This is a genomic window from Streptomyces sp. NEAU-174 (genome assembly GCF_052665095.1).
In genome coordinates this window covers 113,195-225,405 of sequence record NZ_JBQTCE010000008.1, presented here as the reverse complement: position 1 = coordinate 225,405, position 112,211 = coordinate 113,195, and the positions used below count along the sequence as shown (strand labels likewise).

Genomic DNA, 112,211 nt, shown 5'->3' with positions numbered 1-112,211 from the left:
TGTTCATGTCCCCTCCCAGGGGTCCGCCATATGAACGGGAGCGCACTTCGCCGCGACGTTCGTCATGGGCGGTTCCCCCGAGCGGGAGCGGGGTACTTCCGGGATTGAACCGCTCGTTCGGGTGACCGGTCAAGGGTTCTAGAGGTCACGAATGTGAACGCGGATCAGGAAGAAGAACGAATTTACGGTTTCTTGACCTGACGGGGCGTTGAGGTTCGCATGTCTGTACGCCCACGATGAGCGGGCACTTCGTCAGACGCACGCCCACCGATCGCTGGGTCGTACGGGAGCGGGATCCCGAAAGGCCGGACAGGAGTCGCGCTAACGCATCAGTTCACCGGCGTTCACCAGCAGCGACTGCCCGGTGATCGCCCGGGCCCGGTCGGAGGCCAGGAACGCCGCGGCCTCCGCCACATCGCCGTCCGTCGCCAGCTCCGGCAGGGCCATCCGGTCGGTGAGCCGGCTCAGCACCTCGGCCTCGCTCACGCCCTCGGTCTGCGCGGTGAAGGTCACATACGCCTGCACCGGCGGCCCCCACATCCAGCCGGGCTGCACGGTGTTGACCCGTATCCGGTGCGGACCCAGCTCACGCGCGAGCGCGTACATGGCGGAGGTCAGCGCGCCCTTGGAGGCGGCGTAGGCGGTCTGGCGCAGCTCGGTGGGGGCGGCGGACGACGACTGGGTGCCGATGAGCACGACCGAGCCGCCGTTCCGCTTCAGCGCGGGCAGACAGGCGCGGGTCATCCGGAGCGTCCCGAACAGATTGATGTCCACCACCCGGGCCCAGGACGCGAAGTCGGCGTCCTCCAGCCCGCCGAAGTGGCTGTCCAGCGCGGCCACATGGACCACGGCGTCGATCCGGCCGAAGCGGTCGAGGGCGAGCGCGGCCAGCGCCTCGCACTGCGCCTCGTCCGCGATGTCGGTGGGCCGCCAGGCGGTGCGCTCACCGCCCGGATCGACCTCCTCCGCCACCTTCGGCAGCCGCTCCTCGGTCCGCGCCCCCAGCACCACCCGGGCCCCGTCCCGGACGCAGGCGGCCACCACCCGGGCCCCCAGTCCGGGTCCGACCCCGGAGACGACGACGGTCTTGCCCTCCAGCGGCATGGCGGTCCCTCCCGTATCTGGCGTCGCGTCAGGTTAGGGGCGCGGCCGTGAGATGGCCAGAGCGTCACCGGCCCCGTTTCGCCGTCCGATTCCGCGCACTTGATTCGTCCGCACCCCTCCCCAACTGACGTCACGTCAGCTACACCTGAGGGACATGACGAGCGACGCGTACGCGGAACTGGCCTCCGTCGGCCCGTACGGGGTGCGTCCGGGCCATGCCCTGATCACCCTGGTCGAGCCGCACCCGGGCCATGAGTACGCCTACAACCGCTGGTACGAGGACGACCACTTCATCGCGGGCGCGATGGCCATGCCGTGGATCTACGCGGGCCGCCGCTGGGTCGCCACCCGTGAGCTCCAGCTGCTGCGCTACCCCGAGAAGTCGGCGATCGCCCAGCCGGTGACCGCCGGCTGCTACCTCTCCGTCTACTGGCTCACCGAGGGGCGCTACGCGGACCACATGCGGTGGACGGTCGGCATCAACAAGCGGCTCCTGCGGGACGGGCGGGTCTACCAGGACCGTACGCACATCTTCACGGCCTTCCAGGACCACGAGGCCACCGTCTACCGGGACGGGGCGGCCGGGCCGCGTGACCATCACGCGCTGGACCACCCCTACGCCGGGCTGGCACTGGAGGTGATCGAGAGCGAGGGCCCGGAGCAGCGGGAGGAACTGCTCGCATGGCTCCGATCCAGACATCTGCCGCGCCGGCTCGCGGGCTCACCCGCCGCGATGGTGACGGTCTTCCGGCCGACCCCGCTGCCCTCGGACCGGATGTCGTATGTGAAGCAGGTCGAGGGCGTGGACACCCGGCTGACCCTGCTCTGGTTCCTGGAGTCCGACCCCCGGGAATGCTGGGACCCCGGTTTCACCGGTCTGGACGGCGAAGTGGCCGATGCCGGTCTCGGCCGGGTGGAATTCATGGCGCCGTTCATTCCGACGATTCCCGGTACGGACCAATACGTGGCGGAACTCCGCTGAACCGGCGATGTCCGCCGAACCGGCGATGTCCTCCGGATCGGCGACGCGGGAAAGCGCCGGAAACGGCAAGAGCCCTCTCGGCAGGGACGGCGACCGGTCGAGAGGGCTCGGATGCGGGCTTGGCGCTCCGCGCCGCCGACCGCGCTACCGCGGCCGGGTGTTGCGGAGATCAGTCGAGGTCGAAGGCGCCTCGGCTGACGTCGGACACAAAGGCCGACCACGACGCGGGGGCGAAGCTGAGCGTCGGTCCCTGGGGGTCCTTGGAGTCGCGCACGGCGATCTCGCTGATGACCGGGGAGGAGATTTCCACGCAAGCGCCGTTTCCGGCCGAGTACGAGGATTTCACCCACATGCTCGTCTTTCCCTGCTGAATGGACACGATTGCTCCGATGCATTGTGTAGATGAGACGCACCCCCGATTGGAGGCGTCACCGACGTTACTCGGCAACATCGTCTGGAAAGCGGGCCATTCACTCGACCGGATGGCATATTCCCGTGGCCCCTTCCCCGGCGAGGCGCGGAGGTGTAGCCTCCGCCCTTCGCCGTTCGCGCCGGAGCGTTTCCGTCCCCCCTCAGTCCGCCGGGGCCGCCTCGCTCTCCTCCTGGTGCCGGCGGGCGTGCTCCTGGGCCATCTCGGTGATGAACTGGCGGCTCTGATCCGCGTTCAGCGCCTGGGCCCGCAGATGCTCGTACATCATGCTGTAGCTCTGCACATCGCTGAGCTTCTCCAGATACAGGTCGCTGGTCACGCCCTCGAGATAGACGACGCTGGTGTCGGACTCGTCCGAGAACTCCAGGATGGTGAACTGCCCGCTCATCCCCGGATGCGACCCCATGTCGAACGGCAGCGCCTGCACCGTCACATGGGGCTCGTGGCTCATCCGGACCAGATAGTCCAGCTGATCGCTCATGATCTTGGAGTTGCCCACCACCCGCCGCATCGCCGCCTCGTCCACGACCGCCCACAGCCGCAGCGGGGCCAGCGGATCGGTGATCCGCTCCTGGCGCCTGAGCCGGACCTGGACCCGCTGGGCGATCTGGTCCTGCGGGGCCTCCGGGAGGGCGCCGCTGATCACCGCCTCCGCGTAGTCCGGGGTCTGCAAGAGGCCCGGCAGCACCTGGGGTTCGTAGACCCGCAGCGACGCCGCGTCCGTCTCGAAGCCGATGTAGACGCTGTACGGCACATCGCCGAAGGCGTTCCACCAGCCCTGTTGGCGGGACTCCTTCGCCATTTGCATCAGGGAATCGACCAGCGCCTTGTCCTCCACCTTGTAGGTGCGGCACAGGTCGCGCACATCGCGCTGGCTGATGCTGCGGCGCCCGTTCTCCAGTCGGCTGATCTTCGACTGGGAGACCATCAGCTCCTCAGCCACCTCCTCCGCCGTCATGCCCTTCTCCTGGCGGAGCCTGCGCAGTTCCTGGCCCAACCGGCGTCGCCGGACAGTGGGGCCGACGTTCGATGTCACAGGACGTGCACCTCCGGCTTCGTACTGCTGATTTATGCTGCTCAGCAGCCTGCCACTACCGGACGGGGCCGCGCTGGGAAATGGCCGCACAAGGGCGGCCGCACAACGGTGGGCGAACGCGCGCGCGGGGGGGGGGGGGGGGTTGGTTTCCCCAACCACCCCCCCCCCCCCCCCCCCCCCCCCGGAAAAACGTCCCTTGGGGGGGGGGGGAAGGTCGGTTCGCCAACCTCCCCTCCCCCACCACCCCGCGCGCTTCAGCGGCTCCCGAACCGGGTCAGTGGGGACTGCGGTGCGGTCGGTGGAGCGTCAGTGGTGCTCGGTGCTGCTCGGAGCCGGACGGTGGCGCTCCGCCCCGGACGGTGCCGGGAGCGGTGTCCGCCGCCCCGCTGACGGGCTGCTGGTGCGTTCGACGGGCTGGGTGGTGCGTGATGGTGCGATGGTGCCCCGAAGGGGCCTCAGCGCGCTCCGACGCGGGCCATGCTCCCGCGACGGGACGGCTGGGCCGGAACGCCGGCCGCGGGCTCCGCCGCGGCGCGTGCTCCCGGCTGTCGGCCCGGGCCCGCGGCCGGTGCGCGCCGTGGCTGCGCCGCGACACCGTTCTGCACGTCCATCACGGCGTGCGCCACGAGACCGCCCATCGGGTCGTGCCGGATCAGATCCCGGAGCCTGGAGCGCGAGGAACGCCCCTCGTTCCCGGGATACAAGTGCTTGCCGAGCCCGACCGCGTGGGCCAGGGCGGCGAGCGCGGCGGTCCGCGGGTCCGGCGGTACGCCGGTGCGGATCGCGCTGTCCAGCCGGGCCCTGATCTCCCGGCTGATCGCCGTGTCCGTCGCCTGGTAGCGCGTCGTCGGCAGTACGCCACACATCTGGCCCGCGACGGCATGCACCATGCCGCAGCGCTCCAGGTGCGTGAGGTACGTCTGGCGCAGCCCCAGCCGGGGCCCGCCGATCCAGTGGACCGCGCGCACCGGGCTGCCGCGTCGGCGCAGCAGCTCCAGCGCGGAGTCCAGAGTCGGATCTCCGGTCGGCCGTGGCAGCACCACGGCGATACGATCCCCGTCAGGGGCTATCCGTCCGGCCAAGGCCAGCTCTACTAGCTGTGCCCCGGCAAGACCGAGGTCGAGCGACTGCGGCTGCGCCGTGGTACCCGTGGTCGGGTCCAAAGCGAGCAGCAGAAGCTCCTCCGGAATTGTTCTGCGGCTCCTGCCCATCCATGCCTCCCCGCGTGGATGAATGACAGGGTGACCCCTCTCACATTGGTCTGTCGAGAGTGCCTGGGGGGTTTGGGTGGGAACCAGTAGGTATGTCGTTCTCGTCTAGCAGGTGGGCGGCACCTGAAGACGCTCTCCGGCTGTGGCGCTGCGCGATCGCGTGCCGGACACACAGGACACTGGTAGAGGTTGGGCTGCGGGACGTGACGCCATGGGGCGTAGGGCGTCCCGCGACACATATCGAGGAGGCATCGGTGGCGGGCGAGTCCCCCGGCAGGTCGGATCAGCAGAAGTCGTCGGGGGAGACGGCTAGGGGAGAGAGCGATCCGAGGCTCGCGATCTCGCGCGAAGCGGAGGCGGGCCAGGGCTCGACGGCGGTCGCCGTCGTGTCCGACGACCTCCGGTCGGGTTCCGAGGAGCCGGATTCGGCTTCCGACGAGCCCGGGGTGACCTCCCAGGCGAAGGCCGAAGCGGAGGCGGAAGCGGAACCAGAGGCGCCGGCGGTCGACCGGGGCGACGCGAAGGTTTCTGGTGTTCGCGATAGTGAACAGGGCGAAGGTTCCGGGACGTCGGAGGCGAAGGCGGAGCCGGAGGCGGATGCCGGTGCGTCGGCCGCATCGCCCAAGGGGGATGCGGCCGAGCCCGACGCGGAGGCGGAGGCGGACGCGGAGGCGGAGGCGGATGAGGACGGTGCGGACGGCGCCGATGACTCCGAGGACTCTCGTGGCGCCGACGACTCTGATGACGCGGACGCCGACGCGAAGGTTGAGCGTGCGTCCGAAGCCGAGGTGGACGGGGACGGTGACGAGCCGTCGAAGCCGTCGGTGGATCAGCGGACAGCTGTCTTCCGTACGGTGAAGCCCAAGGCGGACGCTGACGCTGACGCGAAAGCTGAGGGTGCGTCCGAGGCCGGGGCGGATGGGGACGGTGACGAGCCGTCGAAGCGATCGGTGGATCAGCGGACGGCCGTCTTCCGTACGGTGAAGCCCAAGGCGGACGCCGAGGGCAAGGACAAGAAGGACGAGTCCGAGAAGGGCGAGCCCCAGAAGGACGAGGCCAAGAAGAAGGACGAGCCCAAGGCGGACGAGCCCGAGGGCGAGTCCGGTAAGGCCGCCGCGTCCGACGCGAAGGCTGCCGCGTCCGACGCGGACGACGACGCCTCCGACAAGCCGATCGACCGCCCGACGGCCGCCTTTGGCGTGCTCCCGGAGAAGTCCGGTAAGGACCGTAAGGACGGTAAGGACGGCACGAAGGGCGTCGACCAGCCGACCACCGCCTTCAAGGCGGTCAGCCCCCCGGCCGACAGCAAGGCGTCCGAGGGCAAGACGGCCGACAAGGCGTCCGACGCCAAGACCTCCGGCAAGAAGCCCGTCGGTGAGTCGGACAACGAGCGGACCAGCAAGTTCGTCCCGCTGCGGTCCCCCGACGACCCGGCCCCGCCGAAGCCCGCGGCCCCGCCCGCCGCGCCGAAGGCCCCGGCTGCCCCGCCCGCCGCGGTCCCCGAGGCCGAGCGGACCAAGCAGCAGCCGCTGCCGCCGCTGACCCCGGACGGCAAGCAGCCCGCCCCGCTCGATCTGCTGGCGCAGCTGACGAACACGCCGCCCAAGCCCGAGACACCGCTGCGGACGGCGGTCCGCCGGGTCAAGATCTGGACGCCGCTGGCCGTGCTGCTGGTGATCATCCTGGGCGTGGTCCAGGCGCTGCGGCCACTGCCGGATCCGTCGCTGGAGCTCACCTCGGACGCCAGCTACCGCTTCGGCGGCGAGGCGCTCTCCATGCCGTGGCCCGACCAGGGGCAGTCCGCCGCCGAGGTCGAGGGCGTCGGCAGCCTGGGTACCTCCGGCGAGCAGAAGCCCGTGCCGATCGCCAGCGTCACCAAGGTCATGACGGCTTATGTGGTGCTCAAGGACCATCCGCTGAAGGGTGACGCGGAGGGCCCGAAGATCAAGATCGACGCGCAGGCGGCCGAGGAGGCGAAGTCCGCCGACGAGTCGCGGGCGGAGGTCAAGGAGGGGCAGAGCTTCACCCAGCACCAGCTGCTCCAGCTGCTGCTGATCAACTCCAGCAACAACATCGCCCGGCTGCTCGCCCGCTGGGACGCCGGATCGCTCGACGCGTTCGTGAAGAAGATGAACGACGCGGCCGACAGCCTGGGGATGAAGCACACCACCTACACCGACCCCAGCGGTCTGAAGGAGTCCACCAAGTCCACCGCGGCCGACCAGCTGAAGCTGGCGAAGGCGGCGATGCAGTCCGACGCCTTCCGGGCGGTCGTGGCCACGCCCAACACCGATATCCCGGGTCTCGACGACCGCATCTACAACAACAACAATCTGCTGGTGAAGCCGGGTGTGATCGGTATCAAGACCGGTTCGTCCACCCCGGCCGGCGGTGCGCTGATGTGGGGTGCCGTGCGGACGATCGACGGCAAGAAGCAGCGGATCCTGGGTGTGGTCCTCGAGCAGCGCGCGACCACCACGCTGGACGCCAGCCTCCAGCTCGCCCAGACCAACAGCTACAAGCTGATCACCGCCGCGCAGGACGCCCTCACCTCGGCCACCGTCATCAAGAAGGGCGATGTCGTCGGCCAGGTCGACGACGGCCTCGGCGGCACCACGCCGGTCGTCGCCACCAAGGATCTGAAGGCGGTCGGCTGGTCCGGTCTGACGGTGGACATCAAGATCGGCGACGGCGGTAAGACGGTGCCGCACTCGGCCAAGGCGGGCACGGTCGTCGGCGAGGTGACCGTGGGCACGGGCCCCGGACAGCTCAAGGCGCCGGTGGCCCTTCAGAGCGATCTGTCCGAGCCGTCGTTCGGCGCGAAACTGACCCGTATCGGCTGACCCGCGCGGGCAGTGGGATAGAGGGGACGAGAGGAAGTGGCCCCGGCGCGAAACGCCGTCGGGGCCCGAGCCGGATCGGGGCCGCCCGAGCGTGCTAGCGTCGGTGGGTCCCCGGCCTGGACCCACCGCGGAACCGGAGTGACCCGGCGCGGGGTTGAGGACGATGGGGCAGACCTCGGGGGAAGACGGGGAGAGCCGCAGTGACCACCGTGGATCCGACACGGGCCGATGAAGGCGGGGGCTCGGAGGAGAGCACCGCCGCACGAATACGCGTACCCACACAGCGCTGGCCGGCCGAGCCGACCGGCCCGGTGGAGGCGGAGGCGGAGAGTGAGAGCCGCCAGGCCGCTTCGGGCGGGCTGCTCCAGCGGGCCCGGACGGCGGTCCTGCGCCATCCGGTTCTGGCCGCCCTGGCCGCCGCCGCGCTGCTGCATCTGGTGTGGGTGGCGCTGCTCGCGAACAGCGGCGGTGACCTCGCCGCGCAGGACGCCTGGGCGGAGTTCGCCCTCCAGCACCCGGACCTGGCGTACAACCTGGCCTGGTACGGCGGGATGCACCCCGTCTCGTACAGCGTCATCTCGCCCTATCTGATGGCGGTCCTCGGGGTCCGCTCGACGATGATGATCGCGGGGACGCTGTCCGCCGGGCTGCTCGCGCTGCTGCTGGTGCGCAGCCGTGCCGTGCGGCGGCCGATGTGGCCCGCCATGTACGGTGCGTTCGCGCTGACCTGCAACGCCATCTCGGGCCGGGTGACCTTCGGGCTCGGCGCGATGTTCGGGCTCGCGGCCGTCGCCGTGATCTTCGCCTGGCCCCGGCGGTGGCGCTCCCGGCGCTGGCACCACAAGACCGGACGGTTCGTCCTGGCCGCCGTGCTGTCGGCGCTGGCGACCATGTCCAGTCCGGTGGCCGGTCTGTTCGTGGGCGTCGTGGCCGCCGGGCTGTGGCTGACCAAGCGGCGGCCCGCCGCGTACGCGCTCGGGATCACCCCGGCCGTGGTGGTCGGCCTGTCGGCGTGGCTGTTCCCGTTCTCCGGTGAGCAGCCGATGGGCATCGGATCGGTGATCCTGCCGTTCATCACCGGTGCCGCCACGCTGATGTGTGTGCCGCGCACCTGGTCGACGGTGCGGGTCGGGGCCGGGCTCTACTGTCTGGGAGTGGTGCTCACCTGGGTGATTCCCTCCCAGATCGGCACAAATATCTCCCGGCTCGGCATGATCTTCGGCGGTGTGGTGCTGATCGCCGCGCTGCCCGCGGTGCGCAAGCCACCGCGCGCCGAGCTGCGCACGACGCGTGCGGGCCGCCGCTGGACCGTTCTGGTGCTGGCGCTCGCGACCGTCACGGTGTGGCAGGGGGTCAAGACCGCCGACGACGTGATCCACACCGCCCCCTCGGCGTCCTGGGCCCGTGAGCTGGCGCCGCTGGTCGACCGGCTCAAACGGGAGAAGGCCGACCGGGGCCGGGTCGAGGTGGTTCCGGTGCGCAGCCACCGCGAGTCCTCCGCGCTCGCCCCGTACGTCAATCTGGCGCGCGGCTGGAACCGCCAGCGCGACCTGGACCGGAACCCGATCTTCTACGGCGAGGACACCCTCACGCCGGTCAGCTACCACGAATGGCTCAAGCGCTGGGCGGTGCACTTCGTGGTGCTGCCCGCGGACGACCCGGACACCGCGGCGGAGAAGGAGTCCGAGCTGCTCGGCACCGAGCTGCCGTATCTGCGCCAGGTCTGGTCGGACGAGAACTGGAAGCTGTACGAGGTCAAGGACCCGACGCAGATCGCCGACCCGCCGGCCACCGTGCGCCGCGCGGGCGCCGACCAGCTGGTGCTGTCGGTCCGCGCCAAGGGTCCGGTGCTCATCCGCATCCCGTACTCGCCGTGGCTGGGCCTGGTGGACAAGGACGGGCACAGCGTCCGGGCCCCGAAGGGGGAGGACGACCGGCTGCCGGTCAACCGCGAGGGCTGCCTCACCAAGCAGGTCGAGGGCGGGGAAGAGGGCCAGCCGGAGGACGAGTGGACGGTGCTGCACGCCCCCCGGCCCGGCATCTACCGCATAACGGGCAAGTACCAGCTGCCGCGCGGCACGCCCTGCCCGGACGAGATGGCGCCCTGAGCCGGTCAGCGGCTGACCCGGCTTCCTGAGCCCGGTCGGCCGCGGCCCGGTTTCCTGAGCCCGGTCAGCCGCAGACCGTCGACAGCCAGGGCTGGTCGCGGGTGTCGCGCAGGCTCCGGCGGATCCTCTCCAGGCTGCGCAGCAGCCCGTCCGGCGGCTTGCTGGTGTCGCTGAGGTAGGCCAGCGCGGCGCGCTGGAAGGCCACCCGCATCCGCGTGGGCATGGCGTCGGAGGCGTCCAGGCACAGCGAGGCCGGGTCCCGGAGCGTCTTCGCGATGTTCAGGCCCACGGCGTCGTAGCCCTGGGTGTCCAACTGGACGTCGCGGTTGGCGAAGAACGGGTGGGTGCTGTTGCGGGCGGTCTTCTCGCCCCACGCCCGCTGGGCGTCGGCCGAGATGAGATAGCGCATCAGCTCCTGGGCCTGCGGGGTGTCGCGGAACATCGCGGCGAAGTCGCCGGACACCTCCCGGGCGGTGGATCGCCGGTCGGTGTCGGGGAGGAGCCCGGGGGAGAAGGCGAAGACCGCCTCGGTGGGGTCGGGGTAGCCGCCGCGGATGAACGACCCCTGGTGCTCCAGCGCGCACGGCGGGTCCGTGCCGAACAGCTTCGTGCCCGCCTTGCGGAAGTCCGTGATCAGCGCGGTGCGCGCGGTCTCCTTGCCGAAGAGCGAACCCCAGCTCCGCCAGGCCCGCGCCACCCGGGGGTCCGTCCACGGCAGCCCGCCGGTGGCCCAGTCCTGGTAGACGGATCGGCCCTGCTGCTGGAGGAGCAGATCCTCGATCCAGTCGGTGCCGGGCCAGCCGGAGGCCGCGTCGTCGCCCATGCCGACGCACCACTGGCGGCCGTCGGCGGCGAGGGCGGACAGCGCGTCCGGGCGGCGGTCGCGGTCGTACCACACGATGCTCTTCAGATCGGCCTTGACCGCGATCCCGTACACCGGCCCCTTGGCGCTCAGCCGGGGCTTCCAGAGCTTTCCGTAGGCCGTGCGCTCCCGGCTCGGGATCACTCCGTCCAGCGGGGTCAGCTGGCGCTGGGCGGCGTACGCGGCCAACTCGCCCGAGCTGGGCAGCACGGCGATGTCGGGCGGGGTCCCGGAGGCCACCTCCGAGGACAGCACCTCGCGCAGCGCGGTGGTGCCCTGATAGTCCACATGGATCCCGGTACGCCGGGTGAACGTGTCCAGCAGGCCCCGGAACGCCTCGCCCTCGTCGCCGGTCCATGACGCGAGCACGCTGACACTGCCGCGCGACTGCCAGCCGCTCGTATCGCCCGCGCCCACGACGCACAGCAGCACCATCCACAGCCCGAGGACCGTGGCCGTGGCGTGCCCGGACCGCTTCCCCGCGCTCATCGGGACTGGAACCGGTACTCGTCGATACGCGGCTGGAGGCCGACCAGGATCAGGGCGGCCAGCACCGCGCCGCCCACGGGTATCCAGTCGACCGCACCGGCCTGCCAATGCGCGTTCCGCATCGTCCTCGCGACCTCCCTGGCGGTGGGGCCGCCGGTGCGGCCGATGTCCGATTGGGTCAGGCTGGCCCGGGCCGACTCCAGCCGGTCCTGGGTCTGGTACGTGAACACCGCCAGCGGCAGCAGGGCGACCAGCAGCGCGGTGGCTGCCGCGAGCCAGGGGTTGACCAGCCGCCGGAAGCGGTGCCGCAGATAGCGCTGGGTGTGGACCAGCAACGCCGCCAGCGTGAGGAACAGCCCCGGCAACAGCAGCCACCAGGCGAACGCCAGCAGCCAGCCGAACGAGGTCTGGTCGTCGAGCACGTCGTACTGCCGCTGCTGCACCGCCCTCAGACGGTCGAGGACGCCGCTGCGGTCGTGGTGCAGGATGGAGTCCGCGTACCGCAGATAGGCATCCCTGAGCGTCGGGTTCTCGCGGTTCGCGTACGCCTGCTCGACGGTGTCGCCGTAGGACGTCACCAGCGCCGCCGAGGTGCGCAGGGCCCCGCGCGCCGACTCGCCCCCGATGGTGCTCTTGGACACCTGGGTCAGGCTCTGCTTGGCCGTCGACAGCTTGTCGCGGTACTCCTCGCTGAGCCCCTCGAACTCCGCGGTGGGGCTGGAGATGCTGCGCCGGGCCTCGTCGTAGGAGGCGCTCAGCGCGTCGATGGCGGCGGCCACCTGGAGTATCGCCGGGGTGGACCGGTCGGTCACCGCCCTGGAGTTGCGGCTGACGCCGTAGTACGCGGCCAGCAGCGCGGCCACGGCCACCGCTGTGACCACGAGCAGGGCGATCAGCCGGCGCACCAGGAAGGCCCGGGTGGCGCTCATCTCGCGCCGCCCGCCTGACCCGATGCGCCCGGTTCGCCGCTCAAGGGGGCGTTGCACTGCTGGCAGAACCCGGCGGTGGCGGGCGACCGGCGCCCGCAGGCCGGGCAGAGGACATCCGCGGCGGGCGGCGCGGCGGGCTCCGGGCGCTCCAGCCCCTTGAAGGGGGCGCTCTCCTCCGACACGACGATCACCGAGTTGAGGTCCAGCGGCCGGATGGGCTCGCGGATCCGCACCTCGCCGGTGGCCGCGTCGACGATGTGGACCAGCCCGCCCAGCCGGGCCAGCATCTTCTCGCTGCCCAGCTGATGGGCCAGCTGGACGGCGCGCCCCCACTGGCGGCGGGCCCGCTCCCGGTCACCCGCCTCGTACGCGTCGCAGCCCGCGGTGATCGCGTGGCCCAGCTCGGAGTCGGCGTCGTAGTGGGCCAGCCGGGGGTCGATACGGGACGAGAGCAGCACATCGTCCGTCCACTGGACCAGCACCGACTCCGGCTCGGGCGGCGGCAGCGCGGTGTCGCCCTCCACCGACAGCTCCACGGCGGCCAGCTCCACGTCCTCGCCCATCGGATCGCGCCGCGGATCGGCGAACACGGACACCTGGTACTCGCGGGTCTCGTCGCCCCATGCGCTGGTGGTCCATTCCCAGGTGCGCTCATCGGGGCGGGCGCCCTCGTCGGTGAGGTCCGCCCGGGTGGGGTGCACCTGCTTGACGAAGCCGACCCGGCTGCCCGCCCGGGTGCGGATCCGGATCCGCACCCCGGCCAGCGCCTTGGCCATCGAGGCGGAGACCATCTCCTCGAACTCGGCGGCCAGCGCGGAGTCCTCCAGGACGGCGTCGGCCCTGCCGTGCAGCCGGTGCGCGATCCGCTTCAGCTCGGTGGCGTCCCAGCCGTCCCCGATCCCGCGCGCGTCACAGGTGAAATGCGGGGCGCAGGCGTCCAGCACCTGGTCCAGATAGCCGGGCGGATCGTGTTCGTTACGGCCGTCGGTGAGCAGCAGGGTGTGCCGGATCGCGGCGGGCTGCCGCACATGCAGCCGCCGGGCGAGATCCAGCCAGGAGCCGATCGCGGTGCCCCCGACCGCGGGCAGCCGGGCCGCCACCCGGGCGGCGGCGGCCTTGGTGTCCGGCCCCGCCACCGCCATGCCGCCGGTGAACGGATAGACCACCTGGGCCTGCTCGGTGCCCTCGACGATCGCGAAGCGGGTGCCGTCGCGCAGTATGCCGACCGCGGTGGCGGTGGCCCGGCGCGCCGCCGCGATCTTCGTCGGCGGCCAGCTCATCGACATCGAGCAGTCGATGACGATGACCTCCGAGGTGGCGGTGCGGGCCGCCGCCGGGCCCAGGCCCTGGGCCCGCACGCTGACGATGGCGTGCATCTCGGTGCGGCCCGCGGAGGCGGGCAGGTACTTGTTCTGGTGCACCCGCAGGGTGAGGGCCGGGCCCCCGTCCGGGCCCCCGCCCGCGCCCCCTGGTCCGTGCTGTCTTCCTCGGTCCTCGCTCATCTGATCCCCCTGTCAGACGCGGGTCATGGGCCTGATGGCATTCGCGCGGTCGATCAGCGCCCCGAGCGCCTCGGGGCTGTCAGCCTGCCGGGCCAGCCGGCGCAGGGTCTGCTCCAGCTCGGCGCGCAGCGCGCTTTCGTCCTCCCACTCCCCATACACCAGCGACGGGGATTCGGTTCCCCTTCGGGCCGCCTCAGCCGCCGGATCGGCGCGCCCCTTCCGCACCCGGCGCCGTGAACGTGCCTGCCCGGCGGGCGCGCCCCTCCGCTCCCCGGCCCCCGGCTGCCGCTCCGCCCAGTCCAGCGTCACCTCCAGCGACTCCGCCGTCAGCCGGTCCCGGGCCGGGCCCGACTCGCGTCCCTCGTCCAGATACAGCCGCGGCAGCCTCGTGCGCACCTCCGCCAGGTCCTCGGCCGTCGGCAGGGCGTCGGGGTGGCCCAGCCGCCCCGACAGCACCCGCACTATGGCGATCCGCGCGGCGTCGTAGTGGCGGGAGACCTTCGGCACCCCGCCGAGGATCTCCACCGCGCCGCCCCGGTCGCCCGCCGCGAGCCGGAGCCGGGCCAGTCCGAAGGCGGCGCTGCCCTGCGAGCGGTTGCGCTGCCACACCGCCTCGTAGAACCGCTTGGCGGCCTCGTGGTCGCCCAGGTGCTCGGCGCAGTAGCCGAGCGCCAGCTTGGGCGCGTACTCCCCGGGCAGGGCGCTGTAGACCTCGTCGAACTCGCGCCGGGCGTCGGCCACCGCGCCGTCGGCGAGCCGCAGCAGGGCGCGGTGCCAGGACAGCCGCCAGTCGTACGGGGCGGCGGAGCCGATCAGCTCCACGGCGATCGCCAACTCAGCGGCCGCCGCGTCCCGTTCGCCCAGCTCCAGATAGGCGCGGCAGACGCGCAGCCGGATCTCGGCGGAGGGGCGGGGGAAGGCGTGCAGCTGCTCGATCAGCCGCCGCGGCCCGCTGTCGGTCGGGACGCCGAGCAGCGCCGCGCCGGGATCCGCCGCGTCCGGGAACGGCACCGGGAGCCCGAGCGGCACCCGCTCCGGCCGGGGCAGCCCGGACGCCAGCAGCGGGCGCGGCTCCCCGTCCAGCCAGCGCTCCAGGTCCGGGATCCGGCCCAGCGAGGAGTCCAGCAGCGCCGAGGTCGGGGCGAAGAGCGTGGACGGCTCGGGCTGCTCCCGGCTGAGCCGCAGCGAGTGGATCTCCCGCAGCACCCCCCACAGTTGCTCGGACATCTCCGCGGCCGATCCGAACCGCCGCTCCGGGTCGGCCGCGGTGGCGCGGGCCAGCACCCGGCGGTAGGACTCGGCGCCCAGGCCCGGCGGCCGCTGGGTCGGCCGGGCGGCCTTGTCCGAGAGCTCCTCGAGCGTTCTGCCGACCCCGAAGAGGTCATGGCGCTCGGTGAGCGCGGAGGCGCCCCGGGCCAGCACCTCGGGGGCGGCGAACGCCTCGGTGATCACCGGCGGCCCGCCGTCCCGCTGGCCCAGCCGCCGCACCGCGCCGAGGTCGATCACCTTGACCCGGTCCTCGTAGTGCATCACATTGCTCGGCTTGAGATCGCAGTACAGCAGCTTCTCGCCGTGCAGATAGCCCAGCGCGCGCAGCACCAGACAGCCGTAGGCCAGGATGTGCTCGTACAGCCGCGGCCCGTCGTACGGCCGCACCGCGTCCGCGATGTGGTCCTTGATCTGGGCGAGGGTCATCCCGCCGACGAACTCCATCACGATGTAGCCCGTCAGCGCCCCGTCGTCGCGCGGGTCGGGCTGGGTGACGTAGTTGATGATCCGGACGATGCCGGGGTGGTCGAGCATGGTCAGATAGCGGCGCTCCTCGACCGCCACCCGCAGGGCCGCCTCGTCCTCGTTGTTGATCAGGCCCTTGATGGCCACGGGCTGGTCGTCCAGCTGGGTGTCCTCGGCGAGATAGACCCAGCCGAGCCCGCCGTACCCGACGCAGCCGACCACCCGGTACTGATCGCCCAGCAGATCGCCGGGGCTCAGCCGCGGGGTGAAGTCGAACTGATGGCGGCAGCGCGGGCAGTAGCCCCGGGAGAGCGCGGGCTGTCCGGCGTAGGGCGCGCCCACGATCTCGTCGCACCCCTCCCAGCCGCAGGTCTGGCCGCGCGAGGGAGGGTGCGGATCGTCCATCACCAGGTCGCGCAGCGAGGGCAGTTCGACGCGGGGCAGGTCCAGCAGGCCCTCGCCCGCCGGCCGCACCGTGAACTTCCGCGCCACATCGCGGCGGCGGGCACGGGCCGTGGTCGCGGTGGACTCGGACACCAGAGGGGCGGCGGGCTCGACGGGCGGGGGAGCGGGAGAAGGGGCGGCGGGCAGGGGTCTTCGGCCGCACTCCGAGCAGAAGCCCCGGGCGTTGATCCGGCCCAGACCCTCGCCGCGGCAGTCCTGGCGACCGCAGACCGCCCCATCCGTCGGGTCCGTCATGGCGCCTCCCCCTCCGGCGGTGTGTGCACGGCGGCCACGAACCGGTCGACGGCGCGGCGGGCCTCCGGCAGATCGCAGGGCACCTCGGCCAGCAGCCGCACCGCGGCGCGGTGCAGCGGAATCAGCTCGGCCCGCTCGGACTCGGCCTTGGTGCCGAGCATCGCCGTGTACGACACCAGCTGCCACTTCAGCTCCTGGACCGCCGGCTGCTGGGCGTCGATCACCCGCAGCGTCTCCTCGGCCCGCTCGGCGACCGCCCGCACCGAGTGCTCGAACGCGGCCAGCTTGGCGACGATGCGGTGGGAGCGCAGCTCGGGGTCGGAGCGCAGCCGGGTCAGATTGATCCGCAGGGCCGTGGCGTCCTCGGCGTCCGCTAAGGAGGAGCGGCGCGCCCCGCGCTCGGCCGTCTCGTGCTCGCGGTCGGCGGCGAGGGCCACCCGCCCGGTGAGCTCGTCCAGCCAGGCGTCGATCCGGGCCGGCTCGGGGCGGAACAGCCGCTCGGCCAGCCGCAGTCCGCTCGAGTGGGGGTCGCGGAAGACCAGCAGCAGCCGACTGCCCCGGTCGGCGAGCAGCTTCATGAAGCCGACCAGCGCCTCGGGGTCGCGGGCGCGGTCCACGCCGACGGCCACGATGGTGAGCGGCACCGCGTTGGCCCGGACCCGGCTGAGCGGGGAGGTGTCGCCGGGCGAGCGCAGATCCATCCGGTCCGCGACCCGCAGCGCGACCTCGGTGTCGGTGCGCTTGGTGACGTCGATGGCCAGGTCCACGCTGCCCAGCGGCGGTACGGTGCCGTGCGGCGCGGCCGAGACCGCCTCGTCGGGGCCGCCGCCCGACAGCTCGCGGTCGGCGAGCGTGATGGCGCGGCTCAGCGCCTCGTACCGCGCGTGGTCGTCGTCCTCGATGACCACGGTCTCCACGTCCGTGATGCCCGCGCGCCCGGTCAGGGGCTCCCGGCGCAGCCATACGGCGAGCCGCTGGGCGAAGCCGATGTCCTGGACGCCGGTGGTCAGCGGGGATACCAGCGGCCGGTCCACCCCGGGGTCCCCGCGCACCCAGCGGTGGACCACCGGCAGATGGCGCACGATCGTCTCGACCGGGATCATGTAGGAGACGCTGAGGCGCTCGGCGGAGGGCACGTCGACGGGGTCGTCGTACCGGCTGACGACCATGCCGATGACATGCCGGGTCGCCTCGTCCTCCACTCCGGCGCCGCTGAAGCCCTTACGGACCACATCCCTGGGCGACTTGGGGTCGAGACCCACCCACTCCGCCCGGGGGCCGACCCGCCCGGCGGTCTTCGCGCGCAGATAGTGGCCGTTGTCGAGCCCCTTGGGGAAGCCGCCCATCCACACCGGCCGGCCGAGCACCGGCGGCAGCCGGTAGAGCGGCGCGGCGTGCTCGGCGGGCTGCGGCCGGCTCAGCCGCAGCAGCGCCACATCGCCGCAGCCGTCGGAGCGCTGGGGCACCCAGCAGCCGTCGGCGACGCGCGCGGGGACGGGCTGGGCCTCGTGCACCTCGACCAGTTCGACCAGCACCTCGGTGGCGGGCACCGGGAGCCCGTCGTCGGGGATCACATGGGCGCACGTCAGCACCGTCTCACTGCCCAGGAGGATTCCGGCGCCCAGGACGTCACCGGCCGAACTACGGATCCTCACCCGCCATGTGCCCCCGTTGGAGGTCGCATCGGCGGTAATGCCCATTTCCGCCCCCATGTGGCAAGAGCATACGCCCGAGAGGTACGGAAGTGACCCGTCCGTCCGATGGGTCACGGGAACGGGTGAGGGGCGGCGCCGGGACCGGCGAGGGACGGGCGCGGGACCGGAGCGGGGCGGGCGCGGGACCGGAGCGGGGCGGGCGCGGGACCGGAGCGGGGCGGACCCGGGGCCGGAGAGGGGCGTGCCAGGGCCGTACGGGGCGGGATGTCAGGCCCGGCGCGTCCGGTGTGCGGCGCCTCCGGTCCGGCGCGCCCGGCCATTCGGGTGACGTGGCGTCACCTCTTCTTGTGGCGGGCTACGTCGGATGGATTACTGAAAGTGTGCGGTGGAACCTCCCGTCGATTCTTTCGGCGCTGGGGGCGCCGCATCCTCGCCGGAGCCGGGCGCCAGGCGTACCGCGAGGAGGACCGGGCGGGTGCCCCAAAGCCCGCGGTCGCGCACCGGACCGCCGTGAGCGCGAGCGGGTCCAGCCCGCCCGGTCCCGTCTTTCGCCTCGCCTTCACACCGTCGTCTCCGACACCTGGGTCACCGCCATCGCGCTGTCCAGTCCCGCCGGGCCGGTGAACGTACAGGTTGTCACGGTTGGCAGTAGCAGCAACAGCGTCGTCTACACCCGTATCGGGCCGCCCGAGGTCTAGAGCCAGGAGGGGGAGCCAGGAGGAGCTAGGAGCCGAGGCCCGGGGCCGCCGCCCCGGCGCGCAGCGGCCGGTCGGCGCACGGCCGGGACCACCACACCCCCTCGCCGTGCGTCAGCCGGGGCAGGACCCGCTCGAAGCCGTGCACCCGGCGGGCCGGGAGCTCGCCCCGCAGCAGCCACCCCGTGGCACCGTCCACGCTCTCGCCGATGTCCGCCTCGGCGGCGGCGAGCTGGGCGGTGACCGCGGCGAGCGTCTCGGCCGGAAGCTCCAGTTCGAAGGCGTGGTACGGCTCGTAGATCCGCCACCCCGCCCGCTCCAGGGCCTCCCCGAGCACCACCGGGGTGAGGTCGCGGAAGTCGGCCGCGGTGCTCAGCGGGCCGATGAACCCGGAGCGGACGAGGACGGCCCGGCAGTCCGTCACCGAGCGGCCACGGGGCCCGTGGAACAGCGTCTCGTACACGGTCTCCTCGATCGCGTTGTGGAACGCGCGGGGCAGCGCGCCCAGTTCGGTCTCGTAGCCGAAGACCACCCCGGCGCCGCGCTCGGTGGGCTCCACGCGCAGCCCCACGGTCGCCCACGGCCCGGTGTGGCCGACCCGGGCGATCTCGCGGACGGCCTCGCCGATCCCCGAGGGGCGCTCGACCAGCACCGGGCGGCTCGGTTCGAAGTCCGCCTCGATGCCGTAGTCCTGGACCAGCGTGGCCGCGATGATCTCCTTCTGTACCTCCCCGTACAGCAGTACCGAGGTGGCCCCGCCCGGCATCGCCCGCGCGTGGATCAGCGGATCCTGGTCGGCCAGGTCCAGCAGCGCGGTGTGCAGCCGGGACGCGGCGGCGGCGCCGGGCTCGCGGGCGTGGACGAGGGTCTGGAGGCTGGGCGCGGCGAAGTGCCGACGGTCCGACGGGGCGTCGTGGACGGGCCCGAGCCGGTCGCCGACCCGGACCCCGGGCAGTCCCTTGATCCTCGCGATGTTCCCGGCGGTCAGCGGCTCCCGCGCGGCCCCCGCGTCGCCGATGACCTCCAGCGCGGTGATCTGCCCGGTGTGCTCGGTCAGGGCGCCGTCGGGCTCGCGGCGGTGCAGGGTCACCCGCTGCCGCAGCGTCACCTCGCCGGAGAACAGCCGCAGATAGGCCGTACGGCCACCACGGCCGCCGCTCCTGCCGCCTGTGCCGCTTGTGCCACCTGTGCCGCCCCCGCCGCGCTCCACGGCGAAGACCGTGCCGCGCGGCTCCGCGCCGCCCGGCGCGGGCGGCACCAGCCGCGCCACCCCCTCGACCAGCGCCCCGACCCCCTCGCCGCTGAGCGCCGAGCCGAAGAAGACCGGATGCGCCAGCCCCGCCGCCGTACCGGCCGCGAGCGCCGCCCCCACCTCCTCGGCCGAGGGCGGCGGACCGTCCACGACCCGCGCGAGCATCGCGTCATCGGTCTCGGCCAGCACCTCGGCCGCCTCCGCGCGCACCCCCGGATCGTCCAGGGAGCGCGGATGGGCGCGGGCGTTCCGCGTGCCCAACTCCCTTACGGTCGTCAGCGGGACGAGATGCGGCGCCAGGGCGCGCCGGATGTCGGCGAGCAGCCCCTCGTCGCGGGCGCCCGCGCGGTCGATCTTGTTGATGAAGAGCAGCACCGGGAGCCGCAGCCGTCGCAGGGTCTTCATCAGTACCCTGGTCTGCGCCTGGACGCCCTCGACGGCGGACAGCACGAGCACCGCGCCGTCGAGCACCCCGAGGGCGCGCTCGACCTCGGCGATGAAGTCGGAGTGGCCGGGGGTGTCGATCAGGTTGATCTGGGTGTCCCCGGCGGTGAGGGACGCGACCGCGGTCCGCACGGTGATACCGCGCTGCCGCTCGATCTCGCCGGTGTCGGTCTGGGTGTCCCCGGTGTCGACGCTGCCGAGCCGGTCGATCACTCCGGCGTCGTAGAGCAGCCGCTCGGTCAGGCTGGTCTTACCGGCGTCGACATGGGCGAGCACACCGATGTTGAGGGTCCGTGAGACCCGTGGAGAGCTGGGCATGGATGCTGAGGTCCTCGAAGACGGTCGTCCGGTGGGGGCGCTGAGTCGTTCCGAGGAATCGGCGCATCGGTTGCTCCTGCTCGTAGATGTCTCGTGGATGCCTCGTCGATATGAGGACGCGGACATCCTGGACACGGGGGCGGGCGGAAGCAACCGAATTTCGGATGGACCGTCACCGTGCGACCCCCGGCCCGTCCGTAGAAAGCGCTGTCACGCCTCTCGACAACGCCCGCCGCTGCCCCGACGCTTCGTAAGCGACGGGGGCCGGTGCGGCGGAGGGGACTGACGATGCGGCGCAGAACGCTTCTGGCGGCGGCGGGCACCACCGTGCTCGGCACCGCCCTCACGACCGGTACCGCATGGGCCGACGAGACCATCGGCGTCGACCCCGGCACCGACCACGGGGCCTGGGAGGGCTGGGGCACCTCCCTCGCCTGGTGGGCCAATCTCTTCGGGCAGCGGGACGACTTCGCCGATCTCTTCTTCACCACCAAGCCGGTGGGTTACGGCGGCCGGTCGCTGCCCGGTCTCGGGCTGAACATCGCCCGTTACAACCTCGGCGGCTGCGCCTGGACCAGCGTGGCCGGCGAGTCCATGGTGGCCTCGCCCAACATCCCCCGGTTCAAGCAGATCGAGGGCTACTGGCACGACTGGAACAGCGAGGACCCCGCCTCCGCGGCCTGGCACTGGAACGCCGACGCGGTCCAGCGGGCGGCGCTGGCCAAGGCCGTCCAGCGGGGCGCCGTCAGCGAGCTGTTCTCCAATTCGCCCATGTGGTGGATGTGTCTCAATCACAACCCGTCCGGCGCGGCGGACGGCGGCAACAACCTCCAGTCCTGGAACTACCGCCAGTTCGCGCTCTACCTCGCCACCACCGCCCGCTACGCCCAGGACCACTGGGGCGTCCGCTTCGCCACCGTCGAGGCGTTCAACGAGCCCTCGTCGGCCTGGTGGAAGGCGGACGGCACCCAGGAGGGCTGCCACATCGACGCGGCGGTCCAGCGGACCGTCCTCGGCCACCTCCGCACCGAGCTCGACGCGCGCGGGCTGACCGGCACCCGGATCTCGGCGTCGGACGAGACCGCTTACGACCTGGCCCGCACCACCTGGAGCTCGTTCGACACCGCCACCCGCGCCCTGGTCGACCAGGTCAACGTGCACGGCTACCAGGGCTCGGGCGGCCGCCGCGATCTGCTGTACGCGGATGTGCGGGCGGCGGGCAAGAAGCTGTGGAACTCCGAGACCGGCGACAAGGACGGCACCGGCCTCACCCTGGCCACCAACCTCTGCCTGGACTTCCGCTGGCTGCACCCCACCGCGTGGTGCTACTGGCAGGTCATGGACCCCAGCGCCGGCTGGGCGCTGATCCACTACGACCCGGACACCGCCCAGCCCGGCGCCGTGCAGACCAAGTACTACGTGCTCGCGCAGTTCACCCGCCATATCCGCCCCGGGATGCGGATCCTGGAGACCGGCTCGGACCACGCGGTCGCCGCGTACGACCCGGGGGCGCGGCGGCTCGTGCTCGTCGCCGTCAACCCCGGCGCCGCGCAGACGCTCACCTTCGATCTGTCCCGCTTCGGCCAGGTCACCGGGGGCACCGGCGGGCTGGTGCCGCGCTGGTCCACCCAGACCTCGGGTACCGGCGATCTGTACACCGCGCGCCAGGACACGGCGCTGGCCGGGAAGCGGCTGAGCGTTCCGTTCGCCGAGAAGTCGGTGCAGACGTTCCAGATCGACGGGGTGACCGAGTGAGCCGACGGTAGGACGTAGGGCGCGGGGCGTGGGGCGGTGGGCGTGCGGTTACGCGGCGAGGTGGCGGACGATCCGGCGCAGCTGCTCCTCCCACCGCTCCCGGAACTCCGGCGAGTCCGGCTCGATGCCGAAGATCTGGCGGACGGCGTGCGGCATGGTGGCCGGTGCGGAGACCATGGCGTAGCACATCAGCAGCACGGCGGCCGGGTCGAGGTCGTCCGCCAGCTCGCCCGCCGCCTGCCGGCGCCGCATGTCGGACAGGTCCTCGCGCGGCTCGTCCGCCACCTCGCCGGTCAGCGCCTGCCAGATGGCCAGCCGGATGCCGCGGGGGTCGTCGAACGCCTCCCGGAGGTAGCGGACGACCAGCTCCTCGAAGGGGACCGCGGGGTCGTTGAAGGTCGCCTCGTGCCGCAGCCACTCACGGCCCAGCTCCCGGTAGAGGCCCTCCTTGCCGCCGAAGTAGTAGGCGATCAGCTGCTTGTTGAGGCCCGCACGGTCCGCGATGTCCTGGACGCGCGCGCCCGCGAACCCCTTCTCGGAGAACTCGTCCATGGCCGCCTCCAGCAGCAGCCGCCGGGAGCGCTCCGGGCACTGCTTGCGCTCCTCGGGCGTGGGGGCGCGGCGGGGCCTCTTGGGCGTCCCCTGCATCGTCGTCATCTCCTCTTCCTCGGCCCGGACAGGCTAGCCGGGGTTCCGGCCATGCTCTCATCTAATTGTTTGACAATGTCATCCGTTTGGATGAACCTGACTTCGGTTACGTACGGATCGCATGACAGGCAAGGAGATTGATCATGTTCGTGGTGACCGGAGCCACCGGAAACGTCGGCAGCCATGTGGTGAAGCAGCTGGCCGACGCGGGCGCCGAGGTGCTCGCGCTCACCCGCGACCCCGAGGCGGCCCGGCTGCCGGAGGGCGTGCGGGCGGCCCGCACCGATGAGCTGCCCCTGGACGGCGCCACGGCGCTGTTCCTCAACCCCGCGGTGGCCTGGCAGGTCGGGTCCGGGAAGATCCTCGAGCGGGCCAAGGAGAGCGGGGTACGGCGGATCGTGATGCTCTCCTCGTCCTCCGTCCTGGACGATGTCGATCCGCAGCGGAACCCGATCGGCGCCCGCCACCGCGCGCTGGAGGACGAGGTCGAGGCCACCGGTCTTGAGTGGACGTTCGTCCGCCCGGGCGGCTTCGCCGCGAACGCGTTGCAGTGGGCGGACCAGATCAAGGCCGGGGACGTGGTGTACGGGCCGTACGCCGGGGCGCAGATGGCGCTCATCCACGAGGCCGACATGGGCGCGGTCTCCGCCCGCGCCCTGCTCACCGACGACCTGGTCGGCAAGGCCCCGGAGCTGACCGGACCCGAGTCGCTGAGCTTCGCCGAACAGGTGCGCGTCATCGGCGAGGTCATCGGGCGGCCGCTGCGGTATGAGGAGATTCCGCGTGAGGCGGCGCGGGAGCGGATGTCCGGTGGGTTCGTCACGCCGGAGATGGCGGATTCGCTGCTGCGGGTTTTTGCGGAGTTGGTGGATCGGCCGCAGGCGATCTCGCCGGAGGTGGAGCGCATTACGGGGCGTCCTGGGCTGACGTTCGCCCAGTGGGTGGAGGACCATGTGGGCGCCTTCCGCTGAGGCGCGTTCCGCTGAGGCGCGTTCCGCGCCGGGGCCCGACCACGCACCGGGGCGGGACCTGGGGCGGGGCGGCCGCGCCGGTTGCGCCTGCGGCGGGCTTTCCCCTACCCGCCCCTTCCCACAACCGGGGCTCCGCCCCGGACCCCGGTCCTCAATCGCCGGACGGGCTGATTTCAGCTCGTTCGCCCCGGACCCTGGTCCTCAATCGCCGGAGGGGCTGTTTTCAGCCCGTCAGGGGGCACCTCCCAGCGGTAGCTGGGGGAGATTGAGGACACGCCCGAAGGGCGTCCGGGGGTCCAGGGGGCGGAGCCCCATGGTTCGGGAAGGGGCGGGTAGGGGACAGCCCGCCGCAGGCGTGTGGGCGGTGTGCGAAAGGCGGTGGCAGGGCCGGCTCAGGACGCGGTCCGCGTGCCGCGCTTGCCCGTCTGCTTCTTCGCAGTGGTCTTCTTGGCCGCACTCTTCTTGGCCGCAGCCTTCTTCGCACCCGCCTGCCGCTTCCCAGCGGGCTCCTTCTCCGCGGCCTTGGCGCCCTTCGCCGCCGTCTTCTTCCCGGCCGCCGTGGTCTTCTTCGTCGCGGCCTTCTTAGCCGGTGCCTTCTTAGCCGGTGCCTTCTTGCGGCCGCGCAGCTCGTGGACCGTCGCCTCCCCCTCCTCCGCCCCTGCCTCCTCGGCTCCGCCCTCCCCGGCGGCCTCCCCCGCCTCCCCCGCCTCCCCCGCCTCCTCGCCCCGCGCCTCCTTCGCGCTGCGCACGCTCTCCTTCAGCGCCGCCATCAAGTCGACCACCTGCGCGCCCGCGGGGCGCTCACCGGGCTCGGCGGTGGGCGTGGCGCCGGACATCTTCGCCGCCACCAGTTCCTCCAGCGCCTCGTGGTACTCGTCGCGCAGATCGTTCAGATCCACCTCTCCGAGCGTCTCCATCAGGGTGTCCGCGAGGTCCAGTTCCGCAGGCTTCACGGTCACCTTCTCCTTGGGGGCCACCCCCGCGGGCTCGCGCACCTCGTCCGGCCAGAGCAGCCGGTGCAGCGCGATCGTGTCGCCGACGACGCGCAGCATCCCCAGCCGCTCCCGGCCGCGGTGGGCGTATTTGGCGATGGCGACCTTCTCGCTGCGCTTGAGCGCCTCGCGCAGCAGCGTGTACGGCTTGGCCCCGGCGGCGCCGCTGGTGCCCAGGTAGTAGGCGTCGCCCATCTGGAGCGGATCGATCTCGGAGGCGGAGATGAACGCCTCGATCTCCAGGGTGTGGGTGGTGGGCAGCGGAAGCGCCGCGAGGTCCTCCTCGGTGATCGGGACCAGCGCGCCGTCCGCGTCCTCGTACGCTCGCCCGATCTCGCCCGACTCGACCGGCTTGTCCTCGAGCTCACAGACCTTGCGGTAGCGGATGCGGCCGTTGTCGCGGGTGTGGATCTGCCGGAACGAGATCGAGTGGTCCTCGGTGGCCGGATAGATCTTGATCGGAATGCTCACCAGGCCGAAGGAAATGTTCCCATTCCAGATAGATCGCATGCTTGATCCCTTTCGTGAGATTCTTATCGTATGTCCCCGATCGCGGAGGTGGAGGGGCGGCGGATCACGCTCAGGAACCTCGACAAGGTCATCCATCCGGCCACCGGCACCACCAAGGGCGAGCTGCTGCACTATCTGGCGTCGACCGCGGACGCGCTCCTCGGCCATCTGCGCGGGCGGCCGCTGGCGTTCCTGCGCTATCCGGACGGCCCCGACGGGCAGAAGTTCTTCACCAAGAACCCGCCTCCGGGCACGCCTTCCTGGGTGACGACGGCCGAGGTCACCCGCCATAAGGGGGAGACCGCGCGGCAGGTGGTGATCCAGGACCTGCCCTCGCTGATGTGGTCGGCCAACCTCGTGGTGGAGCTCCACACCCCGATGTGGCGGATCGACCAGGGCGTGGGCATCGCCGACCGGCTCGTCTTCGACCTCGACCCCGGACCGCCCGCCACGATCGTGGACTGCCGCGTCGTCGCCGTATGGCTGCGCGAGCGGCTGGCCGATGACGGCCTTACGGCGTACGCGAAGACCAGTGGCTCCAAGGGGCTGCATCTGCTGGTGCCGGTGGAGCCCACCTCCTCCCGGCGGACCACCGCCTACGCCAGACGGCTGGCCCTGGAGGCCGCGAACGCCATGCCGGACCTCGTCATCCGTAAGATGACCCGCTCCCTGCGGCCGGGGAAGGTGTACGTGGACTTCAGCCAGAACGCCGCCGCGAAGACCACCGCCGCGCCCTACACCCCCCGCGCCGTCCCCGAACCGGCCGTCTCCGCGCCCGTCACCTGGGAGGAGGTCGAGGCGTGCGGCGACCCGGCGGCGCTGACCTTCCTGATCGACGACATCCCCGCGCGGCTCGACCGCCACGGGGATCTGCTCGCCCCGCTGCTGGACCCGGCGGAGGGGCGCCCGCTGCCGACGGGCGAGGCCGAGGCCGGGGAGGACGAAGGCAACGGCCAAGGGGACGGCGAAGACAACGGCCAAGGGGAGGACAAGGACCTCGGCCCAGGCGACGACGAAGGCGCGGCCGACCGATGACGTCGCCCTCCCCTGAGCCGCCCCTTCAGCCGCCCCTCGACGTGGCGCTGGCCCGTGTCGTCCCGATCCTGCCCGTCGCCCCGCCCGGACGGCGGCTGGCGTACGAGCCCAAGTTCGACGGCCATCGGCTGCTGATCTTCCGGCTGGGGGACACCGTAAGGATGCAGGCCCGCTCCGGCCGCATCGTCACCCGCGCCTTCCCCGACCTGGTGGCCGCCGCGCGGCCGCTGCCGCCCGGCACGGTCCTCGACGGCGAGGTGGTGGTGTGGGCGGGCGGCCGTACGGACTTCGCCGCCGTCCAGAAGCGCGCCTTCGCCGCGTCCGAGTCCCGGGCGGGGAGGCTCGCCCGGGAACTGCCCGCCTCCTACGCCGCCTTCGACCTGCTCGCGCTCGGCGCGGAGGATCTGCGGCCGCTTCCGTACGAACAGCGCCGCGCGCGGCTGATGGCGCTCCTCGAACCGCTCGGCCCCCCGCTCCAGGCCGTGCCGATGACGACCGATCCGGAGCTCGCCGCCACCTGGTACGAGTCGCTCCTGGAGATCGGTATCGAGGGCCTGGTCATCAAGGAGCTGGACCAGCCCTACCGGCCGGGCCGCCACTGGCGGAAGGTGCGCCATTCGGAGACCCGGGACGCCGTGGTCGTCGGCGTCGTCGGCCCCCGCCTCCGCCCGCGCGCCCTCGCGCTGGTGCTCCCCGGCGACGACGCGCCCTTGATCTCCGCCCCGCTCTCCACGGCCGTCCGCGCCCAGCTCGGCACGGCCCTGCGCGACCTGCCCGACCCCGAGCCCCCGCCCGCCGAACTCCCCACCGCCCTGGACCGGGTCGGCGCCGAGATCGCCTACCGCCCCATCGCCCCCGACCTGATCGTCGAGGTCCGCCAGGAAGGCACGGTCCGCCACGCGGCGACGAGGGTCATGCGCCTCCGCATCCCCGACTGATCACCTTCGGCTGACCCCGTGCCCGGTGTGCCCCGGCCGTGCGACCATGCGCGGATGCGGGTGACGGTCGTGGGCAGCGGTGACGCGTTCGGCTCGGGCGGGCGGTTCCAGACCTGCCTGGCGGTGGCCCCCGACCCGGCCGGCCCGCCCCACGTCCTGGTGGACTGTGGCGCGACCAGCCTGACGGCGATGCGTCAGCAGGGGATCGAGACCAACGACATCGACACGGCCCTGGTCACCCATCTGCACGGTGACCACTTCGGCGGTCTGCCGTTCCTCGTCCTCGACGGGCAGTTCCGGCGCCGCACCCGTGATCTGACCGTGGTCGGCCCGCCCGGGACCGGTGACCGGCTGACGCGGGCGATGGAAGCGCTGTTCCCCGGCTCGAGCGGGGTGCGACGGCGCTTCGACGTCCACGTCATGGAGCACGCCGACCGGTGCCCCAGGGAACTGGGGCCCCTGCGAGTGACCCCCTTCGAGGTGCGGCACGCCTCCGGAGCTCCCGCCTACGCGCTACGGGTGGAGGGGCCGAGCGGAGCGATGGCCTACTCGGGCGACACCGAGTGGACCGATGCCCTGATCGACGCGGCGGACGGCGTCGGGCTGTTCCTGTGCGAGGGCTACAGCCCGCGCCCCATCCGCTGGCATCTCGACCTCGACACGCTCGCGCGCCACCGTGACCATCTCACCTGCCGACGGTTGCTGCTCACCCACCTGTCCCCGACGGCGCTGGCCGAGGATCTGAGCGGCTGGGACGTCGCCCACGACGGGCTGCGCGTCGAGGTGTGACCGCCGTGGCTCCGGCCGGAACTGGCCGGGAACGCCATGGATCGGCGGGGAACGCCAGGGATCGGCGGGGAACACCTGGGATCGGCGAGGAACGCCCGGATCCACCCGCTCCTACGACCCGGCGGGCCCACCCGCTTCTACGGCCCCGGCGGGCCCGCCGGATCCGGAGGCCCCGTCACCACCGCCGTCACCCGGCTGCCCGGGGCCAGTTCACCCCGCTCCACCAGCCCGTACACACCCCACAGCAGCTTCGCCACGTACCGCCGCTCCAGCCGGACCCCGTGCCGCGCCTCGAACTCCGCCGCGAACGCCTCCAGCTCCGCCGGGACCCGCCCGTAGCCGCCGCCGTGGTAGCCATGCTCGATCCGCCAGTTGGCGAAGGCCCGCCCCCACCCCTGCTCGTGCAGCGCGGCCACCTCGCGTTCCAGGTAGCCCTCCGCTCCCTTCAGGACGGCGAACCCCACCGCCCGCGCACCAGCCGGGAGCGCGGCGGCGATCCCGGCCAGCGTGCCGCCGGTGCCCACCGCGCAGCACACCACATCGCCCGGCCCCAGGGCGGGCATGTCGGGCAGGTCGGGCAGCTCCGCGACGAGTTCCGCCGCGCCGCGCGCCGCCAGGACGTTCGTACCGCCCTCCGGGAGCACATAGGCGCGCCCCCACCGCTCCTGAAGCGCCCGCAGGGTGCCGGGGTCGTCCTCGCCCAGGCCGCGCAGCGTCTCGCGGTAGGCGGAGCGGGTGACGAAGGCCAGCTCCATGCCGTGTGCCTCGGCCCGCGCCAGCGACCAGTTGCGCGGCGCGTCGGCCAGCTCGTCGCCCCGGATGACCCCGACCGTCGACAGCCCGTACGCGGCCCCCGCCGCGGCCACCGCCCGGATGTGGTTGGAGTACGCCCCGCCGAATGTGAGCAGCCGGGTGTGGCCGCGCTCGACGGCCGCGCGCAGGTTCGGGGTGAGCTTGCGCCACTTGTTGCCCGGCACCAGTGGGTGGATGAGGTCGTCGCGCTTCAGACGCAGCTCCACGCCCCGGTCGGCGAGCCACGGGTCGGCCACGTCCCGCACGGGGGACGGCAGCCGGGGCCGTATCGGGCTGGTGGTGTCCGGTGGGCGTCTCACCTGTCCATTCTCTCCGCCGCACCACGCTCACCGGGCCGGACTCCCCGCTCTCTCTGGACCTCACCGTTGACCGGAGCGTGGTCACGGGCACCTGGACCGAGCAGACGGCCACCGGCGGCTACTACCAGGGGGCGTGCTACCACGGCGCGCTTCAGATGCTCGTGGAGCCGACCAGTCGCCGCATGGCTGACAAGTGGGTCGGTTTCGGCAAGGACTTCGACGTCAACACCGGCCCATGGGAGCTGCGCCTCATGGACACCTCGGTCTCCAAGGCGACCCTGGAGCGGTACAGCGTCCCGCCGGAGTGATCGGCGCCCTCGGGGGCTGCCGCCGCTCCGAATTCCAACGCGTCGGGAAATGTTGACGCGTCGGGAATCTCCGACGTAATCTCCGGGTCGTGCCCACAGACGTCTTCAGCGCGCTCGCCAACCCCGTGCGCCGCAAGCTGCTCGACTGCCTCCGGGACGGCCCCCGTGCCGTCAACGACCTCGCGGGCGAGTTCGAGCTGAGCAGACCGGCGATCTCGGAACATCTCCAGGTGCTCCGGCAGGCCCGGCTCGTACGGGAGGAGCCGCGGGGGCGGCAGCGGTACTACCACCTGGAGGCGGATCCGCTCGCCGAGGTGCGGCAGTGGCTGCATCCCTTCGAGCACTACTGGCGCGGCCGGCTCCACGCGCTGCGCGACGTCCTCGACGAGGAGAACCCATGACCGAGCCCGATGCCATCCACTGCGACCAGTTCCTGCCCCACCCCCCGGCCGTCGTATGGCAGGCCCTCACCGATCCGCGGCTGCACGCGCGGTGGTGGGCCGCGGGCGATGTGCGGGCGGAGGTGGGCCACCGCTTCACGCTCGACATGGGGTCCTGGGGGGAGCAGCCCTGCGAGGTGATCGCCGTCGAGCCGGAGCGGCTGCTGAGCTACCGGTTCGCCCAGGCCACCCTGGACACCACCATCACCTGGCGCCTCGAACCGGAGGGCGCCGGCACCCGGCTCTTCCTCGAGCACGCCGGGTTCGACCTCGACTCCCCGCTCGGCAGGAAGGCCCTCGATGGGATGGGTCGCGGCTGGCCCTCGGTCCTCGAGCGCCTGGCGACGGTCCTCGCCGCACCGGCGGGCTGATCGACAAGGCTTACGAGAAGCTCGACACGCCTTACGAGAAGCGCGCTATCGCCGTCATCGTCGGCCGCAGATTCCGCACCGCGGGCAGCCACCGCATCAGCGGCGCCAGCACCCCGTAGTAGAACCCCCGCCCGCGCGGCGGCGGCACCTCGCGCACGTCCGTGATCGCCGGATGGGCCGTCCGCACCTTCGGCAGCTCACCCGCGTCCATGCCCCACGGCATGGGCGGCGCCTGATAGCCCCCGGCGGTACGCATCTCGCCGCGTACCGTCCGGGCGCTGAACCACCGCGGCACCGCGTCGAAGACCAGCGCCCCGCCCCGGAACCGCTCGGCGCACCCCGCGATCAGGTCCTTCACCTCGGTCGGCCGCAGATACATCAGCAGCCCCTGCGCGGTGATCAGCACCCCGCGCGCCGGATCGACCTCGTCCCGCCAGGACAGGTCGAGCGCCGAGCGGGCGAGGGTGCGCCGCCGCTCGTCGTCCGGTAGCAGCGCCCGCCGCACCTCGGCGGTCTCCGGCAGCTCCACGCACAGCCAGCGCGCCCGCCCGTTGTCCACCCGCCAGTACTGCGTCTCCAGACCCTCGGCGAGCGTGACGACCGTGCCGTCCGGATGCTCGTCCAGGAAGGCCCGTACGGCGGTGTCGAAGGTGCGGACCCGCAGCGCGTGGCCCTGTGCCAGCAGCGGTCTTGGCTTTCCGAAGGTCTCCTCGAAGGGGTAGTCGACGCGGTCGACCAGCTCCACGGCCTTGGGGTCGTCCAGCACGGTCCGCGCCCGGCGGGCCTCGGCGGCCCGCATATAGAGGTTCCACAGCAGGGTCTCGGGCACTCCGCTCAGCTCGACGCGCCGGCCGCCCTTGCCGTCCCCGGTCCCGGTCCCGTTCCTGTTTCCGTTCCCGGCCCCGTTCGCGTTCGGTCCGGCGTCCGCCATGGCGTCGTCACTCCTCGCACACGCGTCCCACGGAGTTGCCCCCTACCGCCTCCACCGCCATTCAACCTCACCCGATCCCCCATCCGGAACGGCGAACGCCCCGGCCCCCGGACGAATCCGGGGCCGGGGCGTTCAGGCGGTACGGCGGTCCTTCAACCCGCCTCGGCCGGTACCGGGCCGATCGCCCGGCCCGCCCACTCGGGGGCCTTCTCGAGCAGATCCGTCAGCCGCTCCTTCACCTCGTCGGGGAACGGAGCCGAGCGGCTCTCCTTCTGGTCGATGTGGAGCGCGAGCAGCTCGGTCGTGGCCACGGGGGCGCCGTCCGGCTCGCCCACATGCATCTCGTGGGTGAACCGGACCTTCTTCTCGTCCACGCCGATGACGCGCGTACGGATGGTGAGTTCGGCGCCCTCCTCGACCTCGTTCAGATACCGGATGTGCGACTCCACGGTGTAGAGGGAGCAGCCGGTCTTGGCGCGGTAGGCGGAGTCGAGCCCGGTCTCCACCATCATCTCGTCGGTGCTGTGGCCGAAGACGAGGACGTAGAACGCCTCGCTCATATGGCCGTTGTAGTCGATCCACTCGGGACGTACGGTCTGCCGGTAGTCGGGGAGCGTGCTGCTCACTTCTCGTCTCCCATGGTGCTGGGGGTATGTGCGATGCCGTCCGTCCCCTCGGTGCGCTGCCGCGGCAGACGGCCAGTCGCCCGCAGGACGTCGATGACGCCCTGGTCCCGCTCCGCGACGAGCTGCGCGATGGTACGGCTGCCCGCCGCCTCGTCACAGCCGTCGACCATGGCCGCACGCAGCGTGTCGTCCAGCTCAGGCGCCTCGAGACGGGTCCACGGAGACTTCAACGAGGGTCCGAAGTGGTCGAGCATATGTCCCATGCCTCCGTCGCCGCCCGCCAGGGCGAACGTGAGGCACGGACCCATGAACGCCCACCGCAGTCCGGGCCCCTCGGTGATGGAGTCGTCGATCTCCTTCACCGTGGCCTCACCGTTGGCCACCATGTGCAGCGCCTCCCGCCACAGCGCCTCCTGGAGCCGGTTGGCGATGAAGCCGGGCAGCTCGCGCTCCATGGTGATCACGGACTTGCCCGCCACCTCGTAGAAGCGCGAGGCCCACTCGACCGCCGCGGCGTCCGTCCGCTTCCCGCCGACGACCTCGACCAGCGGAATGAGATACGGCGGATTGAAGGGGTGGCCGACGACGAGGCGGCCGGGGTCGGCGGCCTCGGTCTGCATATCGGTCATCGGATAGCCGGAGGTGGAGGACGCGATGACGACCCCGGGCGGGGCCGCCGCGTCCAGCTGGGCCAGCAGCGACCGCTTGAGCTCCAGCTTCTCCGGGGCGCTCTCCTGGACGAACTGCGCGTCGGCCACGGCCTCCGCCAGTGTCGCGGCGACGGTCAGCCGGTCGGGGGAGGCGCCGTCGGCGAGGCCGATCTGCTCCAGGGCGGGCCAGGCGGCCGCCACCAGACGGCGCAGCTTCTCCTCGGCGTCGGGGGCCGGGTCCCAGGCGATGACGTCGTAGCCGCGCGCCAGGAAGTGGGCGACCCAGCCGCCGCCGATGACTCCGGCGCCGACACAGGCGACGCGGCGTACCTCTTCGGGGGCGCAGGGGGATGAGGGCATGGCGGTCCTAAGGGTGTGAGGGGGAAGAGAGAAGAGAGGGGAGGCGGTGAGGGGATTACGCGCGGGGCTTGAGGCCCAGCCGCTGCCGCGCCTCGTCCGGCGTGGCGACGTTCGCGCCCAGCAGCTCCGTGATCTGGACCGCGCGCTCGACGAGCTGGCCGTTGGTGGCCTTGACGCCCCGGCTGAGGTAGAGGTTGTCCTCGAGACCGACCCGTACGTTCCCGCCGAGCAGGATGGACTGCGCCACCCACGGCATCTGCGTCCGGCCCAGCGCGAAGCTGGCCCACTGGGCGCCCTCGGGCAGCATGTTGACCATCGACGCGAGCACGCCCGGATCGGCCGGGGCGCCCCACGGGATGCCCATGCAGAGCTGGAAGACGGTCGGGTCGTCCAGCAGCCCCTCGGCCAGCAGCTGCTTGGCGAACCACAGCTGCCCGGTGTCGAAGATCTCCAGCTCGGGGCGTACGCCCAGCTCCTGGATGCGCTTGGCGCCGGTGCGCAGCATGTCGGGGGTGGAGACGTAGAGGTTGCTGCCGTCGCCGAAGTTGAGCGAGCCGCAGTCCAGGGTGCAGATGTCGGGGAGCAGGTCCTCGACGTGGGGGAGCCGGTCCAGGCCGCTGACCAGGTCGGTGCCGGGGAGGCGGGTGAGCGGGTTCTCCGGGTCGATGACCAGGTCGCCGCCCATGCCCGCAGTGAGGTTGATGACGACGTCGGTGCCGGTCTCCTTGACCCGCTCCACGACCTCGCGGTAGAGCCGCGGATCGCGGGCGGGGGCGCCGGTCTCGGGGTCGCGCACGTGGATGTGGACCACGGCCGCCCCGGCCTCCGCGGCCTCGACGGCGGAGCGGGCTATCTGCTCGGGGGTGACGGGGACATGGGGGCTGCGGCCCACGGTGTCACCGGCGCCGGTCAGGGCACACGTGATGATGACGCTGTCGTTCATGGGCATGGGCTTTACTCCCTCTCTTGCGGTGCGCCGCACTCTTGTGGTGCGGAGCTACGGTCCTGGCTGGTCGGCCCGGCCGGGTCGGCGCCGGATCGCCGCGTGGCGGCCGCGTCGGCGCCGGAGCGCCGTGCGGTCAGTTCGGTGTCCACGTACGCGTTGCAGGCGATGTCCATGGCCTCGGCGGTCGTACCGCCCGCACCGGGCCCGGTGGCCAGCACCTGGATGGCGAGTCCGTCGATCAGCGCGGTCAGGCGCAGCGCGCTGAACTGCGGGTCGACGGCGCGGAAGACCCCCTGCTCGATACCGCGCCGGATCACCTCGGCCACGGTCCGCCGCCACTGCTGGTAGAAGTCGGCGTGCAGCCGCCCGATGGCCGTGGACCGCGCGGCCTCGGCCCACAGGTCCATCCACACCAGCCACTGCTGCCGCTGCCGCTCGGTGTACGGCGCCTGGAGCGCGATCAGCTGCCGCAGCTCCTCGCGCGCGTCGTCGGCCTCGGCGATCCGGGCGGCGCGGCGCGCGGTGTCCTCGTCCATGCACCAGCGCACGGCGGCCTCGAGCAGCTCGGCGCGGCCCGGGAAGTGGTAGTGGATGGTGGCGGTGCTGGTGTCGCAGGCGGCGGCGATGTCGGCGACGCGTACGGCGTGGAAGCCGCGCTCGGCGATGAGCCGGACCGTCTCCCGCACGATCTGTAGCGGCCGCCCGCTGTCGGGGGGCGCGGTGGGGGCGGGCGGGCGCGGCGCACCGGCCGCCCCGCCGTCCGCTCTGCCGGCTGCGCCGCCCGCCGAGCCGCCCACCGCGCCATCCGCCGCGCCGTCCGTCGTCGTGCCGAGCAGCCATCCGGCGTCCACGTTCCCGGCGTCGGCGATCCGCGCCAGCTCGGCCACGGTGAAGCGCCGGCTCCCGCTGAGCGAACGCGAGAGCTTGGACGGGTCCATCACGACCCGCCGGGCGAATTCGCGCTGGGTACAACCGGCTTCGCCGATCACCTGACGTACGCGTTCCGCCACGTCGAACTGTTGCCGCATGGCCGACACGGTACGGATGCGTTGAGATAAACGCAATGAATATGACGGTGGGGTGCCCGCTTCCTCCCTAAATCAAGGGGAATCTCACTCGGAAATTGCGATGCGAGCTGACTGATGCATCAGTTGTGCCCGATGATGTTCGAACACTTACGACTATGCTCACCGGGCGTGAGAACAGGAGCGATCGGGTGACATCGGGTGGGGACGACGTACGACTTATCGGTGGCCGCTACCAGCTGGGCAACCGGCTGGGACGAGGCGGCATGGGCACGGTCTGGCGCGCGTACGACCAGATGCTGGAGCGCGAGGTCGCTGCCAAGGAGCTGAACGTCGCGAGCGACGACCACGAGTACCAGCGACGGCTGCGCCGGGCGCAGAGAGAGGCGCGTACCGTCGCGCGGGTGCACCACCCGCATGTGGTGGGCGTCCATGACCTGGTCGAACACGACGACCGGCTGTGGATCGTGATGGAGCTGATCGACGGCCCCAACCTGGCCCGCCGGATCGCGGACGACGGCCCCCTCACCCCTCGCCACACCGCCGCCCTCGGGCTCCAGCTGCTCGGCGCGCTGGAGGCCGTGCACGCCGCCGGGGCGCTGCACCGCGACGTCAAGCCCGCCAACGTCCTGCTGCGCCGGGACGGCAGCGCCGTGCTCACCGACTTCGGCATCGCCGCCCTGGAAGACGACGAGTCGCTCACCACCACCGGTGAACTCCTCGGCTCCATCGGCTACATGGCGCCCGAGCGGCTGACCGCGGAGGAGGTCGGCCCGCCGTCGGACCTGTGGTCGCTGGGCGCGACCCTGTCCGCGGTCGCCTCCGGCGTACCGCCCTTCCAGCGCGCCACCGGGGCCGCCGCGCTGCACGCGGTCACCTTCGCGGATCCGGAGATCCCGGACCGGGTCGGCCCGCTGCGGCCCATCGTCGAGGCCCTGCTGAACAAGTCCCCGGGCCTGCGCCCGTCCGCGGCCACGATCGGGGCCGCGCTGCGGCGCGTGGCGGACGGGGCGGAAGACCCGGGCCCACTGCCCCCGGCGGGCACTCCGGCCGACTTCCCGGAGACTCCCACGCACCTGGCGGCCACCCCCGCGGACGTGGCGGACACCCCGACGCTGACCGGGGCCCCCACGGCGACCACACCCCACACCTTCGGCGGACCCCCGGCACCAACCGCGCCCCACACCCTCGCCGGATCGCCCACCCTCGCCGGATCACCCGTCCTGGACCGGGAACCGACCGTCATCGACCAGGGGGCCGGATCGCCACCCCCTCCACCCCGCGGCCGGGGCCGGGCCCGGACCTGGTGGTGGACGGCGGGCGCGGCGCTCGCGCTGGCCGCCCTCGCCACCGGGCTCTTCTTCGCCTTCGGCCCCCCGTCCGACAAGGACGGCGACGACGCGGCGCAGCCTCCCGCCACCGCCACCACCAAGGTGACCGTGGACGCGGCTCGCGGCTGGCAGTCCGCCACGAGCACCCCGATCCAGAAGGGCGACAAGGTGTCGGTCCGCTACACCAGCGGCACCTGGACCGTGGACGCCGCCAACCTCCCGCTCGTCGGCCCCGGCGGCCACACCGCCGCCGACGACCAATCCCTCCGCTTCGCCTGGCGGGACTGCAAGGTGAAGTCCGACGTCACCTTCGGCGCCCTCCTGGGCCGCTACCCCGGAAACCCCGGCAACCCCCACGCCGTACACCGCGCCTGGAGCTTCCAGGCCACCCGCTCGGGCACCCTGCAACTCCGCGCCAACGACCGCGAGGGCTGCCTCGACGACAACAAGGGAGCCCTCACCCTCACCGTGCAGATCACCCACTGACCGGGCGGCGCGGCGCGCCCGAGCACGCGGTTCCGCGAAAAACGTGGGCACCGCGGGCAACGCGCAGGCTTCGCCGACGCATCCTTCCGGGCGGCCCGGGCATCAGCGCCAGGGTCAACGGCACGAAAGGGAGCGTCACTTGGATTCGGAGAAGAGGAAGCAGCCGCTCGCACGGCGACGCGTGCTGGCCCTGACGGCGGGATCCCTCGTCGCCGCGGGGTGCACACAGGGCGAACGGCGGTCCGCCGACAAGACCGGTCAGGACCCCGAGGCAAGGACCTCCGCCGACGGGCCGGACGGCGCCCTGGGAGCGAATTTCAACGAGGACCCGGACAGCGTGACCTTCGACGAACTGCGCGAGCTCTCCGCGAGCTGGCTCCGGGGTTTCGTTCCGATGCCCGAGGTCGAGGACGACGCCTCCCAACAGCGCGCCATCGCGAAGCTCCTGGACGCCCACCGCCTCGGCCACAGCACGGTGCTCTCGCTGAAGTTCCCGTACAACCACCGGCCGATACCCCGGCCGGGCAGCTCCGCCATGGACGCGGAACTCACCCGGGTTGACAAGGTCCTGCACACCGTCCTCGACACCGTGGACATCCTGGCCATCGGCAACGAGCCGTTCATCGAGAGCCTTCCCCAGGACCGCGGCTCGGGCGCGCTGAACGCGTTCTACGAGACGGTCGCGGAGCACATCATCGCGTACCGGAAGAAGCGTTTCGGCTCGCGCTGCCGGACCCACCTCCACATGGGTGCGCTCAACTTCCTCGACAAGCCGGACAAGCGGACCCGGGCCACCGACCGCTGGCTGTCCTTCACCCGCCGGACCCCGGAGATCGAGGGCGTGGACATCCACCCCCATGTGTCCGCGCCGGAGAAGGTGAAGCCCTACCTCGACTACATCCTGCCCCGCCTCCGCGATGGCCAGAAGTTCCTGGTCACCGAGTTCTCCCTGGTCCAGCTGTGGAAGCTGCACCTGAACGACACGATCCCCGCGCGCTTCGCCCGCCGCTACCGCCTTCCGGCGGACATCCCGGTGTGGAAGGTGATCAAGGAAGCCATCGAGCACCCCTTCCCCGCGGAGAAGTGGCGCGACTTCCTCGCCATGAGCCCCTGGTTCGAGAACAACAAACACTTCCTGCGGGACCAGGTGCGCCACTTCCGCGACACCGGACGCCTCGCCGTGGCCACGTACGGCGTCACCCAAGGCGCCGCCATGACCCGGAACTTCGGCCCGGACAAGACACCCTGGCTGCTGAACAGCCTCTACGCCAACCGCACCGTGGAGCGGGCCGAGGACGGCTCACCGGCCCACAACTACGGGTTCTTCGACGACTTCCGGGCCCTCCAGCGCCCACAGAGCTGATCTCCCTCCGGGGCTCCTCCGCCCCGGATGCGAGAGACTCCCGCGATGAGTGGTTGTTATGGCTCGTCGGCCCCACCGCCGGCCGGGCGGGCCATACGCGTCACGCGGGAAGCGAGTTCAGCCAGTCGACGAGCAGCCGGTTGATCTCCTCCGGGCGCTCCTGCTGGATCCAGTGGCCGCAGTCCTCGAGGATGTGCGAGCCGACGAGCCCGGGCAGTGTCTTCGGGTACGCCTTGATCGCGTCGCCCATCCAGGCGGTCGAGGCGTCCAGGGCGCCGCCGACGAAGAGCGACGGCTGGGTGATGGGCGCGCCGTCGTACTCGGCCAGGTCCTCCCAGTCCCGGTCCATGGTGCGGTAGCGGTTCAGCCCGCCGGTCAGCCCGGTCCGCTCGAACTCACCGGCGTAGACATCGAGGTCCCCCTCGCTCAGCCAGGCGGGCAGCCGCTCGGCGGGGAACCGCTCGCGCATCGTCCGGCCGCGCGTGATGAAGTGCGGGTCGGGCAGCTCGGGTCCGGGCATGGTGTCGCCGGACAGCGCGGCGTAGATCCCCGCGAGCCAGCCGCGCACATCCGGTTCGATCTCCGCCTCGGCCCGGCCCGGCTCCTGGAAGTAGGAGACGTAGAACTCCTCGTCCCCGCCCATCCCGGCGAAGACCTCGGAGGGCCTGGGGCCGCCGCGCGGGGCGTACGGCACGCTCAGCAGCCCGACCGCCCGGAACACCTCCGGGCGCAGCAGGGCGGAGTGGGCGGCGATGGGCGAGCCCCAGTCGTGCCCGATCACCACGGCGGACTCCTCGCCGAGCGCCTCCAGCACGGCGACGTTGTCCGCCACCAGCTCCCGCATCCGGTACGCGTCCACCGCCGCGGGCCGGGAGGAGCGGCCGTACCCACGGACGTCGACGGCGGCCACCCGGTACCCGGCCGCGGCCAGCGCGGGCAGCTGGTGGCGCCATGAGTACCAGGACTCCGGAAAGCCGTGGACGAGCAGCACCAGCGGGCCGGTGCCCTGCTCCACGAGGTGGATCCGCCCGGCGGGCGAGGACACCAGACGGTGGGTGAGGTCAGGTGTGGGCGGCGTCTGCGGCATGGTTCCCTCCCGGGTCGCGCTGAACGTGGTGTGTGGCGGCCGATGGGACCGAGCCTGCCGTGCCGTCCGCGACGCGGACCACACCCGTTGCCGGTTCGGCAAATTATTCCGGCTGTTCGCCGGTGCTCTGAATGTGCGGGTTCGCCACGTTACTTCCAGAATTGATCGCACGGAGTCTTCTCGTGGAGGTGAGAGCCGTGGCGACGTACATCACGCTGCTGAACTGGACCGAGCAGGGAGTCCGCGCCTTCAGGGACACCACACAGCGCACCGAGGACTTCGTCGCGGCGCTGGGCAAGCTCGGGGCGCGGCTCGTGGACATCTACTGGACGGATGGGCCGTACGACCTGGTGTGCATCGTCGAGGCCCCGGACGACGAGACCGCGACCGCGGCGTCGCTCCAGCTCAGCGCGTTGGGCAATGTCCGCACCACGACCCTGCGGGCCTTCGGGCGGGAGGATATGGGCCGCATCATCGCCAAGGTCCCCGGCTGAGGCGGCCGGTGGCCCGGCCCGGACGAGCGCGGGCCGGGCCACCGAACCAACAACCAAGTGGTGCTACTTCGTGGCGGGGCCGGACAGCTCCTTGCCGAAGGCGGCGTCGTCCGCCGGGGAGCCGAGGTCGCCCGGCCCGATGAGGGCGGAGCCCTCGGCGGTGAGCCCGTCGGCGCCCGCGTACAGCAGGGCCACCGCGCCCGCGCCCTCGGTCCGGTTCGGAACCCCGACGGCCAGGTCGGGCTTGCCGTCGCCGTTGTAGTCGGCCGGTGAGATGGCGTCGCCGAACCAGTCGCCGCCCGTCATGTCGCCGGGGACGCCCTCGGTGTCGAGGGAGAAGGTCTGCGCACCCGCGTCGGTCAGCCAGTCCTCGGTGCCCTTGAGCACCGTGATGGCACCGGCGTCGTTGTAGCCCCCGGGGGCCTCGGCGTCGGTGTCGCTGACGACGAGGTCGTCGTGGCCGTCGCCGTTGATGTCGGTGAGCCGGGCGGCGATGCCGTTCTGGGCCTTGCCCGTCCAGTTCACCGGATGGTCGGTGTCGAGTCCCCCGGCCGTGCCCGGGTACGTCCGCAGCCGCGCGTCGTCCGGGCCGTCCGTGAAGCCGGTGTCCGTGACGACGTCGTCCTTGCCGTCGCCGTTGATGTCACCCACCACGGCCCGGTACGAGGCGAACGGCAGCGGTACGTCCTTGCCCAGCGAGGTGTTCTTCAGCCCCGTGGACGAGCCGGGTAGCACGCCGAGCGTGCCCTCGTCGGCGGGGTCGTCCTGGTAGGCGACGGTGACCAGGTCGGCGAAGCCGTCCCCGTTGATGTCGCCGGAGGACAGGTGCTCGGTGCCCGCGCCGCCGCCGGGCGGGGTGACGCTGGACATCTTCGGGGTGGCCGTCTCGCGCAGGTTCGCCGCGCCGTTCACGACCTGGACCTCGGTGCCGTCGGAGATGGCGATGTCGTCGCGGCCGTCGTGGTTGTAGTCGCCCACGGCGATCCTGTCGCCGAACAGCGCGTAGGCGGTGGCCTTGGGCGCGTGGAAGGCGATGGCGTCGCCGGAGAGGCCGTCCTTGGAGCCGAAGACGACCGTGACCGAACCGGCCCGCTTGGCGCTGCCGATGGCCTCGTAGTTCGCGGCGATGATCAGATCGCCGTACCCGTCCCCGTCCACATCGCCGCGCACCACGGCCGAGCCGAAGTGGTCAGAGGCCTCGGGGGTGCCGGGAATCCCCGGGCTGGCCTGCGACAACGTGCCGTGCCGCCCGGTGTCGACCCCGGCCTTGGCGCCGTAGGTCACACCCACGTAGCCCGCCTTGGACTTCCCCGAAACGGTCCCGTCGGGCGCGCCCACGCCGAGGTCGGCATAGCCGTCGCCGTCGATATCGCCCGGTGTGGTCTTCCCTGCCGCGGCAGCCGTGGGGGAGGGCTGCTTCTGGTCGGTCCCGTCGCCGTTCGACACCACGGCGCCGGCCCCGGCGGCCACGGCGGCGGTCACGACGGCACCCACCGCCACGCCCACCACACCTCGGGTTCTATTGCGCACAAATCCTCCATGAGTAACGCATCGGTCGCCCTTGAGCCCCGACCGCCATCTGTCTCCCCCGGCGGCGGGAACGGAAAGGTCATGGAAGGAGAGCTGTCGAAAAGCTGAACGGTTGCACAACTCAAGGAAAACGAGACAGGGTCGTGATCGTGAGGCCCCCATGTCCCCTGGTCCGCGTGCGCCCCGCCCGGCGCCGTCGCAATCTGGACGCATGAGACGCAAGACACCCCTGGAGGTCTCGCCATGTCGAGCGAAGAGTCGATGGCAGGCAGCGCCGAGAGCCAAGCGCGCTTGGCGGCGCTGAGCTCGGCGATCACCGTGCTGCAATCGGCGAAGCCGCCGTTCGTGCCGGAGGGGGCGGAGGGAATGACGATCCGCGTCGACTACCCACCCGGCGACCCCGGCCTCCCCCCGCACCGGCACTCCGGCCCCGCCTTCGGCTACGTGCTGGAGGGCGAGATGCTCTTCGAGCTGGAAGGCGAGCCGGAGCGCGTGGTCAGGGCGGGGGAGACGTTCTGGGAGCCGGGCGGCGATGTCATCCACTACCAGGACGGAAACAACCGGACGGACGCCTGGAGCCGCTTCATCGTCACCATGTTCTGCGCCCCGGGCCGGCCCATGCTCACCCTGGTCGACGACGAGGAACTGGCCCAGCGCCAGCACCTGCGGGCGCCCCGCCCCGGGGCGTGATCCACCGCTGACGCCCGGACCCGGGCGTCCGGCACCGGGGTCAGTCGGCGCGGCCGGTCGCCGCCACGGTCACGCCCAGGCCGATCATCGCGAGGCCACCCGCCCCGCCGACCATCGACAGCCGCCGGTCGGAGCGGGCGAACCAGGAACGGGCCGCGGAGGCACCCAGGCCCCACAGGGTGTCCGTGATCATTCCGATGGTGACCGGGACCAGGCCCAGCACCATCATCTGGAGCGGAAGGTGGCCCGCCGAGTGGTTGACGAACTGCGGGAGCACCGCCGCGAAGAAGACGATGCCCTTCGGGTTCGTGACGCCGACGAAAATGCCGTCCAGGATCGTACGCAGATCACCGCGCTGCGCACGGGCCGGGGCCGCCATGTCCGTCACCCGCATGTCCCCGCGGTGCCGGAACGCCTGCACGCCCAGATAGACGAGATACGCCGCCCCCGCCAGCTTGACGCCCGTGAACACCGCCGCCGAGCTCTCCACCAGCGCGCCGAGACCCCATGCCACGGCGATCACGGCCAGGTAGCAGCCGACCACATTGCCGAGGACCGTCTCAAGGGCCGTACGACGGCCGTATGCGAGGGCCCGGCCGACCACGAACAGCACGCTCGGCCCCGGAATCACGATCACCAGTAGCGACATCGCCGCGAACGCGAGAATGCTCTCCGTGGACACCATATGTCCGCCCCTCCTGGACCGGCTCAGTACAGGAGGCATTCAAACAGAAGCCGGAACGTCCGCTCCAGACCCATCCGCGTCCCGTGCGCGGACCGTGCGCAGGCCGTGGCGGTGAGCCTCGGCACCCGGAACCCTGATGTCACCCGTGCCCTAATTCACCCCGGCGGCGAGTTCGCCGAACAGACGCTTCGCCGTGGGCGAGGTGAATTGGCGTTCCAGTTCCGCTCGGGCGATCTGCTTGCGGAACTCCCCTTCGTACGAGGCGTCACCGGCGTTGTGCATGAGTTCGGTGATCCATGCCGCGTATGCCTGGTAGTTCCAGACATGGCGCAGACAGGTCTCCGAATAGCCGGTGAGCAGGGCCGGATCGTCCTTCTGAATCCGGTCGATGATGGCGCGGGCGAACACTTCGGCGTCGTGCAGAGCGAGGTTGATTCCCTTCGCGCTCATCGGGGGGACGATATGCGCCGCGTCCCCGAGCAGATACAGCCTGCCGTAACTCATGGGGCTGTACACCACGCTCCGCAGCGGCAGGATTTGCTTGTGGAGGACCGGGCCGGTCGCCACGGGGACGCCGAAACGGGCTTCCAGTTCGCTCCAGACGCGCTCGTCCGGCCATTGCTCAAGGGTGTCGCCGGGCGCGCACTGGAGATAGAGCCGACTGGCCGTGGTGCCGCGGGGGATGATTCCCGCCAGGCCGCGGGAATGGATCGCCATGGCCGCGGGGTCCGGCGTCACGTCGGCCAGGACGCTCAGCCAGGCGTACCCATAGTCGTGGGAGTAACGAGTGAGGGCGTCGGCGGGGATGGATTCCCTGCTGACCCCGTGGTAGCCGTCGCAGCCGGCGAGGTAGTCGCAGTGGACGACCCGTGTCGCGCCGGTGGGGTCCCGGTAGCGGACTCGCGGACGGGCGCCGCCGATGTCCGCGCGGTCGATGTCGGCGCCGTCGATGTCTTCGAGGGAGATGTCGGCGGACTCGTAACGAAGGTCCCCGCCGTCCCGCAGAAAAGCGTCCGTGAGGTTCCGGACGAGGACCTGCTGAGGGCAGAACACCATATCGTCGAAATCGCCGTCCTCGTTGTCAAAGAGATCGTGCGTGAACCCTTCTCCGTCCATCCGGAAGCTTATGGTCTCTTCCGGAGCGCCGAAACTCTCCACGACCTCTTCGAGCCCCCATGCGCGGAACATACGCACTCCGCGGCTGTCGATGGTCCCGGCCCGCTGTCGCCGCTCGACGTATGCGCGGCTGCGCTTCTCGAGAACGACGCAGCCGATTCCGTTGCGCAGCAGGAAATTGCCGAGTGTGAGTCCGGCGACCCCGCCGCCCACGATGACTACGGCGGTGTTCTCGCCTGTTTCGGACATGAAGTGCCAAGCCCCCTTGAAGCTTGCGGAAAAGTGGTGGTCGAACACGCCGGAGCAGGCACCGGAGGATGAACGACTGGGTCGCCCCGGTGATACGCCCCCGGTGATGCGGCGTGCCGATGACCACTGTGGACCCGCCCGCGGTCGCCGCCCACTGATGAATGGACACCGCATACCGAAAAGCCGCCAACTACTGTGCGCCGTCGCGCAGATCCGCCTGATAGCGACCCGGGGTCTGCCCGACGACCTCGGTGAACGCCTCGATGAAGCTCGAGGGGTTGGACCACCCGCACTCCGTCGCGGTGTCGGTGACCGACCGGCCGTTGGTGAGATGGACCAGGGCGTGGTGGATGCGCAGGATGGTGCGCCACCGGTGGAAGCTCATGCCCAGCTCGGTGTGGAACAGACGGCTCAGCGTGCGGTCGCTCGCTCCCACGGTCCGTCCAAGATCGGTCAGGGTCGTGGTCCGGCCGGGGTCGGCGTGCAGGAGGTCGGTGACGGCACGCAGCCGGTCGTCGCGGGGTTCGGGCAGGTGCAGGGACTGCTCCGGGGCCGCGGTGAGCTCGTCGATCACCACCGCGCGCAGCCGTTCATGGGCGCCGGGCCGGACCTCCCGCCGATCGGTCAGCGCCAGGAGCGCCTCGCGCAGCAGGGGGCTCACCGCGAACACGCTGGGGTGTGCCACGAGCGCGTCGCACAGCTCGGCCGGGATGACGACCAGCCGGACGTCGGTCCTGCCGTAGATGCGATGCGAGTGGTCGAATCCGGGCGGCGTCCACGTCACCCGGTTGGCCGGGGCGACCCAGGTCCCGCGCTCCGTCGTGGTGGCCAGGGCACCGGCGGCCGCGTACACCAGCTGGCCCTGGGGGTGGGAGTGGGTGTCGAGGCGGTAGCCGTGCGGAAGCCAGCCTCCTCCGCTACGAGGTGACATCTTCCGTGGCGTCGTCGGGGGAGGTGGGGCAGGTTGGCGGGTTTCCGGCATCGACCGTCAGATTACCGCCGCCCCGTTGGGCTCGGCGGGGCCCGTCACACCACCATCATGAGCAGCATCGCGGACATGGTTCCGCCCATACCGATATGGGCGGCCAGCGCGGCGTCCGGCGCCGTGCCGAGCCTGCGCCGGCGTCCGTGGCTTCCCCGTTCCACCGTCCGGGCCTTGTCCCACACCGAGACGGTCAGCGATACCACGAAGACCACGACCGTGTCCGGCATGGCGAGCAGCCAGCGTCCCCATGTACGGCCCCGGCCGCCGTCGCGGGCGCCGGGGAGGTGTTTCCCGTTGGTGCCGCGGAGCCGGGCCCAGACGGACGCGCCGATGGACAGCAGGAAGTACACCGCGAGCGCCGCGGCCACGTAACGCCAGAAGGAGCCCGAGGACGACGCGGCGGTGGCATCGGCCGCGGTGGCCGTGCCCGGTGTGTCCATCCCGTGCATCCCTCCCATGCCCTGCATCCCGTCCATGCCTTCCATGCCGTCCATCCCGCCCATCCCGTCCATGCCTTCCATGCCCTGTGCCGAGCCCATCCCGGGCATGTTCTCCATGCCCGGCATCCCGGCCATGGAGGAGCCGCCCAGCGCGAGTACCGGCCCGGAGGACGTGCTCGTCATGGCGAGCGTCATGATCACCATGCCCGCGCTGCCGACGATGAGGTGCACCCATCGGCGGCCGTGGCTCCAGCCGCCCGCACGCGTGTGCTTGGCGGCCATCACCACACCGCCGAGTGCCAGGAGGGCGAATGCCGTGGCCCACCACACGCCGCGACCGGTGTACCAGGCCGCTGTCGCGGGCAGGGCCATGGCGGCCATGCACGCGCCCATCAGCACATCGCCCCCCGCGGCGAAGCGGGCGTCCCCCTCGGTGGTCACCATGCGGATCAGGCTGACGGCGGCCACCAGTGCGGCGACCACTGCTATGGACCAGCTCAGAGTCTCCATCGTTGCCTTCCGTCGTCATCGGACACCTGAGCCCCTGAGTACGTAGTAGATTAGGAGAACGTTCAGTGTTACCCCCACCCGGTATATTGGCGGAGTCGCTCACCGAGAGCAGGGATGGAAGCCATGACCACAGCCGGGGCCGGACGGGGCCGTGCCCGTGGTGGCGCCGGGCGCTGGGTGTGGGGCGCGGCCGTCGCACTGTTCGCCGCGTTCGCCGTGCTCCTCCACCACGAGGCGAATGCGGCCGTCTCGCCCTCGATGCGTGCCACCGAGATGAGCGGGATGGCGCGCATGGATATGAGTGGGATGGGGCGCATGGTCCATGCGCCCCCGGCGACGATGTCGGCGCACGGGGGGATGTCGGCGCACGGCGGTGGGCACGACGACACCGCACGGGCTTCCGCCCCGGCAGCGCACGGTGACGAGGGGCCCTGTTCCGGCACGGGAGTGCAGCACTGCTCGGCCGCCGGCGTCGACGTCGTCAAACACCTGCCGCCGAGCGAGCCCTGGGCCGCCCGCGAGGGCGATGTGCACGCCATCCCGGCCGGTCGCCCTGTTCCCGGCACCGTGAGTCGGGCGCCGCCCGACCTTTCCGCGCTCTCTCGATTGCTTCTGTAGGCCGCCCCCACGGCAGCTTCGCGTCCGCGTACGTATGCGATCAGCCGTGCCCGCGTGCGACCGAACACCAGGCATATCGAGAAGAGGAACACCGACATCATGAACAGTGTCAACCGCCGCTCTGTCCTGCTGGCCGGGCTCGGCGCCGCGGGCGCGGGCGCGCTCGCCGCCTGTAGCGGCTCCAGCGGCGCCGCCGACCGGACCACCGCTCTGGTCAAGCCGTCCGACCCGGCCGTGACCGCCGCCGAGAAGAAGCGCACCAGTACCGGCAAGGTGCACAGGCCGACCCTGACCGCCGCGCCCGCCATGCTGGAGCTCGGCGGCGGCGTCATGGCCAAGAGCTGGGCCTTCGACGGGCGGGCCCCCGGCAAGGAGCTGCGGGTGTCGGCCGGTGACACCGTGGCCGCCGAACTCTCCAATCAGCTGCCGGACAAGACGGCCACGTCCATCCATTGGCACGGTCTCGCCCTGCGCAATGACATGGACGGCGTTCCCCCGGCCACGCAGACCGCGGTACGGGCCGGATCCACCTTCACCTACCGCTTCATCGCCGACACCCCCGGCACCTACTTCTTCCACCCGCACGTCGGGGTCCAGCTCGACCGCGGGCTGTACGCGCCGCTGATCGTCGAGGACCCGAAGGAGCCACTGTCCTACGACGACGAGTGGGTGGTCGTCCTGGACGACTGGGTCGACGGTGTCACCGGCACACCCGACGAGGTCTTCGCCGAGTTGCGGCGGGGCATGGGCGGGATGGACATGGGCGGCCACGACACGGGTGGTCACGACATGAGTGGCATGGGCGGCATGACCATGAGCGGAAACAAGGGCGGGGCGAGCGCCTCACCGTCGTCTTCCGATTCCGATTCCGGCGACGGCATGTCGATGAAGTTCATGCTGATGGGCGCCGACAGCGATCTGCTCGGCGGCGACGCGGGCGACGTGAAGTACCCGTACCACCTGATCAACGGCCGTATCCCGGCCGCCCCGAATGTATACACCGGCAAGCCCGGCCGGCGGGTCCGGCTACGGATCATCAACGCCGGCGGCGACACCGCCTACCGCGTCGCGCTCGGCGGCCACAGGATGACCATCACCCACACCGACGGCTTCCCCGTCGAGCACCAGCGGACCGATGCCCTGCTGATCGGCATGGGTGAGCGCTACGACGTGCTGGTCACGCTCGCGGACGGCGTCTTCCCGCTCGTCGCGCTCGCCGAGGGGAAGAACGCCACCGGTCTGGCCCTGGTCCGTACCGGCTCCGGCCGGGCACCGAAAGCCACCGTCCGCCCGAGGGAACTGGACGGCACGGTCGTGACGGCCTCGAAGCTCCGCGCGGCGGACGACGTCAGGCTGTCGCCGAAGAAGGCGGACCGAGTGCACCGTGTCGACCTGACCGGCGGCATGACGAAGTACAACTGGGCCATCAACGGCAAGGCGTTCGACATGAGCGATCCGACGGCCGCCCCGCTCATGGTCGAGGAGGGGCAGCGGGTCCGGCTGGACTTCGTCAACCGCACGGACATGTGGCACCCGATGCATCTGCACGGCCACACCTACCAACTCGGCGGCTCCGGGCCCCGCAAGGACACCGCGATCGTGCTGCCGAAGAAGAAGCTGTCCGTGGTCTTCGACGCCGACAACCCCGGCCAGTGGATGCTGCACTGCCACAACGCCTACCACGGCGAGGCCGGGATGATGGCGCTGGTGGCTTATCGAGCCTGACCGCCCCAGGGTTTCCGTCACCCGGTGGGCTCCACCGGGTGACGGAAGCTCCGGTGCCTCACCGCGAGCTCCGATATACCCCCGGGGGTTGTTATCGGACGATGGACGTCGAGGGATTCGTCGCGGACGGGTACGACCCGGTGCGTCAGGTCCTCCAACGGCTGGTGGACAGCGGCCTGGAGACCGGGGCAGGCCGCGGTCAGGGCGGGTGTGCTGGCACTGGACGAGCCGATCGCCGGGTATTGGAGCGCGTACCGGGCCCGGGGCAAGGAGCGGACCACTCTGCGCCATGTGCTCACGCACCGGGCGGGCCAGCCGCGTTTCGCTCCCGACGCGGCGGGCTTCGACCTGCTGGATGACGGCGGGCTGCGGGAAAGCCTGGCGCGAGCGGCGCCGGAGTACCTTCCCGGGACCTCGCTCCGGGAACACGCGTTGACCTACGGTCACTTGGTCGACGGCATCCTGCGGGCGAGCGCCGGTGCGACGCTGGGGGAGGTGTTCAACGATGTGGTACGGCCCGCGCTGGGCCTCGACGCGTGGTTCGGGGCGCTGCCCGAACCGTAGCGGACTTCCTCCGACCTGCTTATCCCCGCGGCGCCAGTCGCACCCGTACCGCCGTGGTGCCCAGGCGCGGGATCTGCACGAGGATGGCGTCGCCGTCGAGGACGGCGGGGCCGTCGGGGTCGCCGAGGTAGGTGGCGCGTTCCGCGGCCGCGACCGCGAAGCCGCAGCGGAGGCGGACCGTGCGCGGCTCCGGGGCGAAGGACTGGAGCCTCACCAGCAGGTCGACGCCGTCGTCACCCGGGGCCGGGACAGGGGCTGCGTCGCGGACCGCGACGCGCGCGTCGTCCACCGAGAGCAGCGCGCGTTCGGCCGTCCCGTCCGCGTCGGGCGCGCCGTGTGCGGGGACGCCGATCAGCGGGTGGTCGATCTCGTAGGCGGTGCGCAGCGCCAGGGCTTCGGCGTCGATGGTCTCGCCGCCCCGCCGGACTCCCACCGCATACCGGAACGTGGTGTGGAACGCCTGCTGGGACGGGAAGTTGGTGTCCCAGAGGTTGTTGTGCACCCACGAGTAGACCGTGCCGGGCTGCCGCGGCGACGTCGAGTCGGGGAAGGGCGCGTACGGCAGGGCGATGGTCTCCGGTTCGACCAGCGGCGCGTCCCTGGTGATCCAGGCGACAGGGCCGCCGTCGTCCGTCAGGGAGACGAACGACCTGACGGCACGCATGTGCTGGGGCGCGCCGGGCACGTGGGCGAGGCCGGTGCCGGTCAGGGCGCCGGTGATCTCGTAGTGCACGGTGGGCCGCGTCAGCGCGAACGGGAACGCGAGGTACGCGCTCTCCTTCGTCATGGTGGCGGGCTTGTCGAAGCGGTTGTCGAGCACCAGGTGGGCGTCGTCACGGCCGAGGCTGACCGTGGTGCGGGCCCGGCGGACGCCGTCCGCCGCGTACTCGTAGGTGAGGCGCCCGCCGAGGGCGTCGTCGACGCGTTCGAGGAGCACGGCGGGCCGGGCCAGGGTCCGGGAGCCGAGGAGTTCCAGCTCCTCGCTCACGGTGGTCTTGTTGGCCTGGTGGTTGTAGCCGCCCGCGGTGGTGTACGTGTCGTAGACGTAGCCGTTGAAGCCGACGACGGCGTCCTGGTCGACCAGTTCGCGGCCGGTGGCCTTCTCGACGAGGCTCGCCACACAGGCCGTGGTCAGATCGACGCGGACGCGCAGGTGGTCGTTCTCCAGGATCAGGTCCTCGGCGGTGGGCAGGGGTACGGCGCGGACCTCGCGCTCCTCGCCCGCCTCGTCCCCGTCGAGGCGCAGCGGAGCGGGGGAGGCCACCACCTTGCCGCCGTTCTCGCCGGTCACCGTCACGTCCAGCCGTACGAGGCCGAACGGCGGCACATCGGGCACCTGGATGTGCAGCCACCGCCCGGCGTCCCGGTGGACCGGGTTGGTCTGCGCCTCCTGGACCAGCGGCAGTTCCGCGCCCGTGCGGCCGTCGGTCACCGCCACCCGGCGCGTGAGCGGGACCCGGCTCTCGCGCAGGAACACCGTCACGACCGAGGTGCGCGTGGCCGCCGTGGTGTTGACGGCCCAGTACGTCACATCGGCGCCGGCCGCGGTGGGCAGTACGGCGCCGAGCGCGGCCGAGGCGTGGTCGAGGAAGGTGTCGGCGTCGTTGTCGCCGTGCAGCGCGTACCCGTACTTCCAGTGCCACTGCTGCTCGCCCGACTCGCCGCCCGCGTCACCGTGGGTCCACGGGTCGGCGGCGCCCCAGGTGTGCTCGTTGAACAGGGACACCGACCGGTACACCTGGTCGGCGCCGCCGCGGGCGGCGGTGGCCAGGTCGGCGGTGGGCCCTGCGGGAGAGGCCAGGGCGGCGATCCCGTACAGGGTGGCGGCGTCGGTGACGGTGGACTGGGCGCGGCGCACCATCGCCTGGGGCCGGGCGCCCGAGCCGACGCCCTCGACCCACCAGTCGCCCCAGTCGCCCTCGAAGGCGGGGATGGCGTCGCCGAGGCGGGCCTCGGCGTCGGTGAAGAAGTCGGTGTTGGTGGACAGCCGCAGCCTGGGGCTGTCCCAGGTCTCGTTCCAGCGGCGTACGGTCTCGGCGAGGATCAGCCGCGGCGGCGCGTTGTCCCCGAAGTGGCCCTGCACCCTCAGGTGCAGCACATCCCACGGGTAGGGCTCGCGTTCGCCCGGCGCGGGGGCCGGTGAGCCGAGGAGCTCGGGCGGGAACGGGTAGGGGTTGGTCGCGAGCGACGTCAGGTAGGCGGGCAGCAGGTCGTCCACCATGGCGTAGGAGGTGTCGAAGCCCAGCACGGGCCCCTCCATGTAGGCCAGGCCGTGGGGGCTGTCGGTCATCCACACCAGCACCTCCTTGCCCGACGGGGCGCGCCACCGGAACAGCCGCGGCAGCCGCGCCCCGCCGTTGGTGGTGGGCACCGAGCGCCCGGCCCAGTTGTGCGCCACCGACAGATAGCGCACGCCCAGCGGGGACAGGGCGTCCGGCAGCCCGGCGACGGAGCCGGGCACGTCGGTCTGCATGGCCGAGCGGAAGTCGATCCCGTAGGTGTCCCGCACCCGGCGGGCAGGGCGCAGCAGTTCGTGGAGTTCGTCGGTGGAGCAGGTGTCGCTGTGCAGGTTGTACGGCATGGCCGTCAGCTCGATCTGACCGCCGCGGACCCGCTCGATGAACTCCGCGACCCGCTCCGGCGGCCGGACGGCGGCCCACTGCTCGAACGACCACAGCGACTCCACGGCCCACCGGAACCTGGCGTCGTCGGGCCAGCCGTCGGTGGTACGGGTCAGATCGAGGCAGGAGTCGAGGAAGGCGACGTGTTCGCCGAGGACGGTGCCCTGCGGATCGGTGTAGCCGATGTCCAGGTGCGAGTGGTGGACCAGGTGGATCGTCCAGTCCCGGGGTGGTTCCAGCGCGAAGGCGAGCACCGCCGTCGCGTCGCCGTTACGCGCCTCGATGCGCACGTCGCGGCGGTCGCGCTCCAGGGGGAGCATGAGGCGTGGTCCGCCGGGCGCGGGCAGCACCTCGACCGGCACCCGGCCCCGGCCGGCGATCTCCACGTCGAAGGTCCACTGGTCATGTGTGGACGCCTCGCCGGAGATGAGGATGCGTACCCCGCGCCGGGCACCGGCGTCATCGCGGCGTACGAGGTGTTCCGGCAGGGCCCGCAGTTCCGTGGCACCGGCCCGCGCGGTGGCGGCGACGGCGAGGCCGATCATGCTCGTCCGGGCCTTGTCGGTGGACCAGCGGCGGTCGCGTACGAGGGCGCGCGTCGTCATATGTGTCGTCTCCCAGGGTGGGTCAGTGGTTCGGTGCAGGCCGTAAGCGGGGGGTTCAGGCCGTGAGCCGCAGGCTGTTGACGAAGAAGCGCTGGAACACGAAGAAGAGGACCACGGTCGGCACCGAGGCGACGAGCGCGCCGGCGAGCACGACGGGCGGCCCCACCGTGGCGTAGTTGCCGTTGAGGTCGGCGAGAGTGGCCGTCACCGGCCGTACGTTCGGGCTGAGCGACAGCGTGATGCCGAACAGCAGGTCGTTCCAGATCCAGGTGAACTGGAAGATGAACGCGGCCAGCAGCGCGTTCCTGGCCAGCGGCAGATGGATCCGCAGGAACATCGACAGCCAGTTCACGCCGTCGAGCTGGGCCGCCTCGGAGATCTCCCTCGGCACGGTGAGCATGAAGTTGCGGTTGACGAAGAACGCGAAGGGGATCGTCAGCGCCACGTAGACCAGCAGCATGCCGTACTGGGTGTCGTACAGGTCCGTGGTGGCGTACCCGCTGAACAGCGGGGACAGGAAGGTCTGGAGGGGCAGCACGGTGCCGATGAAGATGAACCAGAACCAGAGCCCGGGCCGCCGCACCGGCATCACGGTGACGGCGAACGAGGCGAATGCCGCGATCACCACCGCCACCGCCGCGCCGATCACCGCGTAGATCAGGGTGTTGAGCAGTCCCCGCCCGACGTCGGCGCTCTCGAACGCGGTGCGGATGTTCGCGAACAGCCCGGGGGAGTCGAACCACCACCGCGGGGATCCGGTGTACCGCTTCGCCGGGGTGAAGGCGTTGACCACGACCAGCCAGGTCGGCACCAGCCACAGCACGGAGACCAGGGTGACCAGGACGCCGCGCGCCGTCCTGCCCGTCATACGGCATCCCCCGTCCGCTGCCGCACCTGTTGCCGCAGGTAGAGCCAGGAGGCGGCGATGACGACGACCGTAAGGACGACGGAGACGGCCGCGCCGTAGCCGTACCGGTTGAGGGTGAAGGTCTGCCGGTACATCGTCAGCGCGAGCGTCTCGGAGGCCGTTCCGGGGCCGCCCTGGGTGAGCAGCCACACGATGTCGAAGGTCTTGAGGCTGTTGACGATGGACATGCCCACCACCACGACGGTCATCGGCCGCAGCTGCGGCACGATCACGCGCAGGAACAGCTGGAGGCCCCGCGCGCCGTCGATCCTGGCGGCCTCGATGGTGTCCGTGGGAATGGTCTGGAGCCCGATCAGGAAGAGGATCAGCGAGGCCCCGGTCGCCTGCCACGTCGTCGCCACGATCATGACGAGGGTGTTCAACGGCCAGTGCAGCAGCCACTCCTGCTGCCAGCCGCCGAGCCCCAGCGCGCCCAGCGTCTGGTTGACGGCGCCGTCGCTCCTCAGCAGATACGTCCACAGCAGCGCCGTCGCCGAGCCGGAGAGCGCGTACGGGATGACCACGGCGGTGCGGGCCACCGCGCCCCAGCGCATCGAGTGGGTCAGCACCGCGAGAAGCAGGCCCAGCAGCACGGGGAGGACCAGCGTGCCCACCACCCAGAGCACGGTGTTCAGCAGCGACCGGCCGAAGTCGGGGTCGGTGAAGAGCGCGGTGTAGTTGGACAGGCCGACGAAGCGCGCGGTGATGCCGTTGTCGTCGAAGAGGCTGCGCCATGCGGTGATCAGGAAGGGCACGACCAGGAGCAGCAGGATCAGCGCCACGGCGGGCGCCAGGAACGCGCCCACCCAGGCGGCGGCGCGGAAGCGGGCGGAGCGCGGATCGGGCTCGAGGGGTTCGGGCCGGTGTGGCCCCGTTCGGCTGGCTGCCTCGTCGGCAGTGGTCAGGACGTCCACACCTTCCACTCCTTGTCGGCTCGGTGCTGCATGTTCGCCAGGGTCCGCGTCGCCTTCGCGGGCGTGGGGTCGATCATGAAGGCGCTCAGGTCCTGGACGTTCCCCTCGATCAGAACGGGGGGCGACGCCTCCCAGTAGCGGATGGCCTGCGTCGGCTTTTCGCGTCGCACCTGGGCGGCGATCTGGCGCACGGTGCCCACGTTCGGCACGACGCCCGGGTCGGCGGAGGTGTCGCGGAGGAATCCCGTCCACGCCTTCTGGACCGCCGGGTCGAGCCAGGCGCGGGCCACGGCGAGGGCCGCGTCGCGCTTGTGGGCCTGTGCCGACACCGCCAGCACACCGCTCTCCACGAGCACCGAACGGTTGCCGCCGGGCGGCGCGGGCAGCAGGAACGCGCCGAGGTCGGCGTCCTTGACCCCGGCATCGAGGAACGCCCCGGTGTTCCAGGAGCCGTAGAGGCACATGGCGGTGCGGCCCTGCGCGAACTGACCCGGCACGTCCGTGACCGACACGTCGGGCGAGGAGAACGCGCCCCGCCGGTACAGATCGCTCCACAGGGCCATCGCGCGTCGGCACACGTCGTCGGTGTACGAGGCCTTGCCCGCCGTGAGATCGAGGTAGAAGCGGTGGTCGAGCCCGTTGACGAGCTGCTGGAACCAGATCGAGGACTCCCAGGTGGTCGCGCCGCCGGAGGAGATCGGTGTGATGCCCTTGGCGTGGGCCGTGTCCACCACGTCGAGGAGCTGCTGCCATGTCGTCGGCACCTCGACCCCGAGCCGCTCGAAGACGGACCGGCTGTGGAAGACCACGTAGTACGACTTGTAGAGCGGGACGCCGTACTGCCTGCCCTCATGGCTGAACGTCTCGCGCAACGCGGTGTCGTCGCTCCAGCCGCGCCGGGCCGCCTCGTCCCAGGCGTCGGTGACATCGGCGAGGATCCCGGCGCGGGCGATGTCGCGCAGCCGGTACCCGTTCCACCACTTGAGGAGATCCGCCGTGGAGTCGGTTTGCGCCGACATCCGCACGATCTGCTGATAGTTGCTGACGTTGGGAACCGCCCGCGGCGCGAGCCGGAAGCCGGACAGCGGCCGCAACTCCCTGCCCGCCGACAGGAAACCCGGCGACCAGGTGGGGTTGTCGTTGAACACCGAGACCACGTCGGCGGGCGCGGGCCGGCTCATCGAACCTCGGGCACACGAGCTGAGGGCGAGACTGGCGATGCCCGCGGAGGAGGCGGCCAGCATTCGGCGCCGGCTCATCCCCTGCGGCATATCGATTGGTATGTCGACCGACCCCATCTGACCCCCTCGTCACGGAATCACCGACCTGGTAAGTTATCGGTAACGTACAGGTGTGCAGGTGGTTTGGAAAGACGCGCGTTAACGTATCTCACGGGATTGGTGACATGGGCGAGAGTCCGCAGGTCAAGGTGAAGGCGCCGCAGTACGACCCGACACCGTGCTATCCGGTCCTCGCCGACACGGTCGCCGTCGGCTGGGCCGCCGCGGCCGGGACGCTCCCGAAGGGGACCCGGATCCTCGCCGTGGACGGCCCCGCGGTACTGGACTGGGCCGCCGTCGCCGCCGGGCTGGGCGCGGCGTTCGGCGACGGGGGCACCCGGGTGGAGTTCCGGGACGTCCGTACGGCGGTGCGCGACTGGGAGACGGTGCGGCGGCTCACGGACTCCGACGAGCTGCGGGACGACCCCGACTTCGCGCGGCTGGCCGGGGGCGACCTCGCCGACCTGATGGATCCGGCGGCCCTGGCGGCACTCGCTGACCTGGGCGAATCCGGTGTGGGCGAGTGCGGTGCGGGCGGGGCCGGTGCGCACTGGGCCGGCGCGGGCGGGGCCGGTGCGGGCGAATCCGACCCGGCCGAGGGCGGCGCGCTGCGCGTCCTGCTCGGGCCCGGTGCCGCGCTCGCGGACGCCGACGTCCTGTGGTGGGCCGACCTGCCCAAGCGGTACGCGGAGGCGGCGGTCAAGCACGGCCGGGGCCGTAATCTCGCGGCGCCCGAGGGCGAGCCGCCGACCCTGCGGCGGCTGCTCTACATCGACTGGCCGCTGCTCGACCGCCACCGCGACCACATGGTGCAGCGGATCGACCGATGGATCGACGTTACCGATACCGTCACCCCGACGTCGATCGGCGGTCAGGCGCTGCGCGAGACCTGCCGATCGCTCGCCACCCGCCCGTTCCGCACCCGGCCGACCTTCAACTCGACGCCGTGGGGCGGGCACTGGGCACAGGAGACGCTCGGGCACAACCCGGACGCGGAGAACACCGCTCTCGGCTACGAGTTGATCGCGCCGGAGAGCGGCGTCCTGCTCGGCGACGACGCCTCCCGGTGTGTGGAGGTGCCGTTCCAGCTCGTGGTCGCGCTCTCCCCGGTGGAGGTGCTGGGCCCGGACGTGCACGAGATGTTCGGCACGTCGTTCCCGATCCGCTTCGACTACCTCGACACCGTCCGCGGCGGCAACCTGTCCGTCCACTGCCATCCCAGGCCCGACGACATGCGCGACGTCTTCGGCTGGCCGTACACCCAGCACGAGACCTACTACCTGATGCACGCCGAGGAGCACAGCAAGGTCTTCCTCGGGCTGCGCGACGGCGCCGACGTCGAGGCGTTCCACCACAGCGCGCACGCCGCCGACGCGCACGGCACCCCGTTCGACATCGAGCGGTATGTGCAGGTGTTCCCCGCCGAGGCCGGGCAGCTCTACCTGGTCCCGGCCGGTACGCCGCACGGCAGCGGCGAGGGCAATGTCGTCCTCGAGGTCAGCGCCACCCCGTATCTGTACTCACTGCGCTTCTACGACTGGCTGCGGCGGGACGCGGCGGACCGGCAGCGCGCCGTGCACGTGGAGCACGCCTTCCGCAACCTCGACCCGGAGCGGTCGGGCGGAGCGGTCACCCGCGAGCTGATCCAGCGGCCCCGGCCGCTGCGCGCGGGGGACGGCTGGCGGGAGGAGGTGCTGGGTGCGCTGCCCGCGATGTTCTTCCAGGTGCACCGGATCGCGGTCGAACCGGGCCGGGCCGCCGAGCAGCGGACCGACGGCCGCTTCCATGTGCTGACCGTCGTCGACGGTCAGGGCGCGGTCATCACCACCGCCGCCGGGCACCGGCACTCCGTACACTATGCCGAAACTCTCGCAGTCCCGGCGTCCGTGACCGCCTACCACGTGCACAGTCAGGGGCCGGAGCCGGTCCGTCTGGTGAAGGCACAGGTGGTATGAGCGCACATTCGGAGTCCGAACCGGCCCTCACCATGCGGGACGTGGCCGCGCGGCTCGGCGTCAGCCCGATGACCGTCTCCCGCGCGCTGCGCGGTCAGCGCGGCATCGGCGAGGCCACCCGCCAGCGGGTGCTCGCCGAGGTGGCGGCCCTCGGCTACCGCCCCAACAAGCGGGCCCGAGAGCTGCGTTCGGGCGGCCCGAGCGAGCTCATCGGCCTGGTCGTGACCAACCTGGCGAACCCGTTCTACTCGCAACTCGCCGTGGGCCTCGAGCAGATCTGCGTGGGCTACGGCGCACGGGTCATGCTCGGCAGCACCGGCGAGGACCCGGCCACCGAACGGGAGGTGGTGGCCGACCTGGTGGACCGCGGTGTGGACGGCCTGGTCGTCGCCCCGGCCGGCCACGACCACGGCCACCTCGGCGGCGAACAGCTGCGCGACCTGCCGGTGGTGCTCGCGGCCAGCCCGCCGATGGGCATCGACGTGGACTGCGTCCTCGTCGACGACTTCGGCGGCACCCGGGAGGCGTGCCGCCGCCTCGTCGCCCGCGGCCACCGGCGCATCGGCTTCCTCGGTCTGCCGCCGTCGCTGTGGACGGGCTCCGAGCGCTTCCGGGGCTACGCGGTGGGGCTGGAGGAGGCGGGCATCGCGCTCGACGAGCGGTACATCAGCCGCCACCGGGGCGACAGCGCGCTCGCGGAGGAGGCGGCGCGCGCCATGCTCGCCCTGCCGGACCCGCCGACCGCGCTGCTGACCGCGAACAACCGGAACACGGTGGGCGCGCTGCGTGCCCTGCGGGACCGGGCGCAGGACGAGGAGCCGGTCGCCCTCGCGGGTTTCGACGACATCGAACTCGCCGACATGCTGCACCTGCCGCTCACCGTCGTCTCCTACGACCCGGTCGAACTCGGCCGGGCCGCCGCGACGCTGCTGTTCGAGCGCCAGGCGAACCGCCAGGCGAGCACCGCCCCGCAGCCGCCGCGCCGCGTGACCATCGCGACCACACTCGTCGACCATCCGGCACCGCGGTAGGCGACGCCGATGACGGACACCGGAGATGCTGTGCCGCACCGACGCGCTGACGCGCCCTCCGTCGTGCCCGTCCTCGAAGTGGGCGGCTCCCATGTCACCGCGGCGGCCGTCGATCTCGACCGGGCCCGGATCGCCGATGGCACGAGGCGCCGCCTGCCGCTGACGCCCGGCATCGGCCCCGAGGACTTCCTCGCGGCACTAGCCGAGGCCGCGAACGGTGTGCTCTCGGCGCTCTCTGCGTCCTCGGCGTCCTCGGCGCCCTCTGCGTCCTCGGCGTCCTCCACGTCCTCCGCGCCCTCCGTACCCTCCGCGCTCTCGGAGACGACCCCCGGCGCGCGGGGGATCCGCGACACCTGGGGCATCGCGGTCCCGGGCCCGTTCGACTACGCGCGCGGCATCGCCCGCTACCACGGCGTCGGCAAGTTCGCCGCGCTGGACGGCCTCGCCGTCGGCGAGCTCCTGACACCGCGCCTGAACCCGCGCCCGGCCCGGCTGCGGTTCCTCAACGACGCCTCCGCCTTCGCGCTCGGCGCCCGGCACACGGCCCACGCCGACAGCCGCCGCCTCGTCGCGGTCACCCTCGGCACGGGGGTCGGCTCCGCGTTCCTGGACCGGGGGACGATCGTCGAGGACGACCCGCGCGTGCCGCCCGACGGCCGCGTCGACCTGCTCACCATCGACGGCCGTCCGCTGGAGGACACGGTCTCCACCCGGGCGATGACCGCCCGCTACACGGACCGCACCGGCCGTCCCGTCGACGGGCTGCGCGAGCTGACGGCCCTCGCCGCCGTCGACGACGCCACCGCCCGCGACGTCATCACCTCGGCCCTGCGCGCCCTCGGCACCGCCCTCGCCCCGTGGCTGATCGCCTTCGAGGCCGACACGGTCGTCTTCGGCGGCTCCATCACTGCCGCCTGGCCCCTGATAGGCCCACCCCTCACCGCCGGCCTCACCCACCACGACCCACGCCTCGCCCGCCTCACCCTGTCGGTACACGACGACGGCGAGGACCAGGCCCTGCTGGGCGCGGCGGTCTTCGCGACGCGGGGGGCCTAAGCAGGTCGGAGGAAGTCCGCTACGGTTCGGGCAGCGCCCCGAAGGGGCGCGGGGCTGTGTCGATGTGCGGCTCCGCCGCGGCTGTGTCGATGTGCGGCTCCGCCGCGTGGGCGACCAGCCACGATGCGGCCGCAGACGCACGACGGCATTTCGCGGCACTTCCCGCGGAGCGCTTAGCCGGACTGGCGCGGGTCTCGACGCCACGTACGGCGCGACGGAACTCGACGGAACTCCTCACGGAAGGGCGGGACCCGGTCACCGGGTCCCGCCCTTCTTCGTCATCGTGATGGGCGGCTCACTCGGGGTCCTTGATGTCGTCGTCCGACTGGAGCCCTTGCGTGGTGGGCGGGTCAATGGTGTTGCTGCTGGTGGTGGTGGAGTTGGTGCAGCCGGGGACGCTGCCCTCGGGGGCGCAGTTGTCCGGCTCGTTGTTGATGACCCTGGTGTTGGTGAGCGTCACCTGACCCGCCTGGTTGTCGATGCCGCCGCCGGCGGTGATCGCGGTGTTACGCGTGACCAGGCTGTCGACCAGCGTGGCGATGGCCGTGCCGAAGGAGGTGGAGAGGTTTGAGAGGCCCGCGCCTCTCACGGCGATGTTCTCCTTGAGAGTGGTCGACTTCAGGTTCACGGTGGAGCCGTTCACGTTGCGGATGCCACCACCCTCGATGGCGGTGTTGCCCCTGACCGATACGGACTCCAGGGTCGCGGTACCCACTTGGTTCTCAAAACCGCCGCCATTGCTGGTGACCGCCCGGTTCTTGAGCAGGGAGCCGCGCTTCATCGTCGCTGTGCCATCACCGGTGTTGAGGACTCCGCCGCCGAAGCTGGCCGCGGTGTTGCGCTCGACGGTGGTGCGCTCGAGGTTGAGCTGTCCACCGTTGTTGGAGACGCCACCACCGGTGACCGCGAAGTTCTCCTTGAAGACGGTGTCGTTCAGGTTCAGTGTGCCCTGCTCGTTGAGGGCTCCGCCGCCAGAGGTGCTGCTCAGGCCGCCGGTGACGGTGAGCGACTTCAGCGTGAGGGTGCCGCCGGATACGACGTGGAAGATGCGGAAGCTCTCGGTGGCGTCAGGGGCGCGTCGGATGGTGGAGCCGTTGCCGGAGATGGTCACGTCCCCGGTGATCTCCGGGAGCCCGTCGTCCGGGTTGTCCGCTGCGGTCAGTGTGTAGGTGCAGCGGGACGCGAGGGTGATGCGGGCACCGCTGGTGTTGGCCTGGTTGATCGCGTCCACCAGGCCGGGGATGTCGTTGCACGCCACTCGAATGTCTTCGGCGGCACTGGCCGCCCCGATCGGCAGGACCGCGAGGGACAGCCCGGCACCGACCGCGGCGGTCATGGCGCCGGACCGCGAAATGAACCTCATCGCTACGCCTTCCTCAGCGCTGGAGTGAAGCGGCGCATCACCGGCGCTCAGCGGCCATGCTGGTCAACCGGGATGGCGAGATGACGTTCCCTTTCTAACGACAGGTGATCGCCCCCTCACCTGATGTGCCGCCAAACGGGTCCAGCCCTGCCGCGCTCTTGCCCATCTGGTCGGCGTCGCCCTTGACGACGTAGACCTCCCACGGCTCCTGGCCGGGGCCGTGGACCCAGACCTTGTCCTGGAGGGCGTAGCAGCAGGAGGTGTCGTTCTCCTCGAAGGTGGCGAGCCCCGCCTCCTTGAGGCGGTCGGTGGCGGCGGTCACCTGGTCGGTGGACGCGACCTCGACGCCGAGGTGGTCCAGCCGGGTCTCCTGCTCCGCCTCGCCCTCGATCAGGACGAGCTTCAGCGGCGGTTCGGTGATCGCGAAGTTGGCGTATCCGGGGCGGCGCTTGGCGGGCTCGACGCCGAAGAGCTTGGAGTAGAACGCCACCGAAGCGTCGAGGTCGGGCACGTTCAGGGCGAGCTGCACACGAGACATGACGAGGTCTCCCATCGGGTTGCATCGATGTTCTTCGATGCAACAACATTGCGCCTTGGATCGAAGGACGTCAACATAGAAGAATGTCGAAACAAGAGCTTCCGGTGCTCGGCCAGGACGGCGTGGACGGCTGCTGCCCGGGACTGCTGACCGCCCCGCTGGACGAGGCGCAGTCCGTCGAGCTGGCGAAGGTGTTCAAGGCGCTGGGCGATCCGATCCGGCTGCGGCTGCTGTCGATGATCGCCTCCCGTGCCGGGGGCGAGGTGTGCGTCTGTGACCTCACTCCCGCCTTCGACCTCTCCCAGCCGACGATCTCCCACCACCTGAAGCTGCTGCGGCAGGCCGGGCTGATCGACTGCGAGCGCCGCGGCACGTGGGTCTACTACTGGCTGCTGCCGGAGATGACCGACCGGCTCGCCGGAATCCTCACCCGCCCCGCCGGTCGGCCCCTGCCCGAGCCTGCCGGGACGGCGCCCGGGACGGCGGGAGACGCCTGATGACCGCCGACCCCACGGCGGCGTCCTCGGCCGCTCCCGTCGCCACACGCCTGTCGTTCGCGGACCGCTTCCTCCTATGTCCACCCCGCCGCGCGCGGCCGAGCGGGTGGGTCTCGCTCTACTGAACGCGTGCTGATCGCCTCGACGAAAGCGGCAGGCAGCTGGACCGCCCAATCCGGCACCTTCTCTGAGAAGACCGCCGGCGCTGGGTGCCGCTCAGCGCTGCGGACGTGCGATCAGCCTGACGTCCGGGCCGGAGCGCGCCACGTCCACCAGTTCGCACCGGAGGATCTCGCCAATGGTCTCGATGGTGCCGCCTTCAAGCCCGCTCCTCCCGCGGCCGAGGAGCGCGGGCGCGATGTAGGCGACGATGCGGTCCACCAGACCGGCCGACACGAACGACGCGGCGAGCGTGGGGCCGCCTTCGAGGAACATGCCGCGTACGCCGCGCTGGTGCAGTTCATGGAGGAGTGCGCCCACGTCCAGGCCGACCTTCGCACGGGGCAGCCGTACGACGGTGGCCACGCCGTCCAGGTGGGATGCGTCAGCGTCATCGGCGACGGCGATCATGGTGGGTGCGGCATGGTCGAGGACCCGGGCATCAGCCGGGGTGCGGGCGTTGCTGTCGACGATCACGCGCCATGGCTGCTCATCGACCGGCACGGCGACCTTCAGGTCGGGGTCGTCCTTCACCGAGCGCACGGCGAGGTGACACCGGCGCCGCCTGGGGCTACTGGGACACCGCCCGCGAGATGGCCAAGCGGCTGCCTGCCGACTACTACCACCCCATGACGTCGTTCTCCCGAGGCATCATGGGCGCGCACGCGGTCACGGTCGCCGTCGAGCTGCACGCGGGCGGGGAGTCCGTACGGCAGGCCGCGAAGGCGGACGCCAAGACGATTCCCTCACGGCCGAGGCGAGCCCGGCACCGGATCGAGGAGGCGCGCGGCTACCACCTGGACGGCCAGCCGGAGACCGCGCTGGCGACGCTGGACAAGGCGTACGAGGCCGCGCCGGAGACGATCCGCTACAACGGCTACGCACGCTGGATCATCTTGGAGGAGACCGAGTCGAAGTCTCCTGCGCATCGTCGGCGCGCTGCCGAACTGGCAGTGAAGATCGGCGTATTGGCTGCCTGAACCGACGTTCGAGGGGCAGAATCCCTGCCCCTCCTCCGTCCCCGGCGCTCTTACGGTCGGTCATCACCTGACCACCGACGACGCCGGGGGACCCCGTGCAGACCAGCAGCCGTACAGCAGAGCGATGGACACCCTCGTGGCTCTGGAGCAGGCCGCGGGCGCTCGCCGCCCACCTCCGCATCGCGGGCACCCCAACCTCATAGACCGGCCGGGCCGTCGGCGGCCCGGGGATCCCCGCCCCGGGTTGGACTTCGCGGTCGGCGGCCCACCCTTCAAGCCCCCTGCCGGTCGGTATGCCGAGGCGCGGCCACCGACAAGGCAGGGGCAGCGGAGCCCGTCCGGTCGGACCCCTGAGTGGGTCCCGCCCTTCATCGTCATCGTGCCGCCACCGTCGTTGGCGACTCCGCCGCCGAAGCCGACCGCGGTGTTGCGCTCGACGGTGCTGCGGTCCAGGTTGAGCTGCCCAGTGTCGTTGTAAAGACCACCACCGGTGGCTGCGGAATTGTCCTTGAAGACGGTGTTGTTCAGGTTCGGTGTGCCCTGCTCGACCAGGGCGCCACCTCCGGTGGATGCGATGTCGCCGCCGCTGACCGTGAGCGACTTCAGAGTCAGCGTGCCATCGGCTACGACGTGGAAGATGCGGAAGCTTTCGGTGGCGTCCGGGTCGCGTCGGATGGTGGAGCCGTTGCCGGAGATGGTGACGTCTCCGGTGATCTCCGGGAGGCCGTCGTCCGGGTTGTCCGGTGTGGTCAGTGTGTAGGTGCAGCGGGGTGCGAGGGTGATGCGACCGCCGTTGGCGTTGGCCTGGTTGATGGCGTCTAACGACAGGTGATCGCGCCCTCACCTGATGTGCCGCCAAACGGGTCCGGTCCTCGTCGGCCCTCCGCGATGCCGGGCGGTTCAGGTCCGTCGGCCCCAGTCCAGGCGGTCGGCCAGGCCGGCGGTGGCGAAGGCGGCTTCCAACTCGTCGTGGCCCTCGGTGAAGTGGGCCCAGCTGTCGTAGTGGACCGGAACGACGCGGCGGGCGCCGAGGATCCGGGTGGCCTCGGCGGCCTGGGCGCTGTCCAGGACGATCAGCGCGCCGTCGAAGAGCATCGGGAAGCGGGGGGCTCCGGCGAAGAGGATGGCGGTGTCCACCGGGGCGAAACGCTCGGCGATCCGCTCGACCGCGTCGAGCGAGGCGTTGTCGCCGCTGACGTAGACCGTGGGCAGCCCCTCCCCGGTGAGAACGAAGCCGACGACCTGGCCGGTGACCGGTTCGACCTCCTCGTGCGTCCCGGGCCCATGGATGGCGGGCACGCCGGTCACGGTCACGGTGCCGCCGTCGGGACGGTTCAACTCGATGGACTCCCAGTCGGCCAGACCCTTCGCCTTCTCCCCGAGGCGTTGTCCGCCGCCGGGGGTGGTAAGGGTGAGCGGGACGTCGGCGAGCAGGGCCCGGCCAGAGGTGTCGAGGTTGTCGGGGTGTTCGTCGTGCGAGAGCAGGACGACGTCGATGGGGCCGAGGTCGGCGGGGGTGGCGGTGGCGGGGGCGGTCTTGGTCAAGGTGCGGCCGGGCCGCCCGTAGTCGCCGGGGCCGTCGAAGGTCGGGTCGGTCAGGAACCGCAGGCCGCCGTACTCGAAAAGGGCGGTCGGGCCGCCGAGAACCCGGACCGGGAACTGGCCGGTTGCTTGGAGAGCGGTCACGAGAAACAACACCTCACGGATAGATTCGATTGAACCGTGAGGTGACTGTAGGCACTTCTCACGGATACGCGCAAGCCGTACCATGAGAATCATGAAGGAGTCCGTAATGGAACAACCGGCCCTGCCGCCGGCGACGGGCGAGGAAGATCACCTCTCCCTCGCCCTCGCCAACAGCGCCATCGCCATGGCAGGCGGGCATACGGTCGATCTCCTGGGGACTCCCGCGCAGGTCAATCACTGGCTCACGGAGCGCGGCCTCGCGCCGGTCGACGCCGGGATGAGGGAAATGTGCGCGGCGCAGGTGCGCTCGCTCCGCGAACAGATCAGGTCGCTGTTCGCCTCCCGCGCCGCGGGGCTCCCCGCCCTCCCCGCCGCCGTCGCGGCCATCAACGACGCGATGACCCGCGTCCCCACGGCCCCGCTCCTGCGGTGGGATGACAAGACCGGCCCGTACCGCGCTACCCCCCACCCCACCACCGAGATCGTCGACCACGCTCTGGCAACCATCGCCGCCGACGCCGCCGACCTCCTCACCGGCTCGGACGCCGAACGTCTCACCGCATGCGGCTCCACGCCCTGCAACCGCTATCTGCTCCGCCACGGCCGCCGCCACTGGTGCTCCACCCGCTGCGGCGACCGCGCCCGCGCCGCCCGCGCCTACGCCCGCCGCACCCGGTCCGGGACCTGAGCCCCGGCGGCATCCCTCGCCCTCGGCGCCGCTGTAGGCGCCCCGGATCCTGGCAGATCGTCGCCGGTCAGAGGAGCCTTCTGGGGGACTGTCCCTCCTGCGAGCCACGCACGGGTGACCACCGTGTGGGGACGACCCCAAGGCGCGAGATCCGTAGCGTCTGGGACGGCCACGACGATGATCCGGGCTTGCTCACCGGCCCCAAGAAGGCTCAGGTCGACGGCCGCATCGAGTGGTTTTGGGCCCTCGCGTCTTGTCGGGAGAGTCACTAAGTGACATTCTGTCGTTCAGGGACACCGAGACGAGAGGAGGAGGTGCCATGGCCACGACGCAGAAGCGGGACGGAGGAGGGATGAGTGAGCGGCGGCGTGCGCGATTGCGGCTGGAGATCTCGCGGGAGGCGGCGCGTCTGTTCTGGGAGCAGGGAGTGGCCGCCACGAGCGGCGATCAGATCGCCGAGGCCGTGGGCCTGTCCACGCGCACCATCTGGCGGCACTTCCGCAGTAAGGAGAGCTGTGCCGAGCCGATCGTCATGCAGGGCGTCGTCACGCTGATGAGCGTGTTGCGCAGCTGGCCCCGGCAGAGCTCCCTCGAAGACCATCTGGCCACGGAACTCGCCGGCTTCCGGCACGACACAGAGAAGCTCCCCGTCGATCTTGCCGACGAGATGCTCGCGATGAAGATGATCCGGCTCGCCGACACCGAACCGGCGCTCCGCACGGCGTGGCTGATGGCCTGCGACCAGACGGAACGGGAGCTGTGCGCGATCATCGCCGACCGTCTTGAGCGCCCGGCCGACGATCTGGAGGTGCGGCAGCACGCGGCGGCCGCCGCCGCGGTCGTGCGGGTCCTCGAAGAGCACATCGGCGCCGCCATCCTCGCCGGCGCGGACGTCACGGAGTTCACCGACGTGGCGGCCGTCTCCCTGCGTTTCGCCCGGGCGATCCGCACGGCCACCGGCGGAGTCGTCGGCGACCCCGTCGCCTGAGTACGCGGACTGCCGGTGAGCGAGGGCCACGGCCCTTGTCCCGACGCAGCCGTACCGACCAACACCTACCTGGTGAGTGATTTCGCATGACTGAACCTCAGCCCATACGCACCGCCGACCCGGAGCCCGGCTCGCCCGGCTCGCCCGGCTCCCACGGGCCGGGCAGGCCCCCGGGTGGCCGGGCGAAGCAGACACCGCTGGAGCAGATGGGCGGCACCACGGGCCTGGTGTACATGATGCTGCCGGTCGTGGCCTTCGTGCTCGGCAACGCCTCCTACGGGCTGACCGGCGCCATCTGCACCGCCGTCGGCGTCTCCCTGGCCATCTCCGTACTGCGCCTGGTGCGCAAGGAGTCGATTCAGCCCGCGCTCTCCGGCCTGTTCGGCGTCGCCGTCGCCTCGTTCGTCGCCTGGAAGACGGGGTCGGCCAAGGGCTTCTTCCTGACGGGCATCTGGGGCAACCTCGCCCTCGGCGTGGTCTTCCTGCTCTCGGTCCTCGTACGCCGGCCGCTGGCCGGAATCGTCTGGGGCTCGCTCAACGGCACCGGCACCGCCTGGCTCAAGGACAAGCCCTCGCGCCACTACTACGACATCGCCACCCTCACCCTGGTGGGCGTCTTCGCCGCCCGGGTCGCCGTACAGCAGTGGCTCTACGAAAAGGACGCCACCGGCTGGCTCGCCTTCACCAAGATTGCGATGGGCTACCCCCTTCTCGCTCTGGCCTTCCTGGTCGTGCTGTGGGCGGGCCGCCGTTCGGGCAATCGACTCAAGGCCCTGGCCGGCCCGCGGCCCGCGCCATCGGCCTGACCGACGAACCCGGCCCGACCAACGACCCCTGTTGGAGCCCTGAGGAGAGAAATGAACCAGTCGCTGCCCCAGAGCCTCTTCCTGCTCTGCTACACCGTGGACAAGGAGAAGTTCGAACTCACCAACCTCCAGGGCCGTGGCCAGTTGCTGCGCGCCGCCGCACTGACCGTGCTGACCCTCGACGGGCTGCTCGGCGCCGAGGGAAAGAAGGCCGTCCGGCTGCCCGCCGAGCCGCCGAGCGACCCCTTCTTCGCCGAGGTATGGCGCGACGTACCCGCGGAGAAGCCCAAGAGCTGGCTTTCGCTCGTCCACAACAAGGCCCACACCGCGGAGAAGCCCATCCGCGAGCAGCTCGCCGCGACGGGTGTGGTCACGGTCCGGCGCGAGAGGCGGCTGGGGCTGGTCGCCGTCGATCGGGTCACCGTCAACGATCCGGGGCCGGTACTCGCCCTTCAGGAGCGGGTACGCGACGCCGTGCTCCGCGGGACCGATCCGGCGGCGGTGCCGATGGACGAGCTGACCATGGCCGTGTTCGCGGCCGAGACCGAGGTGACCAGCGTGTTCTCCGGAAAGGAACGCCGCGAGCACGAGCAGGCGTTCAAGGCCCTCGCCGCACATTTCGACGACGCCGTCCCCGGTCTGCGCAAGGCCCTTCGCGACTCGTACCTGTCGAGCAGGGCCGTCGGGGGTGGCTGGGGCACATGAGCGCGCGGCAGGAAGGAACCGCGAGGGTGACCATGAGCCAAGGCCACGTCGTCCGACCGCTGGGCGCGTCCGAGCGGACCATCGACTTCTCCATGCACCGCAATCCGCTCCAGTTCTCCCTGGTCGCTGAGATGGACCGCCCGGTGTCGGCGAGCGGGTTGGCCTCCGCGCTGGCCACGCTCCAGGATTGGCATCCATTGCTCGGGGTGGCGGTCGACCGCGCCGCGCCCGAGGCCTTGTACCGGGTGTCGGAAGGCGCGATCCCCGTCGAGACAGCCGCCGATGACACTCCATGGACGCGGCCGACGCCGACAACCTGGCAAGCTTCGCGGAGATAGGGGCTACGACCACCGGCACCTGCGACGCTGGCTGTCCTCACGTGGCGTCCGGCACAGCCTCCCCCGCAAAGGCCTCGTCGCTGCAAAGACCACCCACTCCCGCTTCCGAGCGACCCGACCCTGGCGCCGGGCGAGGACATCGACATCTTCTGCCTCACCGACGTGTACACACCCCAGTCCGCCCGGCCGTCAGCCCAGGCAGCCCTCCACACCCGCGCCCCCGCCATACGGCATCAGCGGTCTCCGCGTCGCCCTTCTTGTTAAACTGACAGGAACCGAAGTACCGTAAGTGGCATGCAAGCTGACGTGTGGTCACCCACACCTGTGCTATTGACGGTCGATCTTGTGATCCTGACGCTGCGCGAGGGGCGACTGTGTGTCCTGCTCGTGGAGCGGGGCGAAGATCCTTTTCAGGGGATGCAGGCTCTGCCTGGCGGATTCCTCAATCACGCTGGTGAGGAGATCCTCGACGCTGCCCACCGTGAGTTGCGTGAGGAAACCGCTCTGGTTGCCGGGTTGGTGCACCTTGAGCAGTTGGCCACCTACGGGGACGCAGGCCGTGATCCACGGGGACGAGTAGTTTCCGTGGCCCACTTGGCGATCGCGCCGGGACTCCCTGAACCGGTCGCGGGAACGGATGCCATGGACGCCGCGTGGGTTCCCGCGGAAGCCGTCCTGTCCGGTGAGGTGGAACTGGCCTTCGATCACCGCCGGATTGTGACGGACGGAATCGAGCGCGCGCGTACCAAGCTCGAATTCTCGGCGCTGGCCACGGCATTCTGCGGAGAAGTCTTCACCATCGTCGAGTTGCAGCGGGTGTACGAGGCGGTTTGGGGAACCGAACTCGACACCCGGAATTTCTACCGAAAAGTCCAGGCCGCAAAGGGATTCATCATCCCCGCCGGCCAGGGACGTAGGACCACGGGGGGACGGCCCGCGCGGCTTTACCGGGCCGGGCCGAAGGCGGTGTTGTTTCCACCGCTGATCCGACCTGTGCCGTCCACGACGGAAGAGGACACGAGAGGGGAAGGGAAATAAATGTCGAAAGACCTGGTGGTGATTCTCACCGCCCTCAATCTCGAGTACCAGGCCGTGCGTCGGAAACTAGCCGGTCCACAGGTGCACCGTCATGAGCGTGGGACGCGGTTCGAGGTGGGAACCGTGCCGGGCACTTCATGTCGTGTCGCACTCGGTCTGACGAACAAAGGGAATCATTCCGCCGCAGTGATCGCTGAGCGCGCGATACAGGAGTTCTCGCCGGTGGCCGTGTTGTTCGTCGGAGTTGCCGGTGCCCTGTGGGACAGCGCCAGGCTGGGCGACGTGGTGATGGCGACACACGTGTACGCCTACCACGGGGGGACCAGCGAGGACGACGGACTCAAGGCTCGTCCCCGGGTGTGGGAGGCGGCGCACGCTATCAGCCAGCTCGGCTCGCATCTGGCTCGCGGGAACGACTGGGCCGACGACACGCCCGGTCATGGGCGCGCGCCGCAGGTGCGCTTCGGCGCGATCGCCGCCGGCGAGGTCGTACAGAACTCGAAGATCTCGGCCGAGGCGCGGTGGATCCGGCAGCACTACAACGACGCGCTCGCGATCGAGATGGAGGCCGCCGGTGTGGCGCAGGCCGGTCATCTCAGCGGGGCACCGGTGGCCATCATCCGGGGAATCAGCGACCGAGCGGACGGTACGAAGAGCAGCGCGAAGGACCGTAACTGGCAACCAAGGGCCGCGGCGAACGCGGCGGCATTCGCCACACGGCTGGCCGTGGAACTGGTGGGAGAGCAGGCGCAGATAGCAATGTCCCAGGCGGACAAGGCCCATACGGCCCACACGCCCGACAATCTCAAAGAGCACGTCAGCAACACCGCCCATAACAGCACTGTTGGCATCATGGCCGGCTCAGTCAAGGAGAGCAGCGTCTACTTGAACGCGGACCCGAAGGTGACCAGTCCGGCGGACTTGGTCGTGGAACTGGACGGTTTGCGTGAGCACCTGAAGCGTCACCACGCCGAGGGCGCCCTCGACGACGACACCTACCGAGAGGCACTGGCCGAGTTGGGCTTTGCCCGCCGGGCGGCGGGGGAGAAGACTCCCGAATCGTCCAAGAGAGCGACCATGGCGCTCAAGAGGTTACGCGGCCTGATCGCGGAGTCTCCCGAGCTGATGGCCAGGCTGGCACCACTGGTTGTTGCGGCGGGTGAGCTGTCATGAACGACGGCAGCGGCGTCACGCACAATTCCGCATACGACTCCGTCATCGGAATCCAGGGCGGGGTCATACACAACGCCAACGTTTCCATCCTCCATCCGGATGCCTCGCCTCAGGAAAAGTACAAGGTCGGTGTGCGGTGCCTGGAGGAGGGCGTCCCCAGCCGTGCTCGCGACATGATCAGTGACGCGATCGCTCACGGATACGACAATGCGGAGGTCCGTTTCCACTGGGTGCTCGCCATGCTCAGCGCACGCGCCTACCACGACCTCAGCACCGAAGAAATCCAGCGGCTGCGCCGTGCCTCCGGGCTCGTACGGACTTACGCCGAGGGAGAGTGGAAGGACGCTCTGCGCGTCGCTTTCGAGCTGCTGGCGATGCTCAGCACCGCGAACGACGAAACAGGACGCGTACTGGAGCGGTTGCGAGCCCTGTCACCCCGTCGGCGTGACGAGATCCTCCACCACTTCGACCTCGTACTCACCGGAGGGCTGAAGGACAGCCTGTGGGCCGAGAGCCGCGAGCGGGCCGAGAAAGCTCGCTTCGGCAACGACCGGGCCCAACGGGTCTGGGCCTATTTCGAACCCGACCCGATCGGGGCACGGGCCCTGCCGCCCCGCCCGAGCACCGCCGCTGCCGCGAAGGCAGCCCTCCCGGTCCGCGCCGGTCTGTTCGCCGTCGTCACCGCGTTCCTCTGGATCCTGGCGTTGGTCGCGGATCCGGCTGAGGCAATCATTGAGTTACTGGTGGCGCTCGGTGCGGGCCTGACCGCGGCTCACTTCGGCCACCAGTGGTGGTACCGGGCACATCAGCTGAAGGCCAAGAACCGTTTGTTCCACATTCCGCAGACGGGCGATCCCACCGCTACCGGGGACGGGTTCACCAACCGCGTCCGTCATTCGTTCGACCACTACTTCATGACCCGGGTGCCCCACGGATTCGTCCCGTACGTATGGCTCAATCATACGGTCCACATCCGGAACAGCCTCGTCGCCGAGATCGCGCTTCTCTACCGGGAGAGCCGAATCAGCGTGGAGCGGGTCAACTGGCTCATCCGCTATCTCGCTGAGGATGCCCGAGACCGTTACAACAAAGGGACTCTGTTCGATCACCGCAACCAGAACCAGACGCCGGCGGGGGCGCAGGCGCTGTGCGTGGTCGCCCTCATCACTCTCGGCATCACGACTCTGGCCCTGCTCGGAACAGTGGCTTCAGGTGGCGACGCGGCGCAGGTACTGCTGGCCATCCTGGCCGTAGTCGGTTCGGTCTGGTCCGGACGCGCGGCGGCGTCCTCCTGGCTGGAAGCCCGGGGTGAAGAGCACCGACTGGCCGAGGAGACCCGGGAATATCAAGAGCGGCTGGCCGCGCGGCAAGTCGCGTACCGGAACTGGAAGTCGTTCCTGGACACCATGCGACCCAGTGAGCTGGAAATGGAGACCTGGCTCACCTGCGACAAGACGCTGCTCGTCGACGAAGCACTTCGCCACTATCAGCTCGCCTGGCGCGACCTGATCACCCACACCATCCTGATGACCCCGGCACGCCCCTACAGGCGAGCGCGTGTGAAGGGCGGTCCTTGGCGATACTCGCGGTACAGCTTCCGTATCTTCCTGGTCACACAGGATGGCGTTCGTGAGGTCAGCAAGGAATTCGATTTCACCGACGCAAAACGTGGGAAGGAACAGCGAAGCAACTACCGCTTCGACGCGTTGTCCTCCGTACAGGTCACGGAACGCAGCGAGGTCGGCTACGACCTGGAGCTCATCCTCAGCAACGGACCGGCCAGGAACATTCGCGTAAAAGACGCCGAAGCCCATCAAATCGCGCCGGACGAGAACGCCCAGGAAATCGCCGAGATCGACCTCAATTCGGGCGGTTTCATCCACACCTTCCGCCTCCTGGAAGGAATCGCGGCGGAAGGAAAGGGTTGGATCGAACGAAACAACCCCTACAACCTGCCGTCCTTCCGAGCCGCCGACTAGCCCTCCGGGCCTTCGGAGCGGGAGACCGGAACAAGGCGCCTCCCTAGGGGAGAAACCCCAGGTCAGCGGCGTAATGCATGGTGCCCCCGGCAGGATTCGAACCTGCGACACCCGCTTTAGGAGAGCGGTGCTCTATCCCCTGAGCTACGGAGGCCCGGCGTCAGGGCGGCATGGTGGTGCCGCCGCGGCGCGCCGTCACAGTGTAGCGGGTCGGGTACGTGGGCGTTCGGGTGCTCCGGGGTGGTGGGGCCCGGGTTTCGCCTCGGGCCGGGACGTCCCGGCCCGAGGGCTCGGGGCCCTCCGCGCCCTCGGAGCCCTCGGCGCCGTCGGGGGCGCTGGGTGGGTCAGGCCGCTGGCCCCCATCCCGCGATCGGGTTCTTCAGGGTGCCGATCAGCTGGAGGGCGCCGGCCGGGTCCTGGAGGTCGACCATTTCGCGGTTGTTGCGGAGCTGGAGGCGGTTGAGGCAGGAGAGGGCGAAGTCCTCGGCGAACATGTCGTACTGGGCGAATTTGTCCGCGAGGTGGGGGGCCGAGTGCTGGTAAGAGAGGACGCAGTCGGCGACCGTCTGCCAGAAGGTGTCTTCCTCCAGGAGGCCCTCGCTGACGAGGATGCCGTTGAGGAAGCGGAGGAAGCAGTCGAAGACGTCCGTGAAGATCGAGAGGAGTTTCTTGTCCTCGGGGACGTCGACGCGGATGCGTTCCACGGCCGGGGGGAGGACCGCGGTGGGGTCCATGACGGCGATCTCCTCGGCGATGTCCTTGAAGATCACGCGCTGGACGGCGCCGTCCTCGATCACCAGGATGACGTTCTCGCCGTGCGGCATGAAGACCAGGTCGTAGGCGTAGAAGCTGTGCAGCACGGGTGTGAGGTAGGCGTCCAGGTAGCGGCGCAGCCAGGTGGCGGGGGTGAGGCCGGACTCCTCGATGAGGGCGCTGACGAAGGAGGCGCCGTCGGGGTCGGTGTGGAGGAGGGAGGCCATGGTGGCCAGGCGCTGGCCGGGTTCCAGGGACGGGACGGGGCTCTCGCGCCACAGGGCCGCCAGCATCTTGCGGTACGGCGAGCCCTTCGCCGTGGCCGTCTCGTACTGGCGGTGGTGGTAGCCGATGGCCGCTCGTTCCCGGATGATCGAGAAACGCGCGGCACGGAAGGTCTCGTCCGAGGCGATCAGAGACGCCAGCCAGTCGTTGATGGCCGGTGTCGCCTCCATGTAGGCCGCGGACAGGCCGCGCATGAAGCCCATGTTGAGGACTGACAGGGCCGTTTTCACATAGTGCTTGGACGGGTCGCTGGTGTTGAAGAACGTACGGATCGACTGCTGGGCCAGGTACTCGTCGTCGCCGGGGCCCAGGTACACCAGGTACTGCCGGGCGACCTCGGCGGCGAAGCTCACCGACAGCTTGTTCCACCACTGCCAGGGGTGCACCGGCAGCAGGTGGTAGTCGGCCGGGTCCAGGCCGAGGTCGGTGAGGGTCCGCGCGAAGCGGGCCCGGGTCTCCTCGCTCAGTTCGGAGTGGACCAGGGTGTCGTAGTCCACGTCCGCGGAGGAGGTGAAGGTGGAGCGGTCGCGGCGGGCGGCGAGCCAGATGAGGTGGACGGGGCTCGCGGTCTCGGGGGCGTACGAGAGGTATTCGTGGATGCCGAACCCGAGGCGGCCGTTGTTCGCGACGAAGCAGGGGTGGCCCTCGGTCATCCCCGTCTCGATCTCCTGGAAGCCGGATTTGGCCAGCTGGGCGGCGGCCACCGGCTCGCCGGCCAGTTTGAAGGCCGTTCCGGAGAGGGTGGAGCTGATCTCCTCGAGGTAGACGGGGAGGATGTCCTCGCTCAGGCCGAGCCGCCCGCGCAGCTCGATGAAGAAGTCCAGTGCGTCCAGGGGGAGTTCGGCGCCGGTCCGGTCGTGGCGGGTGATGCTGTCCGCCTCGACCAGCCAGTGGTCCAGGGAGAGGACACGGGCGGCGAAGCGGTAGGTCACCGCCCCGTCGTCGCTGGTCACGGCGTAGCGTCCGGTGGGGTCGAGCTCGGGGGCGAGCAGCCGCTCGTGGGTGAACTCGGCGAGGGCCTTGCGGATGAGGAGGCGGCCCGCCCGGTCCCACAGGTCGGGGGTGAGGTGGGCGACGGCGTCGCGGGGGCTCATCGGGTCACTCCTTGGGCGTCGCGGGCCGTCCGGTCGGTCCGTTCGTTCGGGTGGGTCTGGTCGTACGGGCGGGTCTGGTCGGTCGGTTCAGCCCGCTCGGTCTGGTCGGTCGGTTCGGGCCGTTCGGTTCGGCCGTTCCGGTCGGTCCGGGCGGTGCGGTCGGTCCGGGCCGTCCGTGCGGCGTCCGCGGCCAGCGCGGTGCGCGCGGCCTCGAACCGCTCGCGGGTGCAGATGCTGAGGTAGGCGTCCTTCTCGGGTTTGGCGATCCGCTCGACGATCTCGAAGCCGACGGCCGCGTTGAGCGCGTGCACCGCGTCGTTGCGCACATCGGGCTCGACGACCACACGCCGGACGTGCGGATCGGAGAAGCAGAACTCCATGACGGCGGTGATCACGGCGAGGGTGAAGCCGTGCACCGGGGTGTCGGTCGGGGCGCACAGGAAGTGCATGCCGACGTCGCCGGGCCGGGAGGGGTAGAGACCGGCGAGTTCCACCCGCGACGGGTCATAGCGCTCGGCCAGGAACGCCGGACGCCCCTCGTGCAGGCCGATGAACGCGTCATGGTGCGGATGCTCGTGGATCCTGCGGTACTCGGCGGCGACCTCCGCCTCGTCCGCCTCCTGCATCATCCAGAACGACGCCTTGGGGTGGGTCACCCAGCCGTGCAGCAGCGCGGCGTCGGCCGCCGGGTCCAGGGCGCGCAGGGCGAAGGTGCCCAGGCGCGCGTCGGTGTGCTCGAAAAGCGGCGAGGAGGATGTCATGACACGGCTCCTTCCGGTGCGCCGAACTCCCGTTCGCTGAATTCCGGCGCGCTGAATTCCGGCGCGCCGAACTCCTGGAAGGCGATGGACTTCTCGACCGGATAGTGCTCCCGCCCCAGCAGCTCACGGATGATCCACGAGTTGCGGTACGGGCCCATGCCCAGGTCCGGGGAGGTCAGGCTGTGGGCGTGGGTGGCGCCGTTCTGGAGGAAGATGCCGCGCCCGGTGGTGTCGATGCTGTAGTTGCGGGCCACGTCGAAGCGGCCGTGGCGGTCCCAGCGGATGCGGTCGCGCACCGGGTCCAGGAAGGCGGGCACCTGGTAGCGGTAGCCGGTGGCCAGGACGAGCCCCTGGGTGGTGAGCGAGAAGTCCCGCTCCTGCTCGGTGTGGCGCAGCCCGAGGGTGTACGTGGCGGACTGCTCGTCGTACGCCGCGTCCGTGAGCGCGGTGTTGGTCAGCAGCCGCGTGGGCACCGGGCCGCTCACGCTCTTCTGGTACAGGAGGTCGAAGATGCCGTTGATGAGGTCGGCGTCGATCCCCTTGAACAGGCCCTTCTGCTCACCCTCCAGCCGGTAGCGGGTGTCCTCCGGGAGCGCGTGGAAGTAGTCCACGTACTCGGGCGAGGTCATCTCCAGGGTGAGTTTGGTGTACTCCAGCGGGAAGAAGCGCGGCGAGCGGGTCACCCAGTTCAGCCGGTAGCCGTGGGTGTCGATGTCGGCGAGCAGGTCCTGGTAGATCTCGGCCGCGCTCTGGCCGCTGCCGACGATGGTGATGGACTCCTTGGCCTGGAGGGCCCGCTTGTTCTCCAGGTAGTCCGTGTTGTGCAGCAGATCGCCGCCCAGGCCCCGGCACACCTCGGGGAGGTACGGCGGGGTGCCGGTGCCCAGCACCAGATGGCGGGCGCGGTGGGTGGTGGTCTCGCCGCTCGCGGGGCGCACGGCGCGCACCGTGTAGAGGCCGTCGGCCTCGTCGTACTCGACGCTCGTCACCTGGTGGCCGAAGCGGACGGACGGGAGCTTCGCGGCGGCCCAGCGGCAGTAGTCGTTGTACTCGGCGCGCAGCGGATAGAAGATCTCGCGGATGTAGAAGGAGTACAGCCGCCCCGATTCCTTGAGGTAGTTGAGGAAGGAGTACGGGGAGGTGGGGTCGGCCAGGGTCACCAGGTCGGCCATGAACGGGGTCTGGAGGGTGACGCCGTCCAGCAGCATGCCCGGATGCCAGTCGAAGTCGGGCTTGCTCTCCAGGAACAGTCCGTCGAGTTCGTCGATCGGCTCGGTGAGGCAGGCAAGGCCCAGGTTGTAGGGGCCGAGCCCGACCGCGATGAAGTCGTGGGTGTGCGGGGTGGGCACGAGGGTCTCCGGCGGGGTGAAGGGGCTCAACTGGCGCGCGAGTGGCGGGGGCCGCTGAGCTCGGGCTCGATGTGGAGGGCCAGGTACTGACCGGCGTGTTCGGCCAGCAGATCGAGGACATACGCGATGTCGCTCAGCGAGGTCTCCGGGTTGAGCAGGGTGAACTTGAGGTGGTGACGGCCGTCGACGACGGTTCCGGCGACCACCGCCGCGCCGGAGGCGGCCAGCGCGTCCCGGGCGTGCAGATTGGCGCGGTCGACGAGGTCGGGGTCGCACGGCCCGTCGGACGGCGGTACGTAGCGGAAGACCAGCGTGGACAGCTGGGGCTCGGTGACCACCTCGTAGCGCGGATCGGTGTCCAGCAGGGCCCATGCCTCGGCGGCCCGCTCCACCACCTCGTCGAAGAGCGCCCCGATGGCGTCCGCGCCCATGATCCGCAGCGTCAGCCACAGTTTGAGCGCGTCGAAGCGGCGGGTGGTCTGGATGGACTTGTCCACCTGGTTGGGGATCAGGTTCCGGGCGCTGCGCTCGGGGTTGAGATAGTCCGCGTGGTACGTGGCGTGGCTGAGCGCGGCGCGGTCGCGGACCAGGACGGCGCTGGAGCTGACCGGCTGGAAGAAGGACTTGTGGTAGTCCACGGTCACCGAGTCGGCGCGCTCAATGCCGTCCAGGAGGTGGCGGCGGGTCGGGGAGGCCAGCAGTCCGCAGCCGTACGCGGCGTCCACGTGCAGCCAGGTGCCGTGCCGGGCGCACAGCTCGGCGATCTCGGGCAGCGGGTCGATGGAGCCGAAGTCGGTGGTGCCCGCGGTGGCCACGACGGCCATGACGATCAGGCCCTCGCGGCGGCAGCGGTTCAGCTCATGGGCGAGGGAGACGGTCCGCATCCGGCGGTCCTGGTCGCAGGGGACCGGGATGACGGCCTCGTAGCCGAGCCCCAGGATGGCGGCGGCCTTCTGGATGGAGAAGTGGCTGACCTGGGAGGTGAGGATGCGCAGCCGGGGCAGGATCGCGGATTTCGCGATCGTCTCACCGGCGGCGGTGGCCTCCTTCTCGACCAGGGTGCACGCCTCGTCGCGGGCGAGCAGCATCGCCTGGAGGTTGGACTGGGTGCCGCCGCTGGTGAAGATGCCGTCCGCGGCCTCGCCGAGGCCGATGCGCTCGGCGGTCCAGTCGATCAGCCGGCGCTCGATCAGGGTGCCGCCGGCGCTCTGGTCCCAGGTGTCGAGGGAGGAGTTGACGGCGGAGAGGACGGCCTCGCCCAGCAGTGCGGGGATCACTACGGGGCAGTTGAGGTGGGCGAGGTAGCGCGGGTGGTGGAAGTAGACGGCGTCCCTGAGGTAGACGCTCTCCAGTTCCTTGAGCGCGGCGTCCGGATCGCCGAGCGGGCGCTCCAGGTCGATTCCGGAGATCTCGGGGGCGAGCTCGGCGGGGGTGATGCCGGTGAAGGGGCGCTCGGCGCGGGCGACGGTGGCGGCCACCAGGCCGACGCCGTCGGTCACGGAGCGCCGATAGCGTTCCGCCGTACGGCCGTTGAAGAGGTGGGCCCTGCCATCCGCCGCCCCGGATATCGGCTCCGGCGACGGGTCCTCAGCGGTCTGCGCGAGGAAACTCACGGTCTGTCCCTTCTGGAAACGAGCATGCGGGCGTGCGGACGGCGCGGGCATGCGGCTGGGTGGGGGAGGGGGCGGCCTGCGGCCTGACGGCCCGGTGGGCTGACGGCCTGGTGGGCGTGCGGGGGCGCTGGACGTGGCGGCAGGGCGCGCGGGGGCGCGCCGAGCGGTCGGCCGCCGGCGTCCAGCGGTCGCTCCTCTGCGGTCCCTTGGAGGGATTCGGTTAGACGGATTCAGTGAGATGGATTCAGTTGTGCGCCGCGGCGGTGGATTCAGCTGTGGGGCTGGGCAGCGGCTACGGCGACGGGGTCAGTCGTCGGTCGCGGGGCCGGTGCCCGACACGGCCTCCTCGACGAGCTGCTCCTCACAGGCGCCCAGGCGCCAGTAGCCGGTGAAGGTGACGGCCTTACGGTCGAAGCCGCGCTCGCGCACCAGGTGGCGGCGCAGCGCCTTGACCGTTCCGGCCTCGCCCGCGATCCAGGCGTACGGCGTGCCGTAGGGCAGCTCGGCGGCGCCCACCGCGTTCAGCAGCAGGGCGGAGCGCGGGGTGCCGGGGGCGACGGCGTCCCGGACCAGCCAGGTGATCTCGGCCTTCGCCTCGGTGCGCAGCTCCTGGATGTCCTCGGCGTGCTGGACCTCGAGCCACACCTTGACGGGGAAGTCGGCGGGCAGCCATTCGAGGATGCCCGCGATGGCGGGCAGCGCGGTCTCGTCGCCGGTGATCAGCACCCAGTCGGTCCTGGACGGGGGCCGGAAGTCCACCCCGCCGTTGTCCTCCACCACCGGGCCCAGCAGGGTGACGCGGTCGCCGGCCTCGGCGCGCGCGGCCCAGCGGGCGGCCGGGCCGCTGTCGTGGTGGAGCGCGAAGTCCACGTCGATCTCGTCGGGGTCGCGGCGCTGTTGGCGCACCGTGTACGAGCGCATGATGCCGCGCTCGGCCGGGTCCATCGCCCGCCAGGTGGTGAACCAGCCCTCCCCGGCCTCGACCGGCACCACCGGGGCGGTCTGGCCGGGGTGCGGCAGGAAGAGTTTGAAGCGCTGGTCGCGGCCTCCGCTGGTGAAGTCCTTCAGACAGGCGCCGCCGAAGGTGATCCGCGCCATGGACGGTCCGAGCGAGCGGGTCCGTACGACCCGCGCGTCGAAGAACCGGAACGGGACGGCGGTGGTGGGGGCGGTTTTGATGGCTGCGGTGGTCATGGGAGGGGGGTCTTCCCTTCGCTTGCCGTGGGGAGGCCGGGGCCAGCCGGTCGACTGACCGTCAGCTGACCTTCTTCGCGTCCTGGATGGCCTTGGTGAGGGATTCGACGAGCGGGGCGGCGCCGGCGTACGAGAAGCGCGGCTCGCTGCTCCAGGGGGCGATCTGACCGGCCTTGACCGCGGGCAGCTTGGACCAGGTCGGCTTGGAGGTCAGGGCCCCCGGCTGGAGGGTCGCGGTGCGGTTGTCGAGGAAGAGCACATCGGCGTCGTACTTGTCGGCGTTCTCCCAGCTGAGGCTCTCGAAGTAGCCGCCCTTGTCGGGCTTTTCGGGGACGACGAAGTCGACGCCGAGCTCGCTGAAGTAGATCAGGTCGGCATTGATCTTCGGGTTGGAGACATAGAAGAGATCGGCGCTGGCGGAGCAGGCCATGACCTTGATCTTGTGCGACTTGACGGTTTTGCGCAGGGTCTCGGTGGCCTTCTCGAACCGCGCCTTGGCGTCGGTGACCTTCTTGGCCTTGAGGTCGGCGCCGAGCGCCTCGGCCAGCGCGGCGTAGCGCTTGATGGGCTCGAGCATGGAGATCCGGCCGGTGGCGATGGCGGCGCTGGGGGCCAGCTGGAGGATCTTCTTCTTGCTGTCGTCCGGGATGTAGAAGAGCGCGCCCGGGTCGTACATGTTGGTGATCAGCAGATCGGGGCTGAGCGAGGCGTACTTCTCGACGTTGAACTGCCCCCAGGTGTTGCCCAGGGACGTGGCCTGGTCGACGGGGAAGTCGCCCGCCTGGACGTCCGGCTTGCCGTTCTTCAGCGTGGTCGGGCCGAAGACGCCCGTGATCTGCTTCTCGATGCCGAAGTCGTAGAGCGCGGCCGCCGCGGCGATGTAGGCGACGATGTGCTGCGGCCGGCTGTCGAGGCTGATCTTCTTCTTGCGGTCATCGGTGAACGACCAGGAGCCGCCGCCGTCGTCGCCGCCGGAGCCCGAACCGCCCTTGTCCCCGCAGGCGGTGACCAGGGCTCCGAGTCCGAGGGCGCCGCCCGCGGTGAGCAGACCGCGGCGGGAGAGGGGGAGTGCTCTGGCCTGGCGCATGAAGGTGCTCTCTCTCGATGCATACGGGGACATGGTCACGGGACGGCAACCCGAGGACGTAGTTAGGTTAGCCTAACCAACCTGTTTGTCCAGTGGGTGGGGTCGTTCCGGACCTCACATCGAGGGGCTCATACAGCCGTTCAGGGCGGAATCACAGGTCCAGCACCAAGCGCGGACCACGGCAGCGTGAGACACAGATCATCATCGTCTCGCCCGAGGCCCGCTCCTCGTCGGTGAGCACGGAGTCGTGGTGCTCCACCTCCCCCTCGACGACGTCCGTCTCACACGTCCCACAGGTGCCCTCTTCGCACGAGTACAAAACCGGTACGCCCGCCGCCTCGACCGTGCGCAGCACGCTGCGCTCCGGCTCCACGGTGAGCGTCAGCCCGGAGCGGGTGAGCACCAACTCGAAGGCCCGGCTGTCCGATTCGGCGCCCGCGTCGTCCGTACGGGGCTGGAAGCGCTCGGTGCGCAGGGACCCCTCGGGCCAGTCGCGGCACGCCTCCTCGGCGGCCTGGAGCAGCGGTTCGGGGCCGCAGCAGTAGACCAGCGTGCCGGGACCGGCCGGCGCGGTGGGATGCGGCGCGGTGAGATGCGGCGCGGTGGGATGCGGCGCGGTGAGGTACGGCGCGAGGTCGAGCAACCCCTCCTCGTCCTGCGGCACCAGGCGCACCTTGTCGCCGTAGGCGGCGGCGAGCTCGTCCGCGAAGGCCATCGAGGCACGGGTGCGCCCGCCGTAGAGCAGCCGCCAGTCGGCGCCCGCGGCTTCGGCGGCGGCCGTCATGGGGAGGAGGGGTGTGATGCCGATGCCGCCTGCGATGAACAGATAGCGGGCCGCCGGGCGCAGTGCGAAGTGGTTGCGCGGCCCGCGTACCCGCACCGTACTGCCCTCGGTGAGGGTGTCGTGCACCCGGGCGGAGCCGCCGCGCCCGGCGGGGGCGCGGAGCACCGCGATCCGCCAGGAGGCGCGGTCGGCGGGGTCGCCGCACAGCGAGTACTGCCGGATCTGGCCCGCGTCGAGGACGAGGTCGAGATGGGCGCCGGGCTCCCAGGCGGGGAGGTCACGGCCCGCCGGATGGCGCAGCGTCAGCGCCACCACGTCCGAGGCCACCTCCTCCCTGCGGGCCACCAGCAGGGTGTCCTCGTACTCGCCGCCGGGGTTCATGAACGGGGCTCCTTACGGTGGCCGTTGGGGTCGTCCTCGACGTGATCGGCGGGATGGTGCCCGGTGGGGTGGGCGAGCATCCACTGCCACAGCTCGACCGGGTCCTCCGCGGTGCGCTCGGCGCCGCAGTGGCAGACCCCGTGCAGCACATCGGTGCCGGGCAGCCAGTCGATCCGGTACACCTCCGCCGTAGGCGTGCCGCTCACGGGGATGCCACCACGGGCGCGGTCTTCTCCCCTTCGGCGGCGAGGCGGGCGAGGATGCGGCGCGCGGCCAGTCCGCCGGTGTCGATGTTGATGCTGAGCTCCTGATAGCCCGCGCGCTCGGTGTCCAGCGCCTTCTGGAGCACGTTCAGCGCCGCCACGTCCTGGAGCACCACGGTCCGGTTGAGGTCGTGGAGGAAGGTGGAGACTTCCTCGTCGTCCTGCGCGAAGTCCCGTGAGACGGCCCAGAAGTCGTACACATGGCGGTCGGTGGACGGGGTGATGGCGTAGGTGATCTCCACATGGAAGGCGTTGGGATCGGAGCCGTCCGGCTCCGGCAGCACTCCCACCGGGGCGATCCGGCTGTGCAGCAGATACAGACAGGGCGCGTGGTACTCGATGTCCTGCCAGCGGGTGATGCGGCCCTCGATGCCGGTGGAGCGGGCGTAGAAGGGCGGGCACTCGGCGTCGTCCATGTGGCGGCTGACCCGGACGACGCCCGCGCCCTCGTCGACCTCCGTGGTGATCGGGGTCTCGGCGACCTCGGGGGTGCCGATGTAGCCGCCGTGCAGATACGTCTCGTGGGAGAGGTCCAGCAGATTGTCCACGAGCAGGCCGTAGTCGGCGTCGATCGGCTCCATGCCGCCGACCGTCGTCCAGCGCGGATCGGCCAGCCAGGGGGCGCGCGGCACCGCGCCGGGGTCGGCGAGCGCCGGGTCCCCGATCCACACCCACACCAGTGAGTCCCGCTCGACGACGGGGTAGGAGCGGACCCGGGCGGTGCGCGGGACGCGCTTCTGGCCCGGTACGAACACACAGGTGCCGCCGGTGTCGTAGGTGAAGCCGTGGTAGCCGCAGACGACCGTGTCGCCGTCGAGACGGCCGGCGGTGAGCGGATAGCGGCGGTGCACACAGCGGTCGGCGAGCGCGATGACCTTGTCGTCGGACTCGGCGCGGTAGAAGGCGATGGGTTCGTCGAGGATGGTGCGCCCCAGCAGCTCGCGGCCGATTTCGCGGCCGTAGGCGGCGACGTACCACTGGTTTTTCGCGAAGGCGGTCATGCGTGCCAGCGTGGTGACGCCCGTCACGCACGGGCAACGGCCCTTCCACTGAGTGGAAGGGCCGTGCGGGGAGGTGTGCTGCGATGGACCTCCGGCGGTGTGCCGCCGGTGGACCGCCGGGCCGGTCAGCCGCCGAACTGCCAGAAGACGGACTGATTCACCGTCAGCAGGACGATCAGCAGGACCACATCGGCGATGCCGAGGGTGAGTCCGAGCAGCGCCCGGCCCCTGCGGCGGGTGTTCCGGGCGATCGCGAGCGTCCCCAGGACGATCGCGCAGGGCCCGAAGACCGCGTTGAACAGCAGCAGACCGATCAGGCCGAGCACGAAGGAGGCGACGGCCATGCCATCGGCGTCCTGGCGCGCCCGGACCGGTGAGGTGCGGGACGGTGCGGTGAGTGCCATGGGTCTCAGCTCCCCTTGTGCCCGGTGCGTTCGCGGATGAAGAAGATCAGCAGCCAGGCGCCGATGGCGCCCGCGGCGGCGAGGAACAGGGGGAGCGGAGTGTGCGCCGCCGCCCCCAGAAGAACCCCCATCAGGGCGAGTGCCGCGACGATGAAGAGCATGGGTGCCTCTCTCGAAGTGACGATCCGGATGCGGTTGGCGTGCGGATGGTAGTTGTTCGGTGAACAGTTGGAATCACAACTGTTCACTGAGTTCTAGAGTACCCCGCCGAACCCTGGAAAAATTCAGCGAACGGCTGTTTACTGAATGATATGAGTCACACGTCCGGGGTCCGGCAGGCCCAGAAGGAGAAGACGCGGCGCGCGTTGATGGACGCCGCGTTGCGGCTCCTGGAGGACCAGAGCCTGAGCAGTCTGGGGCTGCGCGAGGTCACGCGGGCGGTGGGGGTGGCACCGGCCGCGTTCTACCGGCACTTCCGGGATCTGAGCGATCTCGGCGTCGCGCTGGTCGAGGAGAGCCTGGGCAGCCTGCACCACATGATCAACGCGATCCTCGCCGGTCAGGACGGTGACGAGGAGCGGATCGAGGCCACCGTCGACGCGGTCGCCGACCATGTCCGCCGCTACCCCGCGCATATCCGCTTCATCGCACGTGAGCGGCATGGCGGGGTGCGCCCGGTGCGCCAGGCCATAGCCGCCGAGCTGGACCGGTTCGCCGATGAGGTGGCCACCGCCTTCTGTCCCCGGCTCCCGGCGGAATCCTGGCCACCGGAAGATGTCCGGATGCTTGCGGAGCTGTATGTGGACCACATGGTGATGACGGCGACGGCGTTCCTGGAGGCGCAGGCCGATCACCCCGAGGCCGCGGACGAGCGGCGGGTGGCCGCCACGGCACGCAAACAGCTGCTGCTGATCAGCCTCGGGCGCCGCCACTGGCACGACGCGTGATCTCCACGCCGTAGTCGCCGGCCGCGTCCCGGCCGGTGACCCGGACCCGTATCCGTATGCCGTTCGCCGCGGCGTCGAAGGTCTCGCCGGGCGCGTAGGCCGCGTCGCTGAGCCCGGGGTGGACATTGCGCTCCCGGGTGCAGCCGCGGCCGTGGGGGGTGGAGTCCACGATGGTGACGGGGCCGCCGCCGGAGTCGACACCGGTGTTCACCCAGGAGATCAGGACCCCGGGCTTGCATATGGCCTCGTCGTTGCCGCCGGTCGCCCGCGCCTCGATGGCGTATCCGGTGGACGGCGAGACGGGGACGAAGACCAGCTTGGTCCCCTCCGCGCGGCTCAGCGGGGACAGGGTGTGGGCGAAGACCCCGGACCGGGCCGCGCACGCGATCTGCCGCGGGCCGAGCCAGCCCAGCTTCCACTTGTGCCAGGCCAGCAGGTCGTTGCCGGGGCCCCAGTCCTCGGACATCACATCCCAGTGGCCCGCCTTGTCGCCGCCGCCGTGGGTATAGAGGTCGGGCAGCCCGAAGACATGGCCGTTCTCATGGGGCAGGACGCGGAAGCCGGTGCGGCGCAGCGAGCCGGAGCCGTCGTCCTGGCGGCTGTAGACGAAGGAGACATTGGCCAGCGGTACGCCGTCGGCGGCCGGGGCGTGCTGGTTGTCGGCGTAGGTGACGGACAGCACGGCATGCGCGGCCGGCGGTCCGGCGTTCGGGGTGACCAGGACGTTCACCAGGTCGTAGCGGCGGAAGTCGACCTTGGGGTCGGCGGACTTGGCGATGTCGGCGACGAGTTTGCGATAGCCCGGGTCGAAGGGGCTGCCGCGCTTGATGCCGTAGGCGCGGAACGGGCGCGGCATCCGCAGCCAGTGGGCGATCGGCATCTCGGGGCGGTAGTCCAGCCGTCCGTACGAGCTCTGCGCGAACCACCGGGAGGTCTGCGGGAAGAACTCCTCGAAGCGCTGGCGGGCGGTGCCCTGGCCGCGGACATCGGGGAAGTCGATCATGAGGTTGAGGGCGTGGACGGTGCCGGTGCTGCGGCTGTAGCCGCGGCCGGTGGGTATGCCGTCGGCCATCTGGAGCCCCGGTCCTGAGGCGAGGGCGCAGGGCGCGAGCGAGCCGAAGGCCGGGCGAGCGGAGGGCGCCGGGGCCAGCTCGGGGGGTGCGGGGGGCGCGGGACGCGGGGCCGCCGCCGGGGCGACCACCGCCACCGTGAGCACGGCGGCGGTGGCGAACGCGCTGCCTCTGCGGGGGCGGCGTATTCGTATGCGGGGGCGGGCGGTCCCATGCGTCTGGTCCATTGCCGACCACGGTGTGACGGCGCGGACCGGGGCGCCCGTGGGGTGCGGCCGAACGGCGGAATGAGCTGCTCCGACCGGGTGGTGGGGGGTGCCGGGCAGGTGTGAGGCAGGTCACGTGCGGACGCAGAAATTCCGGGGACTCATTCCCCGTTTAACCGAGTGAACGCATAAACGGGGACTCACTCCCCGGAAAAGTTGAAGCCCGAACGTCAAGGCCGACCGGGGCGCGGCGCCGCCGCCAAGCCGCCGGAGCACCGGCCACCGAGAAGCGTACGCGTGGAAGCCGTACGCGCAGAAGGGAGTGCTGTGATGGCCGCCGACACGACGACCGCGAAGTCCGCACAGCCCCGGCTGCGCGCGGATGCCCTGCGTAACCGTGAGCGCATTGTCGCGGCCGCCCGAGAGGTGATCGTCGAGTGCGGGGCACACATCCCCCTCGATGAAATCGCTCGACGGGCGGGGGTCGGCAATGCCACGATCTACCGGCACTTCACGGACCGCCGTGAGCTGATCCACCATGTGGCGCTCTCGGTGATGTCCCGTGTCGCCGACCAGGCCGAATCCGCCCTGGCCGAGGAGGACGACACCTTCTCGGCGCTGCGGCGCTTCGTCCACGCCGCGGCGGACGAGCACATCGGCGCGCTGTGCCTGCTGCTCTCCGACGGCCTCGACAAGGAGCACCCTGATCTCATCGCCACCCGCGACCGTCTGGCGGACGGTGTCGAAGCCCTGATGGGGGCCGCGAAAGCCGACGGCAAACTGCGCACCGACATCGGCGTCGGTGACCTGATGGTCGCGCTCAACCAGCTCACCCGGCCGCTGCCCGGCAGCGCCTGTGTGGACTTCGAGCCCTTTGTGCACCGGCATCTGCAACTGTTCCTGGACGGTCTGCACACCCCGGCGCGCTCGGAACTACCCGGAAAGTCCGTGACCTTGGAGGATCTGCAACACCGGCCGTGACGTGACATAGATCGCATCCGGCCGATCCCGGAGCACCGCTTATTCCGCGCACGTTCACACGTCTTCCTTACGTGCGTCGTCGCCTCTCGCTACCTCTTACCCAATGGCCTGTGCCGGTCTGACCCTGACCGGCCCCTTACGTCCTATTTCTCACTCTCCGCACCGCTAGGTAGGCCCATCCATGCCTGAAACGGCTCAGTTCGTCGATCCCCGGCGCTGGAAAGCGCTGATATTCATCGCCCTCGCCCAGCTGATGGTCGTGCTCGACGCGACCATCGTGAACATCGCGCTGCCCAGCGCCCAGGCCGATCTCGGCATCTCCGACGGCAACCGGCAGTGGGTCATCACCGCCTACGCCCTCGCCTTCGGCGGACTGCTGCTGTTCGGCGGCCGGATCGCCGACCTGTGGGGACGCAAGCAGACCTTCATCGTCGGTCTGATCGGCTTCGCCGCCGCCTCGGCCGTAGGCGGTGCCGCGCTGAACACCCCCATGCTGCTGGGCGCGCGCGCCCTCCAGGGTGTGTTCGGCGCGCTGCTCGCCCCCTCCGCGCTCTCGCTGCTCGCGGTGATGTTCACCGACGCCAAGGAGCGCGCCAAGGCGTTCGGTGTCTTCGGTGCCATCGCCGGTGGTGGCGGCGCCGTCGGTCTGATCCTCGGTGGTGTGCTCACCGAGTACATGGACTGGCGCTGGACCTTCTTCGTGAACATCCCGTTCGCCATCATCGCCGCGATCGGCGCGGTCGCCGTGATCCGCGAGCCGGTGGAGAGCCACAACTCGTCCCGGCTGGACGTCCCCGGCGTGATCCTGGCCACCACCGGTCTGGTCTCGCTGGTCTACGGCTTCACCCGCGCCGAGGCCGACGGCTGGTCCGCGGGCCCGACCATCGGTCTGTTCGTCGCCGCGGCCGTGCTGCTGCTCGCCTTCGTGGTCGTCGAGTCGCGGGTGAAGGCGCCGCTGCTGCCGCTGCGTGTGGTCGCCGACCGCAACCGCGGCGGTGTCTACGCCTCGCTGGCCCTCGCCATCATCGGCATGTTCGGCCTGTTCCTCTTCCTCACCTACTACATGCAGGTCGTCAAGGGGTACAGCCCGGTCAAGACCGGCTTCGCCTTCCTGCCGATGGTCGCGGGCATGATCACCGGCTCGACGCAGATCGGCGCCCGGCTGATGACCCGCGTCCCGGCGCGGCTGCTGATGGGTCCGGGCTTCCTGGTCGCCTCGGTCGGCATGCTGCTGCTGACCCAGATCGACCTGGACACCTCGTACCCGGCGCTGATCCTGCCCGGTTTCCTGCTGCTCGGCCTCGGCATGGGTACCGCCTTCATGCCGGCGATGAGCCTGGCCACGCATGGTGTCGAGCCGCGTGACGCGGGTGTCGCCTCGGCGATGGTCAACACCTCGCAGCAGGTCGGCGGCGCCATCGGCACCGCGCTGCTGAACACGATCGCGGCGAGCGCCACCACCGAGTACGCGAAGTCGCATGCGGCGGGGGCCCCTTCCCGTACGGCGCTTCAGCTCCAGTCGATGGTGCACGGCTACACCGCCGCCATCTGGTGGGCGGTCGGCATCCTGGTGCTGGCCGCGGTCATCGCCATCACCTTCGTCAACGCCGGACAGCCGAAGGGCGACGGCGCGGTCGCGGGCTCCGGTGACGGTGCGGCGGAGGACGTCGTTCCGGTGATGGCGCACTGATGCGCTGAGACCCGTTCGCCGGACTGTCGGTGGGCGGTCTGACGTCGGTTTGCCGGACTGTCGGTAGGCGGTCTGACGTGAGGTGAAGGCCCCGCTCCTCCTCGGGACTCGAGGAGGAGCGGGGCCTTCGTGTGGTGTCTCGGAGCGTCAGCGCAGCCAGGGGAGGTCGGCTCCGGCCGGCTGGAGGCCGTCGGCGATGATCCGGCATACGGTGCCGAACTGCTCGACCTGCTCGGGGGTGAGCCGGTCGAAGATGGCCGTCCGTACGGCGGTGACATGGCCGGGGGCGGTGTCCTGTAGCACCTTGAGTCCCTTGTCGGTCAGGACCGCGTTCTGTCCGCGCTTGTCGTCGGGGCAGTCCTCGCGCCGGACCCAGCCGTCCTTCTCCATGCGCGCGACGGCGTGGGACAGCCGGGAGCGGGTGATCTTGGCGGCCTCGGCCAGTTCGGTCATCCGCATCCGGTGGCGCGGTGCCCAGGAGAGCTTCACCAGCAGGCCGTAGTAGACGTGGGGCATGCCCGCGTCACGCTGCAACTGGCGGTCGAGGTGGTCCTCCAGGAGCATGCTCGCCTGGACATACGCCTGCCAGCTGCGCTGTTCGTCTTCGGTCAGCCAACGCGGCTCGTCGGCGTCTGAGGGGGTTTTCATGGCGTCGTCCACGCGTCCATTCTAGGGAATTCTCTTTGAATCTTAAATAACTGTGCGCTACAGTGATAAATACATGCTTGAGACTTCAAGCATCCTGGCGAGCTTCTGTCGACTGACGAGGAGTCCTCATGTCCGCGCTCGACGGGCGCATGCCCGCGCTCTACCTCAGCCATGGTGCTCCGCCGCTCGCCGACGATCCGGTCTGGCCGGGGCAGCTCGCCGCCTGGGCCGCCGGCCTGCCCCGGCCCCACGCCATTCTCATGATCTCCGCTCACTGGGAAGAGGCGCCCCTGGCGATCGGCGCCACCCAACAGGTGCCTCTGGTCTATGACTTCTGGGGTTTCCCTCAGCACTATTACCAGGTGCGGTACGCCGCGCCGGGCGCTCCCGAACTCGCCGAGCGGATCCGCAAGACGCTGCGCACGGCGGGTACCCCGGTGCAGGACATCCCCGACCGGGGGCTGGACCACGGGGCGTATGTGCCCCTGGTCGAGATGTATCCGGAGGCCGACATCCCGGTTCTCCAGGTCTCGATGCCGACCCTCGACCCGCGGAAGCTGATGGAGATCGGCCGAAAGCTGGCGCCGCTGCGGGACGAGGGCGTCCTGATCGTCGGCAGCGGCTTCTTCACCCACAACCTGGCCGCGCTGCGGCATGCGGGCCCGATGCCGCCCAGTTGGTCGGCCGAGTTCGACGACTGGGGGCAGCGGGCCCTGGACGCGCGGGACATCGACGCGCTGCTGGACTTCGAGCACACGGCCCCCGCGGCGGGGCTCGCCCATCCGCGCACCGAACACTTCGCGCCGTTGTTCGTCACGCTGGGCGCGGCGGAGGCGGAGCTGCGCAGCCAGCGGAGTGTGATCGACGGGTTCTGGATGGGGCTGGCGAAGCGGTCGTTGCAGTTCGGGTGAGGGGGTGGGTTTGCAGTTCGGGTGGGGGTTTGCGGTGAGGGTGAGGGGGGCGGGGGAGCGCGCTCGGTGGGGTGTGGCTGAGCGGATCGGCCCGGCTGGGGCGCTTGGGTCAGAGCACCGGGTCGATCATCGCGCAGGCGTGCAGTGCGGCGGCCAGGGCCATCGGGTCCGTACCCCGGGCGACATCGAGCGCGGTGTCGGTCAGCTTGATGGCGTGCTCATCGCCGTGCGCGGCGGCGTGGGCGAAGACCTCCTCGGGGGTGACGCCCTCCCCGTCCACGGACGACAGCCGGTCGGCCGGGAGCGCTTCCGCGGGTGCGTACACCGCCGTGACCGCGGCGCTCGCCGCCCATGCCGCGTCCAGGCTCGGCGCCCACAGCTCGCGCGGCAGCGCGGGCAGGGCGCGCAGTACGGCGTTGGGCGCCGTCGCGGCGTGGACCAGCATGATCGGTTCGCCGTGGCCGTGAGTGGCGTAGCGGTGCGTCGCGGCCCGTACGAGTTCGGTCAGGCGTCGGCGCGCCTCCTCGGGCCGGTCGGTGCGGCTGGCGGGGTCGTCGGGGCCGTGGGGACCGTTTGAGCCTTCGAGACCGTCGGGGCCGGGGCCGGTCGTTCGGCTGGGCCGCGGGGTGGACGGCTCAGTGGGCTGCGGGGCGGTGGGCGGCCAGGTGGGGAAGGCGGTGAGCCGGGCCAGCCGCTCACGGATGTCACCGCTCTGGTCGGCGATCGGCTCCACGGCGGCCAGCGCGTCGGCCGCCGACCCGGAGGCGGGGCTCGGTAGCAGGCGGAGCGGCGGCAGCGGGGCGTGGCGGGCGGCCCAGTAGCCGAGGGCGTGGGCCAGCTCGGCGGTGCGGGGAGCGGTCGACGTGCCCGGGTCGTCCAGCAGGGTCCGTACGGCGTGGCCGACGCGGATCACCGGATGGGTCGCTCCGGCGGCGATGCCCGGCAGCAGCCGCGGCCACCACACGGTGAGCACGTCCTGCCAGGGGTGGTCGGCGAGTTCCCGTTCGAAGTAGGCGGGCCAGTCGGCGAGGCGGCGTGGATCACCGAGCGCCTCGCGCCAGTTCTCCTCGGTGATCGCGGCGTACGAGCGCGGCATCTCCTCCAGCTTGTCGCGATAGCGGTCCAGCCAGCGGTGCACGGTGCGCCCCTGGCCGTGGCGCACCAGTGCCTCCACGGCCATCGGCGCGTGATTGCTCAGCCATCCGTGGCGCTCGGGGCCGGAGGCGTGCAGTCGCTCGAGGGCTTCGTCGAGAGTTCCACTCGTGTCGTCGGTCATGAGCTCACGCTAGGGAGGGCGGGACGGCCCCGGAACGGACCGGGGACGGAGGCGTGCGGGGACCAACGACCTAAGCCGGGCCGGGTCCGGCCGGGCCCGAGGGCTGGTCCTCGAAGGGTGAGGGTTACTCCCTTTTACTCCCGAGGTGTTCCGCTTACTCCCGGGGGGTGCTCCGCCCGTACGTGGAAGACGTAGAACGACACGCCCACCATCGCGAGCCCCGCCCCCAGCCCGATCCCCGCTGACCGGTACACCGAGCCTCCGCTCACGGAGTGCAGAAAGCCGAGTGCACAGCCGAGGACCGTCCCGTAGAGCACGGCCCGGATCTCCGGCATCAGGCCTGGCGTCATCCTGCCGAGGGCGTAGCAGAGCGCTCCGACCACCGCCGCCGAGACCACGCCGAAGACGGCGGCCGTGGGGATGGTGGAGCCCTGGTTGTGGGTCACGAACATCACCCAGCCGCCGTAGAGCACCGCGAGAACGGCTGGGACACCCCAGGAGGCGGAGGGGTGCGGTCGGAACGGGAGGCGTGGATGGCGGCGGTGGCTCACGAGGGTGGTGCGGGCTGTGGGGGCATTCATGGCGGAACCTCCTCGTCGCCGCGTCCCCGCCCTGGCCTGTCACTTTCCAGCGCACACCCTTGCCGAGTGCCGGGCAACCCGGAGCGATGGGCCATACGGGCAACCGGCGGCCCGCGAGATTCGTCTTGACAGATGGGAGAAGGGCAGAAGAGCCGTGGGAGGCCGCCGCACAAGGGGTCTGACCTGCGCTTCCCGGTGTCTCGGTAGTGCGCTGACCCGCGTGTGGCTGGACAGGATACTGCATGATCGTAAAAACGTGGGGGCCTGATGGGAATTCTGTCCTGATTCCAGTCGTTGTTTCCTTCGGACGGGGCACCCGACATCGGAGTCCGTCCATAGTCCGCGCCCGATCCATCTGTAAGGGAGCACGCATGGCAACCCGTGCCGTCGCCCGTAATCAGTCCGCCGCCGGTGGCGGCGCTGATGGGGCCAACAGTGTTCGCGCCTCAGGCGGGGAGATCGCCGATCGCGACCTGGTCGGCATGTATCTCGACGAGATCGCTCGCACCCCGCTGCTGGACGCGGCGAAGGAGGTCGAGCTTTCTCAGTCCATCGAAGCGGGGGTGTACGCCCAGCAGATCCTGGACGGGGAGGTTGAGGACACCTCTGCCGCAGGTGCGAGCCGCGAGGAGCTGGAGGCGATAGCCGCCGAAGGCGCCCGCGCCAAGGACATCTTCATCCGCTCCAATCTGCGCCTCGTCGTGGCTGTGGCGCGCCGCTATCCGCGCAGTGGGCTGCCCCTGCTCGACCTGATCCAGGAGGGCAACGCGGGCCTGGTGCGCGCGGTGGAGAAGTTCGACTACACGAAGGGCTTCAAGTTCTCGACCTATGCCACGTGGTGGATCCGTCAGGCCATCACGCGCTCGATCGCGGATCAGTCCCGTACGATCCGGCTGCCCGTCCACCTGGTCGAGGAGCTCGGCCGGATCCGCCGGGTGCAGCGGGAGTTCAACCGGGAGCACGGCCGCGAGCCGGAGCACGCCGAGATCGCCGAGGAGCTCGGCTCCACGATGGAGCGGGTCTCGGATGTGCTCGACTGGGCCCGCGACCCGGTCAGTCTGAACATGTCGGTCGACGACGAAGGGGAGACCCAGTTCGGCGATCTGCTGGAGGACACCTCGGCCGTCTCGCCCGAGCAGTCGGTGATGACGCTGCTGCGCAGCGAGGAACTGGAGGACCTGATCGGCCGCCTCGACGACCGCACCGCCTCCATCATCAAGGCGCGGTACGGCATCGACGACGGCCGGGAGCGCACCCTGACCGAGGTCGGCAAGCAGCATGGCCTCACGCGTGAGCGGATCCGACAGATTGAGAAGCACGCATTGCTTGAGCTGAAGAAGATGGCCCGCCAGACCGGTTTCGACGCAGCAGCTTGAGTTCTCAGGCCAATAGACCTCAGCAGCCACCAGATCCCCACCAACCCCTAGACCGAGCCCCGGCGCCTCCCCCCCCCGGCGTCGGGGCTCGTTTCTGTCTGTCTGCTGGGGTCTGGGTCTGGATCTGGGAACGGAGGGGTCAGGCGGCGAAGCCGCCGTCCACGGCGATCGACGCCCCGGTGATGTAGCGGCCGCTGTCGCCCGCGAGATGGGCCACGGTCGCCGCGATCTCCGTGGTGCGGCCGTAGCGCCCGAGCGCGGTGAAGCCGCTCTGGAAGGCGGCGTTCTCGCCGTCGGCCGGGTTCATATCGGTGTCCACGGGGCCGGGGTGGATCAGGTTGACGGTGATTCCGCGCGGGCCGAGCTCACGGGCCAGCGCCTTGGTGAGGCCGGTGAGCGCGGTCTTGCTGGTCGCGTAGAGGCTGCCCCCGGGGAAGGCGACCCGCTCGGCCATACAGCTGCCGATGTTGATGATCCGCCCGCCGTCGGCCATATGCGCGGTGGCCGCCTGCGCCAGGAGGAACGGTGCCCGGACGTTCACGGCGAGGACCCGGTCCACATCGTCCAGCGACAGCTCGGCGATGGGGCCGAGGGCGCCGACGCCCGCGTTGTTGACCAGGATGTCCAGGCGGCCGAACTCGGCGGCGGTCCCCTCCACGGCGGCCCGCACCGCCTGCGCGTCGACGCCGTCGGCCCGCACGGCCCAGGCGCGGCGGCCGAGCGCCTTGATGCGGTCGACGACATCCGCCGCCCGCTCGGCCTGGCTGTGGTAGGTCAGGGCGACATCGGCGCCCTCCTCGGCGAGCCGGATCGCCACGGCCTCACCGATGCCCCGGCTGCCGCCGGTGACGAGGGCCGCCTTGCCGTCGAGTGTCATGCCTTCTCCTCTGCTCTTCCTTGTATTCCTGGGATGCGATGTATGCCTGGGATGCACTAAAGATTCCGCTATGCGGTGGTCCCGGAGGACATGACTCGATCCTGGCCGGGTGGGCCCCGGAAGTCCGGCGGGATTCGGACGGTGCGCTGGCGGCGATGGGTGGTGGCGATGGCCGGTGGCGATGGGCGGCGGCCAGGAGTGGGTCAGCCAGGGCTGAGGCGGTGAGCCACGAAACATGCCCGGTCGAGTTTGTTTCGTGCCCGAGTCTGTTTACTTTCCTGCATCGCCCACGTAATCTGGCCGCGAAATCACAGGTTCGGGCATGGAAGGGACGTAAACCCACATGTACGCACCGGAGCGTCAGCAGGAGATTCTCCGGCTCGCCCGCGAGAGCGGGCGGGTGGATGTCCTGTCCCTCGCCGAGGAGTTCCAGGTCACCGCCGAGACCGTACGGCGTGATCTGCGCGCCCTCGACCGGGCAGGGCTCGTCCGCCGTGTGCACGGGGGTGCCATCCCGGCCGGACGGCTGGACTTCGAGCCCGATCTCGCCGAGCGCGAGTCCACCGCCGCCGATGAGAAGGACCGCATCGCGCGGGCCGCCATCGCCGAGCTGCCGTCCGACGGCAGCGTGATCATCGACGCGGGCTCGACGGCGGCCCGGTTCGCCGCCGCCCTTCCCCTGGAAGCCAAGCTCACCGTCGTCACCCACGCCCTGCCGGTCGCCGCCCGCCTCGCCGACCACCCCGGTATCGCGCTGCACCTCGTCGGCGGGCGGGTCCGCCACCGCACCCGGGCCGCCGTGGACGCATGGGCGCTGCGCGGCTACGGCGAGATCAAGGCCGATGTGGTCTTCCTCGCCACCAACGGCTTCTCGCTGGACGGCGGGCTCACCACACCCGATCTCGCGGAGGGCGCCGTCAAGAGCGCCATGATCGCGGCGGCCCGGCGGGTGGTGCTGCTCGCGGACTCCGCCAAGTTCGGCCGGGAGCACTTCGCCCGGTTCGGCGGCCTGGACGATGTCGATCTGCTCATCACGGACACCGGGCTCAGCCCCCAGGACGCCCTGGCCATCGAGCGCCAGGGCACGGAAGTGGCACGCGCATGATTCTCACCGTCACCCCCAACCCCAGCCTGGACCGTACGTACGAGATCCCCGCGCTGGAGCGCGGCGCCGTGCTGCGGGCCACGGCCGACCGGGTCGACCCCGGCGGAAAGGGCGTCAATGTCTCGCGCGCCGTGGCCGCCGCGGGGCAGCGCACGGTGGCCGTGCTGCCGCTCGGCGGACCGGAGGGCGCGCTGCTCGCCCGGCTGCTGGAGGAGCTGGGCATCGAGGCGGCGGGCGTGCCCGTGGCGGGCTCGACCCGGGTCAACATCTCCGTGGCCGAACCGGACGGCACCCTCACCAAGCTCAACGCGAGCGGGCCCGAACTGAGCGACGCCGAGGCCGAGGCGGTGCTGGAGGCCGTCCGGACGAGGGTCGAGAGCGCCGACTGGATCGCCTGCTGCGGCAGCCTGCCCCGGGGGCTCGCACCCGAGTGGTACGCCGAGCTGGTGGCGCGGGCCCACCGGGCGGGCGCCCGGATCGCCCTGGACACCTCCGGCCCCTCGCTGACCGCCGCCCTGCGCGAGCGCCCCGATGTGGTGAAGCCCAACGCCGAGGAGCTGGCCCAGGCCGTGGGCCGTCCGCTGGCCACCGTGGGCGAGGCGGTCAAGGCGGCCGAGGAACTGCGCGGGCTGGGTGCCCGCGCCGTGCTCGCCAGCCTGGGCGCCGACGGCCAGCTGCTGGTCGACGAGACCGGCGCGTACTTCGGCACCGCCCGGGTCGCCGCCGTGCGCAGCAACGTCGGCGCGGGCGACGCCTCGCTCGCCGGATTCCTCGCGGCGGGCGGCTCCGGGCCCGCCGCCCTCGCCTCGGCCGTGGCCCATGGAGCGGCCGCGGTGCAGCTGCCGGGCAGCGCCATGCCGACCCCGGCCGACCTCGATCCTCCCGCCGTGGTCACCACGTCGGACATCCCGCTGGACCGTGTGCTCAAGGAGCCCGCGTGACCGGCCGACCCCACTCCCACCCCCCAGTCCCCACTCCGTCCGCCCGCCTCCCCCAGGGCGGCACCGCACACAAGGGAGCCGCGAGATGAGTGAGCTGATCACCGCGGATCTGGTCGACCTTGACCTGTCCGCCGACACCAAGGAAGCCGCCGCCCGGTCGCTCGCCGAACGCATGGTCGAGGCAGGCCGGGTCACCGACCTCGACGGCTTTCTCGCCGATGTGGCGGCGCGCGAGGAACAGATGCCGACCGGCCTGGACGGCGGCATCGGCATACCCCACTGCCGCAGCGCCCATGTCACCGAGCCGACCCTGGCCTTCGGGCGCAGCGCGGCCCGGATCGACTTCGGCGCGGCGGACGGGCCGGCCGATCTGGTCTTCCTGATCGCCGCCCCGGCGGGCGCGGACAGCGACCATCTGACGATCCTGTCGAGCCTTGCCCGGCAGCTGATGAACGCCGACTTCACCGATGCGCTGCGCTCGGCCGACCAGCCCGAACAGGTGGCCGCCCTGATCCGCGGCGAGGAGCCCGCCACGGCTGGGTTCGCGGCCGCTGAGCTCGCCGCTGGGGAGCCCGCAGCCGCTGAGTCTGCTCCGGCCGAGCCTGCTGCGGCCGAGCCCGCCGCCTCCGACTCGGTTGCGGCCTCCGCCGCTGCCTCCCAGACCGCGCCGGAGCCGGTGGCCCCGTTCCGGATCGTGGCCGTCACGTCCTGCCCCACCGGTATCGCCCACACCTATATGGCCGCCGAGTCGCTGGAGAACGCCGCTCGCGAGGCCGGGGTCGAGTTGGTGGTCGAGACCCAGGGCTCGGCCGGATTCGACAAGCTCCCCGCCGCCACCATCGCCGCCGCCGACGCGGTGGTCTTCGCGCACGATGTGGAGGTGCGGGAGAAGGCCCGCTTCGCGGGCAAGCCGACGGTGGACGTCGGGGTGAAGGCGGCCATCAACCGCCCCGCCGAGCTGATCGCCGAGGCGCGCGGGAAGGCCGCGCGGGGCGAGATCGCCACACCGGCCGACGGCGCGGCGGAGGGCTCGGCGCCCATGGACGCGGACGGTGCCGCCGGTGACGGCTTCGGCACCCGGCTGCGCAAGTGGCTGATGACGGGCGTCAGTTACATGGTCCCGTTCGTCGCCGCGGGCGGTCTGCTGATCGCGCTCGCCTTCGCGATCGGCGGTTACGAGATCGCGAGCGCCAAGTCCGTGGCGGACCACTTCGTCTGGACCGAGACCAGCAGCTGGGCGGCGCTGCTCTTCCAGATCGGCAGTGCGGCGTTCACCTTCCTGGTGCCGGTCCTGGCGGGCTACATCGCCTACGGGATGGCCGACCGGCCCGGTCTGGTCCCCGGTTTCGTGGGCGGCTACATCGCGACCACCATCAAGGCCGGATTCCTCGGCGGTCTGGTCGCGGGTCTGATCGCGGGCGCGGTCGTCATGGCCATCCAGCGGTTCAAGGTCCCGGCGTCGCTGCGCGGCATCATGCCGGTGGTGGTGATCCCGCTGATCTCCTCCGCGATCGTCGGCGTCCTGATGTTCGTGGTGATCGGCAAGCCCATCGCCTCCGCGCAGGAGGCGATGACCGACTGGCTCAACGGTCTCTCCGGCGCCAACGCCATCGGGCTGGGTGTCCTCCTCGGTCTGATGATGTGCTTCGACCTGGGCGGCCCGGTCAACAAGGTGGCCTACGCCTTCGCCACCGGCGGTATCGCGGTGTCGGACCCCTCCACCGGAAGCCTCAAGATCATGGCCGCGGTGATGGCCGCCGGTATGGTCCCGCCGCTGGCGATGGCCCTTGCCACCACCGTGCGCGGACGGCTGTTCACCAAGACCGAGCGGGAGAACGGCAAGGCCGCCTGGGTGCTGGGTGCCTCCTTCATCAGTGAGGGCGCCATTCCGTTCGCCGCGGCGGATCCGCTGCGGGTGATCCCCTCGTCGATGGTGGGCGGTGCCGTCACCGGTGCGCTGTCGATGGCGTTCGACTGCACGCTGCGCGCCCCGCACGGCGGCATCTTCGTGGTCCCGCTGATCGGCCAGCCGTTCCTCTACCTGCTGGCCATCGTGGCGGGCACGGTGGTCTCGACCGGTCTGGTGGTCTTCCTCAAGGGGCTGCGGAAGACGGCGGAGCCGGAGGCCACCGGCCAGGCGGGCGGCGGTGCTGCCACGGGCGGAGCCACCGAGGACGAGTCGAAGGTGGCGGTGGCGGTCTGACCGCATCTCAGCCACCTCCTGTCGGGCCCGGCGGCCTGCCCACCTCCGTGGTCGGGCCGCCGGTCTCCGTGGGCAGACCGCGCGAGGCGTAGTAGGCGCCGAGCGCGGCCTCGCCACCCGACCCCATGGCGGTCGCGATCCGCTGAAAGCGGACCGACCGCAGATCACCGGCGGTGAAGACCCGGGGGTGCTGGCTCCCGGGAGGGCAGTAGCCGGACCGGTCGACCGCCACGGCCCCGGCCGGGGGCGCCGGGGCGCTGCCCAGGTTGAGGAAGACGAGGTCGGCCGCGAGCGTGCGCCGCTCGCCCTCCACCGTCTCGACCTCTGCGGTGACCGGTGCCGACGCGGACCCGGGCCCCAACTCCAGCCGCCGCACGGCCACCAGCTCCACCCGCGGGTCCCGCCGGACCTCCTCGGTCTTGTAGGCGTCCTCGGGCGGATACGCCACCACAAAGCGGGCCTGGAGCTCCGGATGGGCCCGCGCCACCGTGCCCAGGGGCCGGTCCGCCCCCAGGACCAGCACCGTCCGGTCGTCGATCGCGTCCGGTTCCGCCTCCCACAGCTGTGGCAGCGCCCGGCCCGCCGCGCCCCCGAGCCATCCCGCTCGCTCGGGACCCAGCGGCCCGACTCCCGTGGCGACGACGACGTATGGAGCGGTCAGCCGCGACTCACTCGCCCGATCGGACCCCGGGGACCCGGCCGGCTCCACAGCCTCCACCGTGACCTCGACGCGGTCGTCGAAGGCATCGATCAGCGTGGCGCGGCGGCCCAGCTCCACCCGGCACAGATCACACTGCGCCAGATCGGCCTCGATCGCCGCCGCCAGATCCGGGCCGTTGGTGGCGGTGAGGACATTCCGCACCACCGGGATGCGCCGCAGCGCCCCGCACAGGGCGTCGCCCGACTCGATCAGCACCGAGCGCATCCCTACGCTCGCCGCCATCACGGCGGCGGCACAGCCCGCCGGGCCACCGCCGACGATCAGCAGATCCGTATCCATCCGAAGCCCCCCTCTCCTCATCGCTCCGGCCCGCTTCTCCCGGCCGGAGGCTTCCTTCCCCCGGCCTCCGTGGATCAGAGGCCGTAAAGATCCCGGTACGCGGGGAAGACACCGCCCGGGCCGTCCACGGTCTCCGCCGCGAGCACCGCCTTGACCACCGCCCGGGTCAGCATGTCCGCCCCGGCCGCCAGCACCTCGTTCAGCGCACCGCTCTCCCGGTGCACCCCGAACGCCGGATCGCCGGCGTCCTCGGGGTCGCCCTCCGGTATCAGCGGGCGCCCGCAGGTGGCCAGGGCGAAGACCGTGTCGCCGTCGGAGAGCAGATGCACCGGCCGGATGGCGCGCGCCAGACCGTCGTGTGCCGTCCCCGCGAGCTTCTGCGCCTGGGCCCGGGTGAGCACGGCGTCGGTGGCGACCACGGCCAGCGTGGTGTTCAGCGGAGGCCGCACCGACGCGGCCTGCCGCCGCTCCGACTCGGCCCGCGCGGCGGCGAGCCGGCGCATCGCCTCCACGTGCACGGCCGCGCCGGGCCGGTGCGGTCCGCCCTCCTCCGACGGTCCGTAGTGCTCCCCGTACAGCGCGCCCGTACCGGGATCGACGACCGACCCCGCGGCGTTGACCACCGCCAGCGCGGCCACGGTGACGCCGGACGGCAGCACCGTGGAGGCCGAACCGGCGCCGCCCTTGAGCCCACCGGCCACCGCGCCCGTGCCCGCCCCCACATTGCCCTGTGCGACCGGAGCCCCCGTCTCCGAACCGGCCGCCGCCTCGATCGCCTCGCGCCCCAGCGCGGCATCCGGGCGGGCCCGCCAGTCGCCGCCCCGGCCCAGGTCGAAGAGGGCGGCGGCCGGCACCACCGGAACGACCTGCGCCGGGTCGGGCCCGACCCGGAAGCCCCGGCCGTGGTCCTCCAGCCAGGCGGCCACCCCCGAGGCGCTGTCGAGCCCGAAGGCGCTGCCGCCGGTCAGCACGACGGCATCGACACGCTGGACCAGATTGCGCGGATCGAGGGCATCGGTCTCCCGGGTGCCGGGGCCGCCGCCGCGCACATCGACGGCGGCGACCGCCCCGCCCTCGGGGGCCAGCACCACGGTCGTTCCGGTGAGCCGGCCGCCGCCGGACCGCTGGGCATGGCCCACCCGCAGTCCGTGGACATCCGTCAGGCCGTCGGCCGGACCGGTGGGGGCAGATTCGGGGTTTGTCCGCTGGGCATCCATGGAAGCTATGCGTAGCACGGGAAGCCATGGCATGGTCGAGTGGCGAGGCGCGAACCACCCCCGTATCCGCCCTTCCGCGATCGCCGCCGAAGCGCGCCGGACGGGATGAGGACCTCTCATATAGAGGGCGTTCATCAGACGTTGATGGCCTGACAGCAATCTGAGCTGTATGCCGTTCGCCCCCGTCCGAAAGAAGACCGCCGTGCCCCGTAGCTCTCGGACGGAGGAGCTCCCGACACCGGCCGCCGACCCTCGGCGGGCCGCCCGGGTGGCCCTCCGCTGGATCAGCGAGCCGGACTGCACCGAGGAGCTCACCCATGCCGAGCTGCTCGACCAGGCTGCCCGGGCCGCCGCCGCGCTCACCCGGCTCGGTGTCCGCGCCGGGGACCGGGTGGCGGTCCATCTGCCGCTGGTGCCCGAGTCCGTGATCGCCACGCTCGCCTGCGGCCGGCTCGACGTCGTCCGCGCCAGCCTCCCCATGGGGCTGCGCCCCCATGAGCTGCGCGACCGGATCAGGGAGGTCGGCGCCAAGGTCGTCATCACCGCGGACGCCGGGCAGCACGGCGGGGAGATACAGCCGCTCAAGCGCCATGTCGACCGGGCGCTGGCCGGCTGCCCCGAGGTGCGGTCCGTACTGGTGGTCCACCGGCTGGCCTGCCCGGTGTCCTGGAGGCCCGGGCGTGATCTGTGGTGGCACGACGAGCTCGGCCGATACACCGAGCCGCTGCCCGGGCCGTACTCTTGAGGCATGAGCACCGCCCCTGCCCCTGGACCGCGCGATCCGGCCGCCGCGCTGAGCTTCGACGATCCCTTCGCGCAGCGGTCATCGGACGATACGGACCACGGGTGGGGTGAGCGGGTTCCCGGCGGCGACAGTGCCGACGATGCCGCTGATCTGGCCCGGTTCCTCGACGAGAAGCCGCCCCACCACCTCTGACGGATTCCTAGGCGCTGGAGCCGCTGCCGCCACCGTCGCGGACGGTGGCGCGCTGTGCCACCAGCTCGTCGCGGATCTCGCGCAGCAGAATGATCTCCTCGGCGTCCGCGACGGCCTGCTCCTCCTCCGCCTGCGCCTCCTTGGCGGCCTTCCGCGCCAGATAGCGCGACATCGGCAGCACCATCAGGAAGTACACCACCGCCGCGGTGATCAGGAAGGTCAGCACGGCGGAAAGCACGCTTCCCCAGAGGATCGGGATGCCGTGGACGATATCGCCCGTGGCGTTGGTCTCGCAGGGCGCCTTGAGACAGGAGCGGTACTTCTCGAGGTCCTTCGTGCCGAAGGCTCCGACTATGGGGTTGATGAGGCCCTTCACTATCGAGTTCACGACGGCGGTGAAAGCGGCTCCGATGACGACCGCGACGGCCAGGTCGATCACATTGCCGCGCATCAGGAAGGCTTTGAACCCCTCCATGACGCTCTGCTTCTCCTCGGTCACCTTCTCCTGACTCAACCCACTGCCTCTCTTTCGCCGCGTCGGTGCTTGAGCGGACGGTTCCGCAACCTACACCCGCAGGTGAGAGGGGCATCAGGGGAGTCGGGGGAGTCGGCGGAGCCGGGGGAGTTGGGGGAGTCAGCGGCGGCATAGCGTCACCGCCAGTCGGGAGTCGGCCGCGGCCCCGGCCAGCGCGGTGGCGTCCGCTTGCGGCACCGTCAGCACCACCAGCGCCCCGCCGCCGTCCGCCGGGCCGTCGAGCGTGCCGCTGTCCGGCGCCCCGTCGCCGCTCGCATCCGCTTCCACATCGGCCTCCGGCGCGCCGCCGTCGGCTTCGCTGTCCGTCGCGCGGGCGCTTCGAGACCCCGGCACCTCGGCCACCCGGACCCCACGCGCGACCACCCGCGCCGCAGCACCGGACGAGCGGGCCCGTGCGGCGTCCGGCAGCGGCGTGGCCAGCACATCCACCCGGTCGCCTGGGTGCAGCAGCCGTACCGCCGCGGCGTCGGCGATCCGGACCGGCGCCGAGACCATGGCGGGGCGCGGGCCGCCCCGCCGCTCCTCACCCGTGGGCGCGGGCGCCCGGGAGGACACCGCGTCCGTGTGCTCCCGGCCGGACGGTGCGGCGGCCGCGAGCGCGGCGGCCGTCAGCGCGAGCCCGGCCGCCATCGCACGACGGCGTCGCCGCACGGTCCGCCGCAGCCCGAATCCACCGGTGCGCCCGGTGCGCACCGGATCGAAGCGGGCCACCGCACGGGCCGGGGGAGCGGAGCGGGGTAACGCGAGGGTGGGGGACGGATGGGACATGGCACATCACCGCCTGCCGTGAGGGTCCGAGTGCTTCTGGCCCCCTCACCATGCCTGCCCCCACCCGGTCCCGCTCGGGCCTGTGGACGGCCACCGGGCTGTGGATAACTCGGCCACCCGACCGAGCGACCCCCGCCCCGTCCGGCGACCCCGCACCGCGTCTACGGAAGTTCGATCCCCAGGTCCCAGCCGTCGTGGGCGTGGGTGCACAGGCAGTCCCGGGTGGAGGTCTCCGGCAGCCTGCCCACCGCGTCGAAGAGCACCTCGCGCAGTCGGCCCACGTTCTCCCCGAAGACCTTCAGCACCTCGGTGTGGGTGACGCCCTCGCCGGTCTCGACTCCCGCGTCCAGGTCGGTGACCAGCGTCAACGACGTGTAGCAGAGCCCCAGTTCACGGGCGAGCACTGCCTCCGGATGGCCCGTCATGCCGACCACCGACCAGCCCTGCGCCGCATGCCAGCGCGATTCGGCGCGGGTCGAGAAGCGCGGCCCCTCGACGACGCACATCGTCCCGCCGTCCACCGGCTCCCAGCCGCGTCCGCGCGCCGCGTCCACGGCCGCCTTCCGGCCCACCGGGCAGTACGGGTCGGCGAATGTGGTGTGCACCACGTTCGGGATCCGGCCGTCCGGCAGCTGCTCGCCGTCGAAGTAGGTCTGCGTACGTCCCTTGGTGCGGTCCACCAGCTGGTCCGGGACGAGCAGCGTGCCAGGCCCGTACTCCGGCTGAAGTCCGCCGACCGCGCACGGGCCGAAGACCTGCCGCACCCCGAGCGAGCGCAGGGCCCAGAGGTTGGCGCGGTAGTTGATGCGGTGCGGCGGCAGATGGTGCTTGCGGCCGTGCCGCGGGAGGAAGGCGACCCGGCGCCCCTCGATGTCGCCGAGGACGAGCGAGTCGCTCGGCGCCCCATAGGGAGTCTCCACGGTGATCTCGGTCACGTCGTCGAGGAACGTGTAGAACCCCGATCCTCCGATGACCCCTATGTCTGCTTGCCTGCTGGTCTCGACCATGTGATCACCCTAGCCACCCGCGCCCACGCGAACGACACCCCGCCGCCTCCCGGGGGAGGTGACGGGGTGTCGCTGAAGCAGAAGAACCAGGCGGCCGGATCAGGCGGCCGAGCTCGACGTCGAGGACGAAGACGCCGAGGAGGGCGTCGACGACGAAGACGTCGAGGAGGAGGACGAGGAAGAGGAGCCCGAGGACGAAGACGAGTCCGAGGACGAGGAGGACGACGAGCCGGAGCTGTCGCTCTTCGCAGCCGGCTTGTTGGAACCGCCGCTCGAGCTGCTGGAGGAGGAGCGGCTGTCGTTCCGGTAGAAGCCGGAACCCTTGAACACGATGCCGACCGCCGAGAACACCTTCTTCAGGCGTCCCTTGCAGTTGGGGCACTCGGTGAGCGCGTCGTCGCTGAACTTCTGCACCGCCTCGAGGCCCTCGCCGCACTCGGTGCACTGGTACTGATAGGTCGGCACGTTCTTCCTCCTGGCACTCTCACTCAATGAGTGCTAACGACGCTCCATAGTGCAGTATTCCCGCGCGTCAGTCCACTGGGACGAGGCATGCGGTGATCGAACACACCGCCCGAGGCGGCCTCCGACAGGCCCCCTCACCCCGCTCCCATGCCCAGCCAGCCCGCCAGCTTGCCGCCCCGGCCCACCGCCCGCAGCCGCCGCTCCGCCGCGTCGCGCACCGGGTCCGTGGCCACCACCAGCAGCTCGTCGCCGCGCCGCAGCATCGTGGAGGGCAGCGGTACGAAGCTGGTCTCGTCCCGGACCACCAGGGTGACCGCGGCCCCCGGGGGCAGCCGCAGCTCGCCGACCTCGACGCCGTGCATCTTGGACGACTGGGGGATCGACACCGACAGCAGATGACCGCGCAGCCGCTCCAGTGGCGCCGACTCGATGCCCAGGTCGGCCGGTTCGGGCTCCTCGAGTCGCAACCGGGGGGCGAGCCAGGGCAGCGTCGGCCCCTGGACCAGGGTGTAGACGATCACCAGCACGAAGACGATGTTGAAGATCCTGCGGCTGTCGGGCACATCGCTGACCATCGGGATGGTCGCCAGCACGATCGGCACCGCCCCGCGCAGCCCCGCCCAGGACAGCAGCGCCTTCTCCCGCCAGGGCAGCCGGAACGGCGCCGTGCTGACCAGGACCGACACCGGGCGGGCCACCACGGTCAGCACCAGCCCCACCGCGAGGGCGGGCAGGATGTCATCGCCCAGTTCATGCGGGGTGACCAGCAGCCCCAGCAGGACGAACATCCCGATCTGGGCGAGCCAGCCCAGCCCCTCGGCGAAGCCGCGCGTCGCCGGCCAGTGCGGCAGCCGTGCGTTGCCCATGATGAGCGAGGCGAGGTAGACGGCGAGGAAGCCGGACCCGTGCGCCAGCGAACCCTCCGCGTAGGCGGTCACCGCGATGGCGATCACCGCGATCGGGTACAGACCCGAGGCGGGCAGCGCCACATGACGCAGGCCGTAGGCGCCCAGCCAGCCGACCGCGATGCCGATCACCGCGCCGATCGCCAGCTCCAGGGCGATCGTGCCGATCAGGGAGTACCAGGAATCCATGGGGCCCTGGCTGGAGAAGGCGACCACCAGGATCACCACAGGGGCGTCGTTGAAGCCCGACTCCGCCTCCAGGACGCCCGTGAGCCGCTTGGGCAGCGGCACCGTGCGCAGCACCGAGAAGACCGCCGCCGCGTCCGTGGACGACACCACCGCGCCGATGATCAGCGCCTGCCGCCAGTCCAGTCCCACCACGTAGTGCCCTGCCGCCGCGGTGATCCCCACGCTTACCGCGACGCCCACGGTGGACAGGACGGCGGCCGCGGGCAGGGCGGGTTTGATCTCGCCCCACTTCGTGCCCAGACCGCCTTCGGCCAGGATGACGACCAGCGCGGCGTAGCCGAGGATCTGCGTCAGCTCGGCGTCGTTGAAGGTGACGCCGATCCCGTCCGTGCCGATGGCGACGCCGATCCCGAGATAGATCAGCAGCGTGGGCAGTCCACTGCGTGATGACACCCTTACGGCCGCCACCGCGACGAGCAGGACGAGGGAGCAGATCAACAGCAGTTCATTGAGGTGGTGAACAGTCAGGGGCCGACCCTTTCTCGCGGGAGCGGAGGGAACGCTGCGAAGGGGTCCCCACCGACCGGAACTTCATTGCCTTATCTAACATTTTACGGGATCTTGACGCGAGCCTCCCACGAGAAGGCTTCGCCGAGGTGTACGAGCCGGGACGGTGGCCGGTGCAGGACGTCAGTCATGACTCCGCGTAGGGGCGGCGACAGCGCTGCGCCTATGGTTGCTCCAGCACTCCAGGTTCACCCTGCCCCTCGAAGGACAGCGATGCCCGCCAACACAACCGGCTCTTCTCCCAAAAAGAAGAAGAGCCGACGTCTCCGCCTGATCGTGATCGCAGTCGTGCTGCTGCTCGTCGGGGGCGTCGGCTACGGCGCGTACTGGAGCATCAGTACCGTTCGAGCCTCATTCCCGGAGACCACGGGATCGCTACAGCTGAAGGGGTTGTCCGGCCCCGTACAGGTCAAACGTGACGGCTACGGGATACCTCAGATCTACGCCGGCACCTCCGAGGACCTCTTCCGCGCCCAGGGGTTCGTCCAGGCCCAGGATCGCTTCTGGGAGATGGACGTCCGCCGCCATATGACCGCGGGCCGGCTCTCGGAGATGTTCGGTTCCGGCCAGCTGGAGACCGACGCGTTCCTGCGCACCATGGGCTGGCACCGGGTGGCCAAGCAGGAGTACGACACCAAGGTGTCGGCCTCGACAAAGAAGTATCTGCGAGCCTACTCCGACGGCGTCAACGCCTACCTCAAGGACCACCAAGGGGACGCGCTGTCGGTCGAGTACGCGGCCCTGGACTTCAAGAACGACGGCTACAAGCCCGAGAAGTGGACCCCGGTCGACTCGTTGGCGTGGCTGAAGGCGATGGCCTGGGACCTGCGCGGCAACATGCAGGACGAGGTGGACCGCGCCCTGGCCTCCAACCGGCTCAGCGCCAAGCAGATAGACGAGCTCTACCCGTCCTACCCGTACAGCCGGAACAAGCCGATCGTCCAGGGCGGCGCCGTCAACGAGGTCACGGACGAGTTCGATCCCAAGGGCACCCCGGCCGGCTCCACGGGCGGCACGGGCGGCACCGGCTCGGTGGACGGAGGGGCCACCGGAGCCGCTCAGGGGCTTCAGACGCAGCTGTCCTCGCTCTCCAAGACCCTGGACGACGTCCCGGCGCTGCTGGGCCCGAACGGGACCGGTATCGGCTCCAACTCGTGGGTGGTCTCCGGCAAGTACACGACCACCGGCAAGCCGCTGCTCGCCAACGATCCGCACCTGGCGCCCCAGCTGCCGTCCGTCTGGTACCAGATGGGGCTGCACTGCAAGCAGGTCACCAGCGAGTGTCCGTTCGACGCGGCGGGCTTCACCTTCGCCGGTCTGCCCGGTGTGGTCATAGGTCACAATCAGGACATCAGCTGGGGCATGACCAACCTCGGCGCCGACGTCAGCGACCTGTACCTGGAGAAGGTCACCTCCGACGGCTATCTCTACGACGGCAAGCAGCTCCCGTTCACCACCCGCGAGGAGACCATCAAGGTCGCGGGCGGCGCGAGCCGTAGGATCACCGTCCGCACCACCAACAACGGCCCGATCGTCTCCGACCGCGACGACGAACTCGCCGACGTCGGTAAGAGCGCCCCGGTGGGCACCGGCGCCGATGACGTGGCCCCCGACCGCGGCGACGGCTACGCGGTGGCGCTGAAGTGGACCGCGCTGAACCCGTCCAACACCATGGACTCGGTCTTCAAGCTCAACACCGCCAAGAACTTCAGCGACTTCCGTAAGGCGGCCCGCGACTTCGCGGTCCCCTCCCAGAACCTCATCTACGCCGACACCAAGGGCAACATCGGCTACCAGGCGCCCGGTCAGATCCCGGTGCGCTCCAAGGGCGACGGCCGCTATCCGGCGCCCGGCTGGGACTCGCGCTACAAGTGGAGCAAGTACATTCCGCAGTCCGCGCTGCCCTGGGAACTCAACCCCGACCGCGGCTATATCGTCACCGCCAACCAGGCCGTCATAGACAAGAAGAACTACCCGTATCTGCTGACCGACGACTGGGGCTACGGCGCGCGGAGCCAGCGCATCACCGACCTCATCGAGTCCAAGGTCAAGGACGGCGGGAAGATCTCCACGGACGACATGCAGTCCCTTCAGATGGACAACAGCAGCGAGATCGCCAAGCTGCTGACGCCCTATCTGCTGAAGATCGAGGTCAAGGACGACTACGTACGCGAGGCCCAGAAGCTGCTGGAGAGCTGGGACTACACCCAGGACTCGGACTCGGCGGCCGCCGCGTACTTCAACGCCGTCTGGCGCAACACCCTCAAGCTGGCCTTCGGTGACAAGCTCCCCAAGGAGCTGCGGGTCAAGGGGGAGTGCCTGCGGGTGCGCCCGGCCGACGACTCGGGTCCGCTGGAGGACCTGAACGGCAACGCCCGGCTGGTGCGCGAATGCGGTAAGCGCGACCCCGACATGGCGCAGCCCGATGGCGGCGACCGCTGGTACGAGGTCGTGCGCAAGATCATCAAGGACCCGAAGAACGACTGGTGGAAGACGGCGGGCACCCGCAACAAGCCCGGCGCCACCAACCGCGACGAGCTGCTGGGGCAGGCCATGCGGGCCGCACGCTCGGAGCTCACCGCCAAGCTGGGCAAGGACATCAACAGCTGGAGCTGGGGCCGGCTGCACCGGCTGACGCTGAAGAACCAGACCCTGGGCACGGACGGCCCCGGCGTGGTGCAGTGGCTCCTCAACCGGGGGCCGTGGAACCTCTCCGGCGGCGAGGCGGCGGTCAACGCCACCGGCTGGAACGCGGCGGGCGGCTACGACGTCACCTGGGTCCCCTCGATGCGGATGGTCGTCAACCTCGACAACCTCGACAAGTCGCGCTGGATCAACCTCACCGGCGCTTCCGGCCACGCCTACAACGCGCACTACACGGACCAGACCGAGAAGTGGGCGAAGGGCGAGCTGCTGCCCTGGGCGTTCAACAAGAGCGCCGTGGACAAGTCGACGGAGGACGAGCTGGCGCTCACCCCGTAGCGATCCATGGAGCACCGGGGGCCCCGCATGGGCCCCGAAGGGCCCGGTGGCCGTCTGAGGGGCGTTTCCGCCCCCGGACGGCCCCCGGGCCCGTTCTGCCCTCGCGGCCCCGCCGGCAGGCGCCTCCGGGCGCCTTCAGCGGGGCCGTGGCGTGAAGCGGTGGAGGCCCGACGGCGTCACCGCCGCGTGCACCGGACGGTCGTGGGCCTCCTGGGGCACCTCGTCCAGCAGTTCGCCGTCGTACAGCAGCACCACCAGCGCCGGATCGGCCCCCGCCGCAGCCAGCCGGGCCAGCACCCGGTCGTACGAGCCGCCGCCGCGGCCCAGCCGCATCCCGCGCCGGTCCACCGCGAGCCCGGGCAGCAGCACCACGTCCGCCCCGGTCACCGCCTCGGGGCCGAGCCGCGGCCCCTCGGGCTCCAGCAGGCCGCGCCGGGCGGGCGCCAGCCGGCCGGGCCCCTCGTCCTCGCCCCAGTCGAGATCGTCGTCCTCGAGCAGCACCGGAAGCAGCACCCGGACCCCGCGGGCGCGCAGGGCCTCCCTCAGGGCGTGCGTACTGGGCTCGCCGCCCATGGACACATAGGCCGCCACCGTGGCCGCCCCGGCGAGCTCGGGAAGCTCCAGGGCGCGACACGCCAGAGCGGCGCCGGCCGTCTCGATGTCATCCGCCGTCAACCTGGACCTCATCGTCAGGTGACGTCTCCGCAACGCGCGCTTACTAGCGTCGGTGTTGATCACTGGGTGCGCAATCTCCCTGTCTCATGCCATATTCACCGAATACTCATCATCTGTCCCAAAGGCACCGGATAGGGTTCGGTACATGACTCAATCGCGTACTCGGATCAGCAAGGCTGTCATCCCTGCCGCGGGGCTCGGAACCCGCTTTCTTCCGGCCACCAAGGCCACCCCCAAGGAGATGCTGCCGGTCGTCGACAAGCCGGCGATCCAGTACGTCGTCGAGGAAGCAGTCACCGCCGGACTGTCCGACGTCCTCATGATCACCGGTCGTAACAAGCGGCCCCTGGAAGACCACTTCGACCGCAACTACGAGCTCGAAGAGGCCCTGACCCGTAAGGGCGACGAGACCCGACTCGCCCGCGTCCAGGAGTCCAGCGACCTGGCGACCATGCACTACGTCCGCCAGGGAGACCCCAGGGGGCTCGGCCATGCCGTGCTCTGTGCCGCCCCGCACGTCGGTGACCAGCCCTTTGCCGTCCTCCTCGGCGACGACCTCATTGATGCCCGCGACCCGCTACTGGCCCGCATGGTCGACGTTCAGGAGCGGCATGGCGGCAGCGTCATCGCCCTGATGGAGGTGGACCCGGCACAGATCCACCTCTATGGCTGCGCGGCCGTCAAGCCGACGGTGGACGACGACGTCGTCCAGGTCACCGGCCTGGTCGAGAAGCCCGACCCCGCGGACGCGCCCAGCAACTACGCCGTCATCGGCCGCTATGTGCTCGACCCGGCCGTCTTCGGGGTGCTGCGCGAGACCGAGCCGGGCCGCGGTGGCGAGATCCAGCTCACCGACGCACTTCAGGCGCTAGCCTCCAGTCCGGACCTCGGCGGCCCGGTGCACGGGGTCGTCTTCAAGGGGCGCCGTTACGACACAGGCGACCGTGGCGACTATCTGCGTGCCATTGTCAGACTCGCGTGCGAACGTGAAGACCTGGGCCCGGAGTTCCGGGATTGGCTTCGCAGTTACGTCACCGAGGAGATGTAGCACCTTGAGCAGCACCGCAGAACGGGCCGCGGACCGCGGCCCGGACCAGGACCGGGTCTGGACGGTGGCCGAGCACCTCGACGACATCCTCGGGCACGTCCATCCGCTGGAGCCGATCGAGCTGCAATTGCTCGAGGCCCAGGGCTGCGTCCTGGTGGAGGACGTCACCGTCCCCGGCGCGCTTCCGCCGTTCGACAACAGCTCCATGGACGGCTATGCCGTCCGTACGGCTGACGTCGCGGCCGCGACCGAGGACCATCCCGCGGTGCTGACCGTCATCGGCGACATCGCGGCGGGCAGCGGTGACCTGCCCGCCGTGGGACCGGGCGAGGCGGCCCGGATCATGACCGGCGCCCCGGTGCCGCCCGGTGGCCAGGCCATCGTCCCCGTCGAGTGGACCGACGGCGGCCTCGACAGCGGGCCGGTCACCCATATGCCCGCGCGGGGCTCGGACCCGCACGGCGGCAGCGGCAGGGTGCGCGTCTTCCGCCCGGCGCGGGAGGGCCAGCATGTGCGCACCCGGGGCAGCGACGCGGACGCGGGCGAGCTCGCGCTGCGCGCCGGCACGGTCCTGGGCGCCTCGCAGCTCGGGCTGCTGGCCGCGCTCGGCCGCGCCACCGTGATGGTGCGGCCCCGGCCGCGGGTGGTGGTGCTCTCCACCGGCAGCGAGCTGGTCCAGCCCGGTGAGGAGGCGGGCCCGGGCCGGATCCACGACTCCAACAGCTTCCAGCTCACGGCCGCCGCCCGGGAGGCCGGCGCGATCGCCTACCGGGTGGGCGCGGTGGCCGACGACGCCGCCACGCTGCGCGCCGCCGTCGAAGACCAGCTGGTCCGCGCCGACATCGTCGTCACCAGCGGCGGCGTCAGCGTCGGCGCCTACGACGTGGTCAAGGAGGCGATGCACGAGGTGCACTTCCGCAAGCTGGCCATGCAGCCCGGCAAGCCCCAGGGCTTCGGCCGCGTCGGCCCGGAGAACACCCCGCTGATGGCCCTGCCCGGCAACCCGGTGAGCTCGTACGTCTCCTTCGAGCTCTTCGTGCGCCCCGTCATCCGCACCATGCTGGGGAGCGCCGACGTCCACCGCACCATCGCCCAGGCGGTCTGCCCCGAGGGTGTCGCCTCCTCGCCCAAGGACAGGCGTCAGTTCCTGCGCGGTTGGTACGAGCCGGCCACGCTCGACGGGCCGGCCACCGTCAGCCCGGTGGGCGGTGCGGGATCACACCTGATCAAGGCCATGGCACACGCCAACGCGCTGATCGTCGTCCCCGAGGACGTCACCCAGGTCGCCCCCGGCGCCGAGGTGGACGTCGTCCTGCTGGCCTAGCCGCCGACCGCGGCGGGTACGGTGTCGTCCCACACAGGAGCCACCTGGCCCGGACCGGGAGAACGATGAGCAGCGCCCAGGACCATCTCACCCACCTCGACCCCTCGGGCGCCGCCCGCATGGTCGACGTCTCGGCCAAGGACGTCACCGCGCGCACCGCCCGGGCGAGCGGCCGCGTGCGCGTGGCGCCGCGCGTCGTGGAACTGCTGCGCGGCGAGGGCCTCCCCAAGGGCGACGCCCTCGCCACCGCGCGGATCGCGGGCATCATGGGTGCCAAGCGGACCCCGGACCTGATCCCGCTCTGTCATCCGCTCGCGGTGTCGGGCGTCACGGTGGACCTCGAGGTCGCCGACGACGCCGTCGAGATCACCGCCACCGTGAAGACCACGGACCGCACGGGCGTGGAGATGGAGGCCCTGACGGCGGTCTCGGTCGCCGCCCTGACGGTGATCGACATGGTCAAGGCCGTCGACAAGGGAGCCGTTATCACCGACGTCCGGGTGGAGGAGAAGACCGGCGGCAAGTCCGGCGACTGGAGCCGGTCGTGAGCGGCTCAGCGGCGTCGCGTCGCGCCCTGGTCGTCACCGCCTCCAACCGCGCCGCCGCCGGGGTCTACGCCGACACCGGGGGCCCGCTGATCGCCGAGGGGCTGGCCGGGCTCGGCTTCGCCGTGGACGGCCCGCGCGTGGTGCCCGACGGCGATCCGGTGGAGGCCGCCCTGCGGGACGCCGTGGCGGCCTCGTACGACGTCGTGGTGACCACTGGCGGCACCGGTCTCACCCCGACCGACCGCACCCCCGAGGCGACCCGCCGGGTCCTGGACTACGAGATCCCGGGGATCGCGGAGGCCATCCGCGCCGAGGGGCTCGCCAAGGTGCCCACCGCCGCGCTCTCCCGGGGGCTGGCCGGGGTCGCCGGCACGACCCTGGTC

The 112,211-nt window shown here is 71.0% G+C and carries 100 protein-coding genes, 1 tRNA gene and 3 pseudogenes (2 of these 104 running past the window's edge); 46 read left to right on the top strand and 58 right to left on the bottom strand.

Annotated features, from left to right (window positions below; genetic code table 11):
- Positions 1 to 7 carry the start of a sodium:solute symporter family protein gene (locus ACT2CW_RS24285; protein ID WP_445518261.1) on the bottom strand. 1,568 nt of this gene lie to the left of the window's left edge, so only the first 7 of its 1,575 coding nucleotides appear in the window; the start codon lies at positions 5 to 7; its stop codon lies beyond the left edge, outside the window.
- A 314-nt stretch (positions 8 to 321) separates the two neighbouring features.
- Positions 322 to 1,104 carry an SDR family oxidoreductase gene (locus ACT2CW_RS24280; RefSeq protein ID WP_164433546.1) on the bottom strand — a complete coding sequence of 261 codons (783 nt, stop codon included), beginning with the start codon at positions 1,102 to 1,104 and terminating at the stop codon, positions 322 to 324.
- 154 nt (positions 1,105 to 1,258) lie between these two features.
- Here ACT2CW_RS24280 and ACT2CW_RS24275 point away from each other — a divergent pair, with 154 nt between their 5' ends.
- Positions 1,259 to 2,086, top strand: coding sequence for a hypothetical protein (locus ACT2CW_RS24275; RefSeq protein ID WP_445518260.1), 828 nt, complete (start codon positions 1,259 to 1,261; stop codon positions 2,084 to 2,086).
- A gap of 169 nt (positions 2,087 to 2,255) precedes the next feature.
- Here ACT2CW_RS24275 and ACT2CW_RS24270 read toward each other — a convergent pair whose 3' ends face one another.
- The 3 genes from ACT2CW_RS24270 to ACT2CW_RS24260 all read right to left on the bottom strand — a co-directional run bounded on the left by ACT2CW_RS24270 (position 2,256) and on the right by ACT2CW_RS24260 (position 4,763).
- Positions 2,256 to 2,465 carry a DUF397 domain-containing protein gene (locus tag ACT2CW_RS24270; protein WP_037947978.1) on the bottom strand — a complete coding sequence of 70 codons (210 nt, stop codon included), beginning with the start codon at positions 2,463 to 2,465 and terminating at the stop codon, positions 2,256 to 2,258.
- 193 nt (positions 2,466 to 2,658) lie between these two features.
- Positions 2,659 to 3,552, bottom strand: coding sequence for a helix-turn-helix domain-containing protein (locus tag ACT2CW_RS24265; RefSeq protein WP_037947981.1), 894 nt, complete (start codon positions 3,550 to 3,552; stop codon positions 2,659 to 2,661).
- Between the two features lie 455 nt (positions 3,553 to 4,007).
- A complete protein-coding gene (locus ACT2CW_RS24260) occupies positions 4,008 to 4,763 on the bottom strand; it encodes a GOLPH3/VPS74 family protein (protein ID WP_037947984.1) in 756 nt (251 codons plus the stop codon).
- 254 nt (positions 4,764 to 5,017) lie between these two features.
- On the opposite strand from ACT2CW_RS24260, the gene ACT2CW_RS24255 reads away from it, so the two are divergent.
- Together ACT2CW_RS24255 and ACT2CW_RS24250 are read left to right on the top strand one after the other, a co-directional pair.
- Positions 5,018 to 7,606 (top strand): D-alanyl-D-alanine carboxypeptidase family protein, encoded by a 2,589-nt coding sequence (locus ACT2CW_RS24255; RefSeq protein ID WP_445518259.1) that lies wholly within the window; start codon positions 5,018 to 5,020, stop codon positions 7,604 to 7,606.
- A 200-nt stretch (positions 7,607 to 7,806) separates the two neighbouring features.
- Complete coding sequence (locus tag ACT2CW_RS24250; protein ID WP_445518258.1) at positions 7,807 to 9,714, top strand: MFS transporter; 1,908 nt, start codon at positions 7,807 to 7,809, stop codon at positions 9,712 to 9,714.
- Positions 9,715 to 9,778: 64 nt separating this feature from the next.
- Here ACT2CW_RS24250 and ACT2CW_RS24245 read toward each other — a convergent pair whose 3' ends face one another.
- The 6 genes from ACT2CW_RS24245 to otr(A) all read right to left on the bottom strand — a co-directional run bounded on the left by ACT2CW_RS24245 (position 9,779) and on the right by otr(A) (position 20,293).
- The gene (locus tag ACT2CW_RS24245; protein ID WP_445518257.1) at positions 9,779 to 11,065 is read right to left on the bottom strand and encodes an ABC transporter substrate-binding protein; all 1,287 of its coding nucleotides are present in this window, start codon (positions 11,063 to 11,065) and stop codon (positions 9,779 to 9,781) included.
- Positions 11,062 to 11,994: a hypothetical protein gene (locus ACT2CW_RS24240; RefSeq protein ID WP_445518256.1), complete on the bottom strand. Its 933-nt coding sequence runs from the start codon at positions 11,992 to 11,994 to the stop codon at positions 11,062 to 11,064. Before ACT2CW_RS24240 ends, ACT2CW_RS24245 begins: the two co-directional genes overlap by 4 nt.
- Positions 11,991 to 13,496, bottom strand: coding sequence for a VWA domain-containing protein (locus tag ACT2CW_RS24235; RefSeq protein WP_445518255.1), 1,506 nt, complete (start codon positions 13,494 to 13,496; stop codon positions 11,991 to 11,993). The genes ACT2CW_RS24240 and ACT2CW_RS24235 overlap by 4 nt, the downstream gene beginning before the upstream one ends.
- 12 nt (positions 13,497 to 13,508) lie before the next feature.
- Positions 13,509 to 15,929, bottom strand: coding sequence for a tetratricopeptide repeat protein (locus ACT2CW_RS24230; RefSeq protein WP_445518254.1), 2,421 nt, complete (start codon positions 15,927 to 15,929; stop codon positions 13,509 to 13,511).
- Entirely contained in the window at positions 15,926 to 17,641 is a 1,716-nt protein-coding gene (locus ACT2CW_RS24225; RefSeq protein WP_445518253.1) for a S1 family peptidase, read from the bottom strand. Before ACT2CW_RS24225 ends, ACT2CW_RS24230 begins: the two co-directional genes overlap by 4 nt.
- A gap of 666 nt (positions 17,642 to 18,307) precedes the next feature.
- Positions 18,308 to 20,293 (bottom strand): tetracycline resistance ribosomal protection protein Otr(A), encoded by a 1,986-nt coding sequence (gene otr(A), locus ACT2CW_RS24220; RefSeq protein WP_445518252.1) that lies wholly within the window; start codon positions 20,291 to 20,293, stop codon positions 18,308 to 18,310.
- Between the two features lie 288 nt (positions 20,294 to 20,581).
- On the opposite strand from otr(A), the gene ACT2CW_RS24215 reads away from it, so the two are divergent.
- Complete coding sequence (locus ACT2CW_RS24215; protein ID WP_445518251.1) at positions 20,582 to 22,048, top strand: glycoside hydrolase; 1,467 nt, start codon at positions 20,582 to 20,584, stop codon at positions 22,046 to 22,048.
- 48 nt (positions 22,049 to 22,096) lie between these two features.
- Here the strand turns inward: ACT2CW_RS24215 and ACT2CW_RS24210 are convergent, their stop codons facing one another.
- Entirely contained in the window at positions 22,097 to 22,705 is a 609-nt protein-coding gene (locus ACT2CW_RS24210; protein ID WP_250853393.1) for a TetR family transcriptional regulator, read from the bottom strand.
- 134 nt (positions 22,706 to 22,839) lie between these two features.
- Here ACT2CW_RS24210 and ACT2CW_RS24205 point away from each other — a divergent pair, with 134 nt between their 5' ends.
- A complete protein-coding gene (locus ACT2CW_RS24205; RefSeq protein ID WP_445518250.1) occupies positions 22,840 to 23,667 on the top strand; it encodes an NAD(P)H-binding protein in 828 nt (275 codons plus the stop codon).
- 392 nt (positions 23,668 to 24,059) lie between these two features.
- Here ACT2CW_RS24205 and ku read toward each other — a convergent pair whose 3' ends face one another.
- Positions 24,060 to 25,169: a non-homologous end joining protein Ku gene (ku, locus tag ACT2CW_RS24200; RefSeq protein ID WP_445518249.1), complete on the bottom strand. Its 1,110-nt coding sequence runs from the start codon at positions 25,167 to 25,169 to the stop codon at positions 24,060 to 24,062.
- A gap of 30 nt (positions 25,170 to 25,199) precedes the next feature.
- On the opposite strand from ku, the gene ligD reads away from it, so the two are divergent.
- The 3 genes from ligD to ACT2CW_RS24185 are packed head-to-tail and all read left to right on the top strand — an operon-like array spanning position 25,200 to position 27,931.
- On the top strand, positions 25,200 to 26,204 hold the full coding sequence (gene ligD, locus ACT2CW_RS24195; RefSeq protein ID WP_445518248.1) for a non-homologous end-joining DNA ligase: 1,005 nt from the start codon (positions 25,200 to 25,202) through the stop codon (positions 26,202 to 26,204).
- Positions 26,201 to 27,142, top strand: a complete 942-nt coding sequence (locus ACT2CW_RS24190; protein ID WP_414082076.1) for an ATP-dependent DNA ligase — start codon at positions 26,201 to 26,203, stop codon at positions 27,140 to 27,142. The genes ligD and ACT2CW_RS24190 overlap by 4 nt, the downstream gene beginning before the upstream one ends.
- Positions 27,143 to 27,196: 54 nt before the next feature.
- Complete coding sequence (locus ACT2CW_RS24185; protein WP_445518247.1) at positions 27,197 to 27,931, top strand: MBL fold metallo-hydrolase; 735 nt, start codon at positions 27,197 to 27,199, stop codon at positions 27,929 to 27,931.
- A 137-nt stretch (positions 27,932 to 28,068) separates the two neighbouring features.
- Here the strand turns inward: ACT2CW_RS24185 and ACT2CW_RS24180 are convergent, their stop codons facing one another.
- Positions 28,069 to 29,043: a 1-aminocyclopropane-1-carboxylate deaminase/D-cysteine desulfhydrase gene (locus ACT2CW_RS24180; protein ID WP_445518246.1), complete on the bottom strand. Its 975-nt coding sequence runs from the start codon at positions 29,041 to 29,043 to the stop codon at positions 28,069 to 28,071.
- A gap of 29 nt (positions 29,044 to 29,072) precedes the next feature.
- On the opposite strand from ACT2CW_RS24180, the pseudogene ACT2CW_RS24175 reads away from it, so the two are divergent.
- The 3 genes and pseudogenes from ACT2CW_RS24175 to ACT2CW_RS24165 form a co-directional block, all read left to right on the top strand.
- Positions 29,073 to 29,351, top strand: a pseudogene (locus ACT2CW_RS24175) (XRE family transcriptional regulator); the annotation flags it as partial.
- Between the two features lie 89 nt (positions 29,352 to 29,440).
- Positions 29,441 to 29,752: an ArsR/SmtB family transcription factor gene (locus ACT2CW_RS24170; protein WP_086885809.1), complete on the top strand. Its 312-nt coding sequence runs from the start codon at positions 29,441 to 29,443 to the stop codon at positions 29,750 to 29,752.
- Positions 29,749 to 30,162 carry an SRPBCC family protein gene (locus ACT2CW_RS24165; RefSeq protein WP_164432291.1) on the top strand — a complete coding sequence of 138 codons (414 nt, stop codon included), beginning with the start codon at positions 29,749 to 29,751 and terminating at the stop codon, positions 30,160 to 30,162. Before ACT2CW_RS24170 ends, ACT2CW_RS24165 begins: the two co-directional genes overlap by 4 nt.
- A gap of 31 nt (positions 30,163 to 30,193) precedes the next feature.
- Here ACT2CW_RS24165 and ACT2CW_RS24160 read toward each other — a convergent pair whose 3' ends face one another.
- The 5 genes from ACT2CW_RS24160 to ACT2CW_RS24140 all read right to left on the bottom strand — a co-directional run bounded on the left by ACT2CW_RS24160 (position 30,194) and on the right by ACT2CW_RS24140 (position 34,703).
- Positions 30,194 to 31,093 (bottom strand): class I SAM-dependent methyltransferase, encoded by a 900-nt coding sequence (locus ACT2CW_RS24160; protein WP_445518245.1) that lies wholly within the window; start codon positions 31,091 to 31,093, stop codon positions 30,194 to 30,196.
- 152 nt (positions 31,094 to 31,245) lie between these two features.
- On the bottom strand, positions 31,246 to 31,719 hold the full coding sequence (locus tag ACT2CW_RS24155; RefSeq protein ID WP_037948027.1) for a thioesterase family protein: 474 nt from the start codon (positions 31,717 to 31,719) through the stop codon (positions 31,246 to 31,248).
- Positions 31,716 to 32,729, bottom strand: a complete 1,014-nt coding sequence (locus ACT2CW_RS24150; protein WP_445518244.1) for a 3-hydroxyacyl-CoA dehydrogenase NAD-binding domain-containing protein — start codon at positions 32,727 to 32,729, stop codon at positions 31,716 to 31,718. Before ACT2CW_RS24150 ends, ACT2CW_RS24155 begins: the two co-directional genes overlap by 4 nt.
- Before the next feature lie 55 nt (positions 32,730 to 32,784).
- A complete protein-coding gene (locus tag ACT2CW_RS24145) occupies positions 32,785 to 33,678 on the bottom strand; it encodes a 3-keto-5-aminohexanoate cleavage protein (RefSeq protein WP_445518243.1) in 894 nt (297 codons plus the stop codon).
- 5 nt (positions 33,679 to 33,683) lie between these two features.
- Positions 33,684 to 34,703, bottom strand: coding sequence for a TetR family transcriptional regulator C-terminal domain-containing protein (locus ACT2CW_RS24140; protein WP_445518242.1), 1,020 nt, complete (start codon positions 34,701 to 34,703; stop codon positions 33,684 to 33,686).
- A 188-nt stretch (positions 34,704 to 34,891) separates the two neighbouring features.
- Between ACT2CW_RS24140 and ACT2CW_RS24135 the strand changes: the two genes are divergently transcribed.
- Positions 34,892 to 36,517 (top strand): protein kinase domain-containing protein, encoded by a 1,626-nt coding sequence (locus ACT2CW_RS24135; RefSeq protein WP_445518241.1) that lies wholly within the window; start codon positions 34,892 to 34,894, stop codon positions 36,515 to 36,517.
- Between the two features lie 139 nt (positions 36,518 to 36,656).
- Entirely contained in the window at positions 36,657 to 37,880 is a 1,224-nt protein-coding gene (locus ACT2CW_RS24130) for a hypothetical protein (protein ID WP_445518240.1), read from the top strand.
- A 100-nt stretch (positions 37,881 to 37,980) separates the two neighbouring features.
- Here ACT2CW_RS24130 and ACT2CW_RS24125 read toward each other — a convergent pair whose 3' ends face one another.
- Positions 37,981 to 38,967, bottom strand: coding sequence for an alpha/beta fold hydrolase (locus ACT2CW_RS24125; RefSeq protein ID WP_445518239.1), 987 nt, complete (start codon positions 38,965 to 38,967; stop codon positions 37,981 to 37,983).
- Between the two features lie 197 nt (positions 38,968 to 39,164).
- Between ACT2CW_RS24125 and ACT2CW_RS24120 the strand changes: the two genes are divergently transcribed.
- A complete protein-coding gene (locus ACT2CW_RS24120; RefSeq protein ID WP_445518238.1) occupies positions 39,165 to 39,461 on the top strand; it encodes a GYD domain-containing protein in 297 nt (98 codons plus the stop codon).
- A gap of 63 nt (positions 39,462 to 39,524) precedes the next feature.
- On the opposite strand, the gene ACT2CW_RS24115 is transcribed toward ACT2CW_RS24120, so the two are convergent.
- On the bottom strand, positions 39,525 to 40,991 hold the full coding sequence (locus ACT2CW_RS24115) for an FG-GAP and VCBS repeat-containing protein (protein ID WP_445518237.1): 1,467 nt from the start codon (positions 40,989 to 40,991) through the stop codon (positions 39,525 to 39,527).
- A 261-nt stretch (positions 40,992 to 41,252) separates the two neighbouring features.
- Here ACT2CW_RS24115 and ACT2CW_RS24110 point away from each other — a divergent pair, with 261 nt between their 5' ends.
- Positions 41,253 to 41,681 carry a cupin domain-containing protein gene (locus tag ACT2CW_RS24110; protein WP_401645833.1) on the top strand — a complete coding sequence of 143 codons (429 nt, stop codon included), beginning with the start codon at positions 41,253 to 41,255 and terminating at the stop codon, positions 41,679 to 41,681.
- A gap of 40 nt (positions 41,682 to 41,721) precedes the next feature.
- Here the strand turns inward: ACT2CW_RS24110 and ACT2CW_RS24105 are convergent, their stop codons facing one another.
- The 4 genes from ACT2CW_RS24105 to ACT2CW_RS24090 all read right to left on the bottom strand — a co-directional run bounded on the left by ACT2CW_RS24105 (position 41,722) and on the right by ACT2CW_RS24090 (position 45,666).
- On the bottom strand, positions 41,722 to 42,366 hold the full coding sequence (locus ACT2CW_RS24105) for a LysE family translocator (protein WP_037948047.1): 645 nt from the start codon (positions 42,364 to 42,366) through the stop codon (positions 41,722 to 41,724).
- A 150-nt stretch (positions 42,367 to 42,516) separates the two neighbouring features.
- Positions 42,517 to 43,731 (bottom strand): 4-hydroxybenzoate 3-monooxygenase, encoded by a 1,215-nt coding sequence (locus ACT2CW_RS24100; RefSeq protein ID WP_445518410.1) that lies wholly within the window; start codon positions 43,729 to 43,731, stop codon positions 42,517 to 42,519.
- A gap of 190 nt (positions 43,732 to 43,921) precedes the next feature.
- On the bottom strand, positions 43,922 to 44,662 hold the full coding sequence (locus ACT2CW_RS24095; protein WP_445518236.1) for a helix-turn-helix domain-containing protein: 741 nt from the start codon (positions 44,660 to 44,662) through the stop codon (positions 43,922 to 43,924).
- Between the two features lie 95 nt (positions 44,663 to 44,757).
- Positions 44,758 to 45,666, bottom strand: a complete 909-nt coding sequence (locus ACT2CW_RS24090) for a DUF5134 domain-containing protein (RefSeq protein ID WP_233361886.1) — start codon at positions 45,664 to 45,666, stop codon at positions 44,758 to 44,760.
- Positions 45,667 to 45,789: 123 nt separating this feature from the next.
- On the opposite strand from ACT2CW_RS24090, the gene ACT2CW_RS24085 reads away from it, so the two are divergent.
- The 3 genes from ACT2CW_RS24085 (at position 45,790) to ACT2CW_RS24075 (ending at position 48,573) form a co-directional block, all read left to right on the top strand.
- A complete protein-coding gene (locus tag ACT2CW_RS24085) occupies positions 45,790 to 46,284 on the top strand; it encodes a hypothetical protein (RefSeq protein WP_445518235.1) in 495 nt (164 codons plus the stop codon).
- Positions 46,285 to 46,383: 99 nt separating this feature from the next.
- Complete coding sequence (locus ACT2CW_RS24080) at positions 46,384 to 48,009, top strand: multicopper oxidase family protein (RefSeq protein ID WP_445518234.1); 1,626 nt, start codon at positions 46,384 to 46,386, stop codon at positions 48,007 to 48,009.
- A gap of 210 nt (positions 48,010 to 48,219) precedes the next feature.
- The gene (locus ACT2CW_RS24075; protein ID WP_445518233.1) at positions 48,220 to 48,573 is read left to right on the top strand and encodes a serine hydrolase domain-containing protein; all 354 of its coding nucleotides are present in this window, start codon (positions 48,220 to 48,222) and stop codon (positions 48,571 to 48,573) included.
- A 19-nt stretch (positions 48,574 to 48,592) separates the two neighbouring features.
- Here ACT2CW_RS24075 and ACT2CW_RS24070 read toward each other — a convergent pair whose 3' ends face one another.
- Genes ACT2CW_RS24070 through ACT2CW_RS24055 form a run of 4 tightly spaced genes read right to left on the bottom strand, consistent with a single transcriptional unit; the run spans position 48,593 to position 54,879 of the window.
- Complete coding sequence (locus ACT2CW_RS24070) at positions 48,593 to 51,799, bottom strand: glycoside hydrolase family 38 N-terminal domain-containing protein (RefSeq protein ID WP_445518232.1); 3,207 nt, start codon at positions 51,797 to 51,799, stop codon at positions 48,593 to 48,595.
- Positions 51,800 to 51,854: 55 nt separating this feature from the next.
- Complete coding sequence (locus ACT2CW_RS24065; RefSeq protein ID WP_182471750.1) at positions 51,855 to 52,667, bottom strand: carbohydrate ABC transporter permease; 813 nt, start codon at positions 52,665 to 52,667, stop codon at positions 51,855 to 51,857.
- On the bottom strand, positions 52,664 to 53,620 hold the full coding sequence (locus ACT2CW_RS24060; protein ID WP_164432322.1) for a carbohydrate ABC transporter permease: 957 nt from the start codon (positions 53,618 to 53,620) through the stop codon (positions 52,664 to 52,666). Before ACT2CW_RS24060 ends, ACT2CW_RS24065 begins: the two co-directional genes overlap by 4 nt.
- The gene (locus ACT2CW_RS24055) at positions 53,608 to 54,879 is read right to left on the bottom strand and encodes an ABC transporter substrate-binding protein (protein ID WP_445518231.1); all 1,272 of its coding nucleotides are present in this window, start codon (positions 54,877 to 54,879) and stop codon (positions 53,608 to 53,610) included. Before ACT2CW_RS24055 ends, ACT2CW_RS24060 begins: the two co-directional genes overlap by 13 nt.
- A 146-nt stretch (positions 54,880 to 55,025) precedes the next feature.
- On the opposite strand from ACT2CW_RS24055, the gene ACT2CW_RS24050 reads away from it, so the two are divergent.
- From ACT2CW_RS24050 to ACT2CW_RS24040, 3 genes are read left to right on the top strand one after another with little or no spacing between them, the layout of a single operon-like run.
- Complete coding sequence (locus tag ACT2CW_RS24050) at positions 55,026 to 56,855, top strand: class I mannose-6-phosphate isomerase (protein ID WP_445518230.1); 1,830 nt, start codon at positions 55,026 to 55,028, stop codon at positions 56,853 to 56,855.
- On the top strand, positions 56,852 to 57,886 hold the full coding sequence (locus tag ACT2CW_RS24045; RefSeq protein ID WP_445518229.1) for a LacI family DNA-binding transcriptional regulator: 1,035 nt from the start codon (positions 56,852 to 56,854) through the stop codon (positions 57,884 to 57,886). The genes ACT2CW_RS24050 and ACT2CW_RS24045 overlap by 4 nt, the downstream gene beginning before the upstream one ends.
- A gap of 9 nt (positions 57,887 to 57,895) precedes the next feature.
- Entirely contained in the window at positions 57,896 to 58,942 is a 1,047-nt protein-coding gene (locus ACT2CW_RS24040) for an ROK family protein (RefSeq protein ID WP_445518228.1), read from the top strand.
- Positions 58,943 to 59,237: 295 nt separating this feature from the next.
- Here the strand turns inward: ACT2CW_RS24040 and ACT2CW_RS24035 are convergent, their stop codons facing one another.
- On the bottom strand, positions 59,238 to 60,305 hold the full coding sequence (locus tag ACT2CW_RS24035) for a hypothetical protein (protein ID WP_445518227.1): 1,068 nt from the start codon (positions 60,303 to 60,305) through the stop codon (positions 59,238 to 59,240).
- A 94-nt stretch (positions 60,306 to 60,399) separates the two neighbouring features.
- Complete coding sequence (locus tag ACT2CW_RS24030) at positions 60,400 to 60,843, bottom strand: ArsI/CadI family heavy metal resistance metalloenzyme (protein WP_164432334.1); 444 nt, start codon at positions 60,841 to 60,843, stop codon at positions 60,400 to 60,402.
- 83 nt (positions 60,844 to 60,926) lie between these two features.
- On the opposite strand from ACT2CW_RS24030, the gene ACT2CW_RS24025 reads away from it, so the two are divergent.
- On the top strand, positions 60,927 to 61,340 hold the full coding sequence (locus tag ACT2CW_RS24025; RefSeq protein WP_164432336.1) for an ArsR/SmtB family transcription factor: 414 nt from the start codon (positions 60,927 to 60,929) through the stop codon (positions 61,338 to 61,340).
- A 216-nt stretch (positions 61,341 to 61,556) separates the two neighbouring features.
- Here ACT2CW_RS24025 and ACT2CW_RS24020 read toward each other — a convergent pair whose 3' ends face one another.
- Positions 61,557 to 62,033 carry a RibD family protein gene (locus tag ACT2CW_RS24020; RefSeq protein WP_445518226.1) on the bottom strand — a complete coding sequence of 159 codons (477 nt, stop codon included), beginning with the start codon at positions 62,031 to 62,033 and terminating at the stop codon, positions 61,557 to 61,559.
- Between the two features lie 2 nt (positions 62,034 to 62,035).
- On the opposite strand from ACT2CW_RS24020, the pseudogene ACT2CW_RS24015 reads away from it, so the two are divergent.
- Positions 62,036 to 62,479 (top strand): annotated as a pseudogene (locus ACT2CW_RS24015) (XRE family transcriptional regulator); the annotation flags it as partial.
- A gap of 900 nt (positions 62,480 to 63,379) precedes the next feature.
- Here ACT2CW_RS24015 and ACT2CW_RS24010 read toward each other — a convergent pair.
- Entirely contained in the window at positions 63,380 to 64,165 is a 786-nt protein-coding gene (locus tag ACT2CW_RS24010; RefSeq protein ID WP_445518225.1) for an MBL fold metallo-hydrolase, read from the bottom strand.
- An 82-nt stretch (positions 64,166 to 64,247) separates the two neighbouring features.
- On the opposite strand from ACT2CW_RS24010, the gene ACT2CW_RS24005 reads away from it, so the two are divergent.
- The 8 genes from ACT2CW_RS24005 to ACT2CW_RS23970 all read left to right on the top strand — a co-directional run bounded on the left by ACT2CW_RS24005 (position 64,248) and on the right by ACT2CW_RS23970 (position 71,880).
- The gene (locus tag ACT2CW_RS24005) at positions 64,248 to 64,853 is read left to right on the top strand and encodes a CGNR zinc finger domain-containing protein (protein ID WP_445518224.1); all 606 of its coding nucleotides are present in this window, start codon (positions 64,248 to 64,250) and stop codon (positions 64,851 to 64,853) included.
- A gap of 319 nt (positions 64,854 to 65,172) precedes the next feature.
- Positions 65,173 to 65,841: a TetR/AcrR family transcriptional regulator gene (locus ACT2CW_RS24000; protein WP_445518223.1), complete on the top strand. Its 669-nt coding sequence runs from the start codon at positions 65,173 to 65,175 to the stop codon at positions 65,839 to 65,841.
- Positions 65,842 to 65,927: 86 nt separating this feature from the next.
- On the top strand, positions 65,928 to 66,647 hold the full coding sequence (locus ACT2CW_RS23995) for a DUF3159 domain-containing protein (RefSeq protein ID WP_445518222.1): 720 nt from the start codon (positions 65,928 to 65,930) through the stop codon (positions 66,645 to 66,647).
- Positions 66,648 to 66,698: 51 nt separating this feature from the next.
- Positions 66,699 to 67,352, top strand: coding sequence for a GOLPH3/VPS74 family protein (locus tag ACT2CW_RS23990; RefSeq protein ID WP_445518221.1), 654 nt, complete (start codon positions 66,699 to 66,701; stop codon positions 67,350 to 67,352).
- A gap of 26 nt (positions 67,353 to 67,378) precedes the next feature.
- The gene (locus tag ACT2CW_RS23985) at positions 67,379 to 67,690 is read left to right on the top strand and encodes a hypothetical protein (RefSeq protein WP_445518220.1); all 312 of its coding nucleotides are present in this window, start codon (positions 67,379 to 67,381) and stop codon (positions 67,688 to 67,690) included.
- 294 nt (positions 67,691 to 67,984) lie between these two features.
- Positions 67,985 to 68,728, top strand: a complete 744-nt coding sequence (locus ACT2CW_RS23980; RefSeq protein WP_445518219.1) for an NUDIX hydrolase — start codon at positions 67,985 to 67,987, stop codon at positions 68,726 to 68,728.
- Entirely contained in the window at positions 68,729 to 69,901 is a 1,173-nt protein-coding gene (locus ACT2CW_RS23975) for a 5'-methylthioadenosine/S-adenosylhomocysteine nucleosidase family protein (RefSeq protein WP_445518218.1), read from the top strand. It begins immediately after the preceding gene.
- Positions 69,898 to 71,880: a hypothetical protein gene (locus tag ACT2CW_RS23970; protein WP_445518217.1), complete on the top strand. Its 1,983-nt coding sequence runs from the start codon at positions 69,898 to 69,900 to the stop codon at positions 71,878 to 71,880. The genes ACT2CW_RS23975 and ACT2CW_RS23970 overlap by 4 nt, the downstream gene beginning before the upstream one ends.
- Before the next feature lie 78 nt (positions 71,881 to 71,958).
- Here ACT2CW_RS23970 and ACT2CW_RS23965 read toward each other — a convergent pair.
- The 12 genes and pseudogenes from ACT2CW_RS23965 to ACT2CW_RS23910 form a co-directional block, all read right to left on the bottom strand.
- Positions 71,959 to 72,034 (bottom strand) — tRNA-Arg (locus ACT2CW_RS23965).
- Between the two features lie 190 nt (positions 72,035 to 72,224).
- Complete coding sequence (locus ACT2CW_RS23960; protein WP_445518216.1) at positions 72,225 to 74,012, bottom strand: IucA/IucC family protein; 1,788 nt, start codon at positions 74,010 to 74,012, stop codon at positions 72,225 to 72,227.
- Between the two features lie 200 nt (positions 74,013 to 74,212).
- Positions 74,213 to 74,773 (bottom strand): annotated as a pseudogene (locus tag ACT2CW_RS23955) (GNAT family N-acetyltransferase); the annotation flags it as partial.
- Positions 74,770 to 76,122, bottom strand: a complete 1,353-nt coding sequence (locus ACT2CW_RS23950) for a lysine N(6)-hydroxylase/L-ornithine N(5)-oxygenase family protein (RefSeq protein WP_445518215.1) — start codon at positions 76,120 to 76,122, stop codon at positions 74,770 to 74,772. The pseudogene ACT2CW_RS23955 and the gene ACT2CW_RS23950, both read right to left, overlap by 4 nt.
- Before the next feature lie 26 nt (positions 76,123 to 76,148).
- Complete coding sequence (locus ACT2CW_RS23945; protein ID WP_445518214.1) at positions 76,149 to 77,735, bottom strand: pyridoxal phosphate-dependent decarboxylase family protein; 1,587 nt, start codon at positions 77,733 to 77,735, stop codon at positions 76,149 to 76,151.
- A 306-nt stretch (positions 77,736 to 78,041) separates the two neighbouring features.
- Positions 78,042 to 78,929, bottom strand: coding sequence for a siderophore-interacting protein (locus ACT2CW_RS23940; RefSeq protein ID WP_182471716.1), 888 nt, complete (start codon positions 78,927 to 78,929; stop codon positions 78,042 to 78,044).
- Between the two features lie 61 nt (positions 78,930 to 78,990).
- Complete coding sequence (locus ACT2CW_RS23935; RefSeq protein WP_432044516.1) at positions 78,991 to 80,016, bottom strand: ABC transporter substrate-binding protein; 1,026 nt, start codon at positions 80,014 to 80,016, stop codon at positions 78,991 to 78,993.
- 151 nt (positions 80,017 to 80,167) lie between these two features.
- Positions 80,168 to 81,181, bottom strand: coding sequence for a PDR/VanB family oxidoreductase (locus ACT2CW_RS23930; RefSeq protein ID WP_445518213.1), 1,014 nt, complete (start codon positions 81,179 to 81,181; stop codon positions 80,168 to 80,170).
- A complete protein-coding gene (locus ACT2CW_RS23925) occupies positions 81,178 to 81,387 on the bottom strand; it encodes a hypothetical protein (RefSeq protein WP_445518212.1) in 210 nt (69 codons plus the stop codon). Before ACT2CW_RS23925 ends, ACT2CW_RS23930 begins: the two co-directional genes overlap by 4 nt.
- Entirely contained in the window at positions 81,384 to 82,445 is a 1,062-nt protein-coding gene (locus ACT2CW_RS23920; RefSeq protein WP_164432362.1) for an aromatic ring-hydroxylating dioxygenase subunit alpha, read from the bottom strand. Before ACT2CW_RS23920 ends, ACT2CW_RS23925 begins: the two co-directional genes overlap by 4 nt.
- Positions 82,446 to 82,570: 125 nt before the next feature.
- A complete protein-coding gene (locus ACT2CW_RS23915) occupies positions 82,571 to 82,849 on the bottom strand; it encodes a DUF4190 domain-containing protein (RefSeq protein WP_164432364.1) in 279 nt (92 codons plus the stop codon).
- A 5-nt stretch (positions 82,850 to 82,854) separates the two neighbouring features.
- Positions 82,855 to 83,010: a hypothetical protein gene (locus ACT2CW_RS23910; RefSeq protein ID WP_014054348.1), complete on the bottom strand. Its 156-nt coding sequence runs from the start codon at positions 83,008 to 83,010 to the stop codon at positions 82,855 to 82,857.
- Between the two features lie 150 nt (positions 83,011 to 83,160).
- On the opposite strand from ACT2CW_RS23910, the gene ACT2CW_RS23905 reads away from it, so the two are divergent.
- Positions 83,161 to 83,796, top strand: coding sequence for a TetR family transcriptional regulator (locus ACT2CW_RS23905; protein WP_164432366.1), 636 nt, complete (start codon positions 83,161 to 83,163; stop codon positions 83,794 to 83,796).
- Here ACT2CW_RS23905 and ACT2CW_RS23900 read toward each other — a convergent pair.
- Positions 83,762 to 85,093 carry a M6 family metalloprotease domain-containing protein gene (locus tag ACT2CW_RS23900; RefSeq protein ID WP_445518211.1) on the bottom strand — a complete coding sequence of 444 codons (1,332 nt, stop codon included), beginning with the start codon at positions 85,091 to 85,093 and terminating at the stop codon, positions 83,762 to 83,764. The two genes, ACT2CW_RS23905 and ACT2CW_RS23900, sit on opposite strands and share 35 nt — an antisense overlap.
- Positions 85,094 to 85,402: 309 nt before the next feature.
- Between ACT2CW_RS23900 and ACT2CW_RS23895 the strand changes: the two genes are divergently transcribed.
- A complete protein-coding gene (locus ACT2CW_RS23895) occupies positions 85,403 to 86,053 on the top strand; it encodes a TetR/AcrR family transcriptional regulator (protein ID WP_445518210.1) in 651 nt (216 codons plus the stop codon).
- Positions 86,054 to 86,234: 181 nt separating this feature from the next.
- The gene (locus ACT2CW_RS23890; RefSeq protein ID WP_445518209.1) at positions 86,235 to 87,743 is read left to right on the top strand and encodes an MFS transporter; all 1,509 of its coding nucleotides are present in this window, start codon (positions 86,235 to 86,237) and stop codon (positions 87,741 to 87,743) included.
- 147 nt (positions 87,744 to 87,890) lie between these two features.
- Here the strand turns inward: ACT2CW_RS23890 and ACT2CW_RS23885 are convergent, their stop codons facing one another.
- The gene (locus ACT2CW_RS23885) at positions 87,891 to 88,391 is read right to left on the bottom strand and encodes a MarR family winged helix-turn-helix transcriptional regulator (protein ID WP_414082132.1); all 501 of its coding nucleotides are present in this window, start codon (positions 88,389 to 88,391) and stop codon (positions 87,891 to 87,893) included.
- Between the two features lie 128 nt (positions 88,392 to 88,519).
- Here ACT2CW_RS23885 and ACT2CW_RS23880 point away from each other — a divergent pair, with 128 nt between their 5' ends.
- The gene (locus ACT2CW_RS23880; protein ID WP_445518208.1) at positions 88,520 to 89,302 is read left to right on the top strand and encodes a dioxygenase family protein; all 783 of its coding nucleotides are present in this window, start codon (positions 88,520 to 88,522) and stop codon (positions 89,300 to 89,302) included.
- Positions 89,303 to 89,411: 109 nt separating this feature from the next.
- On the opposite strand, the gene ACT2CW_RS23875 is transcribed toward ACT2CW_RS23880, so the two are convergent.
- Together ACT2CW_RS23875 and ACT2CW_RS23870 are read right to left on the bottom strand one after the other, a co-directional pair.
- Positions 89,412 to 90,578 (bottom strand): questin oxidase family protein, encoded by a 1,167-nt coding sequence (locus ACT2CW_RS23875; RefSeq protein ID WP_445518207.1) that lies wholly within the window; start codon positions 90,576 to 90,578, stop codon positions 89,412 to 89,414.
- A 134-nt stretch (positions 90,579 to 90,712) separates the two neighbouring features.
- Positions 90,713 to 91,159, bottom strand: coding sequence for a hypothetical protein (locus ACT2CW_RS23870; RefSeq protein WP_445518206.1), 447 nt, complete (start codon positions 91,157 to 91,159; stop codon positions 90,713 to 90,715).
- A 371-nt stretch (positions 91,160 to 91,530) separates the two neighbouring features.
- Between ACT2CW_RS23870 and ACT2CW_RS23865 the strand changes: the two genes are divergently transcribed.
- On the top strand, positions 91,531 to 92,535 hold the full coding sequence (locus ACT2CW_RS23865) for a sigma-70 family RNA polymerase sigma factor (RefSeq protein ID WP_086884571.1): 1,005 nt from the start codon (positions 91,531 to 91,533) through the stop codon (positions 92,533 to 92,535).
- A 139-nt stretch (positions 92,536 to 92,674) separates the two neighbouring features.
- Here ACT2CW_RS23865 and ACT2CW_RS23860 read toward each other — a convergent pair whose 3' ends face one another.
- Positions 92,675 to 93,412: an SDR family NAD(P)-dependent oxidoreductase gene (locus ACT2CW_RS23860; protein WP_445518205.1), complete on the bottom strand. Its 738-nt coding sequence runs from the start codon at positions 93,410 to 93,412 to the stop codon at positions 92,675 to 92,677.
- Positions 93,413 to 93,755: 343 nt separating this feature from the next.
- On the opposite strand from ACT2CW_RS23860, the gene ACT2CW_RS23855 reads away from it, so the two are divergent.
- The 3 genes from ACT2CW_RS23855 to ACT2CW_RS23845 all read left to right on the top strand — a co-directional run bounded on the left by ACT2CW_RS23855 (position 93,756) and on the right by ACT2CW_RS23845 (position 97,661).
- The gene (locus tag ACT2CW_RS23855) at positions 93,756 to 94,517 is read left to right on the top strand and encodes a DeoR/GlpR family DNA-binding transcription regulator (protein ID WP_137979202.1); all 762 of its coding nucleotides are present in this window, start codon (positions 93,756 to 93,758) and stop codon (positions 94,515 to 94,517) included.
- Positions 94,514 to 95,458 (top strand): 1-phosphofructokinase, encoded by a 945-nt coding sequence (pfkB, locus tag ACT2CW_RS23850; protein WP_445518204.1) that lies wholly within the window; start codon positions 94,514 to 94,516, stop codon positions 95,456 to 95,458. Before ACT2CW_RS23855 ends, pfkB begins: the two co-directional genes overlap by 4 nt.
- Positions 95,459 to 95,543: 85 nt before the next feature.
- A complete protein-coding gene (locus ACT2CW_RS23845) occupies positions 95,544 to 97,661 on the top strand; it encodes a PTS fructose transporter subunit IIABC (protein ID WP_445518203.1) in 2,118 nt (705 codons plus the stop codon).
- A 7-nt stretch (positions 97,662 to 97,668) separates the two neighbouring features.
- On the opposite strand, the gene ACT2CW_RS23840 is transcribed toward ACT2CW_RS23845, so the two are convergent.
- Both ACT2CW_RS23840 and ACT2CW_RS23835 read right to left on the bottom strand, forming a co-directional pair.
- Positions 97,669 to 98,661, bottom strand: coding sequence for an FAD-dependent oxidoreductase (locus ACT2CW_RS23840; RefSeq protein WP_445518202.1), 993 nt, complete (start codon positions 98,659 to 98,661; stop codon positions 97,669 to 97,671).
- 74 nt (positions 98,662 to 98,735) lie between these two features.
- Positions 98,736 to 99,878: a P1 family peptidase gene (locus ACT2CW_RS23835; protein WP_445518201.1), complete on the bottom strand. Its 1,143-nt coding sequence runs from the start codon at positions 99,876 to 99,878 to the stop codon at positions 98,736 to 98,738.
- A 202-nt stretch (positions 99,879 to 100,080) separates the two neighbouring features.
- Here ACT2CW_RS23835 and ACT2CW_RS23830 point away from each other — a divergent pair, with 202 nt between their 5' ends.
- The gene (locus ACT2CW_RS23830) at positions 100,081 to 100,623 is read left to right on the top strand and encodes an AMP-binding protein (protein ID WP_241787560.1); all 543 of its coding nucleotides are present in this window, start codon (positions 100,081 to 100,083) and stop codon (positions 100,621 to 100,623) included.
- A 3-nt stretch (positions 100,624 to 100,626) separates the two neighbouring features.
- Positions 100,627 to 100,815 (top strand): hypothetical protein, encoded by a 189-nt coding sequence (locus ACT2CW_RS23825; protein ID WP_078559050.1) that lies wholly within the window; start codon positions 100,627 to 100,629, stop codon positions 100,813 to 100,815.
- Positions 100,816 to 100,822: 7 nt separating this feature from the next.
- Here the strand turns inward: ACT2CW_RS23825 and mscL are convergent, their stop codons facing one another.
- The 5 genes from mscL to ACT2CW_RS23800 all read right to left on the bottom strand — a co-directional run bounded on the left by mscL (position 100,823) and on the right by ACT2CW_RS23800 (position 105,212).
- Positions 100,823 to 101,290: a large conductance mechanosensitive channel protein MscL gene (gene mscL / locus ACT2CW_RS23820; RefSeq protein WP_138915960.1), complete on the bottom strand. Its 468-nt coding sequence runs from the start codon at positions 101,288 to 101,290 to the stop codon at positions 100,823 to 100,825.
- Positions 101,291 to 101,449: 159 nt separating this feature from the next.
- The gene (locus tag ACT2CW_RS23815; protein WP_445518200.1) at positions 101,450 to 102,118 is read right to left on the bottom strand and encodes an RcpC/CpaB family pilus assembly protein; all 669 of its coding nucleotides are present in this window, start codon (positions 102,116 to 102,118) and stop codon (positions 101,450 to 101,452) included.
- A 161-nt stretch (positions 102,119 to 102,279) separates the two neighbouring features.
- Positions 102,280 to 103,125: an S-methyl-5'-thioadenosine phosphorylase gene (locus ACT2CW_RS23810; RefSeq protein ID WP_164432392.1), complete on the bottom strand. Its 846-nt coding sequence runs from the start codon at positions 103,123 to 103,125 to the stop codon at positions 102,280 to 102,282.
- A gap of 99 nt (positions 103,126 to 103,224) precedes the next feature.
- Entirely contained in the window at positions 103,225 to 103,590 is a 366-nt protein-coding gene (locus ACT2CW_RS23805; protein ID WP_445518199.1) for an FmdB family zinc ribbon protein, read from the bottom strand.
- A gap of 134 nt (positions 103,591 to 103,724) precedes the next feature.
- Complete coding sequence (locus ACT2CW_RS23800) at positions 103,725 to 105,212, bottom strand: potassium/proton antiporter (RefSeq protein ID WP_164432420.1); 1,488 nt, start codon at positions 105,210 to 105,212, stop codon at positions 103,725 to 103,727.
- Between the two features lie 252 nt (positions 105,213 to 105,464).
- Between ACT2CW_RS23800 and ACT2CW_RS23795 the strand changes: the two genes are divergently transcribed.
- Positions 105,465 to 108,233 (top strand): penicillin acylase family protein, encoded by a 2,769-nt coding sequence (locus ACT2CW_RS23795; RefSeq protein WP_182471701.1) that lies wholly within the window; start codon positions 105,465 to 105,467, stop codon positions 108,231 to 108,233.
- Between the two features lie 135 nt (positions 108,234 to 108,368).
- On the opposite strand, the gene ACT2CW_RS23790 is transcribed toward ACT2CW_RS23795, so the two are convergent.
- Entirely contained in the window at positions 108,369 to 108,968 is a 600-nt protein-coding gene (locus tag ACT2CW_RS23790; RefSeq protein ID WP_311766933.1) for a 5-formyltetrahydrofolate cyclo-ligase, read from the bottom strand.
- An 85-nt stretch (positions 108,969 to 109,053) separates the two neighbouring features.
- Between ACT2CW_RS23790 and galU the strand changes: the two genes are divergently transcribed.
- From galU to ACT2CW_RS23770, 4 genes are all read left to right on the top strand, one after another.
- On the top strand, positions 109,054 to 109,956 hold the full coding sequence (gene galU, locus ACT2CW_RS23785) for a UTP--glucose-1-phosphate uridylyltransferase GalU (protein ID WP_164432400.1): 903 nt from the start codon (positions 109,054 to 109,056) through the stop codon (positions 109,954 to 109,956).
- Between the two features lie 4 nt (positions 109,957 to 109,960).
- On the top strand, positions 109,961 to 111,280 hold the full coding sequence (glp, locus tag ACT2CW_RS23780; protein WP_086882445.1) for a molybdotransferase-like divisome protein Glp: 1,320 nt from the start codon (positions 109,961 to 109,963) through the stop codon (positions 111,278 to 111,280).
- Positions 111,281 to 111,345: 65 nt separating this feature from the next.
- Positions 111,346 to 111,828 (top strand): cyclic pyranopterin monophosphate synthase MoaC, encoded by a 483-nt coding sequence (gene moaC / locus ACT2CW_RS23775; protein ID WP_037948204.1) that lies wholly within the window; start codon positions 111,346 to 111,348, stop codon positions 111,826 to 111,828.
- A protein-coding gene (locus tag ACT2CW_RS23770) for a MogA/MoaB family molybdenum cofactor biosynthesis protein (RefSeq protein ID WP_164432404.1) crosses the window boundary here: on the top strand, positions 111,825 to 112,211 show its 5' portion. Its footprint extends 174 nt past the window's final position; 387 of the gene's 561 nt are visible here — the first part of the coding sequence; it begins with the start codon at positions 111,825 to 111,827; its stop codon lies off the right edge, out of view. Before moaC ends, ACT2CW_RS23770 begins: the two co-directional genes overlap by 4 nt.

Bases quoted from the DNA above. Each gene is read 5' to 3' on its own strand.
- ACT2CW_RS24280 (WP_164433546.1), bottom strand. From the start codon at position 1,104: ATGCCGCTGGAGGGCAAGACCGTCGTCGTCTCCGGGGTCGGACCCGGA.
- ACT2CW_RS24275 (WP_445518260.1), top strand. From the start codon at position 1,259: ATGACGAGCGACGCGTACGCGGAACTGGCCTCCGTCGGCCCGTACGGG.
- ACT2CW_RS24260 (WP_037947984.1), bottom strand. From the start codon at position 4,763: ATGGGCAGGAGCCGCAGAACAATTCCGGAGGAGCTTCTGCTGCTCGCT.
- ACT2CW_RS24245 (WP_445518257.1), bottom strand. From the start codon at position 11,065: ATGAGCGCGGGGAAGCGGTCCGGGCACGCCACGGCCACGGTCCTCGGG.
- ACT2CW_RS24240 (WP_445518256.1), bottom strand. From the start codon at position 11,994: ATGAGCGCCACCCGGGCCTTCCTGGTGCGCCGGCTGATCGCCCTGCTC.
- ACT2CW_RS24235 (WP_445518255.1), bottom strand. From the start codon at position 13,496: ATGAGCGAGGACCGAGGAAGACAGCACGGACCAGGGGGCGCGGGCGGG.
- ACT2CW_RS24230 (WP_445518254.1), bottom strand. From the start codon at position 15,929: ATGACGGACCCGACGGATGGGGCGGTCTGCGGTCGCCAGGACTGCCGC.
- ACT2CW_RS24225 (WP_445518253.1), bottom strand. From the start codon at position 17,641: ATGGGGGCGGAAATGGGCATTACCGCCGATGCGACCTCCAACGGGGGC.
- ACT2CW_RS24215 (WP_445518251.1), top strand. From the start codon at position 20,582: ATGCGGCGCAGAACGCTTCTGGCGGCGGCGGGCACCACCGTGCTCGGC.
- ACT2CW_RS24210 (WP_250853393.1), bottom strand. From the start codon at position 22,705: ATGACGACGATGCAGGGGACGCCCAAGAGGCCCCGCCGCGCCCCCACG.
- ACT2CW_RS24205 (WP_445518250.1), top strand. From the start codon at position 22,840: ATGTTCGTGGTGACCGGAGCCACCGGAAACGTCGGCAGCCATGTGGTG.
- ku (WP_445518249.1), bottom strand. From the start codon at position 25,169: ATGCGATCTATCTGGAATGGGAACATTTCCTTCGGCCTGGTGAGCATT.
- ligD (WP_445518248.1), top strand. From the start codon at position 25,200: ATGTCCCCGATCGCGGAGGTGGAGGGGCGGCGGATCACGCTCAGGAAC.
- ACT2CW_RS24190 (WP_414082076.1), top strand. From the start codon at position 26,201: ATGACGTCGCCCTCCCCTGAGCCGCCCCTTCAGCCGCCCCTCGACGTG.
- ACT2CW_RS24185 (WP_445518247.1), top strand. From the start codon at position 27,197: ATGCGGGTGACGGTCGTGGGCAGCGGTGACGCGTTCGGCTCGGGCGGG.
- ACT2CW_RS24165 (WP_164432291.1), top strand. From the start codon at position 29,749: ATGACCGAGCCCGATGCCATCCACTGCGACCAGTTCCTGCCCCACCCC.
- ACT2CW_RS24160 (WP_445518245.1), bottom strand. From the start codon at position 31,093: ATGGCGGACGCCGGACCGAACGCGAACGGGGCCGGGAACGGAAACAGG.
- ACT2CW_RS24150 (WP_445518244.1), bottom strand. From the start codon at position 32,729: ATGCCCTCATCCCCCTGCGCCCCCGAAGAGGTACGCCGCGTCGCCTGT.
- ACT2CW_RS24145 (WP_445518243.1), bottom strand. From the start codon at position 33,678: ATGCCCATGAACGACAGCGTCATCATCACGTGTGCCCTGACCGGCGCC.
- ACT2CW_RS24140 (WP_445518242.1), bottom strand. From the start codon at position 34,703: ATGCGGCAACAGTTCGACGTGGCGGAACGCGTACGTCAGGTGATCGGC.
- ACT2CW_RS24125 (WP_445518239.1), bottom strand. From the start codon at position 38,967: ATGCCGCAGACGCCGCCCACACCTGACCTCACCCACCGTCTGGTGTCC.
- ACT2CW_RS24110 (WP_401645833.1), top strand. From the start codon at position 41,253: ATGGCAGGCAGCGCCGAGAGCCAAGCGCGCTTGGCGGCGCTGAGCTCG.
- ACT2CW_RS24105 (WP_037948047.1), bottom strand. From the start codon at position 42,366: ATGGTGTCCACGGAGAGCATTCTCGCGTTCGCGGCGATGTCGCTACTG.
- ACT2CW_RS24100 (WP_445518410.1), bottom strand. From the start codon at position 43,731: ATGTCCGAAACAGGCGAGAACACCGCCGTAGTCATCGTGGGCGGCGGG.
- ACT2CW_RS24095 (WP_445518236.1), bottom strand. From the start codon at position 44,662: ATGTCACCTCGTAGCGGAGGAGGCTGGCTTCCGCACGGCTACCGCCTC.
- ACT2CW_RS24090 (WP_233361886.1), bottom strand. From the start codon at position 45,666: ATGGAGACTCTGAGCTGGTCCATAGCAGTGGTCGCCGCACTGGTGGCC.
- ACT2CW_RS24085 (WP_445518235.1), top strand. From the start codon at position 45,790: ATGACCACAGCCGGGGCCGGACGGGGCCGTGCCCGTGGTGGCGCCGGG.
- ACT2CW_RS24080 (WP_445518234.1), top strand. From the start codon at position 46,384: ATGAACAGTGTCAACCGCCGCTCTGTCCTGCTGGCCGGGCTCGGCGCC.
- ACT2CW_RS24070 (WP_445518232.1), bottom strand. From the start codon at position 51,799: ATGACGACGCGCGCCCTCGTACGCGACCGCCGCTGGTCCACCGACAAG.
- ACT2CW_RS24065 (WP_182471750.1), bottom strand. From the start codon at position 52,667: ATGACGGGCAGGACGGCGCGCGGCGTCCTGGTCACCCTGGTCTCCGTG.
- ACT2CW_RS24055 (WP_445518231.1), bottom strand. From the start codon at position 54,879: ATGAGCCGGCGCCGAATGCTGGCCGCCTCCTCCGCGGGCATCGCCAGT.
- ACT2CW_RS24050 (WP_445518230.1), top strand. From the start codon at position 55,026: ATGGGCGAGAGTCCGCAGGTCAAGGTGAAGGCGCCGCAGTACGACCCG.
- ACT2CW_RS24045 (WP_445518229.1), top strand. From the start codon at position 56,852: ATGAGCGCACATTCGGAGTCCGAACCGGCCCTCACCATGCGGGACGTG.
- ACT2CW_RS24040 (WP_445518228.1), top strand. From the start codon at position 57,896: ATGACGGACACCGGAGATGCTGTGCCGCACCGACGCGCTGACGCGCCC.
- ACT2CW_RS24035 (WP_445518227.1), bottom strand. From the start codon at position 60,305: ATGAGGTTCATTTCGCGGTCCGGCGCCATGACCGCCGCGGTCGGTGCC.
- ACT2CW_RS24030 (WP_164432334.1), bottom strand. From the start codon at position 60,843: ATGTCTCGTGTGCAGCTCGCCCTGAACGTGCCCGACCTCGACGCTTCG.
- ACT2CW_RS24025 (WP_164432336.1), top strand. From the start codon at position 60,927: ATGTCGAAACAAGAGCTTCCGGTGCTCGGCCAGGACGGCGTGGACGGC.
- ACT2CW_RS24005 (WP_445518224.1), top strand. From the start codon at position 64,248: ATGAGAATCATGAAGGAGTCCGTAATGGAACAACCGGCCCTGCCGCCG.
- ACT2CW_RS24000 (WP_445518223.1), top strand. From the start codon at position 65,173: ATGGCCACGACGCAGAAGCGGGACGGAGGAGGGATGAGTGAGCGGCGG.
- ACT2CW_RS23995 (WP_445518222.1), top strand. From the start codon at position 65,928: ATGACTGAACCTCAGCCCATACGCACCGCCGACCCGGAGCCCGGCTCG.
- ACT2CW_RS23990 (WP_445518221.1), top strand. From the start codon at position 66,699: ATGAACCAGTCGCTGCCCCAGAGCCTCTTCCTGCTCTGCTACACCGTG.
- ACT2CW_RS23980 (WP_445518219.1), top strand. From the start codon at position 67,985: ATGCAAGCTGACGTGTGGTCACCCACACCTGTGCTATTGACGGTCGAT.
- ACT2CW_RS23975 (WP_445518218.1), top strand. From the start codon at position 68,729: ATGTCGAAAGACCTGGTGGTGATTCTCACCGCCCTCAATCTCGAGTAC.
- ACT2CW_RS23970 (WP_445518217.1), top strand. From the start codon at position 69,898: ATGAACGACGGCAGCGGCGTCACGCACAATTCCGCATACGACTCCGTC.
- ACT2CW_RS23960 (WP_445518216.1), bottom strand. From the start codon at position 74,012: ATGAGCCCCCGCGACGCCGTCGCCCACCTCACCCCCGACCTGTGGGAC.
- ACT2CW_RS23940 (WP_182471716.1), bottom strand. From the start codon at position 78,929: ATGACCACCGCAGCCATCAAAACCGCCCCCACCACCGCCGTCCCGTTC.
- ACT2CW_RS23935 (WP_432044516.1), bottom strand. From the start codon at position 80,016: ATGCGCCAGGCCAGAGCACTCCCCCTCTCCCGCCGCGGTCTGCTCACC.
- ACT2CW_RS23930 (WP_445518213.1), bottom strand. From the start codon at position 81,181: ATGAACCCCGGCGGCGAGTACGAGGACACCCTGCTGGTGGCCCGCAGG.
- ACT2CW_RS23920 (WP_164432362.1), bottom strand. From the start codon at position 82,445: ATGACCGCCTTCGCGAAAAACCAGTGGTACGTCGCCGCCTACGGCCGC.
- ACT2CW_RS23915 (WP_164432364.1), bottom strand. From the start codon at position 82,849: ATGGCACTCACCGCACCGTCCCGCACCTCACCGGTCCGGGCGCGCCAG.
- ACT2CW_RS23910 (WP_014054348.1), bottom strand. From the start codon at position 83,010: ATGCTCTTCATCGTCGCGGCACTCGCCCTGATGGGGGTTCTTCTGGGG.
- ACT2CW_RS23905 (WP_164432366.1), top strand. From the start codon at position 83,161: ATGAGTCACACGTCCGGGGTCCGGCAGGCCCAGAAGGAGAAGACGCGG.
- ACT2CW_RS23900 (WP_445518211.1), bottom strand. From the start codon at position 85,093: ATGGACCAGACGCATGGGACCGCCCGCCCCCGCATACGAATACGCCGC.
- ACT2CW_RS23895 (WP_445518210.1), top strand. From the start codon at position 85,403: ATGGCCGCCGACACGACGACCGCGAAGTCCGCACAGCCCCGGCTGCGC.
- ACT2CW_RS23890 (WP_445518209.1), top strand. From the start codon at position 86,235: ATGCCTGAAACGGCTCAGTTCGTCGATCCCCGGCGCTGGAAAGCGCTG.
- ACT2CW_RS23885 (WP_414082132.1), bottom strand. From the start codon at position 88,391: ATGAAAACCCCCTCAGACGCCGACGAGCCGCGTTGGCTGACCGAAGAC.
- ACT2CW_RS23880 (WP_445518208.1), top strand. From the start codon at position 88,520: ATGTCCGCGCTCGACGGGCGCATGCCCGCGCTCTACCTCAGCCATGGT.
- ACT2CW_RS23875 (WP_445518207.1), bottom strand. From the start codon at position 90,578: ATGACCGACGACACGAGTGGAACTCTCGACGAAGCCCTCGAGCGACTG.
- ACT2CW_RS23870 (WP_445518206.1), bottom strand. From the start codon at position 91,159: ATGAATGCCCCCACAGCCCGCACCACCCTCGTGAGCCACCGCCGCCAT.
- ACT2CW_RS23865 (WP_086884571.1), top strand. From the start codon at position 91,531: ATGGCAACCCGTGCCGTCGCCCGTAATCAGTCCGCCGCCGGTGGCGGC.
- ACT2CW_RS23860 (WP_445518205.1), bottom strand. From the start codon at position 93,412: ATGACACTCGACGGCAAGGCGGCCCTCGTCACCGGCGGCAGCCGGGGC.
- ACT2CW_RS23855 (WP_137979202.1), top strand. From the start codon at position 93,756: ATGTACGCACCGGAGCGTCAGCAGGAGATTCTCCGGCTCGCCCGCGAG.
- pfkB (WP_445518204.1), top strand. From the start codon at position 94,514: ATGATTCTCACCGTCACCCCCAACCCCAGCCTGGACCGTACGTACGAG.
- ACT2CW_RS23845 (WP_445518203.1), top strand. From the start codon at position 95,544: ATGAGTGAGCTGATCACCGCGGATCTGGTCGACCTTGACCTGTCCGCC.
- ACT2CW_RS23840 (WP_445518202.1), bottom strand. From the start codon at position 98,661: ATGGATACGGATCTGCTGATCGTCGGCGGTGGCCCGGCGGGCTGTGCC.
- ACT2CW_RS23835 (WP_445518201.1), bottom strand. From the start codon at position 99,878: ATGGATGCCCAGCGGACAAACCCCGAATCTGCCCCCACCGGTCCGGCC.
- ACT2CW_RS23825 (WP_078559050.1), top strand. From the start codon at position 100,627: ATGAGCACCGCCCCTGCCCCTGGACCGCGCGATCCGGCCGCCGCGCTG.
- mscL (WP_138915960.1), bottom strand. From the start codon at position 101,290: ATGGAGGGGTTCAAAGCCTTCCTGATGCGCGGCAATGTGATCGACCTG.
- ACT2CW_RS23815 (WP_445518200.1), bottom strand. From the start codon at position 102,118: ATGTCCCATCCGTCCCCCACCCTCGCGTTACCCCGCTCCGCTCCCCCG.
- ACT2CW_RS23810 (WP_164432392.1), bottom strand. From the start codon at position 103,125: ATGGTCGAGACCAGCAGGCAAGCAGACATAGGGGTCATCGGAGGATCG.
- ACT2CW_RS23795 (WP_182471701.1), top strand. From the start codon at position 105,465: ATGCCCGCCAACACAACCGGCTCTTCTCCCAAAAAGAAGAAGAGCCGA.
- galU (WP_164432400.1), top strand. From the start codon at position 109,054: ATGACTCAATCGCGTACTCGGATCAGCAAGGCTGTCATCCCTGCCGCG.
- moaC (WP_037948204.1), top strand. From the start codon at position 111,346: ATGAGCAGCGCCCAGGACCATCTCACCCACCTCGACCCCTCGGGCGCC.